102 protein-coding genes (2 of these 102 only partly in view) are annotated in these 115,343 nt (G+C 38.5%); 62 read left to right on the top strand and 40 right to left on the bottom strand.

The genetic code is table 11. The annotated features are described in order from the left end of the window. The 6 genes from topA to ACOMC3_RS04475 form a co-directional block, all read left to right on the top strand. A protein-coding gene (gene topA / locus ACOMC3_RS04500; protein ID WP_420318335.1) for a type I DNA topoisomerase crosses the window boundary here: on the top strand, window positions 1–1,277 show its 3' portion. 1,054 nt of this gene lie to the left of the window's left edge; 1,277 of the gene's 2,331 nt are visible here — the last part of the coding sequence; its start codon lies beyond the left edge, outside the window; the stop codon is at window positions 1,275–1,277. Between the two features lie 3 nt (window positions 1,278–1,280). Beyond that, window positions 1,281–1,868, top strand: coding sequence for a M23 family metallopeptidase (locus tag ACOMC3_RS04495; RefSeq protein ID WP_420318334.1), 588 nt, complete (start codon window positions 1,281–1,283; stop codon window positions 1,866–1,868). A 65-nt stretch (window positions 1,869–1,933) separates the two neighbouring features. Then, a complete protein-coding gene (locus ACOMC3_RS04490) occupies window positions 1,934–7,495 on the top strand; it encodes an alpha-2-macroglobulin family protein (RefSeq protein ID WP_420318333.1) in 5,562 nt (1,853 codons plus the stop codon). 28 nt (window positions 7,496–7,523) lie between these two features. Further along, the gene (pbpC, locus tag ACOMC3_RS04485; RefSeq protein ID WP_420318332.1) at window positions 7,524–9,842 is read left to right on the top strand and encodes a penicillin-binding protein 1C; all 2,319 of its coding nucleotides are present in this window, start codon (window positions 7,524–7,526) and stop codon (window positions 9,840–9,842) included. Between the two features lie 62 nt (window positions 9,843–9,904). Continuing rightward, window positions 9,905–10,381: an RNA polymerase sigma factor gene (locus ACOMC3_RS04480; RefSeq protein WP_420318331.1), complete on the top strand. Its 477-nt coding sequence runs from the start codon at window positions 9,905–9,907 to the stop codon at window positions 10,379–10,381. Continuing rightward, window positions 10,374–10,970 carry a hypothetical protein gene (locus ACOMC3_RS04475; protein WP_420318330.1) on the top strand — a complete coding sequence of 199 codons (597 nt, stop codon included), beginning with the start codon at window positions 10,374–10,376 and terminating at the stop codon, window positions 10,968–10,970. The genes ACOMC3_RS04480 and ACOMC3_RS04475 overlap by 8 nt, the downstream gene beginning before the upstream one ends. Before the next feature lie 52 nt (window positions 10,971–11,022). On the opposite strand, the gene dnaN is transcribed toward ACOMC3_RS04475, so the two are convergent. The 6 genes from dnaN to gldA form a co-directional block, all read right to left on the bottom strand. Continuing rightward, window positions 11,023–12,147, bottom strand: a complete 1,125-nt coding sequence (gene dnaN / locus ACOMC3_RS04470; protein WP_420318329.1) for a DNA polymerase III subunit beta — start codon at window positions 12,145–12,147, stop codon at window positions 11,023–11,025. Window positions 12,148–12,240: 93 nt separating this feature from the next. Further along, on the bottom strand, window positions 12,241–13,131 hold the full coding sequence (locus ACOMC3_RS04465) for a hypothetical protein (RefSeq protein ID WP_420318328.1): 891 nt from the start codon (window positions 13,129–13,131) through the stop codon (window positions 12,241–12,243). Beyond that, window positions 13,128–14,807 carry a gliding motility-associated ABC transporter substrate-binding protein GldG gene (gldG, locus tag ACOMC3_RS04460; RefSeq protein WP_420318327.1) on the bottom strand — a complete coding sequence of 560 codons (1,680 nt, stop codon included), beginning with the start codon at window positions 14,805–14,807 and terminating at the stop codon, window positions 13,128–13,130. The genes ACOMC3_RS04465 and gldG overlap by 4 nt, the downstream gene beginning before the upstream one ends. Next, window positions 14,804–15,532 carry a gliding motility-associated ABC transporter permease subunit GldF gene (gene gldF, locus ACOMC3_RS04455; RefSeq protein WP_420318326.1) on the bottom strand — a complete coding sequence of 243 codons (729 nt, stop codon included), beginning with the start codon at window positions 15,530–15,532 and terminating at the stop codon, window positions 14,804–14,806. Before gldF ends, gldG begins: the two co-directional genes overlap by 4 nt. 119 nt (window positions 15,533–15,651) lie before the next feature. Further along, window positions 15,652–16,011: an endonuclease domain-containing protein gene (locus ACOMC3_RS04450; protein ID WP_420318325.1), complete on the bottom strand. Its 360-nt coding sequence runs from the start codon at window positions 16,009–16,011 to the stop codon at window positions 15,652–15,654. Further along, window positions 16,008–16,907 (bottom strand): gliding motility-associated ABC transporter ATP-binding subunit GldA, encoded by a 900-nt coding sequence (gene gldA / locus ACOMC3_RS04445; RefSeq protein ID WP_420318324.1) that lies wholly within the window; start codon window positions 16,905–16,907, stop codon window positions 16,008–16,010. Before gldA ends, ACOMC3_RS04450 begins: the two co-directional genes overlap by 4 nt. A gap of 133 nt (window positions 16,908–17,040) precedes the next feature. Between gldA and ACOMC3_RS04440 the strand changes: the two genes are divergently transcribed. Continuing rightward, window positions 17,041–17,565 carry an NADPH-dependent FMN reductase gene (locus tag ACOMC3_RS04440; RefSeq protein ID WP_420318323.1) on the top strand — a complete coding sequence of 175 codons (525 nt, stop codon included), beginning with the start codon at window positions 17,041–17,043 and terminating at the stop codon, window positions 17,563–17,565. Window positions 17,566–17,653: 88 nt separating this feature from the next. Then, window positions 17,654–20,557 carry a CHAT domain-containing protein gene (locus ACOMC3_RS04435; protein ID WP_420318322.1) on the top strand — a complete coding sequence of 968 codons (2,904 nt, stop codon included), beginning with the start codon at window positions 17,654–17,656 and terminating at the stop codon, window positions 20,555–20,557. Here the strand turns inward: ACOMC3_RS04435 and ACOMC3_RS04430 are convergent, their stop codons facing one another. The 5 genes from ACOMC3_RS04430 to ACOMC3_RS04410 all read right to left on the bottom strand — a co-directional run bounded on the left by ACOMC3_RS04430 (window position 20,558) and on the right by ACOMC3_RS04410 (window position 34,701). Further along, entirely contained in the window at window positions 20,558–22,612 is a 2,055-nt protein-coding gene (locus tag ACOMC3_RS04430; RefSeq protein ID WP_420318321.1) for an OmpA family protein, read from the bottom strand. It abuts the gene before it with no gap. Between the two features lies 1 nt (window position 22,613). Next, a complete protein-coding gene (locus ACOMC3_RS04425; RefSeq protein WP_420318320.1) occupies window positions 22,614–23,660 on the bottom strand; it encodes a PorP/SprF family type IX secretion system membrane protein in 1,047 nt (348 codons plus the stop codon). Next, on the bottom strand, window positions 23,657–24,859 hold the full coding sequence (locus ACOMC3_RS04420; RefSeq protein ID WP_420318319.1) for a hypothetical protein: 1,203 nt from the start codon (window positions 24,857–24,859) through the stop codon (window positions 23,657–23,659). The genes ACOMC3_RS04425 and ACOMC3_RS04420 overlap by 4 nt, the downstream gene beginning before the upstream one ends. Before the next feature lie 10 nt (window positions 24,860–24,869). Next, complete coding sequence (locus ACOMC3_RS04415; protein ID WP_420318318.1) at window positions 24,870–32,990, bottom strand: hypothetical protein; 8,121 nt, start codon at window positions 32,988–32,990, stop codon at window positions 24,870–24,872. 148 nt (window positions 32,991–33,138) lie between these two features. Then, complete coding sequence (locus ACOMC3_RS04410) at window positions 33,139–34,701, bottom strand: NAD(P)/FAD-dependent oxidoreductase (RefSeq protein ID WP_420318317.1); 1,563 nt, start codon at window positions 34,699–34,701, stop codon at window positions 33,139–33,141. A 56-nt stretch (window positions 34,702–34,757) separates the two neighbouring features. Here ACOMC3_RS04410 and ACOMC3_RS04405 point away from each other — a divergent pair, with 56 nt between their 5' ends. The 5 genes from ACOMC3_RS04405 (at window position 34,758) to ACOMC3_RS04385 (ending at window position 38,483) form a co-directional block, all read left to right on the top strand. Then, complete coding sequence (locus ACOMC3_RS04405) at window positions 34,758–35,117, top strand: cupin domain-containing protein (protein ID WP_420318316.1); 360 nt, start codon at window positions 34,758–34,760, stop codon at window positions 35,115–35,117. Window positions 35,118–35,223: 106 nt separating this feature from the next. Further along, on the top strand, window positions 35,224–35,733 hold the full coding sequence (locus ACOMC3_RS04400) for an RNA polymerase sigma factor (protein WP_420318315.1): 510 nt from the start codon (window positions 35,224–35,226) through the stop codon (window positions 35,731–35,733). Then, on the top strand, window positions 35,723–36,298 hold the full coding sequence (locus ACOMC3_RS04395; protein ID WP_420318314.1) for a hypothetical protein: 576 nt from the start codon (window positions 35,723–35,725) through the stop codon (window positions 36,296–36,298). Before ACOMC3_RS04400 ends, ACOMC3_RS04395 begins: the two co-directional genes overlap by 11 nt. 41 nt (window positions 36,299–36,339) lie before the next feature. After that, window positions 36,340–36,840: a hypothetical protein gene (locus tag ACOMC3_RS04390; protein WP_420318313.1), complete on the top strand. Its 501-nt coding sequence runs from the start codon at window positions 36,340–36,342 to the stop codon at window positions 36,838–36,840. Then, on the top strand, window positions 36,831–38,483 hold the full coding sequence (locus tag ACOMC3_RS04385; protein ID WP_420319304.1) for a prolyl oligopeptidase family serine peptidase: 1,653 nt from the start codon (window positions 36,831–36,833) through the stop codon (window positions 38,481–38,483). Before ACOMC3_RS04390 ends, ACOMC3_RS04385 begins: the two co-directional genes overlap by 10 nt. A gap of 29 nt (window positions 38,484–38,512) precedes the next feature. Here ACOMC3_RS04385 and sppA read toward each other — a convergent pair whose 3' ends face one another. Next, window positions 38,513–40,246: a signal peptide peptidase SppA gene (gene sppA, locus ACOMC3_RS04380; protein ID WP_420318312.1), complete on the bottom strand. Its 1,734-nt coding sequence runs from the start codon at window positions 40,244–40,246 to the stop codon at window positions 38,513–38,515. 117 nt (window positions 40,247–40,363) lie between these two features. Here sppA and folK point away from each other — a divergent pair, with 117 nt between their 5' ends. The 5 genes from folK to ACOMC3_RS04355 are packed head-to-tail and all read left to right on the top strand — an operon-like array spanning window position 40,364 to window position 47,017. Further along, entirely contained in the window at window positions 40,364–40,855 is a 492-nt protein-coding gene (folK, locus tag ACOMC3_RS04375; protein WP_420318311.1) for a 2-amino-4-hydroxy-6-hydroxymethyldihydropteridine diphosphokinase, read from the top strand. Window position 40,856: 1 nt separating this feature from the next. Beyond that, the gene (locus ACOMC3_RS04370; RefSeq protein WP_420318310.1) at window positions 40,857–41,603 is read left to right on the top strand and encodes a sulfite exporter TauE/SafE family protein; all 747 of its coding nucleotides are present in this window, start codon (window positions 40,857–40,859) and stop codon (window positions 41,601–41,603) included. A 9-nt stretch (window positions 41,604–41,612) separates the two neighbouring features. Continuing rightward, window positions 41,613–43,103: a lipopolysaccharide biosynthesis protein gene (locus ACOMC3_RS04365; protein ID WP_420318309.1), complete on the top strand. Its 1,491-nt coding sequence runs from the start codon at window positions 41,613–41,615 to the stop codon at window positions 43,101–43,103. Then, complete coding sequence (locus ACOMC3_RS04360; RefSeq protein WP_420318308.1) at window positions 43,100–45,529, top strand: YfhO family protein; 2,430 nt, start codon at window positions 43,100–43,102, stop codon at window positions 45,527–45,529. Before ACOMC3_RS04365 ends, ACOMC3_RS04360 begins: the two co-directional genes overlap by 4 nt. Window positions 45,530–45,532: 3 nt before the next feature. Further along, window positions 45,533–47,017 carry a polysaccharide biosynthesis C-terminal domain-containing protein gene (locus ACOMC3_RS04355; RefSeq protein ID WP_420318307.1) on the top strand — a complete coding sequence of 495 codons (1,485 nt, stop codon included), beginning with the start codon at window positions 45,533–45,535 and terminating at the stop codon, window positions 47,015–47,017. Here the strand turns inward: ACOMC3_RS04355 and ACOMC3_RS04350 are convergent. Further along, entirely contained in the window at window positions 47,006–48,202 is a 1,197-nt protein-coding gene (locus ACOMC3_RS04350; RefSeq protein WP_420318306.1) for a glycosyltransferase, read from the bottom strand. The two genes, ACOMC3_RS04355 and ACOMC3_RS04350, sit on opposite strands and share 12 nt — an antisense overlap. Before the next feature lie 82 nt (window positions 48,203–48,284). On the opposite strand from ACOMC3_RS04350, the gene ACOMC3_RS04345 reads away from it, so the two are divergent. The 7 genes from ACOMC3_RS04345 to ACOMC3_RS04315 are packed head-to-tail and all read left to right on the top strand — an operon-like array spanning window position 48,285 to window position 54,814. Continuing rightward, window positions 48,285–49,646: a polysaccharide deacetylase family protein gene (locus ACOMC3_RS04345; RefSeq protein WP_420318305.1), complete on the top strand. Its 1,362-nt coding sequence runs from the start codon at window positions 48,285–48,287 to the stop codon at window positions 49,644–49,646. After that, the gene (locus tag ACOMC3_RS04340; RefSeq protein WP_420318304.1) at window positions 49,643–50,500 is read left to right on the top strand and encodes a sulfotransferase; all 858 of its coding nucleotides are present in this window, start codon (window positions 49,643–49,645) and stop codon (window positions 50,498–50,500) included. Before ACOMC3_RS04345 ends, ACOMC3_RS04340 begins: the two co-directional genes overlap by 4 nt. Next, on the top strand, window positions 50,497–51,687 hold the full coding sequence (locus ACOMC3_RS04335) for a glycoside hydrolase family 88 protein (protein ID WP_420318303.1): 1,191 nt from the start codon (window positions 50,497–50,499) through the stop codon (window positions 51,685–51,687). Before ACOMC3_RS04340 ends, ACOMC3_RS04335 begins: the two co-directional genes overlap by 4 nt. Continuing rightward, the gene (locus ACOMC3_RS04330; RefSeq protein WP_420318302.1) at window positions 51,680–52,525 is read left to right on the top strand and encodes an FkbM family methyltransferase; all 846 of its coding nucleotides are present in this window, start codon (window positions 51,680–51,682) and stop codon (window positions 52,523–52,525) included. Before ACOMC3_RS04335 ends, ACOMC3_RS04330 begins: the two co-directional genes overlap by 8 nt. Window positions 52,526–52,529: 4 nt before the next feature. Further along, the gene (locus ACOMC3_RS04325) at window positions 52,530–53,219 is read left to right on the top strand and encodes an SGNH/GDSL hydrolase family protein (protein ID WP_420318301.1); all 690 of its coding nucleotides are present in this window, start codon (window positions 52,530–52,532) and stop codon (window positions 53,217–53,219) included. A gap of 45 nt (window positions 53,220–53,264) precedes the next feature. Continuing rightward, window positions 53,265–53,849, top strand: a complete 585-nt coding sequence (locus ACOMC3_RS04320; RefSeq protein ID WP_420318300.1) for a DapH/DapD/GlmU-related protein — start codon at window positions 53,265–53,267, stop codon at window positions 53,847–53,849. Continuing rightward, a complete protein-coding gene (locus ACOMC3_RS04315) occupies window positions 53,846–54,814 on the top strand; it encodes a Gfo/Idh/MocA family oxidoreductase (RefSeq protein ID WP_420318299.1) in 969 nt (322 codons plus the stop codon). The genes ACOMC3_RS04320 and ACOMC3_RS04315 overlap by 4 nt, the downstream gene beginning before the upstream one ends. Here the strand turns inward: ACOMC3_RS04315 and ACOMC3_RS04310 are convergent. From ACOMC3_RS04310 to ACOMC3_RS04285, 6 genes are read right to left on the bottom strand one after another with little or no spacing between them, the layout of a single operon-like run. Then, the gene (locus tag ACOMC3_RS04310; RefSeq protein ID WP_420318298.1) at window positions 54,809–55,897 is read right to left on the bottom strand and encodes a DegT/DnrJ/EryC1/StrS family aminotransferase; all 1,089 of its coding nucleotides are present in this window, start codon (window positions 55,895–55,897) and stop codon (window positions 54,809–54,811) included. The genes ACOMC3_RS04315 and ACOMC3_RS04310 overlap by 6 nt on opposite strands. Window positions 55,898–55,900: 3 nt before the next feature. Then, the gene (locus ACOMC3_RS04305; RefSeq protein ID WP_420318297.1) at window positions 55,901–56,794 is read right to left on the bottom strand and encodes a hypothetical protein; all 894 of its coding nucleotides are present in this window, start codon (window positions 56,792–56,794) and stop codon (window positions 55,901–55,903) included. Continuing rightward, a complete protein-coding gene (locus ACOMC3_RS04300) occupies window positions 56,795–57,250 on the bottom strand; it encodes an acyltransferase (protein WP_420318296.1) in 456 nt (151 codons plus the stop codon). It lies immediately after the preceding gene. Next, the gene (locus ACOMC3_RS04295) at window positions 57,247–57,477 is read right to left on the bottom strand and encodes a cytochrome b5 domain-containing protein (RefSeq protein WP_420319303.1); all 231 of its coding nucleotides are present in this window, start codon (window positions 57,475–57,477) and stop codon (window positions 57,247–57,249) included. The genes ACOMC3_RS04300 and ACOMC3_RS04295 overlap by 4 nt, the downstream gene beginning before the upstream one ends. After that, window positions 57,474–59,837: an endonuclease MutS2 gene (locus tag ACOMC3_RS04290; RefSeq protein ID WP_420318295.1), complete on the bottom strand. Its 2,364-nt coding sequence runs from the start codon at window positions 59,835–59,837 to the stop codon at window positions 57,474–57,476. Before ACOMC3_RS04290 ends, ACOMC3_RS04295 begins: the two co-directional genes overlap by 4 nt. After that, window positions 59,838–60,170, bottom strand: coding sequence for a DUF4296 domain-containing protein (locus ACOMC3_RS04285; protein WP_420318294.1), 333 nt, complete (start codon window positions 60,168–60,170; stop codon window positions 59,838–59,840). Between the two features lie 132 nt (window positions 60,171–60,302). Between ACOMC3_RS04285 and ACOMC3_RS04280 the strand changes: the two genes are divergently transcribed. Genes ACOMC3_RS04280 through ACOMC3_RS04270 form a run of 3 tightly spaced genes read left to right on the top strand, consistent with a single transcriptional unit; the run spans window position 60,303 to window position 63,106 of the window. Beyond that, the gene (locus ACOMC3_RS04280) at window positions 60,303–61,190 is read left to right on the top strand and encodes a DUF58 domain-containing protein (protein WP_420318293.1); all 888 of its coding nucleotides are present in this window, start codon (window positions 60,303–60,305) and stop codon (window positions 61,188–61,190) included. Then, window positions 61,171–62,073 carry a hypothetical protein gene (locus ACOMC3_RS04275; RefSeq protein ID WP_420318292.1) on the top strand — a complete coding sequence of 301 codons (903 nt, stop codon included), beginning with the start codon at window positions 61,171–61,173 and terminating at the stop codon, window positions 62,071–62,073. The genes ACOMC3_RS04280 and ACOMC3_RS04275 overlap by 20 nt, the downstream gene beginning before the upstream one ends. Next, on the top strand, window positions 62,063–63,106 hold the full coding sequence (locus ACOMC3_RS04270) for a VWA domain-containing protein (RefSeq protein WP_420318291.1): 1,044 nt from the start codon (window positions 62,063–62,065) through the stop codon (window positions 63,104–63,106). The genes ACOMC3_RS04275 and ACOMC3_RS04270 overlap by 11 nt, the downstream gene beginning before the upstream one ends. A gap of 173 nt (window positions 63,107–63,279) precedes the next feature. On the opposite strand, the gene ACOMC3_RS04265 is transcribed toward ACOMC3_RS04270, so the two are convergent. From ACOMC3_RS04265 to ACOMC3_RS04255, 3 genes are all read right to left on the bottom strand, one after another. Next, on the bottom strand, window positions 63,280–64,098 hold the full coding sequence (locus ACOMC3_RS04265; RefSeq protein ID WP_420318290.1) for a hypothetical protein: 819 nt from the start codon (window positions 64,096–64,098) through the stop codon (window positions 63,280–63,282). Between the two features lie 62 nt (window positions 64,099–64,160). Then, window positions 64,161–64,745 (bottom strand): hypothetical protein, encoded by a 585-nt coding sequence (locus ACOMC3_RS04260; protein WP_420318289.1) that lies wholly within the window; start codon window positions 64,743–64,745, stop codon window positions 64,161–64,163. Further along, entirely contained in the window at window positions 64,746–64,952 is a 207-nt protein-coding gene (locus ACOMC3_RS04255) for a hypothetical protein (RefSeq protein WP_420318288.1), read from the bottom strand. Between the two features lie 85 nt (window positions 64,953–65,037). Here ACOMC3_RS04255 and ACOMC3_RS04250 point away from each other — a divergent pair, with 85 nt between their 5' ends. The 7 genes from ACOMC3_RS04250 (at window position 65,038) to ACOMC3_RS04220 (ending at window position 69,251) form a co-directional block, all read left to right on the top strand. Beyond that, the gene (locus tag ACOMC3_RS04250) at window positions 65,038–65,547 is read left to right on the top strand and encodes an RNA polymerase sigma factor (protein WP_420318287.1); all 510 of its coding nucleotides are present in this window, start codon (window positions 65,038–65,040) and stop codon (window positions 65,545–65,547) included. Beyond that, window positions 65,531–65,947 carry a hypothetical protein gene (locus tag ACOMC3_RS04245; protein WP_420318286.1) on the top strand — a complete coding sequence of 139 codons (417 nt, stop codon included), beginning with the start codon at window positions 65,531–65,533 and terminating at the stop codon, window positions 65,945–65,947. The genes ACOMC3_RS04250 and ACOMC3_RS04245 overlap by 17 nt, the downstream gene beginning before the upstream one ends. 58 nt (window positions 65,948–66,005) lie before the next feature. Beyond that, on the top strand, window positions 66,006–66,527 hold the full coding sequence (locus ACOMC3_RS04240) for a DUF4252 domain-containing protein (protein WP_420318285.1): 522 nt from the start codon (window positions 66,006–66,008) through the stop codon (window positions 66,525–66,527). A gap of 63 nt (window positions 66,528–66,590) precedes the next feature. After that, entirely contained in the window at window positions 66,591–67,076 is a 486-nt protein-coding gene (locus tag ACOMC3_RS04235) for a hypothetical protein (protein ID WP_420318284.1), read from the top strand. Continuing rightward, window positions 67,073–67,966 (top strand): ABC transporter ATP-binding protein, encoded by an 894-nt coding sequence (locus tag ACOMC3_RS04230; protein WP_420318283.1) that lies wholly within the window; start codon window positions 67,073–67,075, stop codon window positions 67,964–67,966. The genes ACOMC3_RS04235 and ACOMC3_RS04230 overlap by 4 nt, the downstream gene beginning before the upstream one ends. Next, window positions 67,959–68,798 (top strand): ABC transporter permease, encoded by an 840-nt coding sequence (locus tag ACOMC3_RS04225; protein WP_420318282.1) that lies wholly within the window; start codon window positions 67,959–67,961, stop codon window positions 68,796–68,798. Before ACOMC3_RS04230 ends, ACOMC3_RS04225 begins: the two co-directional genes overlap by 8 nt. A 111-nt stretch (window positions 68,799–68,909) precedes the next feature. Beyond that, window positions 68,910–69,251: a hypothetical protein gene (locus ACOMC3_RS04220; RefSeq protein WP_420318281.1), complete on the top strand. Its 342-nt coding sequence runs from the start codon at window positions 68,910–68,912 to the stop codon at window positions 69,249–69,251. A 58-nt stretch (window positions 69,252–69,309) separates the two neighbouring features. Here the strand turns inward: ACOMC3_RS04220 and ACOMC3_RS04215 are convergent, their stop codons facing one another. Together ACOMC3_RS04215 and ACOMC3_RS04210 are read right to left on the bottom strand one after the other, a co-directional pair. Then, window positions 69,310–69,930, bottom strand: a complete 621-nt coding sequence (locus ACOMC3_RS04215) for a LysE family translocator (protein WP_420318280.1) — start codon at window positions 69,928–69,930, stop codon at window positions 69,310–69,312. Then, window positions 69,931–71,484, bottom strand: coding sequence for a GH3 family domain-containing protein (locus tag ACOMC3_RS04210; RefSeq protein ID WP_420318279.1), 1,554 nt, complete (start codon window positions 71,482–71,484; stop codon window positions 69,931–69,933). It abuts the gene before it with no gap. A 60-nt stretch (window positions 71,485–71,544) separates the two neighbouring features. Here ACOMC3_RS04210 and ACOMC3_RS04205 point away from each other — a divergent pair, with 60 nt between their 5' ends. Next, entirely contained in the window at window positions 71,545–72,213 is a 669-nt protein-coding gene (locus ACOMC3_RS04205; RefSeq protein WP_420318278.1) for a YggS family pyridoxal phosphate-dependent enzyme, read from the top strand. Between the two features lie 6 nt (window positions 72,214–72,219). On the opposite strand, the gene ACOMC3_RS04200 is transcribed toward ACOMC3_RS04205, so the two are convergent. Then, complete coding sequence (locus tag ACOMC3_RS04200) at window positions 72,220–72,621, bottom strand: DUF1573 domain-containing protein (protein WP_420318277.1); 402 nt, start codon at window positions 72,619–72,621, stop codon at window positions 72,220–72,222. Window positions 72,622–72,734: 113 nt separating this feature from the next. Here ACOMC3_RS04200 and ACOMC3_RS04195 point away from each other — a divergent pair, with 113 nt between their 5' ends. The 4 genes from ACOMC3_RS04195 (at window position 72,735) to coaD (ending at window position 75,266) form a co-directional block, all read left to right on the top strand. Beyond that, complete coding sequence (locus ACOMC3_RS04195) at window positions 72,735–73,226, top strand: NUDIX domain-containing protein (RefSeq protein ID WP_420318276.1); 492 nt, start codon at window positions 72,735–72,737, stop codon at window positions 73,224–73,226. Between the two features lie 74 nt (window positions 73,227–73,300). Continuing rightward, window positions 73,301–73,894 (top strand): hypothetical protein, encoded by a 594-nt coding sequence (locus ACOMC3_RS04190; protein ID WP_420318275.1) that lies wholly within the window; start codon window positions 73,301–73,303, stop codon window positions 73,892–73,894. A 6-nt stretch (window positions 73,895–73,900) separates the two neighbouring features. Beyond that, window positions 73,901–74,791 carry a DUF3822 family protein gene (locus ACOMC3_RS04185; RefSeq protein ID WP_420318274.1) on the top strand — a complete coding sequence of 297 codons (891 nt, stop codon included), beginning with the start codon at window positions 73,901–73,903 and terminating at the stop codon, window positions 74,789–74,791. A 22-nt stretch (window positions 74,792–74,813) separates the two neighbouring features. After that, window positions 74,814–75,266, top strand: a complete 453-nt coding sequence (coaD, locus tag ACOMC3_RS04180) for a pantetheine-phosphate adenylyltransferase (RefSeq protein ID WP_420318273.1) — start codon at window positions 74,814–74,816, stop codon at window positions 75,264–75,266. 37 nt (window positions 75,267–75,303) lie between these two features. Here the strand turns inward: coaD and ACOMC3_RS04175 are convergent, their stop codons facing one another. Then, window positions 75,304–75,978 (bottom strand): NUDIX domain-containing protein, encoded by a 675-nt coding sequence (locus ACOMC3_RS04175; RefSeq protein ID WP_420318272.1) that lies wholly within the window; start codon window positions 75,976–75,978, stop codon window positions 75,304–75,306. Window positions 75,979–76,081: 103 nt separating this feature from the next. Between ACOMC3_RS04175 and pyrE the strand changes: the two genes are divergently transcribed. The 3 genes from pyrE (at window position 76,082) to ACOMC3_RS04160 (ending at window position 78,069) form a co-directional block, all read left to right on the top strand. Continuing rightward, window positions 76,082–76,723, top strand: coding sequence for an orotate phosphoribosyltransferase (gene pyrE / locus ACOMC3_RS04170; protein ID WP_420319302.1), 642 nt, complete (start codon window positions 76,082–76,084; stop codon window positions 76,721–76,723). A 41-nt stretch (window positions 76,724–76,764) separates the two neighbouring features. Next, window positions 76,765–77,337 carry a hypothetical protein gene (locus ACOMC3_RS04165; RefSeq protein ID WP_420318271.1) on the top strand — a complete coding sequence of 191 codons (573 nt, stop codon included), beginning with the start codon at window positions 76,765–76,767 and terminating at the stop codon, window positions 77,335–77,337. A gap of 150 nt (window positions 77,338–77,487) precedes the next feature. Further along, entirely contained in the window at window positions 77,488–78,069 is a 582-nt protein-coding gene (locus tag ACOMC3_RS04160) for a peroxiredoxin family protein (RefSeq protein WP_420318270.1), read from the top strand. Window positions 78,070–78,096: 27 nt separating this feature from the next. Here ACOMC3_RS04160 and ACOMC3_RS04155 read toward each other — a convergent pair whose 3' ends face one another. Genes ACOMC3_RS04155 through ACOMC3_RS04145 form a run of 3 tightly spaced genes read right to left on the bottom strand, consistent with a single transcriptional unit; the run spans window position 78,097 to window position 80,499 of the window. Further along, window positions 78,097–78,867: a TIGR02757 family protein gene (locus ACOMC3_RS04155; protein WP_420318269.1), complete on the bottom strand. Its 771-nt coding sequence runs from the start codon at window positions 78,865–78,867 to the stop codon at window positions 78,097–78,099. Further along, complete coding sequence (locus ACOMC3_RS04150; RefSeq protein WP_420318268.1) at window positions 78,864–79,856, bottom strand: LysM peptidoglycan-binding domain-containing protein; 993 nt, start codon at window positions 79,854–79,856, stop codon at window positions 78,864–78,866. The genes ACOMC3_RS04155 and ACOMC3_RS04150 overlap by 4 nt, the downstream gene beginning before the upstream one ends. A 7-nt stretch (window positions 79,857–79,863) precedes the next feature. Then, window positions 79,864–80,499, bottom strand: a complete 636-nt coding sequence (locus ACOMC3_RS04145; protein ID WP_420318267.1) for a DUF4905 domain-containing protein — start codon at window positions 80,497–80,499, stop codon at window positions 79,864–79,866. A 99-nt stretch (window positions 80,500–80,598) separates the two neighbouring features. On the opposite strand from ACOMC3_RS04145, the gene ACOMC3_RS04140 reads away from it, so the two are divergent. From ACOMC3_RS04140 to ACOMC3_RS04130, 3 genes are read left to right on the top strand one after another with little or no spacing between them, the layout of a single operon-like run. Beyond that, window positions 80,599–81,933, top strand: a complete 1,335-nt coding sequence (locus ACOMC3_RS04140) for an NfeD family protein (RefSeq protein WP_420318266.1) — start codon at window positions 80,599–80,601, stop codon at window positions 81,931–81,933. 34 nt (window positions 81,934–81,967) lie between these two features. Next, complete coding sequence (locus tag ACOMC3_RS04135) at window positions 81,968–82,144, top strand: hypothetical protein (RefSeq protein ID WP_420318265.1); 177 nt, start codon at window positions 81,968–81,970, stop codon at window positions 82,142–82,144. After that, window positions 82,122–83,093 carry a DUF3667 domain-containing protein gene (locus tag ACOMC3_RS04130; RefSeq protein ID WP_420318264.1) on the top strand — a complete coding sequence of 324 codons (972 nt, stop codon included), beginning with the start codon at window positions 82,122–82,124 and terminating at the stop codon, window positions 83,091–83,093. Before ACOMC3_RS04135 ends, ACOMC3_RS04130 begins: the two co-directional genes overlap by 23 nt. Here the strand turns inward: ACOMC3_RS04130 and hemL are convergent. From hemL to guaA, 3 genes are read right to left on the bottom strand one after another with little or no spacing between them, the layout of a single operon-like run. Continuing rightward, a complete protein-coding gene (hemL, locus tag ACOMC3_RS04125) occupies window positions 83,070–84,365 on the bottom strand; it encodes a glutamate-1-semialdehyde 2,1-aminomutase (protein WP_420318263.1) in 1,296 nt (431 codons plus the stop codon). The two genes, ACOMC3_RS04130 and hemL, sit on opposite strands and share 24 nt — an antisense overlap. Then, window positions 84,346–86,190 carry a hypothetical protein gene (locus ACOMC3_RS04120; RefSeq protein WP_420318262.1) on the bottom strand — a complete coding sequence of 615 codons (1,845 nt, stop codon included), beginning with the start codon at window positions 86,188–86,190 and terminating at the stop codon, window positions 84,346–84,348. Before ACOMC3_RS04120 ends, hemL begins: the two co-directional genes overlap by 20 nt. Window positions 86,191–86,218: 28 nt before the next feature. Continuing rightward, entirely contained in the window at window positions 86,219–87,742 is a 1,524-nt protein-coding gene (gene guaA / locus ACOMC3_RS04115; RefSeq protein ID WP_420318261.1) for a glutamine-hydrolyzing GMP synthase, read from the bottom strand. A gap of 128 nt (window positions 87,743–87,870) precedes the next feature. On the opposite strand from guaA, the gene pafA reads away from it, so the two are divergent. Both pafA and ACOMC3_RS04105 read left to right on the top strand, forming a co-directional pair. Continuing rightward, window positions 87,871–89,481: an alkaline phosphatase PafA gene (gene pafA / locus ACOMC3_RS04110; protein ID WP_420318260.1), complete on the top strand. Its 1,611-nt coding sequence runs from the start codon at window positions 87,871–87,873 to the stop codon at window positions 89,479–89,481. A 33-nt stretch (window positions 89,482–89,514) separates the two neighbouring features. Further along, complete coding sequence (locus ACOMC3_RS04105) at window positions 89,515–90,165, top strand: DUF4159 domain-containing protein (RefSeq protein ID WP_420318259.1); 651 nt, start codon at window positions 89,515–89,517, stop codon at window positions 90,163–90,165. A gap of 63 nt (window positions 90,166–90,228) precedes the next feature. On the opposite strand, the gene ACOMC3_RS04100 is transcribed toward ACOMC3_RS04105, so the two are convergent. After that, window positions 90,229–91,068 carry a hypothetical protein gene (locus tag ACOMC3_RS04100; protein WP_420318258.1) on the bottom strand — a complete coding sequence of 280 codons (840 nt, stop codon included), beginning with the start codon at window positions 91,066–91,068 and terminating at the stop codon, window positions 90,229–90,231. 142 nt (window positions 91,069–91,210) lie between these two features. On the opposite strand from ACOMC3_RS04100, the gene ACOMC3_RS04095 reads away from it, so the two are divergent. The 5 genes from ACOMC3_RS04095 to ACOMC3_RS04075 all read left to right on the top strand — a co-directional run bounded on the left by ACOMC3_RS04095 (window position 91,211) and on the right by ACOMC3_RS04075 (window position 96,658). After that, entirely contained in the window at window positions 91,211–92,188 is a 978-nt protein-coding gene (locus ACOMC3_RS04095) for a hypothetical protein (RefSeq protein ID WP_420318257.1), read from the top strand. Between the two features lie 3 nt (window positions 92,189–92,191). Continuing rightward, entirely contained in the window at window positions 92,192–94,876 is a 2,685-nt protein-coding gene (locus ACOMC3_RS04090; protein ID WP_420318256.1) for a CHAT domain-containing protein, read from the top strand. A 1-nt stretch (window position 94,877) separates the two neighbouring features. Beyond that, complete coding sequence (locus ACOMC3_RS04085; RefSeq protein ID WP_420318255.1) at window positions 94,878–95,726, top strand: LytR/AlgR family response regulator transcription factor; 849 nt, start codon at window positions 94,878–94,880, stop codon at window positions 95,724–95,726. Window positions 95,727–95,810: 84 nt separating this feature from the next. After that, window positions 95,811–96,380 (top strand): hypothetical protein, encoded by a 570-nt coding sequence (locus ACOMC3_RS04080; RefSeq protein ID WP_420318254.1) that lies wholly within the window; start codon window positions 95,811–95,813, stop codon window positions 96,378–96,380. Window positions 96,381–96,475: 95 nt separating this feature from the next. After that, window positions 96,476–96,658: a hypothetical protein gene (locus ACOMC3_RS04075; RefSeq protein ID WP_420318253.1), complete on the top strand. Its 183-nt coding sequence runs from the start codon at window positions 96,476–96,478 to the stop codon at window positions 96,656–96,658. Between the two features lie 11 nt (window positions 96,659–96,669). On the opposite strand, the gene ACOMC3_RS04070 is transcribed toward ACOMC3_RS04075, so the two are convergent. Further along, window positions 96,670–97,869: a TlpA disulfide reductase family protein gene (locus ACOMC3_RS04070; protein ID WP_420318252.1), complete on the bottom strand. Its 1,200-nt coding sequence runs from the start codon at window positions 97,867–97,869 to the stop codon at window positions 96,670–96,672. 73 nt (window positions 97,870–97,942) lie between these two features. Here ACOMC3_RS04070 and ACOMC3_RS04065 point away from each other — a divergent pair, with 73 nt between their 5' ends. The 4 genes from ACOMC3_RS04065 (at window position 97,943) to ACOMC3_RS04050 (ending at window position 101,077) form a co-directional block, all read left to right on the top strand. Beyond that, a complete protein-coding gene (locus ACOMC3_RS04065; protein WP_420318251.1) occupies window positions 97,943–98,377 on the top strand; it encodes a hypothetical protein in 435 nt (144 codons plus the stop codon). 74 nt (window positions 98,378–98,451) lie between these two features. Further along, complete coding sequence (locus ACOMC3_RS04060; RefSeq protein WP_420318250.1) at window positions 98,452–99,582, top strand: DEAD/DEAH box helicase; 1,131 nt, start codon at window positions 98,452–98,454, stop codon at window positions 99,580–99,582. A gap of 108 nt (window positions 99,583–99,690) precedes the next feature. Then, window positions 99,691–100,419, top strand: coding sequence for a hypothetical protein (locus ACOMC3_RS04055; protein WP_420318249.1), 729 nt, complete (start codon window positions 99,691–99,693; stop codon window positions 100,417–100,419). Window positions 100,420–100,789: 370 nt separating this feature from the next. Beyond that, window positions 100,790–101,077, top strand: coding sequence for an addiction module antidote protein (locus ACOMC3_RS04050; RefSeq protein ID WP_420318248.1), 288 nt, complete (start codon window positions 100,790–100,792; stop codon window positions 101,075–101,077). 104 nt (window positions 101,078–101,181) lie between these two features. Here the strand turns inward: ACOMC3_RS04050 and ACOMC3_RS04045 are convergent, their stop codons facing one another. Both ACOMC3_RS04045 and ACOMC3_RS04040 read right to left on the bottom strand, forming a co-directional pair. Then, window positions 101,182–103,737 carry an ABC transporter permease gene (locus ACOMC3_RS04045; RefSeq protein ID WP_420318247.1) on the bottom strand — a complete coding sequence of 852 codons (2,556 nt, stop codon included), beginning with the start codon at window positions 103,735–103,737 and terminating at the stop codon, window positions 101,182–101,184. Beyond that, window positions 103,737–104,459, bottom strand: a complete 723-nt coding sequence (locus ACOMC3_RS04040; RefSeq protein WP_420318246.1) for an ABC transporter ATP-binding protein — start codon at window positions 104,457–104,459, stop codon at window positions 103,737–103,739. Before ACOMC3_RS04040 ends, ACOMC3_RS04045 begins: the two co-directional genes overlap by 1 nt. Window positions 104,460–104,590: 131 nt before the next feature. On the opposite strand from ACOMC3_RS04040, the gene ACOMC3_RS04035 reads away from it, so the two are divergent. Then, window positions 104,591–105,268: an arylesterase gene (locus ACOMC3_RS04035; RefSeq protein ID WP_420318245.1), complete on the top strand. Its 678-nt coding sequence runs from the start codon at window positions 104,591–104,593 to the stop codon at window positions 105,266–105,268. A gap of 55 nt (window positions 105,269–105,323) precedes the next feature. Here ACOMC3_RS04035 and ACOMC3_RS04030 read toward each other — a convergent pair whose 3' ends face one another. After that, window positions 105,324–107,117, bottom strand: a complete 1,794-nt coding sequence (locus ACOMC3_RS04030) for a tetratricopeptide repeat protein (RefSeq protein WP_420318244.1) — start codon at window positions 107,115–107,117, stop codon at window positions 105,324–105,326. Window positions 107,118–107,212: 95 nt separating this feature from the next. On the opposite strand from ACOMC3_RS04030, the gene mtaB reads away from it, so the two are divergent. From mtaB to bcp, 4 genes are all read left to right on the top strand, one after another. Then, a complete protein-coding gene (gene mtaB, locus ACOMC3_RS04025; RefSeq protein WP_420318243.1) occupies window positions 107,213–108,520 on the top strand; it encodes a tRNA (N(6)-L-threonylcarbamoyladenosine(37)-C(2))-methylthiotransferase MtaB in 1,308 nt (435 codons plus the stop codon). Window positions 108,521–108,621: 101 nt separating this feature from the next. Further along, the gene (locus ACOMC3_RS04020; protein ID WP_420318242.1) at window positions 108,622–109,230 is read left to right on the top strand and encodes a fumarylacetoacetate hydrolase family protein; all 609 of its coding nucleotides are present in this window, start codon (window positions 108,622–108,624) and stop codon (window positions 109,228–109,230) included. Beyond that, entirely contained in the window at window positions 109,227–111,062 is a 1,836-nt protein-coding gene (locus ACOMC3_RS04015) for a M23 family metallopeptidase (RefSeq protein ID WP_420318241.1), read from the top strand. Before ACOMC3_RS04020 ends, ACOMC3_RS04015 begins: the two co-directional genes overlap by 4 nt. Continuing rightward, entirely contained in the window at window positions 111,059–111,511 is a 453-nt protein-coding gene (gene bcp / locus ACOMC3_RS04010; RefSeq protein ID WP_420318240.1) for a thioredoxin-dependent thiol peroxidase, read from the top strand. Before ACOMC3_RS04015 ends, bcp begins: the two co-directional genes overlap by 4 nt. Window positions 111,512–111,559: 48 nt before the next feature. Here the strand turns inward: bcp and ACOMC3_RS04005 are convergent, their stop codons facing one another. The 3 genes from ACOMC3_RS04005 to ACOMC3_RS03995 form a co-directional block, all read right to left on the bottom strand. Next, entirely contained in the window at window positions 111,560–112,891 is a 1,332-nt protein-coding gene (locus ACOMC3_RS04005; protein ID WP_420318239.1) for a M28 family metallopeptidase, read from the bottom strand. Between the two features lie 48 nt (window positions 112,892–112,939). Further along, entirely contained in the window at window positions 112,940–114,277 is a 1,338-nt protein-coding gene (locus ACOMC3_RS04000; RefSeq protein WP_420318238.1) for a SusD/RagB family nutrient-binding outer membrane lipoprotein, read from the bottom strand. A 72-nt stretch (window positions 114,278–114,349) separates the two neighbouring features. Then, on the bottom strand, window positions 114,350–115,343 hold the 3' portion of the coding sequence (locus tag ACOMC3_RS03995; RefSeq protein WP_420318237.1) for a SusD/RagB family nutrient-binding outer membrane lipoprotein. Its footprint extends 335 nt past the window's final position; 994 of the gene's 1,329 nt are visible here — the last part of the coding sequence; the start codon falls outside the window, past its right edge — the gene reads right to left on this strand; the stop codon is at window positions 114,350–114,352.

The following is a 115,343-nucleotide window of genomic DNA, read 5'->3' as shown; positions in this document are numbered from 1 at the left end:
ACGAGTTGATATGGAAACGTGCAATAGCCTCCCAAATGGCTGAGGCCCAACTAGAAAAAACGACGGCAACTATTGGTGTTTCTACTACCGATGAGAAACTGGTTGCCAAAGGTGAAGTGGTCAAGTTTGATGGATTTTTAAAGGTCTATATTGAGTCAACAGATGATGAAAATGGTGAGGAAGAAAACACAAAAATTCTACCTCCACTATCTATAGGTCAGTCATTGGACTTGAAAGAGATTTTAGCCAAACAAGGATTCACAAGGCATCCACCCAGATATACAGAAGCTAGTTTGGTTAAAAAATTAGAGGAGATGGGAATAGGCAGACCATCCACATATGCACCCACTATTTCGACAGTACAAAAAAGAAATTATGTTGAAAAAGACTCTAGAGATGGTCATGAAAGAATTTCCATTGAAACACGATTAAATAATGGAGAGCTAAAACGTACAGAAGCTAAAGAAATCACAGGTGCGGAAAAGAATAAACTTTTCCCAACCAATACTGCTATGGTAGTGAACGACTTTCTTGTGGATCATTTCCCAAATGTGATCGATTATCACTTCACAGCAGATGTAGAGCAACAATTTGATGATATCGCTCAAGGGAAGACGGTTTGGAATAAAATGATTGATAATTTCTATGGTGGTTTTCACTCCACAGTAGAAAAATCGAAAGATCTGGATCGATCAGAGGTCAATCAGGTAAGAGAGCTGGGCGAGCATCCAGAAACTGGTGAAAAAATCTATGCAAGACATGGAAAGTATGGGGCGTACGTTCAAAAAGGTGAGTTGGTAGAAGGAGAAGAGAAGCCACAATATGCGAGTCTTAAGCATGGGCAATTCATGGATACAATCACGTTAGATCAAGCGCTTGAGCTTTTCAAATTGCCTCGAGAGGTAGGTACTTTTGAGGACAAACCATTGGTAGCAGCAGTTGGTAGATATGGCCCCTATATTCGTCATGATGGTAAGTTTGTTTCTCTTAAAAAAGAACAAGATCCATTAACAATTACTGCTGATGAGGCGATTGAACTCATCCATGAAAAACGTGAAGCAGATGCCAACAAATACATCAAAACCTTTGACGAAGATGAAGAAGTATTTGTACTGAATGGACGTTACGGTCCTTACATCAAGTTTGGCAAGAAGAATGTGAAGATTCCGAAGGACAAGAAACCAGAGGAACTTACTTACGAAGAATGTAAGGAACTAGCTGAAAAAACGCCAGAGAAAAAAGGTCGAGGTGGTAGAAAGACAGCTAAGAAAAAGTAAGGATTGAAGTATATTTTTCTACTCCTATTAATTAATGTAAACCAAGCCTCTCATTTTGGACTTCCAATAAAGTCTAAAGATATCGCCTTAACAGAAATAGGAAATTTTGGAGTAGAGAGAAAAGCCAGACCTGGCATACCTGCTCATCTTCATTCTGGAATTGATATTAGACCACCTAATAACAACTACCTAACGCAAGAATACATTTATCCGATTGCAAAAGGAGTTGTGATTAGTAAACGAACAGATGGTCCTTTTGCTCAGCTAATTATTGAGCATGAATTAGAAGGAGAAATACTTTGGACGGTTTATGAACACATAGCTGCAATTGAGGTAGACCTTTTTGAACCAGTAAAAAAAGGAACTACAATTGCAAGATTCTTTCTTGCCAATGAGCTTGATAATATCGGTTGGCAATTCAATCATTTTCATTTTGAGATTCTTCGAAAAAGACCTATTGAGTTGAAACCATCCCATAAAAATCCCGAACGATTATTTAGTTCTTATTCTTTGTCCTGTCACTCTCCTGAAGATTTAATTGAGCATTTTTATGATCCTGTGGTTTTCCTCGCGGACAAAGTGCTATTTTGAAGACGGTAATAACGGAATTATCAATAAATTTCCAGTCGATTTCTTGAAAAAACCTAACCCTATTTATGAATCACCATTTATTTAAACCAGTATTTTTAATATTTATTCTTTTGCTTGCATCATGTCAAAAAAATGCTGACGAAAACAGCATTGTTAGGCAGGTAAAAGATGATTTCAGCAGCCCTAAAAGTCTTTTTGTAGATCACGTTAGTTCCTTTACGGGCGGAGTAATTTCGGTAGCTAGCGATATACGACTTAAACTGAACAAAGGAGTCCCTGATAGCCTTGTTGGGACAACTCTCAACGGAATTTTTAAATTTTCTCCTACGATTGAAGGTTCCACTTTATGGGGAGACAATAAAACAATTGTATTTAAACCAGCTCAAAAACTAATAAACAATCAGAAATATGAGGCAACTGCCAACTTAAAAAAACTGATTCCTGGGATAGATAAAAAGAAAGAAAATTTCCAGTTTGTCTTTCAAACCTTACTACAGAATTATGAGGTTAACATGGCCGGTGTTAAACTTTATAATGCGAATGATTTAAGCAAGGTAAAAGTTGAAGGTGAATTATTGACTGCCGACATAATTAGCCTGGAAGACGCTAAGAAAATGTTAGCCGCCACACAAAAAGGCTCGTCATTAAATATTAATTGGGAAGCAAAAGATAATAATACTGCTTTCAAATTTTCAGTGGAGAATGTAGCACGAACTAAAAAGGAGAATGAAGTCAATTTTAAAATAGACGGATCACCAATTGAAGTTGACAAGAAAACAGCTCTTGATGTCAAAATACCAGCTATCGATGATTACAAAGTCACTTCTGCACAGATTATAAGAGGTGATGAAAATTACATTTCTGTTCTCTTCTCTGATCCACTTGCAGAGCGTCAAAATCTATCTGGATTAGTAACTCTTTCGAATACAAGCACCAGTCCCAGACTGGTCATCAATGTAAATGAGCTAAAAATTTATCCAACTCAGGATGTCTCTTCAACTGTTACCCTTACCATAAATAAAGGGGTTAAAAACACTGCAGGATACACACTTAAAGATGATTTTAGAACGCAATTAAGATTTACTCAAAGCAAACCTGAAGTCAAGCTCACTTCATCTGATCAAAAAGCTATTCTTCCAAATTCCTCAGGATTGATCTTGCCATTTGAGGCTGTTGGTTTGAAAGCTGTAGATGTGACTATTATCAAAATATTCGAGGATAATATGCATCAATACCTACAGGTAAACAGTCTGGGAGGCAAAAGTCAGCTAAATCGAGTTGGTCGGCCGGTGGCAAGAAAGGTTGTGCCTTTAAATACCAGTGGAGTAACGGATCTCAATTCATGGAATAGATACACGCTTAATCTGGAAGATATTTTAAAGACTGAACCTGGTGCTGTTTATCAAATACAAATTGGCTTTAGAAAAAGTTATTCAACCTATTTCTGTGCAAATGATGATCAAATCGAATCAATAAAAGAAGAGTTAGAAGAATGGGGAGAAGAAGAAGAGGCAAGTTATTGGGATTCATATGAGAGTTATTACAATCCAAACTATAATTGGCAAGAACGAGATAACCCATGTAGCGAGTCATATTACGGTGGCAGAAGAAGCGTTAGTAAAATTTTACTTGCATCCGACTTTGGTCTAATAGCGAAAAAAAGGGATGATGGTAACCTTTCGGTTTTTGTGACAAACCTGGTTTCAGCTAAACCTATTAGTGGTGTTTCAATTAAAGTTTATGACTATCAACAACAACAAGTAGCTGAAGGTACTACAGATGGAGAAGGAAAAGTGAAAATAAATCCTTCACTGACCCCCCATCTGGTTGTGGCTAAAAAAGGCGATCAGGTTGGATATCTCAAAGTCAACGACGGTTCTGCTCTTTCATTAAGCAATTTTGATGTAACTGGAACCAAGGTTCAGAGTGGTCTAAAAGGCTTTTTATATGGTGAAAGAGGAGTTTGGAGACCAGCTGACACGGTTCATCTGGGATTTATCTTACAAGACATTGAAGGTACCTTACCTGATGATCATCCGGTAATTGTTGAACTTTTCAATCCCAACGATCAACTGGTCGCTCGTAAGATTAGCAGTGAGCCTGTTGGAAATATGTACCGATTCGATTTTGTGACCAATACAGACGCGCCAACTGGAAATTGGAAGGCAGTTGCGAAGGTTGGTGGCGCATCATTTGAAAAGCGAATAAGGATAGAGACCATAAAACCCAATCGTCTCAAAATCAATCTTGCATTTGATAAAGAGAAGTTTTCCGCCAATGACAGTTATGTTTCAGGAGATTTGAATGTACGATGGCTGACCGGTGCTAAGGCAGGCAACCTTAAGGCTGAATTTGAATTACTTCTAAAACCAGTCAAAACAACCTTTAAGAAGTATCCAAATTTTAGTTTTGATGACCAGTCCAAACAATTTTCCAGTTCAAGGGAGATGGTTTATGAGGGCAAGGTCAATAGTGAAGGTTATGCGAAAATTAATCTCGACCTCAGCAATACATCAAATGCGCCTGGTGCCTTAAATGCCATGCTTTTTGGAAAGGTCTATGAAGAGGGCGGTGACTTTAGCATCAACACTACAACGATTCCTTACTACCCTTACAAAAGCTTCGTAGGTGTGAAAACACCTGAAGGTGACAAGAGAGGAATATTATTAACCGATGAAGATCATGCTGTTCGTATAGCAACCGTAGATGCTGATGGTAATCCTGTCAGTAGAAATGGTGTTGAAGTGAAACTCTTCAAACTAAACTGGAAATGGTGGTGGGATAATTCCTATGAATATCTCGGTAACTATGTTGGACGCTCTTACCGATCCGCAATTGCAAGCGGCACTTTAAACACAACCAATGGCGAAGGAAGCTATAAGTTAAGGGTCAATCATCCGGAATGGGGCAGGTATTACCTGCAGGTAAAAGATCCTATTTCAGGACATACTGCTGGTCAGGTCATCTATATGGACTGGCCAGGATGGGCAGGTAAAGGTCAGCGAGGTGAACTCGATGGGGCAGCTATGCTTGATTTTGGTGTTGAAAAAGAGGAATATAAAGTTGGCGAAAACATTACTTTATCTATTCCGTCAACGAAAGGGAATAGAATCTTGGTCAGCCTGGAAACAGGCAGTGAAGTTTTACAAACATTTTGGGTAGATGCTGAAGAAAAAAGCACGGCTGTTTCATTCGAAGCAACACCAGACATGTCTCCAAATGTTTATGCTCACCTCACCATGATTCAACCTCATGGACAAACCTCAAATGACCTCCCAATTAGGCTTTATGGTGTGCAATCAATTAAAGTTGTGGATCCTGAGACAACACTTAATCCAATGGTTAAATCACCAAAAGAGTTGAGACCCGGACAACAATATTCGATTGATGTTTCAGAGCAAAATGGAAAACCAATGGCATATACCATTGCGGTTGTTGACGAAGGCCTACTAGATCTGACAAACTTTAAAACCCCAGAACCATGGTCTAACTTCTACAAACGAGAAGCTCTTGGCGTAAAAACCTGGGATATATATGATGATGTTATGGGAGCCTTCGCAGGGAAGATAGAACGTCTTTTAGCAGTCGGTGGAGATGGTGAAATTCAACCAAAAGAAGAGAAAGAAGCCAACCGTTTCAAACCAGTAGTAGAATTTCTAGGTCCATTTTATCTGGATAAAGGAAAAACAGCTAAGCATACACTTAAAATGCCTCAATACATCGGAAGTGTAAAAACAATGATCGTCGCATCATCAGATAATGCTTTTGGTCATACGGATACTACCACACCTGTAAAGCAACCATTGATGGTTCTTGCAACTTTACCGCGTGTAGCTGGACCCAATGAAACCATGAAACTTCCAGTTAATTTATTTGCATTGGATGACAACATCAATAATGTTCAGGTTACCGTTGAAGCCACTGGAGCTTTAGCACTTGAAGGCAAGAAAACTAAGCCAGTTTCTTTCAATGGTTCTGGTGATAAGGTGATTTACTTCGACCTTAAAGCCAAACCAGTACTGGGCATTGGAAAGGTTAAAGTAATTGCTAAATCTGGATCACTAGAAGCCTCTTATGATGTGGAAATGAATGTGATTCCCAGAAATCCAATGATAACCAATGTCTCCGATAAAGTATTATCATCGTCCGACTCCTGGAAATATGAATACGAACCAGTTGGTATAATTGGAAAAAATACTGGAACGATCGAGGTAAGTTCATTACCTCCTCTGAACATTGAAAAACGATTGGGTTATTTGATAAGATATCCACACGGATGTATCGAACAAACAACTTCTTCCGTTTTTGCGCAGCTATTTATTGATGAGCTTGTTTTCCTAAATGAAGATAGGTTGGCACAAATTCAACGAAATGTTGAAGCAGGGATTAAAAGACTGACATCTTTCCAACTTGGATCGGGCGGTTTTTCTTACTGGCCCGGAAATGCCTATCCCAATCATTGGGGTACCAATTATGCAGGACATTTTTTAGTTGAAGCTAAAAAGGAAGGCTATATGGTACCTGAGGGAATGCTTGCAAAATGGATAGGATATCAAACTCAGCTGTCGAATTCCTGGAGTAGGTCGAACTCAGACAATAACAATGACCTAATTCAGGCATACAGATTATATACACTGGCGCTTGCAGATGCTCCTGCAATAGGAGCTATGAACAGAATGAAAGAGGCTCCAAACATTAGCAGAAAGGCTAAATGGAGATTGGCACTTGCATACGCTGTTGCCGGATATGATGTTCAAGCCACTGAAATGATACAAGGATTATCTGCCTCTGTTGATAGTTTGACTACCAATTACCGTCAAACTTTTGGGTCGGCTACTCGAGATAAGGCGATGATAATGGAGACTCTTCTTTCGTTAAAGCAAGAAACCAAAGCATTTGAATTATTAAGGGATATTGCTGAAGAAATGGGTGATCAAAACAAGTGGATGAGTACTCAAACAACCGCCTACTGCTTTATTGCCATTTCGAGGTATGCTGAAAACTTTGGTTCAGATAAATTAACGGATGTCAGTATTAGCATTGCTGGAAATGATAAATCTATTGAAGGAACTGATTTTGTTTATCAAATTCCAATCGATAACGGCGATAAAAGCTCAGGGATAGACATCACCAATAATGGAGAAGCTCCGGTTTTTGTAAAGGTTATTCGAACAGGAATACCTCTTGAAGGAACTGATGAAAATATTTCACGAAATATCAATTTATCCGTCAAGTATTTAGACCTGGATGGTAATCAGGTGAATATCAGCAATCTTCCTCAGGGAACGAATTTCAAAGCGATCATTTCCGTAACAAACCCTGGTTTAAAAGGTGATTACAATGAAATTGCACTAACTCAAATTTTTCCGTCTGGGTGGGAAATAATCAATACCAGACTTGATGGATCAGGTGTGCAGTCTAAAGCTGAATACATTGACATTAGAGATGATCGGGTGATGCATTATTTCGATTTGAAACCTAATAAACAAGTCACATTTGAGGTATTATTGAATGCATCTTATCAGGGGATGTACTATTTACCAGCTGTATCAGTGGGGGCAATGTATGACAATACCATATTCTCTAGTAAGTCCGGTAGATGGGTAAATGTTGTTTCTGAAAATTAAAAAGGTCAAAAAGAATAAGTATTTGAAGATGGCTGCTATCCCAGCCATCTTCCTATTGCTTATTCTGCTGATTCCTTTACCTAATCCATTATTTCCACCTGTTTATTCCACTATACTCACTGCTGAAGATGAGACGTTGTTAAGTGCCCAAATAGCCGCAGATGAGCAATGGAGATTTCCTCCCTCGGATTCCATTCCTTTTAAATTCAATAAAGCTATTCTTCTTTTTGAGGATGAATACTTTCATTATCATCCTGGAGTAAATCCTATTTCTTTGTTTAGAGCCGTTTGGCAAAATGTGGAAGCAGGTGAAATCGTAAGCGGAGGAAGTACTTTGACCATGCAGACCATGCGTATGGCCTATGGCAATCAATCAAGATCCTATGCTCAAAAATTAGTTGAGATTCTAGCCTCCATAAAGCTGGATCTTATTTATTCTAAAAATGAAATTCTTAAAATATATGCTGACCATGCCCCATTCGGAGGAAACATTGTCGGGATCAATGCCGCCTCCTGGAGGTATTATGGAAGACCACCTCACCTACTTTCATGGGCAGAAACTGCAACACTAGCCATCCTACCAAATAGTCCTGCATCTATATTTCCTGGGAAAAATGATGATTTACTTATTTCAAAACGTGACTTTCTTCTTGACAAGATGAACGAACGGGGATTGATTTCTGAAGATGATCTTTTTTTGGTAAAACAGGAACCACTACCATCCTCCTTGAAACCACTACCAAATAAAGCATATCATTTACTGCATAGATCTATCCGAGAAAATGGCAGTGGAACTAAGATTCACAGCAGTTTAAGTCCTACACTACAAACTCGGGCCCTCAGCATAGTCAAGAGATATAGTTCTGAGATGGCCAAAAATCAGATCAACAATGCTGCTGCAATTATTATAGATATTAAATCTGGAGAAACAAAAGCATATATTGGCAATACCGATAATCCTGGGGATCATGGTCAGCATGTAGATATTATCACAGCACGCAGAAGTCCTGGAAGTCTTTTGAAACCCATATTGTATGCGGCATCACTTGATGATGGACTGATCACTCCTACCCAATTACTCCCAGATATTCCATTATTCTATAGAGGTTTTGCACCTAAAAATTTTGATAAAGAATATAGAGGTGCAGTACCTGCCAATCAAGCATTAACGAGTAGTTTAAATGTTCCATTTGTTCACTTGCTCATCGAATATGGATACGAAAAATTTCATCATAAACTTGTTCAAATGGGATTTAAGTCATTTGATAAGCCAGCAGGTCATTATGGCCTATCCATCATTTTAGGAGGTGCTGAAACAACCTTATGGGAAATAGCTAATGTTTATTCAGGAATGGCCAGAGCTAGAATGAACTTCATGAACAGACCATTAAATAATGGTTACAGTGAGCTTGATTATGCATCAAATACTTACTTGAAAGTTGACAAAGATTCAAAAGAAAAAATCGGATCGGATGGTTACTTAAGAGTGCCTTCCATTGACCAAACGTTGAAAGTGCTTCAAGAAGTCAAGCGACCTGAAGAAGAGTCAGGTTGGGAGTTTTTTGGATCTGCAAGACCTATCAGTTGGAAAACAGGTACCAGCTATGGATTTAGAGATGCCTGGGCTATCGGTTTGAATAATAAATACTTGATTGGAGTGTGGATAGGTAACTCAGATGGTGAAGGTAGAGCAGGGTTAACGGGAATTAAAACTGCTGCACCTTTGCTTTTTGAATTGTTTGATCTGGTGGATGGAGATGTTGTTGATAATGAAGGTTTTGGAAGTGAAGAATTAATCTGTAAAGAAAGCGGAATGCTTGCTTCTGCGATATGTGAAAACAAAATCCCTATTCAGCTTGCTGATTACATGCTAAATGGACCTAAATGCACCTATCACCAGATTGTTCATTTAGATTCTGATATGTCCCATCAAGTCAATAGCAGCTGTTATAGTGTATCTCAGATGGAAAATATATCGTGGTTTGTGTTACCACCAGTGCAATCCTGGTATTACAAAAAGTATCATCCAAGCTATCAAAAATTACCTCCATATAAAGAAGGCTGTAGCACATCTGGTGATAACGAAATTTTTGATCTGATATACCCAACTCAGTTTACTAAAGTTTATATTCCAGTGGAGCAAGATGGTTTTAGGGGTAAAGCCATTTTCGAAGCAGCGCATGAAGATAGGAATAGTATCCTCTACTGGCACCTAGACGATGAATTTTTGGGGATCACTACCAACACACATCAAATGGCGATATCTGCCGATAAAGGGTTTCATACTGTAACTATTGTGGACGAAGCTGGCAATGAAATAACACGCAAGTTTGAAGTGATCAATTAGCAATCAAACTTTTTTTTGGTTAAATGAAATAAATTAGGAATTTCAACAACTAACACCCAAACGTGTCGGAAGATTTCTTTAAAAAGTACGTAGAAGAACAGATGTCCATTATCATGCATTTATGTAGAGCATATGCACGTGATGAGGAATCGTTAAAAGATCTGGTACAAGAGGTGACACTACAATTGTGGCGATCGCACAAATCGTTTCAAGGTAATTCGCAGCTTTCTACTTGGGTCTATCGCGTGACATTAAATGTATGTCTTTCGCATTCTAAGAAGCTTAAAAGAAAAGTTGAAACGGTACCCTTGGAATGGCGTGCTGACTCTCCTGAAGAGTCAAATCCTGAAAAAGAACAAATTGAAAAGCTATATCAGGGAATTAGAAAACTAAAGGAATCAGAAAGAGCAATTATACTGCTATATCTGGAAGACAAAAGCTATAAAGAAATGAGTGAGATTCTTGGTATAACGGTTAGTAACGTGGGAGTAAAAGTGAGCAGACTTAAGGAGAAATTAAAAGATATTATCAATGTCTGAAGAGTTTGACATACAATCAGTCTGGAAGAAAAGCAAAAAGAGTACAGACGTTTCTACTTTTCTGATCGAAACACTGGAAAAGAAGGGCACCAAAACCACGATGTATTGGATCAAAGTGGTGCTGTGGATAGAGTTTTGGATGAATCTCATATTACTTCCTATTATTATTCCCTACCTAATCAGAAAGGAAGAACCTACTTGGTACATTGGTATTTATGTTGGAGTAACAATCATATATTTCATCTATTATCAATTTCTAATTAGGCAAATAAATCGATTTAATTACGACGGTAACGTAATCCATAGCCTCAAGAAAGTATACGGCTACCTCAGATTCTTTTTGCTTCATTATAAAGTTGTTATATGGTTCTCTATGATTTTTGGTCTCATTTATGGTTTTGTTGCTCCTGAAAATCAGGAAGCACTTTCAGGATTACAGACAACTAAACAATGGATCATAGCCATTGGATTCTCAACATTAATCGTAGCAGTGGTAGGCGGCCTAATGCATTTATTGGTACACTTGATCTATGGAAGAAAAATCAAGCGCTTAAAGCGAATGGTCAGAGATCTGGAAAGTGAAGAATAAAAAAAGCGACAAACTTATTTGTCGCTTTTCAATTTCATTTTAATGAATGGGCTTAAACCTGATTATTCAGCATTACTGGCATTACAAGCATCAGAATATCTTCTTCCTCATCTTTCTCATTAGGAGTAATGATACCCGCTTTATTAGGAGCACTCAGCTTTAATGTAATTTCATCTGAATCAATGTTACCTAGCATTTCAACAAGGAACTTAGCATTGAATCCAATTTCTAAATCTTCACCATCGTGCTCACAAGAAAGCCTTTCATTCGCTTCATTTGAGAAATCAAGATCTTCCGCAGAAATCATCAATTCACTTCCTGTGATCTTAAGTCTGACCTGGTGTGTGGTCTTATTTGCATAAATAGCAATTCGCTTCAATGAACTTAAAAGCTCATCTTTCTTAACCACCACATTGTTGTTGTTATCAAGTGGAATTACATTCTCGTAATCCGGGAAACGTTCATCGATCAGTCGACAAATCATTTTCACCTGATTGAAATTGAAGAATGCATTTGAAGCGTTGAATTCTACATTTACATTCGTTAGTTCAGATGGGAGCGTTGCTTTCAGCAATGTCAACGCCTTTCTAGGAATGATCATGCTGTGACTCATATCTGCAGCAACATCTACCCTTCTGTATCGAATCAGTCTATGACTATCAGTAGCAACGAATGTGGTATTCGTTTCATCCAACTTAACAAAAACACCAGTCATTGCTGGTCTTAACTCATCATTGGAGGTTGCAAAAATTGTATTGTTGATTGCTCTGCCTAAAACCTCTGACGACATATTCACTGAATACCCATCAGAAACTGTTGGTATTTTCGGGAAATCAGTTGCATTCTCACCAGCGAGCTTATACCGTCCATTATCAGAATTGATCTCAATGCTATAAGTATTGCTGTCAATCGAAAATGTAACAGGTTGCTCAGGTAAATTTCTTAATGTCTCCAAAAGGATTTTAGCTGGAATAGCAATGCTGCCATCTTCTTTAGCTTCTACCTGAAGTTCGGTAATCATACTTGTTTGCAAATCAGAGGCAGTAACTGTCAGGTTACCATCATTGATTTCAAAAAGAAAATTCTCAAGTATTGGCACTACCGGGTTGGTAGTAATTACGCCATTAATAGCCGATAGCTGCTTTAAAAGATAGGATGATGATACTATGAATTTCATGTGTATTGTAAAGCTTAGTGATTAAAGGCTCACGCCTCCATTTTCGGGACGCTAATTTAAGCACAAATTATGAGATAAACAGTTGAAATAAGATCAGTTAAGATCGTTAGGATTTTGTAAAATTTGCTGGACTCTTCTTGAGTCAATAACCATTCTTTGACCTGAAGCATCTATCGCCAAATGATACGGCTGATTTTTAATGCTTGGATAAATAGACATCACAAATGGTTCTTCATTTTTAATATCCTCAATTTGTATCTGAGCGAATGGCTGCATCGAAGAAATGCTATCCAGATCAGGAAACCTTCCCACTGAAATCATTTCGTTGGCTTGAAACTGCTGATATTGATTGAGGTAATTCACTATGGCAGAACTATCAGCTGGAGATTTCTGATTGATAAGAAAAAACTTGTCATCGAATGTAATCTCAAAATCTTCACCTTGATTTTTAGTCACACTTAGTCGTTGAATTGTTCGCCAGCTTCCATCAAAGATCATACGATCTCTCCATTGATCTGAATGTAGCGTGAGTATGTCAGCAACGTTATCTCTATAACCTGGAACTGCAACTTCCTTCGCTATTCCATCATTTATAAAGTAAGTTTTTGTTTTTGTAGGGTTTGTATCAAATTCAAATTCAAAAGAAGTATTTGAATCAAATGTTAGTTTAACCTTTCCAAATGAAGCGTCCCATTGACCGATGGTTCTGCTAGTCTCCACCCGTTCAAGAACAGAGATTAGCGTGTTTACAAATCCCGCATCTGCCGCGTATTGATCATTGAGAATCCAGCCTTGTGGTGACCTATCAATTTTTGTGGTGTCATCGGCACCAATCATTATGACAGAAGTTAAACCCGTCAAATCGATCGATTGAAAATACTTGATCTCATTGCTAGAATCTTTTGAGGAATCGGTAAAAAAAATGGCCAGATTAATCCCCAAAAGTAAAGCTGCCGCCAGTGTATATTTCGCTGATTTACTCACTTAGATACAAACGTTTTTTTCCTGAAATACCACTTTGCTCCACCTATCATTAGAATGAGAATAATTGGAGCAACTAAATTGATGATCTGCCACTTGGTTCGCTCTTGCTGAACTTTCACTCTATCCAATGGGCGGATTTTGACTTCTCTTGATCTTGTTTCTATCAAACCGGATTCATCCACCATATAGTCAAGAAGGTTTAAAACAAACTCTTCATTTGCATATGTGGTTTTGGTAAATGGCTCTACTCCTAAACCAAGCGGTTCGCCAGTCTCCGGATCTAAATCATTTCTAATGATGTCTCCATCTCCGATTACGATTACTTTGCCTGGTTCTCCATTTTCTATAAAATCATCCTTATTAAAACCAGAAGGAACAAGCCTATTTGCGTACAGTGAATTGAATTTCCCTTCCAATAAATAACCTACAGTTTTGGGTCCGTCAGTAAATCTATCGGGTTGCAATTCATCTCTTAAATCATTAAAAGCAACCCTAACAGGGGGTCCAAGAAGTTTTGTATAAGGACTTGTATCAATCAATGGTGTCTTTCTAATTCCTTTAGCTTTTACTGTATCGATTTCTGACACAAACCGGCCAAGAATGGCGTCCAGATTTCTTACAGAAGGATGCTTGCTGAAATTGGTTAAAACCGGAAAGAAAGGCCATGGAATCATTTGAATTTGTGGCTGATTCCCAATATTTCCGGATACCACTGGGAACTGTCCACTGTTGACATCCAGAACATAATTCTGATTGATCCTAACACCGTATTTGAATAGTTGATCAGTCAGATTGGTTTCATATGGAATGGCTACTGTCCCCTCCCCTGATGCACTATCCATATTAACACTCAAAGCATCAATGAAGTAAATTAAATTACCTCCTCTCATCAGGTACTGATCTACAAGGTATTTCTCTCTTTCACTAAATGGCATTGTAGGTTTTCCAATGACAACCGCATCGTATCCACTTAACTCACTCCTTCCGCTAAGAGAAACATTAAAGAGGTCAAATTTTGATAAAACCGTACTACGAAAGCCTGCAATATCCAATGAGTCTGGTGATCCGTGTCCAGTTATGTAAGCGACTCTTTTCGTCCCTCCATCTATCAGCAGAGCAATTGAAGAAGCAAGCTCATACTCCAAACCTTCAATACTTTGATTCAAAATACCTTCTGGTCCTGCTGCACTACTGCCCTTCAAAAGATTGACTGGAACTTCATTAATTCCCTTTGAGGCAAGAGCTCCTGGGAATATTAATTTTTCCATTTTGTCACCATCTGCATTTTTATAATTCAGATTGGTGGCTTGAATTCCCTTGTCAATCAATGATTGATAGAACTGATTTCGAGCCTGAAGATTTGTAGCCTGTGCAGGATCAGTGAACTTGAACTGGATTCGGTTATTACTTTCAATAACAAATTGATCCAACATCTCTCCGATCGATTTTTTAAAACGTTCAAAGTTGGATGGTAGCTCTCCCGCCAGATAAACTTCAAAGTATACGTCCTCATTTAGTGATTGAAGCAGAGATTTTGTAGCATCAGAAATGGTGTACCTCTTTTCTTCCGTCAGGTCAAATTGTAATCGAAATTTATTAGCAAGCTGATTTACTAGCCAAACAGATAGTATGACAACTATCGATTGCAGAATGATAATTTTTCTGGTCTCCCTCATCCTTTCTGAACGTTTAAAACTATTCGTGTGAGATACAAAAACAAGACGATCATTGATAAGAAATAAACGACATCACTGAGATCAATTAAGCCTTTACTCAACGTTTCGTAATGGGATAAAATGCCAATCTGACTAATGACGTAAGAAGTTTCTGTCCAGATGTTTATAGATGCTACTGAATCAAAGCCCGCATAAAAAGCAAAACATAAAAATGCCGCAAGGATAAAGGAGACTATTTGATTGCCTGTTAAAGCGGAAGAAAGTACACCTATAGATGTGAAAATACCCCCTAACAGAATTAATCCGATATAAGATCCGATAATTCCTGCGGAATCCAGATTCCCGACAGGATTCCCTAGGTAATGGAGTGAGAAATAATAAACCAGCGTAGGTAAAACAGAAAAAATAACTAATAAAAAACCTGCCAGAAACTTACCTGTTACAATCTCAATGTCCCTAAATGGAAGTGTATATAGTAATTCAATGGTTCCACTTCTTTTCTCCTCAGCAAATGATTTCATGGTGATGGCTGGTATCAGGAACATGAAGACATAGGGTGCCATTGAAAACAGTGTTTCCATACTGGCGTACCCATAATCCAATACGTTCGTGTCCGGAAAGACCCACATCAAAAGTCCAATTCCTATTAGAAAGATTCCAATCACTACATAAGCGATCAGAGAATCAAGGAATTCATTTATTTCTTTTTTTAGGATTGTAATCATTGGTCAAAACTTTTTAAAGACACCCCTGTAGTCCCCTCAAGGGGACAATTCCTTGATTTAAAGGTATCTTTCTATCGTTGAAGATTCCCCCCTTGAGGGGGGCTTGGGGGGTGTTCTTTTTATTCCTCATTAATCTTCATGCAAATTTCATTGACTACCCAATTAATGTTTTTCTTAACATCAAGATCATCAAAAACAAGAATTCTAATTCCTTTTGATTCTAGTTCAGATATCCTTTGTATATCATAGTTTACCTTCCATTCATGAGTATGTCCATCTACCTCTATTGCTAATTTCAATTCATGACAATAAAAATCAACTATATATTTAAGAATCGGTACCTGTCTGTGGAATTGGAAACCCAATTGTTTTTTTCTAATCTCTTGCCAAAGTAAAACCTCAGAAAGAGTGCTATTCTTTCTTAGCTCCTTAGCTTTTGCTTTAAGGTCGCTTCGATATGCAATGATTTCATTCCTCATTTCTCCTTTGTCAGTTCCTGAAATACACCTTCTAATGATTGTTCATTCTTGGTTATATTGATGAGTGGCATTTCGTGTTCACCTGCAACCTTCATTATCACTTTTCTAGGATCATTAGCTGAAGAAAACTGATAAACATTACTTTCAATTTTCAAAGTTTTCAAACCTTCCTTTTCAAACAACGAGGTATCAATTTCATTTTCAAATTCAACCTTATAAGAAATCATATCGGATTTGATTGATTTGAGATTCCTGACCTCATCATCAGCTACAATCTTACCTTTATTGATGATGACTACTTTATCACATAGGGCCTCCACTTCTTGCATGATATGAGTAGATAAAATGACTGTTTTATCCTTGCTAGCTTCCTTAATAACCTTTCTTATTTCTACCAGCTGATTGGGGTCTAATCCACTGGTCGGTTCGTCAAGAATCAAAACCTTTGGATCATGAATTAAAGCTTGTGCTAGACCTACACGCTGACGATAACCTTTGGATAGGGCACCAATCTTCTTATGTTGCTCTCTTTCTAACCCACACATTTCGATCACCTCTGTCACTCTTTGCTTTTTATGCTTCAATCCGTAAGAAGAAGTAATGAAACTCAGATATTCTTTAACAAACATTTCCAAATACAAAGGATTGTGTTCTGGCAAATACCCTGTGAGCTTTTTGACTTGCAAAGGTTCCAAAGAGACATCTACACCGTCAACATAAACAGCTCCAGACGTAAGGCCAATGAAGCCTGTAGCTATTTTCATGGTAGTGGATTTACCTGCACCATTTGGGCCAAGAAAACCAGTAATTTTCCCTTTTTCAGCCTCAAAAGAAATATTGTCCAACGCTTTTTGCTCGCCGTAAACTTTGGTTAGATGATCTACAATGATGGACATATTGAACTAAAACTCGTTCTTCTGGTTTACAGGTTTGTGTTTTCTTTGCGATCTTAATAGATCAGAGAACGCAATTATCGGGCAAATATTCTTATATGCGTCCATTTCTACAATTTTGATTTTAAAATCCTTTATGATAACTATCATCAGCGGCACTAATAGAAAGAATTCTATCTCAAAACAAGTTGCGCTTCAATATCAGGAGATACTGGCAGAAAGAGGTGTGGAATCAACACTCGTGGATTTAGAGAAACTACCTGTTGATTTTATTTCGTCAGCACTTTATGAAAATCAAGGGACAAATATTGATTTTAATCCGATAAGAGATCATATGAAAGAAGCCCAAAAGTTTGTTTTCATTGTTCCTGAGTATAATGGATCGTTCCCTGGAATCTTGAAGACATTTCTAGACGCTTTGGAATTTCCCGGTACTCTGAAAGGTAAAAAATGTGCTTTAGTAGGACTCTCCTCTGGGATACAAGGAGGTGTTATGGCTATGAGCCACCTGACTGATATCTTTAATTATCTAGGCATGCACGTTTTAGCATTAAAACCGAAATTGATACGTATCAATGGTAAAATGGAGAATAGTAAAATTGCTGACGATTCGTATTTAAAACGATTAAAAGATCAGGCCGATGCTATTATTGAATTTTAGGTTAAGTTCATCGTTTAAGAGTCTTAGTTGATAGGAAAAGGATCAACAACAAGCTAATATTTTAATATCCTTGCTAAATTCTATTTGAATGCAGAGAATACACATGATCAGAATAGCGGCAATAGGATTCATTCTCTTATTAAATTTTCAAGCATACAGTCAGTCCTGCTTGCAAAAGCTGGATAGTGCAGATCGGTTTAAGTACTCATACCCCTTAAAAGCTAAGTTTTATGCCAATTCATTGCTTACGGATCTAGATTCTGTTAAATGTCTTAGTGAGATAGGAATCGCCGGAATGTATAACAACGTAGGACTCATCCTGTGGGAGGTTAATGACAAACAGAAAAGTTTAACAGCATTTAAAAACGGAATCAAGCAGGAAGTAGCTGATAAAGACTCTATTCACAGAGACCTATTAGGACTTTACTATAACATATCTGCCCTATATCAAGAGCTTGGAAGATTTGGTGAAGCAGGTGAATTTCTTGATTTGGCTGGTAGAGTTACTGAGTCTGCATATAGCAATGACGTTAATTCACAGATTAGATTCTTCAATAGACAAGGTGTTTATCATCGTGAAGTCGGGAATTTTGAAGAAAGCTTACAGTCATTAAATCAAGCCTTAAAAGCTGCACGAGGTTTTAACGACTCCCTCACCATCTCATTGCAAATTGAACTTGGGACTACTTATCGGCATTTCGGAGATCTTCAACAAAGTGAAGCAGAGTTGATAAAGGCTATAGAAATGGCAAAAGGCAAAGATGAAATTCAATATTTCAGAGCGATTGACCGTCTTTCAGCTTTAAAAATCGAACAAGGCGAGTACTCTGATTCTGAAAACTACCTTCTTCATAATCTCGAAAAAAAATCCAGTAAATATGAAAATGAACCGATCATGATGCTGGAAACACTCAATGGACTTAGTGTACTCTATTACAGATTAAATGACTTAAAATCTGCCAATCAATACATTGACCAAGCATTGGATGTCGCTGGAGATATACGAACTATCCGCCCATATATGATCAATAATCTGGGCAACATCTATTTAAGGCAAGGCGACATTGAAAAGGCAGAGGAATGTTTTAGAGAAAGCTCTGACGGGTTTCTTGAATTATTTGGTTCCATGAATCCAGATTATGCAAGTAGTCTGAACAACTTAGCAAGTATCCTTAAGGAGAAAGGAGAACTCCCCAAAGCACTGGATATGTACATGAAGGTGCTGGATATGGATAAAGTAATCTATGGTACCGAACATGCGAACTACGCCACTTCATTGAATAATGTAGCCCTTTTATATCTTCAATTCGGTAATTATTCATTAGCGGGTAAGCTCTTACAGGAAGCTAAGAGAATCAGAGCCAATACTTTGGGCAACTATCATCCATTGTACATCAAAACGGTAAATGACCTTGGACTTTACTACATGATCGTCAAAGATTTTCAGAAAGCTATGGAGTCATTCGATCATGCTTTAGATGCTGAAATCAAACACATGCAGGATATTTTTCCTGTATTGACAGATAATCAACGTAAACTTTACTTTGACGAAACCAGGTACAACATCGAGCGATTTTGTTCGCTTGCTTTCAAAGATGAAAATATCAACAGCATCTATGCTGAAAACGCACTCAATCACTTTTTAAATACCAGAGGAATCTTGTTTTACGCTTCTGAAAAAATGAGGAAGCTCATTCAAAATAGTGATGATGATAAAATTAAAAGAGATTATAATGCCTGGAGGGAAAAGAAATATAGTTTAGCTCAGGCGTATCTATTAACTGAAGAAGACCGTAGGCAAAAAGGCATTTCGATAACGCATCTCGAAGAGGAATGCGCTGCTTTGGAAAAAGACCTGTCCAGAAAATTTAAAGTGTTTGCTGACCAAGAAAAGACCACCTATCACCATTGGGCGGAAATAAGTAATATGCTTGAGGATAGTGCGGCAATGGTAGATATTATTCAGTATAGAGACTATTCCGTAGAGGTGATAGATGAAAAAATAGATCAGGGTTTTGAAGATGAGTCTAATTATGTAGGTTTTATTATAAAAAAGGATAGTCTTTTGCAACCGGTCAAGCTGCCTACCTTAGATTTCACAAAAGGGTTTGCTACTTACAGAAATGCACTAAAATTTGGAGTGAAGGATAAGCTTAGCTATAGTATTTTTTGGAAGCCAATTGATCAGTATCTGAATGATGTAAACAAGCTATACATATCTCCTGATGGTATCTATCATAAAATGAATCCAGTGGTTTTCTATAATGATTCAACCAATACTTACATGGTGGATAAATATGATATTATCAATATCACAAGTGGTAAAGATTTGCTCTATCGTGACGAAAAAGTCTTCATACGAGAGGCCAAAATATTTGGAAACCCAGACTTCTCAAAGATTGAAGGTTATTCAATGAAACAACTACCTGGGGCTGAGAGAGAAGCCGGTGATATTACCAAAATATTGGATGTGAGAAGGTGGGATACTGAAACGTTTTATTTTCAGGAAGCAACAGAAGATCGAATTAAAAGCTTTGCCAATCCTGGAGTGATCCATATTGCAACACATGGGTATTTTATTGAAGACCCGAGCTTTACTGACCCATTGCACAGTTCAGGATTATTCTTAAGCAAAAACCAAACAAGTGAAAATGATGGACTTCTATCAGCCTATGAAGCAATGAATCTGGTTTTGGATCAAACAAACCTTGTTGTTTTAGCTGCATGTGAAACAGGACTTGGGAAGGTTCAAAATGGCGAAGGAGTCTTTGGTTTGCAGCGATCTTTCTTGGTGGCCGGAGCACAAAACATTATTCTTTCATTGGTAAAGATCAATGATCAGGCAGCCCGTAAATTCATGAACCTTTACTACGAGGAATTATTGGAACAACAAGACCCACAGCAAGCTTTTTTTAAGGCAAGAGCAAAGTTTAGGGAAGTTGATAAAAACCCATTTAACTGGGGAGCCTATATTCTCGTATCCAAAGGTTGATCACCCACTACCGCTTGATACAAAAAGTGGAAGATCATCTTCACCAACCAGCCAATTCAGTGGTGTATCTTTTACCTCACTTTCCATGATCCTAATTGTTTCTCCCGAATGCAAAATGTTGTTTATCTCACCATTCCAATCTCTTAACTGTTTAACAGTAACACCAATTGCGTTAGCTATATCATCGATCTTTGCCGTTTTTCTAATGATGAATGGAGCGGCTTTTTCAAATTCGGTGGACTGATCGGCTTTAACAATAATTTCTACCCTCCTTTTCAAAATTCTTTTAAACCAATGATCATTGTTTCCTTCTGAAGGTAATTCTCCTCTTGGCAGAACATTTATTGAAGTTGAATCGATTCCTAAAGAAACTAGATGCTGTTTTACTGACCTTCCGCGATTCTCGCTAAGCTTAAGATTTGCTTTTATGGGACCAATACTATCGGTGAATGCCAGTATATTGATTGATTCAATTGCCTTATTAGAAAGCTGTTTAGATAGACTATTTAGAGCAGCTTTTGATTCAGGCCTTAGAATGGAAGATCCATAGCTAAAGAATATTTTTTCAAAAGCAATCTCTGTAGAAACACCTGAAGATACTCCGTCCTCTAAAATATTTGGTCTAGGCTTTGAGGGCTTTATTGGTTCAAATAAATCATATCCCGCGTAATCTTCTACTCTGAAAGTAACTAAATCCAGAGACATGATATCCTTAAATTTAGATGCCAGCCGGGAATCAATCAGTGATTCCCCGGAAATCAAAAGTGATAAAAATAAACGTTCATTACTTACCGGGAAGCCATGAATATTTAGAATCTCATGATCCTCCCGATTTGTAGCTAAAAACCCTACGGTATCAGATATTGCAAAGTATGTATCATCCCATGTTGAATTGAATGGGTCTCCCAAATTATAAATTTCAGGTTCAAAAAAAGATTCTCCTTTTGCTGCATACAGGTCGTACCCACCATATCCTACATGTCCATCACTGGAAAACAAAAGTCCCTCAAAAGCTGACGAATAATACGGAGTAATTTCATTTTCTGGAGTATTGATTACTCCTCCCATGTTAATTGCGGGAGTCCAGGATTCTTTTTCAAGTCCTTTCAGGCTCATCCAAATATCGCTACCGCCAAAACCGCCTGTACGATTGGAACTAAAGAATAAGGTATCTCCAGTGGCAGATATTGACGGATGTTTATTTTCTGATCCAACTTCATTGATGTATGCATTCAATGGAACAGGCGTACTCCATCTCTCGCTCTCGAGATAACTCACCAGAATAAGACAAGAAGCACTATCACCCTGGCAAGAGGAGAAATAAAACGATTGGCCATCTTTTGTAAATGAACCCGCACCTTCAGCCCATTTTGAATTTAGATCTGAAAATCTTTGATCAGAGGAAGCTATCCTCCAACGATCATTCCCTCTATTTTCGAATGCAACCAGATCGGGAAGTAATCCTTCATACTGTAAATCTTCGTATTGAGTACCTGACAGATTACGTGTTGTTGCAAAAACCAAATAATCATTTGAAGGATTAATAACAGCACCAAAATCATGGAAACGTGAATTGACTTCATCCATGGGACTTACAGTAAACCCACGGTCCGCTTTCTTTTGTCTTAATGCAAGCTGACATCCTTCACGTTGTTTTCGTGATAATTCAACCAGGTATGGTTCTGCTTCTGGAATAGAAATAAGAAATGAGTATATGGAGTCTGCCTCTTCAAACCGACTTTCTTGTTTAAGCAAGCTGGCATAGCTATACATAGACCTTGCCCTATATTCCTGATTTGGCGTATTGCTTAATTGAACAAATACATCCTTGGCCTTTTCATATTGAAGCGTTCGGTTAAAACACTCACCTAATCGAAATCTCGCTAAATGATTATTCTCATCAAGACCAACTACTTTCTTATAGAACTCAATGGCAACCTCATATTGGTCATTTAGATAGCGCTCATCTGCCATTCTCATTAGCCGGGGAACGGACTGAGCAAATACTCCAGTGGCTATTGAAATTAGTAATGATGCAACGAAAGCATTCCTCATATTAAAATATTGGACTTGAAATATTTCTTAGCGGAGTAGTTAAATCAAGGTTATAAGTTAATGAAACTTCATAAGTAGGAAGGCTACCTCCTGATTCTTCATTAATATCAAAAGATTGCGTGTTGAGATCAAAGCTAAAGCCCAATCTCAAATTCTCCACCTGAAATCCAGCCAAGACAATAATTGAATCCTCTATCCTATACCAAGAACCAAATTGAAGTTCGACACCTGTTTTCGCTCTTGGTGAACTTACAATTGTAGACATGTAAAGTCCTACGTTGATTTGCTCATTACCCTGGGAATAGAGAATAAAAGTAGAAGGATGCATATACCAGCGAGGAGATACAGCTAGCTTGGCAGAGCTGAATGCCTTTAATAAATAGCTTTTTCTTGCATCTTGATTCCCACCAAAAGAAACATTAGGCCGATTTAAATTATCTATACTTAGTCCAATCATTAAACTTTTATCCCTGACATATCTATTTTCATTGTCAAAAGCAGAGTAAACAACTCCAAAATTGAATGTAGGATAAATAAGTGGGTCTGAGCCAATATTTTCTCCACCCAAGGTATCATCAAACCCGTAAAATCTATTGAATTGAGATCCCCACCGTAATCGGGAATCATCAATCCTGTGATCAACGACCCCTCCCTGCAATCCAAATACGATGGATTGATTGGTAAGACGACTTAACCTGATAGCGTATGCCCCAGTAAGTAATATTTTTTTTGAATTGTAAACACCCTCAAATCCCCTTCTTTCTTGAAAAAAGGTAAGTCCTACTCCACCAAATTGATAATCCTTACTTGTTGTGCGTTTTAGTGGATAGGTAAAGGTTACTTGCATTAGTTCAAGAAAAGAATCATGACTTTGTGAACCACCTCTTTTAAAATTAGAATTGAAGGACATATTTGGAATGGCTCCAGTAAAAGCAGGATTTAATAAAGTAGAGCTTGCAAAGTATTGAGAAAACTGTCCCTCCTGTCCAAAAGAAAAGCTAATAGTGCTAATTAAGAATAAACAGATAACAATACTTTTTGCTCTCATTTCACTAATAGAACTGATCCTGTTTGATTTATCACTTCTTCATCTGAAATTAGCTGCACTTTATAATAATATACACCCTCCGGCGCATCAAGACCGGAATTTAAAACTCCATTCCATCCATAGTTGGATAAATCCAGGTTATCCCCACTCTCGCTGGTACTAAAAACTAGCTTATTGAAGGAATCATAAAGCTGAATGTCAATACTTGTAACTATAGCACCAGCATAGAATACCCGGAAAAGCTGATTCTCTTCCATCATTGAGCCAGGTGAAAAGGCATTTGGTACAAAAATCCTTGGTCTGTCAATGCTTGGTATCAGCGCTATCGCTAACCTGCTTCCTTCACCGGTGATTAAAATATTATCATTGGAAGTTATTTCTCCTTGTGACCTGTCGGTACTGTTGTTTACCAACGTTCCATCAACGATATGAAATAATGTATCCGCTTTTGAAAAAAGAACAAGCCCTGGATTTTCAACTCTAGAACGAATATTTGTTCCATTCGTGAAATTATTAAGATCTACACCAGAAAAATTTACCTGAATCTGAGCTTCAACAGAAGCTCCTGATACTTTCACTATCCATTCAACTTCATCACTAATTCCGATCATCTCATCATCAGGGTATAAAGTATTTTGATCTGGGATAATACATTCCACATTTACCCTGGTGTTTTCAGGTAAATTTGATATTGTCATATAATTGGGAGAACCGTTTACTCCCATTGGGAAAGTAATAGGAGTACCCTTCGATATTCCAAATAACTTTCCTTCAACATATCCCAAACCACTTCCCATTGTTGTTCCGGTTACTAAAATATCATCTTCCTTTTGGGTTTCAATCACTCCATTAGTTGTTTGCAACTCGCCTGTGACCGTAATCTGTGCAGTCATGAGAATTAAACTGCCTTGCTTGTCTACCACAAAATCGCCGGTCTCAATGGTGCCTCCATCTAATATCTGATCATTATCACCAATAAATTTTATGTTTCCAATGTCTTGATTAGCACCAAGATCCATATCACTGTAACTTACTAAAGTACCTGAATTAGAGAGTGAGCCTCCTAAAACTGTATTTCCTCCAAAGAAGAAAACTGTACCATCTTCTAAAAACAAGGTAGTAGAATCACCAAAATTGACGGATTGGCCTGTAATAGTCAGGCTTAGTGAACAAATGAAAGAAAACAAAAATAATTTCATGATACTTATTTTATTCGGCTCTACCTATTTCTACCCAATTTCCTAGTTGTTGTATCCAAACAAAATGAATGGATGCTCCTGCAACCATTGGCATTGCTGTATTTTGGTGAAGTTTTACATTACCACCAGTTCCTATTGTATTAGGACCTCCAACTACGCATACTAGTACGATTTCCTGACCATCAACACCCGCTAAAATATTGGTAATGTTTCCATCTGCATTAACTCTAATAATTCTGCCAGCTGGTAATGCACCTGGTAGCGAGGACATTGCAACAGCCGTAGCTGGAGGAGTTACATAATTACCAATATGAGTTATATCCCCACCAGTAGTTATTGAAGCAGAACTTGAGCCAACATCCAAAGAATTTGCAGTGAAATCACTTGAGCCATTAATTACAGTAACACCACTAATTTGATACTGTGCTGTTGTAACACTGGATGCATTGGCGTTGATCTGTCCAGTAGCTGTAATTCCTCCTGCTGATGCTAAAACAATATTTCCTGCACCAATATCCAGGTTCCCTGTTATCTCTGCATTACCAATTACATCCAACTCAACATTTGGCGAATTGTTATTGATTCCGATGAACCCTCCATTAATTCGCATAGCTTCAACGGTTGTAGTAGTTCCGGATATGGTAGATGTGAAAACGAGATCTGTACCTAAAGTTGATAGATCATTATAGTTATCAGTAGCTACAGCCCTTATAGAGGCTGGAACTGGATAATTTCCTGCGTTTGCTTCACGTCCCGTAAACGCTATTTCTCCGATATCTTCTCCCAAAAGGACTGGGGATTCACCACCCTGACTACCGTTGGTTCTTGATAATCTTAATTCAGCTCCACCTCCATAAGTATGGGCAGATAAAAATGCTTTTCCTAAACCAGAACCAGAAACCACCCCTAATTGGTAGTCGTTACCACCAAAGATTGGATCAGGACCAAAAGTGGAACCAACAACAAACGTATTAGGATCTTCAAAAAATGGATATGGAGCACTACTGCCTGGTGTTATCCATGAAAGAATACCCCCTCCATCGGTTGACAAAACTTGACCTCCGGTTCCATCTCCATTAGGCAATTCCCAAATCACACCGGTGGTAACAGTTGATGGAGCTCTAAATCCAACAGCATCTGAAGCTGCACCATCTTCCAGAACCAAAGACCTGCCGTTGGCCACTTGTAAATCGCCATCAGCTATTATCAATCCATCATTTCCGGTACCTGTTCCCATACCAGGCTGGAGAGTTAATAGACCTCCATTTCCATTTCCTCCCCCAAATCCATCGCCTGCTTTTATAGCAACATTTGAACCGTCATTCACAATTATATTTCCTTCACCTCCAGAGATTTGCACCGATCCATCGTCGTTCAGTTCCATCCATGAAGAAAGTTCTGTACTGGTATTTGTAAGGTCAACATTCACTCCAGCTCCAGCATCGCCTTGTTTGGCTATCCTCATAAAGCTGATTGACCCATCATCCATGAAAATCATTGATGAAGAATCAGCATTCATCCTAACCAGGGCATTATCAATGATATTCGAATAGTCAGGGTAAAGGTTATTGGTAATGGCTTCACCATTAATACCTTCAGTTGCATTCTCAAAGTGTGCAAAACCGAGATTATCCCCTATTTGCAGCGGAGCTAACGGATCACCAGTACCGATACCAACTGTTCCACTGCCATCTAAGTGAAGAATACTAGAAGTTTCTACATTTCCTTGAAAATACCCAAACGACAAATCATTTTGTCTGGTAGCATCAGAAAAGGCATCACCATAACCCTGGATCATCCAGCCATTGGTTCCTATTTGATCTACTAAAGTTGAACCGTCTCCAAGCGTTTGAAGTATGAATGCTCCTAGCTGACCAGTTTGAGTCCCCTGTGCATCTACGGTAATTGTTTTTGCCTGATCTAAAGTATTATAAACATGTAGGTCATAAACAGGTGTTCCTGTACCAATACCAACTCCTCCGGATTCAGTAATTCTCATACGTTCGGTTGGTACTGAAGCGGTTGCTGGCGATGTTATGAAAATTAAATCTGCACCCGTATTACCTGCAGTCCAATTATTAGCTGCTACAGCTTCAATACCGGCTCCTTTATCAAAGTTGGTTAATGCTCCCCCATAGTGTCCGTTAAAAACGATTTCACCTATAACATCACCACCCTGAACGGCCGCAGGTCCTCCGGTATTACCTCGCGCGGAGGCTAGTGCCAATGTTGCTCTATTATTGATTAAATCATTGTTGAATGTGGCTGCAGCTACCATACCTCCACCACCAATTCCATCATCAATTACCTGAATCACTTTTCCTGCTGGGACTGGTAGAATTGTTCCTGCACCAAATACTGCAGAGTTAGCATCTTCCACAAAGCCCATTTGGAAATTAGGTGCTGCACCATCTAAAGCAAGGGTACCACTTGCATCTGGTAAATTATATGTCTGCGGAGCTGTCAACCCTGTCAACTCTAAAGTCGCTGTGTTGGCTGTATTTATATCATCAAACAAAGTGAATTGGGTATCTGGTGTGTTGATGGTGATGTTATCTGCTACCTCAGCATCCCCTACAGCTGCTCCTACTAAAGCAATTTCACCACTCGCATCCGGTAAGGTATAGGTTTGTGAGGCTGTAAGACCTGTCAATTCAAACGTTGCGAAATTGGCTGTATTTATATCATCAAATAAAGAAAATTGGTTGTCTGCTGTAGTGACTGTAATGTTGTCATCAACCTCTGAATCTGAAACCACCGATCCTCCAGCGACAAGATCCGGTGCAGGTGTTGTGGTCAATGAGAGCGTACCACTCGCATCTGGTAAATTATATGTCTGCGGAGCTGTCAACCCTGTCAACTCTAAAGTCGCTGTGTTGGCTGTATTTATATCATCAAACAAAGTGAATTGGGTATCTGGTGTGTTGATGGTGATGTTATCTGCTACCTCAGCATCCCCTACAGCTGCTCCTACTAAAGCAATTTCACCACTCGCATCCGGTAAGGTATAGGTTTGTGAGGCTGTAAGACCTGTCAATTCAAACGTTGCGAAATTGGCTGTATTTATATCATCAAATAAAGAAAATTGGTTGTCTGCTGTAGTGACTGTAATGTTGTCATCAACCTCTGAATCTGAAACCACCGATCCTCCAGCGACAAGATCCGGTGCAGGTGTTGTGGTCAATGAGAGCGTACCACTCGCATCTGGTAAATTATATGTCTGCGGAGCTGTCAACCCTGTCAACTCTAAAGTCGCTGTGTTGGCTGTATTTATATCATCAAACAAAGTGAATTGGGTATCTGGTGTGTTGATGGTGATGTTATCTGCTACCTCAGCATCCCCTACAGCTGCTCCTACTAAAGCAATTTCACCACTCGCATCCGGTAAGGTATAAGTTTGTGAGGCTGTAAGACCTGTCAATTCAAACGTTGCGAAATTGGCTGTATTTATATCATCAAATAAAGAAAATTGGTTGTCTGCTGTAGTGACTGTAATGTTGTCATCAACCTCTGAATCTGAAACCACCGATCCTCCAGCGACAAGATCCGGTGCAGGTGTTGTGGTCAATGAGAGCGTACCACTCGCATCTGGTAAATTATATGTCTGCGGAGCTGTCAACCCTGTCAACTCTAAAGTCGCTGTGTTGGCTGTATTTATATCATCAAACAAAGTGAATTGGGTATCTGGTGTGTTGATGGTGATGTTATCTGCTACCTCAGCATCCCCTACAGCTGCTCCTACTAAAGCAATTTCACCACTCGCATCCGGTAAGGTATAAGTTTGTGAGGCTGTAAGACCTGTCAATTCAAACGTTGCGAAATTGGCTGTATTTATATCATCGAATAAAGAAAATTGGTTGTCTGCTGTGTTAATTGTGATATTATCCTCTACTTGAGCATCGCCTACGGCATTCGCTCCAATCGTTGTTAAGCCTGCATTGTCAATCGTTACATCACCACTCATCGTAACCGCTGTTGGTGTTGTTCCATTTGACACAATAATCTGGGCATCTGTTGTAGGTGGTATAACAGAAAGAGCGTCAACAGTCCCATCAATCTCATCAATAGCTCCCTGTACGTCGGTAGCTGTTAAACCAGAAGCTACATTATTGAAAGTAACTTCTGCACCTGTCTGGTCATCGGTTAAATCACCTGCATCTATCGTTGCATCAATCTCATCAATAGCAGCTTGTACATCCGTAGCTGTTAAACCGGAGGCTACATTGTTGAATGTTACTTCAGCGCCTGTCTGGTCATCGGTTAAATCGCCTGCATCGATCGTTGCGTCAATCTCATCTATAGCTCCCTGCACATCCGTAGCAGTCAAACCGGAGGCTACATTATTAAAGGTTACTTCAGCGCCTGTCTGGTCATCGGTTAAATCGCCTGCATCGATCGTTGCGTCAATCTCATCAATAGCTCCCTGCACATCTGTAGCTGTTAAGCCTGATGCCACGTTGTTAAAAGTGGTTGATGCAGCAGTTCCTAAGCCATCAACTGTCCCATCTATCTCATCAATAGCAGCTTGTACATCCGTAGCTGTTAAACCGGAGGCTACATTGTTAAAGGTTACTTCTGCACCTGTCTGGTCATCAGTCAAATCGCCTGCATCGATCGTTGCGTCAATCTCATCAATAGCTCCCTGCACGTCTGTAGCAGTCAAACCTGAGGCTACATTATTAAAGGTTACTTCAGCGCCAGTTTGGTCATCGGTCAAATCGCCAGCATCGATCGTTGCGTCAATCTCATCTATCGCTCCCTGCACATCCGTAGCAGTCAAACCGGAGGCTACATTATTAAAGGTTACTTCTGCGCCTGTCTGATCATCAGTCAAATCGCCAGCATCGATCGTTGCGTCAATCTCATCAATAGCTCCCTGCACATCTGTAGCTGTTAAGCCTGATGCCACGTTGTTAAAAGTGGTTGATGCAGCAGTTCCTAAGCCATCAACTGTCCCATCTATCTCATCAATAGCAGCTTGTACATCAGTAGCTGTTAAACCGGAGGCTACATTATTGAAAGTGACTTCTGCCCCTGTCTGATCATCAGTCAAATCGCCTGCATCAATCGTCGCATCAATCTCGTCTATGGCCCCTTGAACATCAGTAGCAGTCAAACCAGAGGCTACATTGTTGAATGTTACTTCTGCGCCAGTCTGGTCATCGGTCAAATCGCCTGCATCGATCGTTGCGTCAATCTCATCAATAGCTCCCTGTACGTCTGTAGCAGTTAAGCCTGAAGCTACATTGTTGAATGTTACTTCTGCACCTGTCTGATCATCGGTCAAATCTCCTGCATCAATCGTCGCATCAATCTCGTCTATGGCCCCTTGAACATCTGTAGCTGTTAAGCCTGAAGCTACATTATTGAATGTTACTTCTGCGCCTGTCTGATCATCCGTCAAATCTCCTGCATCAATCGTCGCATCAATCTCGTCTATGGCCCCTTGAACATCAGTAGCAGTCAAACCAGAGGCTACATTGTTGAATGTTACTTCTGCGCCAGTCTGGTCATCGGTCAAATCGCCTGCATCGATCGTTGCGTCAATCTCATCAATAGCTCCCTGTACGTCTGTAGCAGTTAAGCCTGAAGCTACATTGTTGAATGTTACTTCTGCACCTGTCTGATCATCGGTCAAATCGCCTGCATCGATCGTTGCGTCAATCTCATCTATAGCTCCCTGTACGTCTGTAGCAGTCAAACCGGAGGCTACATTGTTAAAAGTAGTTGTTGCAGCAGTTGGTGCTCCTATTCCATCAACTGTCGCATCGATTTCATCAATAGCTCCCTGCACATCCGTAGCGGTCAAACCTGAGGCTACATTATTGAAAGTAACTTCTGCTCCTGTCTGATCATCCGTTAAATCGCCTGCATCGATCGTTGCGTCAATCTCATCAATAGCTCCCTGTACGTCAGTAGCAGTCAAACCAGAGGCTACATTGTTGAATGTTACTTCTGCGCCAGTCTGGTCATCGGTCAAATCGCCTGCATCGATCGTTGCGTCAATCTCATCAATAGCTCCCTGTACGTCAGTAGCAGTTAAGCCTGAAGCTACATTGTTGAATGTTACTTCTGCACCTGTCTGATCATCGGTCAAATCGCCTGCATCGATCGTTGCGTCAATCTCATCTATAGCTCCCTGTACGTCTGTAGCAGTCAAACCGGAGGCTACATTGTTAAAAGTAGTTGTTGCAGCAGTTGGTGCTCCTATTCCATCAACTGTCGCATCGATTTCATCAATAGCTCCCTGAACATCCGTAGCAGTCAAACCGGAGGCTACATTGTTGAATGTTACTTCTGCCCCTGTCTGATCATCGGTCAAATCTCCTGCATCAATCGTCGCATCAATCTCGTCTATGGCCCCTTGAACATCGGTGGCAGTCAAACCAGAAGCTACATTATTGAATGTTACTTCTGCGCCTGTCTGATCATCCGTCAAATCTCCTGCATCAATCGTCGCATCAATCTCGTCTATGGCCCCTTGAACATCGGTGGCAGTCAAACCAGAAGCTACATTATTGAATGTTACTTCTGCACCTGTCTGATCATCCGTTAAATCACCAGCATCAATCGTTGCATCGATCTCATCTATCGCACCCTGCACATCCGTAGCGGTTAAACCTGAGGCTACATTGTTAAAAGTAGTTGTTGCAGCAGTTGGTGCTCCTATTCCATCAACTGTTGCGTCAATTTCATCTATCGCTCCCTGAACATCAGTAGCTGTTAAACCAGAAGCTACATTATTGAAAGTAACTTCTGCTCCTGTCTGATCATCGGTTAAATCGCCTGCATCGATCGTCGCATCGATTTCATCAATAGCAGCTTGTGCATCGATGGCTGTTAATAATGAAGTTGTGTTATCATAAGTTATTTTACTAGCACCAACGTCACTAACATCAGCATCCACAATTGATCCATCTTGAATTTCTGTGCTTGTTACTGCATTTGCGTCTATAATTAATCCTCCACCAAAATCGCCACTGATATCACCGGCTGCATTTGGCACAGAGGTTAAGTCTAAATCATCCGTGCTGTCCAAATCCAAATTTGGATTACCAAGAACTGTTGCAGTGGCACCTGCGATATCTGATGCATTTGCACCACCAACAAAATCTACAAACAACCCCGTACCAAAATCACCAACAATATCACCAGCAGCATTTGGGGTAGTTGATAAGTCAAGATCATCCGTACTGTCTAAATCTAAATTTGGGTTACCATTTACAATAGCTGATGCTGCTGCAATATCCACAGCTGTGGCTCCACCTACTTGATCTACTTGAAGACCAGTACCAAAGCTACCTGATACGTCAAATGCCGTAGGATTTGCAGCATTGTCTATAAAACCCAAGTCATTCGTGAACTCACTCACATTAGCTCCCGTTTTGTCTATTTTACTCCAGGAGATATTGGCCCCAGCATTGATGTCTGCATTGGCAATTTCTCCATCTACAATATCAGCACTGGTAACTGCGGTAAGCCCAGCATTGCTGTCCACATAACTCTTGGTTGCAGCATCTGCCGGATTTGTTGGAGTTGGTAGGTTAGTAATAGCAATAGCACCTGCATCATTCCCGGAAGCAAGCACGCTAGATAGGTTTTGATTATCCGTGTTATCAAGAAACGGCGTTAGATCTATTGAAGTCGGATCGTTGGTTAGAGATAAAGTAGTTCCAGTCAGTTCTAAATCCTGATCATCTGAATCTCCCTGATTGTCGACATAATTTTTTGTAGCAACATCCTGTGGATTAACTGGATCCGAAACATTTTGAATTACATTATTTCCAGCATCGGCTCCTTGGCTCAAAACATTGGCCAAATCCTGATTATCTGTATTGGTGGTCAAAACCCAATTTGGGTCTACCCAGAAATAAAATGCGTTTTCCTCGCTATCAAACACCAACAATCCATTATCTACTGCAGAGAGACTCATGGAATTTCTTTCTGCAGTAGTAAGACTCGGTATTAGTAACCCTTGATTCCCATTTGGTGCCACCAAATGAAGTACAGCATTGGGGTTAGGTGTTTCAGTATTGACACCAGCTGAAAATTGCTGGGCAGAGAGTGTTCCTGAAATCAATAGAAAAACAACAGCAGAAACAGCTAGGTAAATTCTCTTCGATAAACTCATAACTACGGGGGTTGACTTAAACTGGACTAACTTCAAAAATAGCTCAATAAAGAGCTATTAAGGCCTGTATAATAAGCTATTCGATATAGAGGGGTTTTCTAAGGATGGGATGATTTAATTCTAAAACTAAACTCCAAAAATTTCACTCTTATTTACGGAAGTATAAATTTAAAATGCCTTCCATACACCTCTCACCATCCATTGCAGCAGAAACGATACCTCCTGCATATCCAGCTCCTTCGGCACATGGAAAAAGTCGTTTAATTTCAATATGTTCACAGGTTTCATTATCTCGAGGAATTCTAACCGGAGATGAAGTGCGACTTTCTACACCAATAATCTGAGCTTCATTCGTAAGATATCCTTTCATTTTCTTTCCAAAATATTGAAAGCCTTGCCGAAGGCGCTTTCCAATAAAATGAGGGAGAACTTCTAGCATATCAGTAGAATGCAGTCCTGGTTGATATGAAGTATCGAGCAATGAATCAGATAACTTTCCATTCACAAAATCAACCATTTTTTGCGCAGGAGCCACTTGTGTTTTTCCTCCCATTTTCCAAGCTTCCCTTTCCACTGACGCCTGAAATTCCATTGCAGCAAGCTCACCATACTTTTGGAATTCTGGAATGTCCTCTAGTTCAACAGCTACAACCATACCTGAATTCGCATATTTACTGTCACGTCTTGAAGGACTCATTCCATTGACAACCAATTCTCCGGGCGCAGTTGCTGCAGGAACAATGAATCCGCCGGGACACATGCAAAACGAAAAAACTCCCCTTTCTTTTCCTTTCAGGGTTGTTTGAGAAACCAATGAATAGGCAGAAGCAGGAAGGTATTCACCCCGATTATCACACTTGTATTGAATTTGATCAATGAGTTGCTGTGGGTGCTCAATTCTTACTCCAAGTGCAAATGGCTTAGCTTCAATTTTGAATTTCCGAGATTGACAAAGACGGAAGATATCTCTGGCAGAATGACCAGTTGCAAGTACCACTGCTACTCCTTTCACTTCTCCTTGCTCCGTAATCACACCATGCATTTCTCCATTTTCTATAATCAAATCAATCACCTTTGTATTGAAATGGACCTCTCCTCCTGCTTCTTCAATGGTCTCACGCAATGCGGTTACCAGCTTTGGTAATTTATTCGTTCCGATATGTGGGTGTGCTTCAAATAGAATGTCGGGCGTAGCACCGTGCGCAACCAAGATTTCAAAAACTCTCCTTATACTCCCTCTTTTTTTCGAACGGGTATACAGCTTCCCGTCAGAGTATGTCCCAGCTCCTCCTTCTCCAAAACAGTAGTTGCTTTCAGGATTTACTAAATGTTCTTTATTTATGGCTGCAAGGTCTCTTCTACGTGATCTAACATCTTTACCTCGCTCTAGAATGATTGGCTTAAGTCCATTTTCAATCGCCTTAATTGCTGCAAATAATCCGGCCGGTCCGGCTCCTACAATAATGACAGGGACTGCATTGCGAACATCATGATCCTTTTTGGAATATTCAACATACTCAACCTCGGGTGGCGTATCCCTGACTTCAACTCTCAGGTTTACTTTGATGGTTTTCTGACGCGCATCTACTGACCTTCTCAATATGTCGGAAAACTGATTAACTTTTTTTAGTCCGTTTACCTCCAAATATTGATCAAGAGCTTTTTGATTAAAGCCAACTTCAGGAGTAACTACCAGTTCATGGATAGGCATGTCGCAAAAGTAGTCGTCTACACTGCTCAGACTGACATTTACCCTATATTTATTCCATGAATATCAAAGACCATCTTTCTAAAGTAAATGAGTACTTCTCCCCAAAAGTGATTGGTGAAGTGAATGATATATATGTCAAAGTAGCCAAGATCATGGGAGAAGATATCCCATGGCATAATCATGCAAATGAAGATGAAGCTTTTTTCATATTGGAAGGAGAATTACTATTTGAGGAAGAAGGGAAAGATGCATTTATCATGAGAAAAGGTGATTTCTATGTGGTGAAGAGAGGAGTTAATCATCGTGTTTCATCAGAAAATGAATGCCACATTATGCTAATTGAAAATAAGAGTACAGCTCATACTGGTGAAGTTGAATCAGCAATCACTAAGAGTGTTGAGGATCAGCTTAAATAACCATCATAGCTATATATCATCCTAATTAAATAGGGTTTCAATAAAAAATCTTACTTTCTTGTAAGAAATCTCTTCGTTCCCGGACTAGTGGGTTAACGATTCGGAAATGAAAGAAAGTGAACAACGACAAATCTTTACTGAATGGCTGGGTGAATACCGGGCATTATTATTCAAAGTGATACGTGCCTATGCATTTACCACCGATGATCAAAACGATCTGTTTCAAGATGTATGCATTCAGGTATTTCGTTCAGTTCCCAACTTCAAAGGTTCATCTGCAGTTTCTACCTGGCTCTACCGAATTGCTCTGAATACGGCGATTAAGTGGAGTACTAAAGAAAAAAAGCATGTGAATGGACATCAAGAAGTGGATAAGGTAGGTCACATTCTTGAAGCTAATGATGAGCCTGTAGATGAACGAATTTCTTGGCTTTATGAGCAAATCAAGCAGTTTAATGAAATCGATCGATCGCTAACACTTTTACTCCTGGATGGCTACAGTTACAAAGAGATGTCCCAAATGATGGGAATCTCAGAGAGCAACATAGGAGTGAAAATTCACCGGATCAAAAAACAATTAGTAAACAACTCTAAACAATACGAATATGGAGTTTGAGGAAATGCAAAAAATCTGGAGCGAACAAAAAGGAGAAACCATGTATGCGATTAACGAAAGTGCGCTTCACAAAAGAATTGGTAAGAAGAAAGATGCTGCAAGCAAGAGAATTAATATGGTTGAAATACTGATAAGCATCATTAATGGTGTAGTAGCAATTATTCTATTTATCGATGCATTGGGAGATTCACATAATTGGGATTTTATGGGAGCTGGAATCATGGCCGCCACAGTGATTTATATTCAGTATTTCAGATGGAAGCGGATAGCTTCAGAAAATAAATTTGATCGAAGCATGATTGGTGAATTAGACCATGCCATTTCTAACACCAACCATATTGTAAGGTTTAGCTATCTAATGATCGTCGGATACCTGGCACCAATGTCTGTTTATTTATTTGCAAAAATGATTAGCCAGGGCGCTTCTCTAGAGAAATGGCTACTAATTGTTGGATTATATCTCTTATCCTTTCTTCTTATCTACTGGGAACGAAAGACTTGTCATATACCCCGTCAAAGAAATTTAATTGCCTTAAAGAGAAAGTTGATAGAGGAATGTAATTGATCAAAATACTGACTTTAATTTTGAGATAATTCTCAATACCAATGAATAAAATTTTATACAGTGTTTTCTTTTGCATTATTACACTTCTCTCATACTCACAGAAAAACTATAACTACGTTGAGGCACCTACTGAGGAAATAAAAGATATATACTATAATGATGTAATAGAAGATCCTTACCAGTGGATGGAGAATCTAGATGATCCAAGATTAGACTCATGGATAGATGATCAGAAATCATTTGCTAAAAAACTGTATAATCGATCTCATTTGCTTCAATTGCAAAAACAAATAGCCACTGTCGTCCTAGGTATAAAAAGAAATAAGACGGCCAACTACAAAACAGTTTATTATGAAAATAAGTCAAAGTACATTTTTGATACCAAATGGATTAATTATGGAAAGTCACCAAATCTTATTTATAAGTTAAGAGATGAAAGCAAGTTCAATACTTTAATTAAACCAAGACATATTCTTAATGATAGAAGAGAACGTCTTGATTATTCAAACATCATTGTCAATGAAGAACTTGCATTGCTGTAGTAGTCATATCTATAAATGGTAGTGATTGGTTGACTGGATATTTTTTTGAACTCAAAGCCGGCACCCGTCTACCATTAGTTATTGACAATTTAAGAACTGGAAGTACCATAAAATGGAATAATAATGCATTATACTATGATACTTATTCCAATCCTGATTCTCTATCTCCACTATCAAACATAAACGGGCAGAAAATCTTAAAGATGGATTTTGAAAATGACACCATTCCAAAAGTACTATACACTAATCCTGACACTGAAGGAATTAGCAGTGCCTATTTCACAATTAAGGAAAACAAACTTTTTGTTTCCCATTATCAAAAATCTCGTGAAAAATTGTATCATCTTCTTTCATTTGCCGATCTTGACCAGGAAGCTTTTTTCCTGAATCCGTTCTTAACTATCCAAGACTCAACACAATCTAGATGGGAAATAGCTTACATTTTGAAAGACTCTGTTTATCTAAAAACAGACTGGAATGCTCCAAATGGACGCATTCTTATAGCAAATATTTACAAGCCAAATTCACTATTTGAAGTTGTTCCTGAAGACGATGGTATTTTAGAAAGAATAAGCCCCTTAGGAAAAAATAAGTTTGCTTGTACATATTTTAAAGACGGTCGGCATATCGCGATGATCTATAATAAGAGAGGAGATCTACTTAAGAAACTTCGATTTGCAGTTGGTAAAAAAATAAACTACCTCTATGAATATGACACTAGTGTTAATCGGACAAATTTCTCATTGACATCATTTTATCATCCACCTCTTCACTATCAAATATCACTAGAATCTTTAGAAGTAGAGCCAATTGAGAAACTTTCTGTTCCATACAAGGCAACATCATTTCATACTAAATATGTTGAATATGAATCAAAAGATGGGACACGTGTACCAATGTATATAACATGCAAGAAAAATATCAAATTAAATGGCAATAACCCAGTTCTTATATATGGATATGGGGGCTATGGCACTACACTTACACCATTTTTTCTTGAAACGAATGCATTATTTCTTAAAAAGGGAGGAGTACTTGTTATACCTAATGTAAGAGGGGGTGGGGCCAAAGGTTCCAAGTGGGCAGATTCAGGAAGGAGAGAGAATAAGCAAAATGCAATCGATGATTTTATTTATTCAGCAGAATATCTAGTTGAAAATAAATATACTTCACCAGACAAAATTATTATTCAAGGAGCTTCTCATGGAGGATTATTGGTTGGTGCTGCAATATTGCAAAGACCAGATTTATTCAAAGCTGCTATTGCTGAAGCAGGTCCTTTTGACATGTTAAGGTATCACAAATACACTACTGGCTCAAATCAAACTAACATGTCGGAATTTGGTAGTTCAGAAATTGAATCTGATTATGACAATTTAATTAAATACTCACCTTATCATAATATAAAACAATTATCATATCCTAATTTGCTCTTAATTACCGGTGACTCTGATGATCGAGTACCTCCATTTCATTCATACAAGTTTTTGGCAAAACTTCAATCAATTGCAGACAATTCTAAATTATATACAATATATATCACTCCCGGATCTGGACATAGCGGGGCATTAACTCAAAAAGATTGGATTGAATTAGAGATATTTAGATATCAATTCATTTTTACAAATCTTGATATGAAATAAGCCTTTGATCTAGTGATTATTTATTCACTTTACCTCACTTCCAAATTCCCCGGTAGCCTAGCTTGGAGACCTTTGTGCTGGTTAAGTTCTTTAACTGCTTTCGATAATGGGTCTGTATCCATACCAAATAAGGTAAACTGTACTTTCGCACTCATCTTTTCCAGCACTTCCTCAATAAATGGTTTCTTCCTTGGATAATGTGATACCGAATAGTCATCTTCAATTCCTGCGGCTTTCACTGCTAACTCAATGGCATCCTGATAGCTTCCTAGCTGATCTACAAGTCCATTTTCTATTGCTTGTTCGCCACTCCAGACTCTACCCCCAGCAATTTCCTTCACCTCATCTTGCGACATCCCTCTGGCATCAGCAACTTTCTGCGTAAATACTTCATATCCATTATTTACACCTCTTTGAATAATTGCTCTTTCTGAATCTCTCAATGGCCGGGTGACGGTATAAATATCTGAGTACTCACCTGTTTTCACAACATCATGAGTAATACCAATCTTGTTTTCAAGAAATTCTCCAAAATTGAACCACATTCCGAATATTCCAATGGAACCTGTAATGGTATTGGGTTGTGCTAGAATTGTATCCGCAGGCATAGCAATGTAATAGCCGCCTGAAGCTGCTGCACCACCCATCGAAGCGATGATTGGTTTCTTGCCTTTTGTCAACATTAACTCTCTCCAGATCATATCCGAAGCTGTCATGCTACCTCCTCCAGAGTTTACTCGCATCACTATTGCCTTGATTTTATCGTTATTTCGAGCTTTTCTAATTTCATCAGCGTAGGTCTTGCCAACAATACCTTCATCCCCGCCCATCATAATATCACCTTCAGCTACAATAACAGCAATTCTGTTAGTTGAGTAATCACTTTCAATGGATATTGCCTGGATGTACTTATTCATCTTCATCGTTCGAAGATTCTTATCCTCAGCCTGTCCCAGTTTCTCTTTCATTACACTTTTTAGCTCATCCTCATACCCAACCTTGTGAATCAGTCCAACATCCACTGCATCTTCAGGTAGGTTTACAATCATTTCATTTGAAATGTCGGCAAGCTTTTCAACAGGAATTTGAACTGAATTTGAAACATTGTTTAAATAGATGTTATACATTGAAGTCAACAATTCAGTGTACTGAAGTCTATTTTCAGCACTTAGGTCTTTTCTAATGTAAGGTTCTACGTAACTTTTAAACTCACCAACTCTGAAAATTTCAGGTTGAATATCAAGCTTATCAAACATCCCCTTAAAAAAAGTAATATTTACATCTAGTCCATTGAATTCTATTGCTCCAGTGGGATTAATGAATAAGCTATCAGCAACGGAGGCTACATAATAATCTGACTCACTTATGTATTCGCCATAGGCATAGATAAATTTACCAGACTCTTTAAAATCTAATAGCGCATCTCTGATTTCCTGAAGACCAGCATAGCTTCCGGCCAGATACATTGGCTCCAGATAAATTCCTTTGATGCGGTCATCAGTTTTTGCTTTATTGATCGCTGTTATAATATCTAATAAGCTCAAAGGAGTGGGACCGTCAGAAAAGGCATTTATAAACGGATCATCTACAGTTTTCTCCATCAAAAATCCCGTCATTGGGAAATGAAGCACAGAATTAGTTTTTATAGTTGGCTTCTCATCTGCTGATGCCGAGGCAAAAATTCCAATAAGTATAAAGAAACCAATGATTGAGAAAATGAATAGGCCCACTACGGTTGCCAAAAGATTTCTTAAAAATGCCATGTATTAGTTATTCCTACGTTTAGTTTGTCTTTAGATTATCTACAACTATTTACTTTTAGAATATAGATAAACCACAAAAGTAAGACGACCTTAATAAACAATTGATCAGGAAAGTATATGAACGGAATTTACCTCCTGTTGGGTAGTAATATGGGCAATCGGTTGGAATACCTTCGTGAAGCCGAGCAGCTGCTAATTTCCAAGGGAATACAAATCGTTGATGAATCTTCTATTTATGAAACTGAGCCTTGGGGTAAGGAGAATCAGGATTGGTTTTTAAATGTGGTTTTACAAATCGAAACATCGTCAACACCCGAAGTATTACTAAATATGATTCTTGAGGTTGAGAAATCTATCGGAAGAATTAGGAAAGAGAAATGGGGAGAGCGGAGTATTGACATTGATATCTTGTACTATAATGAAACGGTTTTAAAAAGCGATCAATTAACAGTTCCTCACCCTGGCATACCCGAAAGAAGATTTACATTGATTCCTTTAGTTGAAATGTGCCCGTTGGAATTGCACCCTACCTCCTTAAAAAACCACATGACCTTACTGGCCGAATGTGACGATCCATTAGATTGCAAACTCACAGATTATAAACTTTGAAATGTCTTTTTTAGAAGGAATACTCTTAATATTTGCCGGTGTATTCGCTGGGTTTGTAAATAGTATTGCCGGTGGTGGTTCATTGCTGATTATGCCGCTTCTAATTTTTATGGGACTGCCTTCCGCTGAAGCAAATGGTACAAATCGAGTGGCAATCTTTATTCAAAATATCTTTTCAGTTGCCGGATATCGCAGCAAGGGGGTGTATGTTTTTCCTTTTGCACTATATGTAGCCATTCCTGCCATCATTGGTGCAATTATCGGATCCAATATCGCGGTAGAAATTGGGGATAAAGTTTTCAATAGAATACTTGCTGTAGTCATGTTGATAGTCATGGGAATTTCAATCTTTAAGCCTTCAATTAAAGTAGATCCAAACGAAATCATTGATAAGAAAAATACGTGGGTAAGTATTGTCATCTTTTTCTTTTTAGGGATATATGGTGGATTCATTCAAGCGGGAATAGGCTTCCTGATTATAGCTGCACTTACCACTGTTCATGGATTGGGTATGGCCAAAACGAATAGCATTAAAGTTTTTGTTATCCTTTGCTATACAGCAGCTGCTGTCATTGTATTTTATCTCGAAGGGAAGATTAGGTGGGAATATGGTCTTTCCCTGGCAGTTGGAAACTCAGTTGGTGCATGGATTGGCAGTCGCTGGTCGGTTGGTAAAAGCGATCGTTTGATACGAATAATTCTTTTAGTGATGGTAGTGGCACTTTCAATTAAATTGTGGTTTTTCTAATTGATCTGAGTGGGAGTAGTAATCAAACAAAGCTTTTGGGGGACTGTGATCGCATACTTAGGAGTAATAGTAGGTTATGTTAATACTCTATACTTTAGGGCTGAATTTTTTGATCTGGAACAGATTGGACTTTTTACCCTGATCACCTCTCATGCGATGATTGTTTCCCCTGTTTCATCATTTGGTATGGGAAACTCATACATCAAATTCTTTCCAGCATTTCAAACTAAGAATAAACACCGATTTTTTAGTTTTCTTTTTCTTATAACAGTAATTGGAAATGCGATCATATTAACAGCAGGATATTTTATGAAGAATATTATTGCTTCAAGGTATATCGAATCTGCACCTGATTATATTAACTACTTATCGATTACCGCAATCATAATCGTTTCAAATAGCTTTTTTGATTTGTTTTTCAATTATGGTAAAACGATTATGAAGGTCCTATTTCCTTCTTTCTTAAGAGACATTTACTTACGATTTGGATCATTATTATTGGTTATAGGATATGCAATAAATTGGTGGAATTTTGATTCAGCTATCGTTGGATTAGGTGTCGTTTACTTTTCCGCATTTTTATTTCTTTTGATACAACTTTTAATATTTGGATTTCGATTCGACTTTCGAATTGGAATAATAAATGGCGAATGGCGATATAAACTTTTAAAATTTGGATCTTATTCTATGCTAATGGCTGGCACATTTGCCTTAATCAACAATGTATCTTATGATCAAATTACTGCCATTCTGGGACCAGAAATGAATGGAATATTTACCACTTGCTTTTTCATCGCTCTTATTGTAGAAATGCCAAAAAGAAATATGGCGAAAGTGATTACCCCTATCCTATCATCAGAGCTAGAAAAAAACAATTTTAAAGAAGTATCACAGCTTTACAAAAGAAGTTCGATTACCATGTCTATTATTGGTATGCTAATCTTCATCGGCATAGTAACCAACCTACAGGATCTATTAAACTTTATACCAAAAGGAGATGAATTTCAGAAAGGTTTTTGGGTCGTGATTGGTGTTTGTTTGGCAAAGCTAGTTTTAATGGTTTCCAGTTTTAGTGGAGAGATAATTAGCTACTCCAAACTATACAAATACAACCTGCTTTTTCAAGCATTAGCAGCTATTCTTCTAATCGCACTCAATTATTTTCTTATTCCAAAATATGGTTTAAATGGAGCTGTTACTAGTTATTTACTTACAATCACTATACATGTATTTGTAAAGATGTTATTTATCAAATACCATTTTGATATGTATCCCTTTATAAAGACTCATTTACCATTGATAGCGATTGGATTAATTATTGTATTCTTGGCGTTTACAATTCAACCAAATCTTCATCCTGTAATTAATATTGTGATCAGATCAATCTTAACAGCATTAATTTTTACTCTCCTAATATATCGCTTTAAAATCTCAGAAGACATCAATAAAATCATTCATTCTACCTTTGAACGATTCTTAAAAATCAATCTTCCAAAATGAACGTAACGCTAAAAAAAGACATCTTAACCCACGGGCTTGTATTGCTCTCATTTCTAATCATAACCCTCTTGGTTTACTACCCTTCATTTTTGGGAGATAAGCAAATCAGTCAACATGATATTTTGCAGGGAAAAGGGGGTAATAATCAGTTGATTGAATTTAGGGCTGAAACAGGTGAAGAAGCGCTCTGGAATCCGTATATGTTTAGTGGTATGCCCGCGTACCTCACAGGTGTTCAATATTCAGGAGACCTGCTCCAGATTGCTTATAGTGTTATGCGATTGGGGATGGGGCATCCGGAGGGAATTTTATTTGTAGCGTTCGTTAGTTTTTATATCCTGCTTCTAAGTTTTAAAGTAAGACCAATAATAGCTGCAGCTGGAGCGATTGCATTCGGACTGAATGGATTTAATATTATTGGAATAATGGCAGGCCATAACGCCAAAATTGCAGCTGTAGCATTGATGCCACTTGTTTTGGCTGGAATTCACCTAACATTCAAAGGGAAAAAATGGATTGGTTTTGGACTAACAGCACTTGCTTTAGGTCTTCAGATTAGAACCAATCACCCACAAATTACCTACTACCTCGCACTGATCGTCCTTGCATACGGGATCAATGAGTTAATCAAGGTCTTGAAAAGCAAAGATTTCAAAGCTTTTTCTATCAAAGCTGGATTACTCATAGTCGCTGCTATTCTGGCTGTTGGAGCTAATTATGGAAGGCTGGCAACAACATTAGAATACAGCAAATACACCATCAGGGGAAAATCAGAATTAAAAAGTGATGCAGTGGCTTCTTCAGGCCTGGATAAAGAATACGCCTTTCGATATAGCAATGGAATCGTGGAGCCCTTATTTCTTTTTGTACCGAACATCTTCGGGGGATCATCTCAGCAAGAACTCTCAACCAAATCAGCTGTTGCAGATGCATTAAGAGGAGCTGGATATAACAGAAGTCAAATAGCTCAGCAAGTAAAAGCAATACCGACCTATTGGGGTGATCAGCCATTGACTGCCCCGTATTATGCTGGTACTTTGACAGTTATTCTGTTCATTCTAGGCATAGTGGTGCTTCCAAAACAGCAGAAGGTTTGGCTGATTGCACTTACAATCATCGGACTTATGATGAGTTGGGGTAAGAATTTTGAAGCTTTCAATAATTTCCTATTTGACTACCTACCGGGATACAACAAGTTTAGATCGGTGACCTTCACCATCATTATCAGCATTTTCGCAATGAATTTACTTGGTTTCATTGCTTTAGAAAAACTAGCCAGCTCAGAATGGAATTCAGATTTAAAGAAAAAAGTTTTTATCACCTTTGGAGTAGGTGGTGGATTTTTGATTGCATTACTGCTTATTTCAGGTGCACTTGGATATAGAGGAACCATAGATTCGCAATTACCAGAGTGGTTTATAGAGGCTATTCGTGAAGATCGGAAATCGTTATTGATTCGAGATACCTTAAGAGCTCTCATGTTTGTAGTAGCATTTGCGGTTATTAACTGGACATTGTTTAAGAAACGAGTGAAAACTAGTCAAGTAATGATTGGTTTGGCCTTCCTGGTTTTTGTAGATTCATTTTCACTTACTAAACGATTTTTAGGAGAGGGAAAATTTGTAAAAGATCCTACCGGAGATTTTTTCCAAATGAACGGAGCAGATCAAATGTTAGTATCGCAAACAACGCCAGGTGACCGTGTATTGAACCTACAAAACCCATTTAATGAGAATCGTACTTCTTATTTCCATGAATCCATTGGAGGCTATCATGGAGCAAAAATCCGACGTTACCAGGATTTAATTGATTATTGCATGCAATCTGAGTTGCAAACTGCTTTTCAAACTTTACAAAGTCAGTCAATGGACTTCTCTGGTCTTCCTGTTTTAAATATGTTAAATACAAAATATATGTATGCAGGAACTCAGGCTAATGCAGTATTTGCCAATCGTTATGCAAATGGAAACGCATGGACTGTTACTAAAGTCATTCCAGTTAATTCACCGGATGAAGAAATCAGTCAGGTTTGTTCTATTAACTCAAAAATTGAAGCTGTTATTGATCAATCGAAATTTGAAATACCAGCCGTTTCCGGATCGGGTATTATTACGCTATCCGAGAAAACACCAAATAAAGTCTCCTACTCTGCAAATGTTAGTGGTGGACGTGCACTGGGAGTGTTTTCTGAAATTTATTATCCGGAAGGGTGGAAAGCCTACCTCAATGGTGATGAGGTAGAAATACTCAGAGCTAATTATGTACTTCGTGCATTGGAATTACCGGAAGGCAATCATAAGGTGGTATTTGAGTTTCAGCCTCAGACCTATTTTATTGGGAATACGGTCACCATGATATCCAGCCTACTGATTCTACTTCTCTTTGCGGGTGTTTTGGGATTAGAAATCAAACATAACCTTACATAAGGAGTGGGCATAGTTATTCGGCAGAGTTTCTGGTCATCAATTGCAGCATATATTGGTGTCGGTATCGGTTACCTCAATGTCGTGGTATTGATGCCCAAATACCTCACCCCGGATGAAATAGGACTTTACAGAACGATTTTAAGCACAGCAGCGCTGTTTGCTCCTATTCCACTGTTTGGGCTCAGAAGTGCCTTTCTTCGCTTTTTCCCAAGAAATACCGAGCGTCAAAATGGTATTTTGGTTTATCTGGGAGTTGTTGTTTTCGGGGCACTTTCATTCATATTGATTGGGATTGCCCTCTTACTCAGACCCTGGCTTAAGACCTATTTTATTGAAAATGCACCTGCTATCAATGACTACCTGTGGTTGATCTTGTTATTGATATTTTTAATGGGTGTATACGGCTTACTGGAAGCGATTCTGAAGGCTAAGAAAGATATCACCACGCCTAGCTTCATCAGGGAATCCCTTTACAAAGGATTGCAGGCTGTGGCAGTAGTACTGGTTGGATTTGCTTTAATAGACGTACATCATTTCCTTGTTTATCAAGGCTACATCTATCTATTGATTATTGCCATCACTTTCGTTTTTGTAATCAGGAAATTCAGGTTTCGGTTTTCCGCTTCAAAAAGTGAAATAAAAGATGCAGGTTCCGGCGAGTTTTTTCTTTATGCCAGATACGCACTTCTAAGTGGATTAGGCACTGCCGCCGTACTCCAGGTGGACCAAATAATGATTTCAAAATACCTGGGATTAGCTCCCAATGCGATCTACACAACTGCTATTTTTATGGCTGTGGTAATAGAAATGCCTAGGAGGTTTATTGCTCAAATCACTCAGCCAATTATGGTTAAAGATTTTAAAGCAGGTCGACTTCAGAAGATTAATCAGGATTATAAAAAAGCATCAATCAATCAGCTTATTATCGGAGCTTATATTTTCCTGGGAATCGTAATAAATCTCCCGAACATCTACTCACTCATGCCGAATGGTGAAATCTATAGCTCCGGACTCACCATTGTTTATATTATTGGTTTTGCGAAGCTGATCAATATGATTTTCAGCACAAATGGTGAAATAATCGTCATGTCTGATCATTATCGAGTAAATATCATCTTGATAGCTTCACTGGGAGTTATGACGGTCTGTTCTAACTTGCTTTTGATTCCGCGCTATGGAATAGAAGGTGCTGCATATGCTTCACTCCTTACTTTTTTTCTTTTTAATCTGATAAAATTTTTCTACATCAAGACGAAGTTTGATTTTTCGCCATTTTCTAAATGGACTTTACCCACTATCGCCATCATACCGTTGTGTTTATTTATTAATAGTCAATTTGTTTATGCAGACTTTGTGCTTATCGATATTCTTGTGAGAAGCGTGATCTTATCATTAATCTTCCTTTTGTTCGTGCTCTTTGCCAAACCATCCAAAGAACTAATTGAAATGTGGAAAAGGGCCGGTTCGAAGGTTGGTTTAGGAAAGTAGATTTTCGTAAAGAGATTTAAATTGAGGTATAAACGCTTCATGATGAAACTCGTTAATCAATACTTTATAAGCCCTTTCTCCCATTGCCTTTCGATCATTTTCATGCTCAATTAAGTATTTGAGTTTAAGTGTTAATTCATTATCAGAAGTGAAAACCTCTCCGATGTTGTGCTTTTCTATAAGCTCTTGTTGGGGCTTGCAGTCAGATGCTAAAATCGGAAGCCCGCCATACATGTATTGGAAGATTTTGTTTGCGATACCTGATTCATGCTGCGGATTTTTATCGAATGGAGCCAGGGCCAGATCACATGCTTTGAGGTATGATGGGAGCACCGACAATTCAATCCATGGTATGTAAAGAAGCGAATCCTTAAAAATTGATTTATTGATCTCCTGAAAGAACCGGTCTTTATCACCACTGTCAACCGGCCCAACAATGATCATGGAGAATTTGACCCCATCAGTGAGCAGTTCTTCAAAAGCCTTTAATGATCTGAAAATCCCTCGCCTATCTGCTACTATTCCAAAGTAGAGTACCCGAGGTTTTTCAGGCAATTCGGTTTCGATGGATTTAACCTCAAATTGATCAAACTCTTCTGTATCTACAACATTTGGAAACACAAGTAAATTCTCCTCCTTTAAGTTTGGATACCTTTCTAACAATGAATCCTTAAAGTCTTGACTTAAAACCACTAATCGATCTGCATAACTCAGGTACCTGGCCTCCTTCTTAATCCATTTTTTTGGTTGCACTAGCAGCGTGCGAATAAACCCCTGGGTCCATTTATAGCTTTGAATAGCGTGCGGATAATTCTCATGTAAATCAAGAATCATGGGAATATCCCATTTTGAATCCTTAATACCTTGCCTGACACACTTGGACATGTATAGATCATGCGTGTGAACGATTTGTGGTTTATACACATTTAAAAATCTTTTTATACGCTTACGCCACCACCATTCATACAGGGGGATGGTATTCATTAGAAAATAAAGTATGTTTTTATGCTTTTTAGAAATGAAAAGTGGAGAAATGAAAACACCATCTTCCTGATAACTAAAGATTTTATTGAAGGATAAACACAGGATATAGACTTCATATCCCAAGGTTTTAAGTAATCGTACTTCCCTTTTTACTCGTACATCCGAGCTATATTCGTTATCGACGATCACACCTACTTTCATATTTTTGGCTTACCTATTTTTGTAGTGCTGCAAGTTTCACATTTTTTCTCTTTGATTTCAAACCAACAACGAATTCTGAAAAATGAATAAATCTCTCAATGAGCCTGAAATTCAATATGTGATTTCTCATCTTGACTTAATTATGGATACCAAGATATTGAGCGAACGTATTCATTATAAGTACAATGCTGATGTTTCTAATCAAATTATATTCATTCCTCACACCGGTGATTTAACCATTTCAATCATCAATGACCTTCCCGTACTTTTCGCAGCTGATGATAAGGCTATTTATTCTATAGACAATGATGGAAATCTTGTTTTTCATCAGGATTTACTAAAATCTGCTTTTTATCTATTAAGCGGATATGATGAACACTTTGTTAATGCCGAGCGAGATCATTGGGGGAGAGTCAAATATGATGGGTCAATTCAGAAAAAGCTAAATATCATTGAACGCCCCATTGTCAATGAATATTTTGATTTGATTTTAGCAGGTGTCAATGCCTTTCTTAAGCACCATGGAAAACCCCTTTTAGCCAAAAGGAAAATCTTCGAATCATTTGGTTTCCTGCTCTCACATGATATTGATGTGATAGACAAATATGGCTGGCCCCATTTGGGCTATAAGATCAAAGAACTATTGGGATTGGCTAAGTCAACGTATTCCAAAGTTAAAATTATAAAAGCCACCTTGCTTTCAGCCTTCCAGTTTATCAATCCGTGGAGGGCTAATCCTTATTGGAATTTCGATTATCTGCTGAGGCTTGAGCAAAAACATAGGATTAAGGCATCCTATTTTTTTCTTGCGAAAAACAAAACGGGGGACTCCAGGTATCAATTTGATGAAAAAAGGTTAATTACGCTGTTTGAGACCCTAAAAACTCATGGGCATGAAATTGGAATTCACGGAACAACGCCAACAGCCGGAGACGCTCAATTATTAGCAAAAGAAATCAGATGGTTAAAGGAAAATGCCGATGTAAATATATCTGGTGGCAGACAGCATCGACTGTGGTTAGATTTACCACTCACTTTTAAAAATCATGAAAAGGTGGGGTTAATGTATGATAGTAGCTATGGTTTTGCAGAACATGAAGGCTTCAGAAACTCTTTTTGTTTGCCCTTCAAACCTTATGATTTTCAAAATCAAAAAAGTATTGATGTATGGCAATTTCCTCTAATGGCAATGGACGTTACTTTATTCCATTATCGAAATTTGGATAGAAAGACTATGCTTGATTCAATTCAATCAATGCTGGATGCTGTCAAAAAGCATCACGGGATTTTCACCCTATTATGGCACAACTCATTTTTTGATGAAACACTTTACCCAGGTGTAACAGAAATATATGAAACCATCCTCGCATTGGTTTCAGATCAACAACCCGTAGCTTTGACGGGCAAAACGCTTGTTGAATTATTGGATGAGCATGAGCTATGAAGATCAGCAAATTGATAGACCAATTGTATTGGATTTCGAAATTTGGGAAGCCCATTCGGAAAGTAAGCTCCGAAGAGCTTTTTGCAAGCCCTCATATCATTGAAGATCCCATTTTCTTTCTTTCGACAGGCAGGTGTGGAACTGAGTGGTTTTCCCATGTCATAAGCAAAAAAAAGAATGCAATTGTCTTTCATAATCCGACTCCCAATTTTTCCATTCAGAATAAGTTTATCTATGAATTGATACAGCAGGGAGTAGATCAGTCTTTGGTACATCAGGTATCAACTCAGGTGTATTTTACAGGAAGGGAACAGCATTTGAGGTACGCTTATAAAACCGATAAGAGGTTTATCGAAACCAATAATCACATCACTTTTTTTGCGCACGCTTTGGCTAAACTATTCCCATCAGCAAGGTTTGTGCACCTCTATCGGCATCCGGGTGATTTTGTCACCTCGGGCATGAATCGCGGTTGGTTTGATCATAATAAAGCGGCAACTGAAAAGATAATTGTTCCCAAAGATTTGAGCGCATGGTCTGATTATTCCCGTGTCCAAAAAATCGGATGGGTCTGGAATGAGACCAATTTATTCATTGAAGATTTCAAAAATCAACATCCGGAAAGAACCTTCTCGTATGATTTCACCAGACGAGAGTTTCCAGCTTTGAAAGAATTATGTAAATCTTTACAGTTAGATTTTCATGATCAAAAACTGAAACACTGGCTTAATACGAAAAGAAACGTTCAAAAAGAAAAGCATTTTCCGTCCCACAAAAATTGGAATGTAGCTGATAAAGAAGCTCTGAAAGCTATTTGCGGTGAATTAAGTAAAAAGTATCAATACGTTTTATGAACGAGGAATTTGTATCAAAAATTCTCATTGAGCACAGTGAACACCTGAAAAGACAAGCCTACAAAAGCTATGACTTGTGTGATATAACATCTCAGCCTTATTTTTTAAAAATTGATCAATGGTGTTATGGAAAACTTTTTGGTAAATACATCAAATACCCACATAACATCCTCTTAAAACATTTCACATCAACTTTAAGAGCCTTATATGGCGTTGGTAAAAAGGATTTTGCTCAATCAAATGCTTTCATAGTGAGAGGATTACTCAGGATGTATGAGTATTCAAAAGAAAAGGTCTACCAGAAACAGGCAAATGAATTAATTAATAGAATACTAGATCAAAAGAGTACGGGTTTTAAACATTCAGCCTGGGGTCAGCCATATGATTGGTTTTCAAAGAAAATTATACCCGCCAATACGCCACGAACGACGGTGACATCACAAGTTGGGAAAATGTTTCTTGACGCATATTCTATAACCAAGGATTCCAGGCACTTAGTCAGAGCGATTGATGTTGGGAATTTTTTTCTCAATGAAATGCCGCTATCGCATGATCAAAATGAGAAAACATGCTTTGCCTACACTACAATAGATCAGCATCAGGTTCATAATCCCAATATGATGGCAGCAGGATTTCTTGCCACACTTTTTCATTTTACAAAGGAGGAAAAATATGCCAAACGAGCCTTGACATCCGCTAATTTTACATTTTCCGAAATAAATGACAATGGATCATGGTACTATGCCAAGCTTCCCAACAATCAGCCAAGCAAAATAGATAACTACCATACGGGTTATAACATAGAAGGAGCTTTTCTTATTCAAAAATATTTGAAAGAAAAATTTAGCTTTCAATACGAATTCAAAAAGAGTATTGAATATTACGAGAATCAACTTTTTTCATCTCGGGGAGTTCCTTTTCTGACCAATCTAAAAAAATACCCGATTGACATTCAATGCTGTGCTCAAAGTATTATCACTAAAATTCTTCTGTCAGAAATTAATGAGAGCTACTTAAATCAAGCGCATGAATTATTTAAATGGACGGTGGATAATATGTATGCAGATGGTTCTTATTATTATCGCATTTTAAAAAACGGAGCTAAGGACAAAACTGCCTATGTAAGATGGGGAGATGCCTGGATGCTTTTTGCCGCTTCTCTTTTGCTAACAATTAAAAATGACTAAAATTCTTCGTTATCTATATCAAAAATTTGTGGTCACCAGACGAATTAGCGAGCTGCAAATTAAAGAAGCAGGTCTGGATTCTGACGGGCATGCTTTTGTAACCCTCAAAGATGGAATGACTTTTTACGGTCCAAAGCCTGCCGGAAAAGAAAAAAAATTTTACTCAACTATCCTTTCCAAATCTGTTAAAAATCAACTTCCATTTCACTGTTATCAGGTTGCAATTGATATTGTTATCAGATTTTATGAAGGGAACTTGAAATGGGGAGGACCTGCAAAAGAAGCTTTTTATCACGTAAAAGAAGGCAATGTAATTGCAGAAATGGGTGCATTTAGAGGTTACTATACCCTCTATTTATCGAAAAAAGTAGGTCCTGATGGACATATAATAGCTATTGAACCAATTCCTGATAATATTGAGTATTTACGAAAAAATATTGCAATTAATGAAATTGAAAACGTAACCATTGTTCCTAAAGGTGTGTGGAATGAGAACGACCAAAAAACATTTCAGCGCAAGACTACTGATTATCAATCAGGAAGCATTGATATCGTCTATCAAGACCAGGAAGCTTTGGTAATTGAAGTAAATACGCTTGATAAAATCTTGTCAGATCAAAAAGTCAATGAAGTAGATTTTATGCTTATTCAGCTTAACGGAGCTGAATTTGAGGCCTTAGAAGGCTTATCGAAATCGAAACCTAAAAACCTGGCAATTGCTTCTAGATACAACAAAAACCAACGAAACATTGCGAGGGAAATTCAGGAGTTGTTAATGCAGAGAGGATACGCAATCAATATTCTTAATGAGAAGTTTATTTACGCTCAGTTAAATTGAGGTTATGAAAATTACTGTCATCGGAAATTCTGTAGCCTTAAGGGTGAGACCACCTCAAGATCATCCCGATAATGAAAACTACTCCTACAGACTTAAACATTATTTTGGTCAAAAAATGGAAGTAGAAAACAAAGCATTGGGAGCAACAACAATTGCAAATTGGTTGAAAAAAAATGACGAGGTGTTCAATAGCTTAGCTGATATATATATTATAAATATTGGAGTTGTTGATTCTACTATACGCGAAGTTCCTTTATGGTACTATCGGCTTGCAACCCGAAAAGTTGACAATCTTTTAACTAGCGTGTGTAAAGCCTTATACAGAGGTCCTCTTTCAAAGGCACGCCGCTATTTATCGATTCTGAGAGGGCGGAAATCATGGATCTCGATTAGAAAGTTTGAAAAAATGTATGATTCATTTTTAATGATGCTAATCAAAGAAACCAATGCTCGAATTATAACCCTACCCATTAACATAGCTAATGACCGCATTGAAAATCAATTGCCTGGTTCACAAAAAAATCATTATAGATATAATGAATTAATTAAAGAAATAACTGCGAAGCACAATCAAATTTTTCTTGATCTAAGTGACCTAACAAGTGAAGAACACTACCCGGATGGAGTTCATTTTAATAAAGATGGTCATAAAGTGGTTGCAGATCGACTGATTGCCCTCATTAATGAAAAGTGAGCGAGATCATCACAAATTCACCAATTCTTATCACATTTGAGTTTAATGAATTCATCCAAACCAAATTACTTTGCCCACCCAACATCTGTTCTTGATAATGGAAGTAAAATAGGTGATGGGAGTAAAATATGGCACTTTTCACACATCATGTCAGGTGCTGAAATTGGTAAGAACTGCAACCTGGGCCAAAATGTATTCGTCATGTCAGGCGTGAGATTAGGTAACAATGTTAAGGTCCAAAACAATGTTTCCATCTATGATGGGGTGATTTGTGAAGACGATGTTTTTATTGGACCATCAGCCGTTTTCACCAATGTTCACAATCCTCGAAGTGCTGTTAACCGGAAAGATCAGTTTCGGCAAACCATTGTCAGAAAAGGGGCTTCTATAGGGGCAAATGCAACAATCGTTTGTGGCAATGAGATTGGTGAATTTTCATTTATTGGTGCAGGTTCCGTGATTACTAAACGTGTAAAACCTTATGCATTGATGGCTGGTAATCCGGCTAAACATCTTGGTTGGATGAGTGAAACAGGTATCAAGCTCGATTTCAATAATGGTCCCGAATGCTACTGCGAGGAAGAACAAGCAACATATAAATTAGAGAACGATCAAGTCAGGAAATTATGAGTAAACGATTTGCGCTTATAGGAGCTTCCGGATATATAGCCCCACGGCATATGAAGGCCATTAAGGAAACAGGTAATGGGTTGGTGGCCGCTCTGGACCCAAACGATAGCGTAGGAATCATTGATAGCTATTTCCCGGACGCAGAGTTTTTTACAGAATTTGAACGGTTTGACAGACACATCGATAAACTTAGACGTAAAGAAAAAGGAGTTGACTATGTAAGCATTTGCTCACCAAATTACCTACATGATGCACACATGCGTTTTGCGTTGAGAAGTGATGCACATGCCATTTGTGAAAAGCCGCTTGTACTTAATCCCTGGAACATAGATTCGCTATTAGACATTGAAAAAAAATCTGATAAGCATATTTTCACCATACTTCAATTGAGATTACATCCAGCAGTTGTTGAGCTAAAGAAGAAAGTAGCGCAAGAACCTGATAAAATCTGGGACATTGATCTTACATACCTAACCAGCAGAGGGAAGTGGTACTATACAAGCTGGAAAGGTGATTTGAGTAAAAGCGGTGGTATCAGTACCAATATTGGCATTCATTTCTTTGATATGCTCACCTGGATATTTGGGGGCGTGAAGAAAAATACAGTTCACGTTAATACCCATGATCGTTCCGGTGGTTTCCTTGAGTTGGAAAGAGCCAATATCCGATGGTTTCTAAGCATAAACGCAGATCTGCTTCCGGCCGAAATTAAAAGTGAAGGAAAAACCACGTATCGATCTCTTAAAATTGGACCGGATGAATTTGAATTCAGTGGTGGGTTTACTGACTTACACACACAGAGTTACCAAAAAATTTTAGCAGGAAACGGCTTTCGAATTGAAGAAACCAAAGCTGCTATTAAAATTGTCCATGAAATTAGAAACCAGCAACCTGTAGGATGCCAGGGTGAATATCACCCGTTAGCTAAAGAAAAATTAAGCCCTCATCCATTCAGTATCTCATAAGCCATTGATCACGTCTGCGACTGCCTGAATATGATCATCTCTCATTTCCGGGTACATGGGTATGCTTATGATCTCACGGCACAATTTCTCAGCGACCGGGAAATCTCCAGCTGAATGATTTTTATAGGCGTATGATGGTACTAATGGTAACGGATTCGGATAGTGGACGGTATTACCAATATTGGACTCATCCAGTTTGACTTTTAATTCATCTCTTTTTTCTGTTTGGATAGCAAAAACATGAAAAACATGCCTATACCCATCCGGTATAAAAGGAGTCTGCACATTAGCCAGTAACTCCGAATACGTTCTGCTGTGCTGAATTCGCTTTTCCGTCCATGATTCTAAATGAGGAAGCTTAGCACGCAATATGGCTGCCTGCATGGTATCCAATCGGCTATTTCTACCAATAATTTGGTGATCATGCTTGACCATCTGGCCATGATTCGTCAGCATCTTGCAGGTTCTTGCTAATTCTTCATCATTCGTAATAATGCCACCAGCATCTCCATATGCACCCAGGTTTTTTCCGGGATAAAAACTAAAGGTTGCGATATGCCCGAAAGAACCAATCTTTTTGCCATTAATTTCTGCTCCATGTGCTTGTGCACTATCCTCAATCACTTTTAATCCATGGCGATCTGCAATTGCCATTATCTCATTCATTCGGGCAGGCAGGCCATAAAGATGTACCGGAATTATTGCTTTCGTTTTATTTGTGATTTTAGCTTCAAGCAATGAAGGATTAATGGTCCGCTCCTGCTCAAGCACATCTACGAAAACCGGTTCAGCACCCACATTATTAACAGCTCCTGCTGTGCTGATCCACGTTAAGGCCGGAACTAGTACTTCATCGCCCGGCCCCACTCCTAAAACCTTCAGCGCTATTTCAATGGCATCAGTTCCATTGGCGCAACCCACGCAATACATTGAATCAGCATATTTGGCAAAATCCTGTTCAAATTTCTCAATGAAATAACCCCCAATAAACGCGGTGTTATTGATGCATTCCTGGATAGCTGAATCTATTTCGTCATTAATTGATAAATATTGTGCTTTTAAATCTACGTATGGTACACTCATTACTTATTGTTTATTCAAATCTATCTCCCATTCTTCATTCAACCTGCCATTAGAAGCACTGTAGAAAGCCTCAATCCTTTCTCCAAAGTCATGCTTCTTTACAAAAGACTTTTTATTGGAAAAAAGGGAGAATAGATAGGGGTCTAGAACAACCACAAATATCTTCCAAATTGGACGATTTGATATTCTTTTAGAGATTAAATGAAAAGGTCGGATACTACTAAAAGTGAAATGGTTGATGAGTCGAAGTATTGCTATTGAGAGATTAGATAATGAGACGTTTGCTTTTGTAGTCTCTTTTGGTGAATCAAATTCTGTCTCAGTAAATTCAGTTATTTGATGAATAAAATGAGACATGTCGTTTTTCAATGATTCCTGTGTTAAAAGCAACACGTTCTGTTTTCCAAAAACTTCGGCGTACATATCAATGAGTTTATCATATTCGAGATAACCTCTTTGAAAATATTTCTGGGGAATTGGTCTTTCATCATCAAAGTCAAGCCAGTTTTTAAAACTCAGCGTTCCGCCCTGCATCACATATTGGCGATAATAGGAATCAATGGCTTTAACTTGCTTACGAACGGTAATGACTACTTTTTCGAATCCTAAATCTTTTAATGCCTGAGGTATATTAGATCTGCCGATTCCCTTAAAGTAAAAAGGAGATCCAGCTAGAGACTCGAAGGAATATAAGCACCTTGAATTTTCTTTATCAATCCGGCTTCTGATTTCATCCAGATTATAATCTAAAGGATCAGAATAAATGATCGGATGAAAAATAGTACTGCATTGATCATACGGAATAAAATTTATCCCTTTCAAGTTTGGAAAGACTTTCCACTGCAGAAAAGTAGTAGCTGTTTTTGGAAAACCGATGTGGACAATATTGATTGACATTTATAGATCTCTCAGTTTCTTAGCAGGATTTCCAACATATATTCCAGGTTCTGTGATGTCTTTAGTTACTACTGAGCCTGCTCCTATCACCGCTTTATCACAAATTGAAACAGGCATAATTGTGGCATTAGAACCAATCGATACTTTGTTTCCAATGTGAGTTGCTTTCCATTTTGTCGCATCTCCGCCAGCCGGACCTCCGGATGAGAAGACATCATTGATAAACATCACACCATGACCAATGAAGCAATCTTCCTCAATATTTACCAACTCGCAAACAAAAGCATGTGACTGAACTTTCGTACGAGCACCAATCTTTACATTTTTTTGAATCTCTACAAATGGTCCAACAAACACATTCTCTCCTAACTCACAACCATACAGATTACTAGGCATGACAATTTTTACACTTTCGTGTGCCTTCACATCTTTTATTCCTGACTCAATGATTTTCATTTGATTAGTTTTCCAACAACCTGCAATTTCTCAAAAACTTTTGTATCGTGCGGTGCATCTATCAATTCGTCTGTTAGGTCCTGCCCTGCCCAGTGTTCATAGTGTTTCCCGTTTCGCCATAGTTTAGAATCAGTCACATCATAAATCACTCCTTTGTAGGCAATCCATATTTCCTCTTTCTCAGTACCATTGCGTAAAGCAAGTTGACTTCTATTGAATTCCACTATTGTAATTTAATTACTGAAATACCAGCACCACCTCTATCAGCATGCTCATCCTCTACACTAGCAATGCTTGGATGACCTTTAGTCACATTTCTAACGATTTCCCTCAGAACTCCATGTCCCTTTCCGTGCACAATTCTTACTTCATCCGCACCCACAAGCAAAGCCTCATCAATGAAAGATTCTACCACATTTATGGCTTCCTCTGCCCGCATCCCCCTGATACTGATTTCATGATTAAAATTGGCCATCTTACTACTCAGATCAATTCCTAACTTCTTCACCTTTTTCTGATAACTAACCTGAGGAGTATTATTTGCTTTTTGCAACTTATCAGTTGAAACAATCGACTTCATGCTGCCAAACAGCACTTCAGCCTGTTTCCCTTTAATCTTTTGAATGGTTCCGGTGGTGTCTTGACCTATCATTTTAACCACATCCCCTACCTTCAAACTAGCCGAAGGTTTCTTTTGAGTTCTATCTTCAAAATGCTCCTTTTTCTTATTGAGTTTCTCTCTGGCAGCCTTCGTCCGCTCTTTCGATGCTTTACTTTCTTTAATCTCACGTATTACTCGCTCTACATCTTTATTGGCATGCTCTAGAATTTGTTTGGCTTCTTGTTTGGCTTCTTTAATGAACCTCTTTTTATCATCTTCAAGCATGGAGCGCAGATCTTCATAATCTTTTCTAGCCTTATTGATTTCCGATTGATCTTTTTCAAGCTTCTTGATTAGCTTCTCATATTTGGCTTTTTCTTTTTCCAGCTGATTTAGTAACTGATCATAAGCAACATGTGAGCTTCCGATTTTCTTTCGTGCCTTTTCTATAATGTCATTCGGTAATCCAATCTTACCAGCGATTTCAAAGGCAAAGGAACTACCGGGTTTGCCCACTTCAAGTTCAAATAGTGGCTCCAAAGCATCAAGATCATATTTCATTGCCCCATTGATAAGGCCTGGAGTTTCATCACCAATCTTTTTAAGATTTTGATAATGTGTAGTAACTACACCATGCGCTCGTTTTTTATTTAATTCATTCAATACCGATTCCGCAATGGCCCCACCAAATTGAGGTTCTGTCCCTTTGCCAAACTCATCAATCAGAAACATTGATTTTTTATCCGTATGCTGAAGGAAAAAATTCATTGAAGTCAGATGCGAGCTATAAGTGCTTAAGTCATCTTCAATTGATTGGGTATCTCCTATGTCTATGAAAATAGATGAGAAAACCCCAATCCTACTCTCCTCATTGACAGAAACTGGCAAGCCTGCTTGAATCATGTACTGAAGTAATCCTACCGTCTTTAGTGCAACCGATTTGCCTCCCGCATTTGGTCCGGAAATAATCAAAATTCTTTTATCTTGATCCAAAGAAAGATTTAGTGGAATAACCGGCTTTTTGCTTTCCTTATGAGAAAGAAAAAGTAACGGATGAATTGCATTGATTAGGATAAATGATGTTGATTTTTCAATGGTGGGAATTGAACCATCGATAAGATCAGCTAGTAATGCTTTTGCATGAATAAAATCTAGCTTTTCAAGAAGCGAAGCACCATTCTTAAGATCTTTGAGATTAGCTCTGACGTGATCTGAAAGAGAAACTAGAATTCGTATGACTTCCCTCTTTTCTGCATATTTTAATTCCCTTACCTGATTATTTAAGTCCAATACCTCACCTGGCTCTAAATAAACGGTCTGCCCTGTTGCTGACTCATCATGCACGAACCCTTGAATCCTTTTTTTATGCTCTGCTTTTACAGGAATAACCAACCTTCCATCTCTGACAGTTAGCGTGCTATCCTCATCCGTAAATTCATCCTCTTTTGCTTTTTTTAGAACTTTCTGAATGGCGGATCTAACTGCTTTTTCAGATTTGGAAATTTTAGAACGAATATCGGCAAGATCCTTAGAAGCAGAATCCTTAACCTCTCCTCTCTCATCAATAGTCTTATCAATATGGACGGCAAGGTTTGGGTCTATTTCAATGTGGTTAGAGATTTTAAGTAGTTCCGGATATTCATCACCTTTCTTTTGAAAAAAGGTGACCCAAGATGTTAATGTATTTACCCCTCGTTTCAACTCATGAAAATCTTCAGGATCGAGAAAAGTTCCAGGTACTTTTACCCTAACAAGAAATTCATCAATATCCGGAAACTCGAAAGACACTTTATCTTCAGAACTTCCTTTCAGGCGAATCATTTCTTTAGCCTGATTGAGCCATACGGTTAAAATCTCATATTTATCAGTTGGTTTGGCCTTTTTGGCTAGCTGCTCTCCACGGTTGCTCTGACAAAACCGAATCAGATGATTTCTTATGAGATCAAACCCCAACTTCTCCTCAATATCCTCTGGATAGATTCTCACTTATTTAAATTTTTGCTCTCTTGCCATCAAAGAATCAACCACAGCAGCATAAATTTTTTCAAATTCGTTCGGATGATCTACATAATAATTAAAACTCCGCTCGTATTGATCGGTAGTAATTCCTAAATCCTCAAACAACATTCGTTCATAATGCTCGTAAACCGCCTGGGCGCTATCAAAAGGATCAACAGGCACGTTATTGATCTTAGCTTCAAGAAGATGAACTTCCATCATCACTTGTACCATTTTATCTTTGTTGATAAGGTCTTCAGGAACTTCGGGACCTGAACATGAGCAAAGTATTACAAGAGCGGTTAAAAAAATGTTTCTCAAATCGTTCTAAGAATTAGTGAAAATATAATTTTGAAGGTCAAAGATTGTTATGATTTATGGCAAAGATCATACAATGCAATGCAATTATCAATGATGCCATATTAATGCCAAACTTGATAAAGCAAAAACTCAATGAATAAGGACATCCTCAAACGACTTAGAAGATACGAAATTCGTATCCGCAAAGCGATCAACTCGCAAATGCAAGGAGATTTTCATTCCATCTTCAAAGGATCAGGTCTGGAATTTGATGACGTTCGCCCGTATCAATGGGGCGATGATGTCAGAAACATCGACTGGAGGGTAACAGCCAAAGGTCATGGAACTTTCATGAAGACATTCATTGAGGAGAAAGAACAAACTGTTTTCTTCCTTCTTGATGTATCAGCATCTCAGGAAATTGGAAAGGACAAGCGTCAGAAAATAGATTTAGCTAAGGAAATGGCTGGTCTCCTGGCTTTATCAGCAATTAGAGAGGGTAGCAAAGTGGGGTTGCTGTGTTATTCGGATCAGGTAGAAGATTATATAAAACCAGGTAAAACTGTAAAGCATGCGTATGAGATCATCAACCGAATGTTCTCTTTAAAACCCAAATCACGAAAAACCAATCTTGATGAAGGGATTAAATACACCTTGAACCTATTGAATAAAAAGGCTATCGTTTTTATCATCTCAGATTTTATAGATGAAAACTTTACACACTCCATGAGAGGACTGGCAAGAAAACATGATTTGGTGGTGGTACACATCAGTGATAAACGTGAATCTGCAGTGCCTCATTTAGGTATCGTTCCACTTTTCGAAAAAGAATCCGGAAAAACTGTGTGGCTAAATACTTCTTCAAAAGAATTTAAAAATGCAGTAGAAAAAACTCACGGCAAGAACAAAGATTCTTTATCAGATTTTTGCCGAAGAAACGACGTGAATTACATTTCAATTGGAACTGAAGATGATTACGTTCCTAAACTGATTAAACTTTTCAGACATAGAAATAGAAGCAATGCGAGAAGGACGAGGTAAATACTGGATTGCTATCATTGCCCTTCTGTGCACAATAAACCTCAGGGCTCAGGAAGTCGTAGTTAAAGGAGGTTTTGTTGAAGATAGTTTATTGATTGGGCAGGATATTAATTTTTGGATATCAGCTAGCTATCCTCCGGAATTGGAGATGATTTTTCCTGATAGTTTGTATTCATTCGCTCCCTTTGAGTTCAGCGGGAAAACCTATTTACCAACACAAATCAAAGATGGGCTTGCTTTTGATACCACTGTTTACACTATTCAATCTTTCGAGATTGACAAAGTGCAGTATTTGAAATTACCTGCTGTTATACTTAGCTCAGGAGACTCATCAGTCATTGAAACTCCCCTGGACTCAATTTATCTTACTGAGCTTGCTCCGGTCGTTTCTGACTCCACGAAACTCAAAACCAATCTTGATTACCAGGCAGTCAACAGACAGTTTAACTATCCATTGATGTACTATATTATTGGAGGCCTTATCCTATTAGTTATCATCCTTCTTTTAATCTTTGGAAAGAGAATCATAAAATGGATTAAACTGAGGAAGCTACGAACTCAATATGAGCAATTCGCAGAAGTATTCAATAGCTACATAACGAAGTTGAAAGTAGACCCAGAACCTGAGTTGGCAGAAAAAGCATTGGTTTTATGGAAAAATTATCAGCAGCGTCTTGATAAGAAGCCGTTCTCCGTTATGACAACAAAAGAAATTTTAAGTTATGATTTTACGGATGAATTAGCTACTCCGTTGAAGTCTATTGATAGAGTAGTTTATGGCAAGAGGATGCAAGAAAACATCTTCCAGGATTTTCAACAAATTGAGGATTTTACACAAGAGAGGTACTCTAAAAAAGTAGCAGCAATCAAAGATGGAGAGTAAGACAGCAAATTGGTTTTCATTTGAGTGGTTTACACCGGAAAAACTTCAAAGTTTTGACTGGGCCAATCCGCTTTGGTTTTATGCAATGCTTATCATCCCATTGATTTTCATTCTTAGATGGTTAATTGTCAACCAATTCAGCCAAAAGTTACCGGTTGCACTAACAAAAAAAGACCTTAAAAGTGATCCTATCACCTACTTACGATTCATTCCTCCTGTTTTTTTTATTATCAGTCTATTACTTATCATGACCAGTTTGGCACGTCCTCAAACAACGAATGAGCAGGTAGAGCAATGGAGTGAAGGGATTGATATTGTATTGAATATTGATATTTCAGAGTCCATGCAAATCATGGATTTTCTCCCAAATAGACTTGAAGCTGCCAAAGAAGTGGCGAGAAATTTTGTTGCTGGAAGGTTTCAGGATCGGATTGGGTTAGTGATTTTCTCAGGTGATGCTTTGCCCTCCTGTCCGCTTACCACAGACTATGGACTCCTTTATGAGTTGATTGAAGACATTGATTTTGATAAGATTGAAAGTCGTGGTACCGCAATTGGTAATGCCATAACCTCTGGAATAAACTTCCTCAGAGAGTCTACATCCGAATCAAAAGTTATGATCCTCCTAAGTGACGGTGACAACACTGCAGGAAATGTGGATCCAATCACTGCAGCAAACCTTGCAAATGCTTATAACATCAAAATGTATGTTATCGCCATTGGACGTGAGGGGAAAGTACCCTTTGGAACTGACTTCTTTGGAAGGCCAAGAATGGTAGAAAATACATTTGATGAATCTACACTTCGTGAAATTGCTCAGATAGGGAATGGTAAATTCTATCGTGTATCTGATAAAGAGGCATTGGTTCAGGTTTTTGATGAAATAGATCGATTGGAGAAGGCTGAAATAAAAGAAACCAGATACAAAGACACCACAGATTTTTATTACATCTATCTAAAGTGGGCGGCTGTTTTTCTCCTATTATGGTTGATTACCAAGTCCACTTTTGTAACGAATGTGCTAACAGACTAGCCGTCGGTTCCAAGTACCTATTTTTTTACTTGGTGGAATGATTGAGACCAAACTCACAATCTTAGCATTTTATTTGATCAGGAATTCACACAGTATCATGCATTATCTAATATTAATAGCAGTTCACAATTGGTTATTGGGTAAGAAAAAGGATAGAATGATCTTTCCTTAAACTATAAATCAGAATATGCTGGAGTACTGCTAGTCTCAATTGTAAATATTTTAATATCCTTCGCATTTCCAGAGACTAGCAATGGATAATTCGTTTTAGTAGGATCACCCTCAAATGATAAGATACCGGTATAAAGTTCTTGTCCTAAATTAATTTCTCCTGCAAATGAAAGTGAAACTATTGTAGGATTTGGTGCTGGTCCAGAATATTCATCCAAGAATTCAACCTCTGCATTATCAATAATGTTACTAGGGTCGCTAATGACTATTTCACAAATCCACTGTTTTCCACTTGAGTTAGTAATTCGGATGCTTTCTAGTACAGGAAGATTCGCTTCTGGAGGTTCAACAGTAATGTTTTTTTTCTTAACCTTTCCGATTTTCTTACCTTGAGCATTAAGCATCGTATAGGAAACTTCATATGTTTTTCCTACGGCATCTTCCACAAAATCAAGTTCATCACTCGAAAAAGATGAAACTTCGGCTTTAGGTTCTGATTTCTCCCAGTAAAGTGTAAACTTCTTTATGGTTGGTGATGGTGCTCCTTTTGAAGCCTTAATCTTCACATCAATTATATGTACAGTATCGGGTTCTGAGTTACTAACTGATGCAGTCATTCGATAGCCAGCTGAAGCTTTTTTCTTAATAAAAGCCCTTCTAATAAATGCATCTGCATTCAATGTGACTATCTCTGAACCACCTCCTTTTTTAGATTCTGGAGCTACTACCAATTCATCCGGGTTCATAATTTCTGACCGACATGCGGCCAGTATTACAATTAATAGCGAAATATATAAATTTCTTAATAAGGCGATTTTCATAATTATACGGTTTGAATTTCATTTTCTATAATCTCCTCCCAGCACAGAAGGGACTATGAAAATTATTGATTATCAGTAATTTTAATAAGAGCTTCTTCTAGTTCTTTAGATTTATTTCTTTTTTCTGCAATTAAACGTTCTAGTTCAGCAATTTTTTGCTCTAACTTTTTTAATGCCACTTCCTTACTCTTAATGTCCTCCGGACTAGCACTTCCTTCCTGCTTAGCTTTCTCAATTTTTTCTTTTGCCGCCGCTACTTTCTCTTTGCGCTCAGCGATTTTTTCTTCACTTTCTGCAATTTCTGAATCCAGCGCTTCCTTCTTCTCGTTAATTTTTGCTCGTGCTTCCTCAGAACGAAGCATACCAAATTCTCGCCCATTCAAATCTCCTTTGTTCTTTCCATAGGCATTTCCATTATTTTCCTTCTCCTTTTTCACCTTTTCATCCTTGCTCTTTTCCTTCTTTATTCCTTCGTCCTCATTCTCTTCATCTTCATCATCATTCTCTTCATCTTCCTCCTGTTCTTTCTCTGCCTTCTCCTTCTTGTCTTTATTCTTTTCCTTCTCTTTTCCTTTTCCTTGAGCAATTAACTCCCCACTTCCCAAAACAAGAAATATCATTAATGCAAATGCTATCACTTTTTTCATTTATTCTATATTTTCAAGTAAAGAATCAATTTCATATAGGCTCTCATCCGTGATTGACTTTAGCTCTTTCTTTGAAGCCTCCAAATCAGAAGTGATGGCTTCAACAGCCTCAGTCTCTTGATCAGCATCTTGGTTTTGCTTTTCAATTGCTCCTCCGCAAGCACTAATTAAGCACACTAATACACCTATAAATATCAATTTGTTCATATTTTATTCGGGTAACTTTTCCTAAAGTTAATTTTTTTTCAGCACACGTGTAACTTTACTTGATACAAGTCCATCATCCTGCTGAATGTCACACAATTTATACCATACAGAAATCCTACCTGCCAGTGACGGCATGTACAGATACGCGTTATCAATAGTACGTGAGCCCGAAACGGCAAAGGATGTTGTGCAGGACTGCCTGACGAAAATCTGGAGTATTCGCAAGGACCTGGACAAAGTAGAAAAAGTCAACGCGTGGGCTTTTCGAATTGTCCGAAATCGATGCATCGAGATCCTACGAAGAAACCGATATGCAGACCTGGATGAAAAAGTGGTAAATATGAGACATTCAGATCCGGTGGAGGCACAGGCTATCACCAATGACTTTATGTCTTTGATGAAGCAGGTCTTAAAAGAGCTACCGGCTAAGCAGCAGGAGGTTTTCCACCTACGAGAAGTGGAAGACATGAGCTATCAGGATATAGCTGAAACGTGTGAGTTATCTGAGAGCGACGTAAAAGTCAACATTCACAGAGCTCGCAAAAAAGTGAAAGAAGCAATGCAAAAAATAGACGCTTATGGGATCGCAAATTGATAAACTACTAGAAAAATACTGGAACGGTGAAACCAGTCTGGAAGAGGAGAAAGTGCTTAAGGCACATTTTAAATCTAATCCGGCACTCACCAATGAAGGTCACTATTTCCGATACCTCAGCAAAGAGAAATCGGTTAAGTATGAGGGAGTCAAGAACAGCTCCAAAAAGCGAGCTTGGATTTCTGCAGCAGCTACTATCACAATTGGAATCATTACAGCAGCACTGGTTTTCAATGATGCTAATAAAGATCCGTTTGCTATCGAAGATCCTGAAAAAGCCTTTGAGGCTACTAAAAATGCCCTTATGATGATAAGTGGTGAGCTACAAGAGGGGCAAAACCATACGCTTGAGTTAACCAAATTCAACAAGGCAAAAGAAGAGCTTCAAGAAGACTCTTGATGCACTCTGCAAGATTGAAAACCAAAACCTTGATTTAAGACCATAAAAAAATATTAACATGAAAAAGATTGTATTAACACTAATGATTTTGTCCATAACTAGCTTGGCTTTCAGCCAGCAGGTAGTAACCAAATACATGGATAAATATGAAAATGACGAGACCTTCACCAAAGTATCTGTCAGCAGCAAAATGTTCTCACTTTTCTCCGAAATGGAAGGTAGTGAAGAAGACGAGCAGCTCTTTTATGACATCACAAGCAAACTAAAAGGAATGAAAGTGGTGGCCAGTGAAAAAGTATCGAGCCCAAAGGCATTATATGATGGAGCAGTTGCAGATGTAGAAAAAGCAGGATTTGAAGAACTCATGACCGTAAAAGATGCGGAGGAGAATGTGAAAATCTCTATTCGTGAAAAAGGAGGAGTCATTGAAGAACTGATCCTGGTAGCAGGTGGTAAGGAAAAGTTTGCGATCGTAAGTATCTACGGAGAAATAGACCTGAAGCAAATTTCGAAGTTGGCTAGCCTTATGCGAGTGAACCAATTGAAATACCTTGAAAATCTTGATAAAGCAATAGATTAAAGACAGTTAGTTGACAAGGCAGGTGTGGGAATTACCCTATCCTGCCTTTTATTTTACACCTACATGAAGAAATTATTACTACTCATTTTAAGTCTCTCATTTTCTTTAATAATCGTCGCTCAAGAGTCAATTATTAAAGAATTTGCAGAACCACGAAGAACTACCCGGTGGATGAATCCCCTTTGCTTCTACCCTAGCACGCTTCGTATGGTTAATATCACGCAAGATCCAAACTTCAATGAGCTGGTAAATGACATTGAAAAAGTTTTAATCTATACGCTCGATTCGGCTACTGTAGCTTCCAAAGACTATAAAAGTTGGCTCAAAGAATATGAGGCAATAGGTTATGAAGAATACATCACTATTTATGGAACTCAAGAAATTAGAATCTTAGGAAAAGATCAAGAATACGTGGGTGTCTTAGCTGCTGAAGGCAGAGCTGCGGCTTTTTATTTGCGTGGTGAAATTCCGTTTGCTAAAATTCCGGAACTCATACAGAGTTTTCAAAGTGATGATATGCTGCCACTTATAACTGAACAATTTAAATGAGTGTATTAAAAATAAATAAGCTGACTAAGAAGTTTGGGCGACTTACCGCAGTAGATCAGCTTGACCTTACTATTGAAGAAGGTCAGGTCTATGGTATACTTGGACCAAATGGAAGCGGTAAAACCACAACACTAGGGATGATACTTGAAGTAGTGGCCCCATCAAGCGGCTCATTTGAGTGGTTTGGAGGGATGAGCAACGTAGAGGCTCGAAAACGAATAGGTTCTATATTAGAAACCCCATGCTTCTATAGCTACCTGACCGCTGTTCAAAACCTACGTATCGTAGCACATATCAAAAAGTGCGGCACTTCTAATATTGACACAATACTCAAACAAGTCAGCCTATATGAACGTCGAAATGATAAGTTCAAGACGTATAGTTTGGGTATGAAGCAACGTCTATCACTTGCCGCTGCTCTATTATCCGATCCCCCAGTGTTGATGCTGGATGAGCCAACAAATGGCCTGGACCCTGAAGGAATTGCTGAGGTCCGCCAGTTAATTAGAGACATAGCTGCTCAGGGTAAAACCATCATTATGGCCAGCCATTTATTGGATGAAGTGCAAAAAGTATGTTCAGATTTCTGCATATTGAGAAAAGGCGTAAAGCTACATGAGGGTGCTGTCAATGATATTTTGGGTGAAACCAATGTGGTGGAAATTTCAGCAACAGATCTGGATAAACTATCTATCGCTGTTGAGAAATTTGATGGAATAGATAAAATCGAAAAAGAAAATGGATCTATAAAAGCTTACCTAAAGGATGGCCAATCCTCCGATCACCTTAATAAATTTTGTTTTGACCAGGGGATATCATTGAAGAAGCTAATCCCTCAATCAAAATCACTTGAACAAGAATTCCTTAAAATCTTAAAAGAAAATGATTAGAGCTTTTACACTCGAATGGCTAAAACTGAAGCACTATAGGGTTTTTTGGATTCTATTTGGACTCTACCTGCTTGCACAGCTGATAATTACCAATGGAGGTATTTTCTTTCTAGAATGGCTTGAGAGCAAAGGAGCTGATATTGAAGGGCTTAGCCCAACACTATTACCGATTTATGACTTCCCTGACATCTGGCACAACGCTACGTGGTTAGGGTCATTTGTTAAGATTCTCATATCGTTCATTATCATAGTCTCTGTAAATAATGAACTTTCATATAATACGCTAAGACAAAACATCATTGATGGGATTAGTAAGAGAGAATTTCTTTTATCAAAGCTTTCTTTGATCCTCTTTCTGGCAACCGTTTGTACGCTTGTACTCTTTGTTTCAGGTCTAATTGCAGGCATGCAATACTCACATGTGTTGGATGCGAAGTACATATTTGCGGATCTTGAACATTTAGTTGCGTACTTCCTGCAATTAGTTGTATTTGGACTTTTTGCCTTCAGTGTAGCAATGGTGATTAAAAAAGCTGGATTCGCGATCGTTTTAATCTTTCTCTACAGCATCGTTTTCGAGCCAATTATAACCGGCATACTGGAGTTCGCTCCTTTCACAAAAGACTATACAGAAGGAATTGTAAAGTTCTTCCCAATATATTCAATTGAGAAGCTATGCGGGAAGTTTTACGAAAGCCCTTTTGCAAAATATATTTTTCAGGAAATCAAAGAAGGACCACTCTGGTTTGAATGGATTATTCCAATTATCTGGGGCTTTATTTATATGACTTTTATCACCTGGGTACTCAATAAAAGGGATTTAAAGGCCTAACGATTTTTTTCTGCAATTCAACTAAGTTTTAAGATAACTTAACTAAAACCCTCATACCAAGTGAGGGTTTTTCACGTTGTTTGTGTTAGTTATGTATAAAGGAAGCAGGTTATGATCAAGTTAGTATTCATTCTCATTTCAGTAGTATCCTTCAACTTTGTTGTCTCTTTTGGTACTACTAAGGCTGAAAATCAACCACAGGAGGTGGAAATAAAATTCAGCGACAAGGCAGTTGCAATTGAAAGCGGACAACCAGTATTTGCAAAAGGAACGAAGATCTGGTTATCCAATCCACAAAAAGAAGAAATTAAGCTTTTCTTAAATGAAGAAGAACGAAAAGTTAATTCAAAGAAAGTAGAATTGTCTGAAATTGCAAAGCTAGATGAAGGCACATATACATTAGTGGTCAATACTTCTAATGATGAAAAAGTATTTGGTTTTACTATTCAGTAAATAGTTAAGTTAGGTTGTTAAAAAGGTTGAGCGTATCTCTTGAAGAGGTACGCTTTTTTTATACAAAATTTGTAACCAGGAAATAAACTATCTGCAAAGAGAATAGAATAAGGATTACCGCAACCGTTCGATTCATATTCCTCACAAACTTGACGGTAACTAAGTGCTTTAAACGATGAGCCAGAAAGGCTTTTCCCAAATCCATACTGAAAATTGTAATTAGCATACCTCCAAAAAACTGGAGCTGTTCATTGAAATTATAGTCAAAATTGATAACGCTAACACTTACCCAGGTTGCCCAGGTAACAATAATAAAGGGGTTCAGACCATTTAAAAACAGCCCCTTAGCAAATTGTTTGATATCACTTGACTCATTCATCATGGTATCTTCGGTATGGATTTTAGGAGTTTTAAACCACGAATAAATGCCATAGATCCCAAGCATCACCACGCCAAAAAGTCCTATCCAAAATTTCACTCTATCAGTCTCTAATGCTTTGGTCATGCCGAATAGAACTATCAGCACATAAAAAACATCACTTACTGAAATTCCAGCGGCTAAGAAAACAGCCTTTTTAAGTCCTTGCTGAATACTTGTTTGTATCAACGCAAAAAAAGCAGGGCCTAGTGCAAAAATGAAGATCAGACCGTAAATCAGTCCGTTGATAATTGGGGGCATCTAACTAAGAGAAATGTTTTGATCGGTTAGAAAATTTTTCCAAAGTTGGGCTTTTTCTTTCTTAAGTACACGAGGAAATTTATTTTGACTACCAACTTTTCCTTGTGATTCCATCCATTGATAAAATATTTGAGTTGGCAATATAGAAACTCTTATCTCTTTTAGTGCAGAACTTCGCTCTACCTTATAATCATCATTCAATTTCATCAAATGATTATCTATATGAGTCTTAAGTGCCTCACTGCTTATCTCATCATCGGTACCGATGTACCAGTGATGAGCAAATAAACTGTCAGCTCGTTCACCCAACAAGGTAAACTCACGAATATCTACTTTCAATTCCTCCTCAGCCAATTCTATCGCTTTATTCATGTTATCAAGACTAAGGTGCTCTCCGCATAAACTCATGAAAAGCTTTGTCCGGCCTGTAATAACGATTTCTGATTCTTCGATTGAGACGAATTTTATCACATCACCAATCAAATACCTCCAGCTACCGGCATTAGTTGTTATTAATAGCGCATACTCTTTTTCCTCTTCTACCTCATCAATTTTAAGAGTCTTGGCACCAGATTTCAATTTCCCATCCTCATCAAAATTTTCGTCCGTGAATGGCACAAATTCATAAAAGATTCCATTGTTCAAAACAAGACGCATGGATTTCCTATTGGGATAAGCCTGAAATGCAATGAATCCCTCTGAGGCAAGATAAGTTTCCATGTAGAATAATGGTTTCTTAAGCAGTTTTTCAAACCCACGTTTGTAAGGCTCAAATGAAACTCCTCCATGAACGAATATTTGTAGGTTAGGCCAGATGTCATGTATGCTTGATAATTGGTGCATCTCAATGATCCTTTCCATCATGATCTGAAGCCATGCAGGGACTCCCACAATTATGCCAATGTCCCAATTGGGAGCTTTCTTAACTATTTCCTCTAGCTTATCATTCCAATTCTTAGTCTTTGCGATTTTTTTCCCAGGCTTATAGAAATGTTGAAACCAGAAAGGGATCTGCGCTGCAGTGATACCAGATAAATCACCTTCAAAGTAATGACCACTTCTTTTTAAATCTGTACTCCCTCCTAGCATCAAAATACCTTTAGAAAACAAAGAGGCCGGCAAGTCATATTTACTCATAGTGAGAATCTGTCGCATCGAGGTTTTACGAATAGACTTAACCATTTCTCTTGTAATGGGGATATATTTTGATGAAGCACCAGAAGTGCCAGAGCTTAATGCGAAGTATTTGATTTTTCCAGGCCAACATACATCCTTTTGTCCCTCCTGTGCAAGATGCCACCATTGCTCATACATTTTATCATAATCGAAAATGGGAACATTGGAAGTGAAGGCTTTATAAAACTGGCCTTGATCCCCTTTAAATGCAGCGAGTATCTCATCAAATTTGTGAGCTTGACCAAACTTTGTGTTTTGGCAATGAATAAGTAAGTTTCTCAGTTCTTGTTTTTGAAGGTCCAAAGGAGAGGTATATAGTTGCTCTAAACTTTCGCGCAACATGATTCCTTTTTTAAGTAGTGTCCCTAAAATTGCCATTCAATTCAATTGAAACTTATTCTTTAGATTTCAAATTTAAGGGATGTAAAAGAGACAATAATGAGTGAAATATCAAACCAACTTGAAGATTTAAAAGAAAGCCTACCTAAAAACTGTACGCTTGTTGCGGTAAGTAAAACCAAACCAGCTTCGGATGTTCTTGAAGCATATAATGCAGGCCATCTTGATTTTGGTGAAAATAAGGTTCAGGAACTCACTCAAAAAGCAGAGGAGCTGCCTAAAGATATTCGTTGGCATATGATAGGTCACCTTCAGCGAAACAAGGTTAAATACATTGTCGACTTTGTACACCTCATTCATGGAGTGGATTCCTTTAAACTTCTAAAGGAAATCAATAAACGAGCAAAACAAGTGGATCGGGTAATTGACTGCTTACTTCAGATGCACATTGCAGAAGAAGACACAAAATTCGGTCTTGATAAAGCTGAATTAGACGAAATTCTCAACAGTCAGGAACTCAAAGAAATGACCAATATCCGAATCGTGGGATTGATGGGGATGGCCACATTTACCGAAGATAGTGAGCAGGTAAAACGTGAATTTCAAAGCCTGAAGAAGCTTTTTGATGAAATAAAAAATTCTGACCACATTAACGTCCAAATGGACACCCTATCGATGGGAATGAGTGGTGATTACCAGTTAGCCATCGAAGAGGGAAGTAATATGGTCAGAATCGGGAGCGCGATCTTCGGATCGCGCAATCAATAAAGGCAATTACTTATTATCAGGAGGCATTACATTCGTGACGATCTTCACACGCTCCGGATTGTTTACAGCATTGGACATTACGGTAATGACTTTGTTTTGCATACCCATTTTGCCCGCACTATTAAATACCACCTTGATTTTAGCAGTTTTACCAGGAGCAACTGGCTCTCTCGGCCATTCTGGTGCAGTGCAACCACATGTTGTTTTCACATCGGCAATGATTAGTGGTTCGTTACCCACATTCTCGAAAACAAAAACATGTTCAACTTTCTCTCCTTGTGTGATTTCACCAAAATCAAATGATTTTTCGGTAAAGGAAATTTTTGGGCCAGTCATTGGCTCTTCTTCTTCCTGTGCTGTCGCAAAAAATGCAAATCCTACCAACAGCAATGACGCTAAATATTTCATGTTTTAAAGTGTTTAAGTTTTCAATGAGTAATATGGAGTACATTTATTCAACCTATTAAATGATTTAAATACCCCAAATTCGTAACCTCAAAGTTAACGAACCTCATTATTAAATGTTAAACAAAAAAAATACCATTACTCAATTTGAAGAAAAAGTACGAGTAAGGGTCTGTGGCATTTTGGAAGAGGATAATCAGATATTACTTCTTAAGCATGATAAAATCGGACCTGCTGGATATTTATGGTCACCACCTGGTGGGGGTGTAGAATTCGGAGAAAGCCATGAAGAGGCTCTAAAAAAAGAATTTAAAGAAGAAACTAATCTTGTCGTTGAAATTGTAAAGTTTTTGTTCACAAATGAATTTATTAGCGAAAAACACCATGCAATCGAATTATTTTTTCTCGTTAAGCGAATTTCAGGAGATTTAATGCTCGGAAATGATCCAGAATTAGGTCCTGAACAACAAATTTTATCCGATGCTCGCTTTTTTTCTTACGATGAATTGAAGACCTTACCTAAAAATGCCATTCATAATGCGTTTAACACCGTTTATGAAAGAGATAAAATAACCGAACTTAGGGGTTTGATTACTTTTAAGCATTAATAGTATTCTGGTGCTTCAAGAATCACCATTAAATATTTATAATTGCAAAAACCTAGCGAAAAAGAAATTTAGCAATGAGTAAAACGAAGATTGTTTCTGTGGTCATGCTCGTGGTATGGGTATCACTGGCCGTGTTTTTAGTATACAGTATCAAATCATCCATCGATGAAGCTGAGCGAATCGAAAGAGCAGAAGCTCTAATAATAGAGCAATTAAAGATGATACGTGAAGCCGAAATTGCATACATGTCAGTAAATGGACAGTATACAAGTGATTGGGATAAGCTTATAGCCTTTGTTGATACAGGCAGTTTTTATCTGACTGAGAAAACAGAGACTATTATACCTCAGCCATATGGAAAGGATAGTATCGTAGTAGAAATTGATACACTCGGAACAGTTCCTGTGATGGACTCACTTTTCAACCAAAACAAATGGCCAAGATTTAATCTGGCTACTTTAGTTTACGTTCCAGGTGTTGAACCAGCAACTAAATTTGATGTTTGGGCAGATAAGATCCTTAAGGCTGGACTGTATGTAAATGCTATCGAAGTGAAAAATCCTCGACCTGTTGATCCTAGCAGAGATGAGGAAAGCGAATACAATACCAGAAAGCCATTGAGGTTTGGATCACGAACAAGTGTGACCACCGCTGGTAACTGGGAATAAAATATTTTGATTGCACAAGACACATCGACTTATAAGCTTGTTAAGCGAGTAAAGGATACAAAGTTCACCATTGACGAACTGGATCATTACTCGCTTATCATGCAAGTCGGGATATACGACTTGCAATTTGCAGTTGTAGACTCCCAAGACAATGTGGTCATGGGTCTTGAAGATTATCGTCTCGAAGGAATTAAAACCGTAAATGGACGCCTTAGGCTAATCAAGGATATCTTAGATAATCATGAATACCTCACTGCCGGGTTTTGGAAAAACGTAAAGCTTTGTCTGAAAACGCACAAATTCTCATTGGTACCCGCTAATATGTTTGTGCAAGAATCTGCGGCTGATTACCTGGCACTAAACAGTGAGATCAAAACGTCATTCGAGGAAGTCAATTATTACAAGCAGGTAGCCGTAGATACAGTCAATGTATTTGCAGCAGAGACTAAGCTATGTAGATGGATAGAGTCCATTTACAAAAAAAAGAAGGTGCATGTCATTCATCAGGGTAGTGCGCTTATTGAAGGGTTTTTAAAGCATGCAGATCACATTGATGATAAAAGCATGTATGCTTACGTAGATCGTGGCATCCTACATTTGGTAGTAACTGAAGGTAAAAAGCTCCTGTACTACAATCAGTTTGCGGCTCGTAAGAAAGAAGACTATCTCAAATACATCATGCTAGTTTTCAATGAATTGAAAATGAGCGGTAAAGAAAGTCACGTATTCATTTGGGGGTTTATCAAACCTGCATCTGAAGAAATGCAGCTTCTTAAACGATACATCAAAAACATTTCTTTTGGCTCAAAGCCTTCATTCCTTCGCTTTAGCTACTTATACGATGAAGTAGAAGACCATCAGTACTTTGACGTGCTGAGTGGGTATCTTTGTGTATAAGCCTGCGTCTGACTTTAAAAGTATGAAAACAGCCATCTTTCCAGGATCTTTTGATCCATTTACCAAAGGACATTTTGATATAGTCATGAGAAGTCTTGATCTGTTTGATCGGGTGATCATTGCTATTGGTCACAATACCTCAAAAAACAATCGGTACTTTGAGCTAGAGTGGATGGTGGATAAAATCAATGAAGCTTTTGCTAATGAGGGCAGAGTAGAAGTGGAAGTTTACGATGAGCTGACTGCTTCACTTGCTGAGAAATATGAAGCTAGCTTTTTAGTGAGAGGTCTTAGAAACACCACCGACTTTGAATATGAAAATAGTATTTCTCAGATCAATCGGTATTTGAACGAAGATTTAGAAACGATTTTCTTAATTACTTCTCCGGAACTTGCTCCTATCAGTTCAAGCATCATCCGTGAAGTACATAGATATGGTGGCGATGTAAATCCGTTTCTACCTTACGAAGTATAATATTTTCCAAGGAGTAGCTATAAAGAAGCTACGCTTTCTAAGCTTCTTTCATCATCTTAGTATACTCTTGCATGACATACCTGATGGATCGGTAGGAACCATGCAATGCCTTCCTTACCTGCTCCATGTCCATCCACTCTACTTTTTTGATGCCTTCATCCAATTGTGGTGCCATATCAGTATCGTCCACACAGTGCATGGCATACCAATACGTCTTTTTTAATATGTATTTTTTCTTAGTGACGTATGTGTGCCACACCGCATCAATTTCCTTATCAATTATCACCTTCACTCCTGTCTCCTCTTCCACTTCTCTTACGGCACACTCTTCGACAGACTCTCCCTTATCTACCTTTCCCTTCGGTATATCCCAAACTTTTCTACGGAAGATCATCAACAGTTTTCCCTCCTTTTCTACAATGCCACCTGCAGCTTCTATTACTTTAAACTTACTCTTGAGGTAATTAATGAGGTCTCTTTTCTTTCGTGAGGAGATAAAAATTGAGTGGACTTTCTTCAGTTTCTTATCCGTCATTAGCCGCAGCAAGCCATCGATCTGATCAAAGGATGCATTCATGATCAGCACATCATCTACCAGCACTTCAGGTACAATTTCCTCAAATTCTCTAATCACTAAGCCATACGCACGCTTCATGTTTATTTTTTTCTCTGAGAGAATGTAAACCGGAATGTCGTTGATAAAGATTTTCATGAATCAGAATGAAGAGGCAATTAAATGATAAAATAAAAATCAAACAAGCTCTTCATATTATTGATCGGTAATATGTGAGTTTTATTTTTGCACACTCATGAGCATCAAAATCTACAACCCGCAATTAGCCGCTGAAGTAGCCGCCGATTTACTGAAAATAGAAGCAATCAAATTAAGTCCTGAAAATCCATTTACCTGGGCTTCAGGATGGAAGTCTCCCATCTACTGTGATAATCGTTTGAGTCTTTCTTATCCGGACGTTCGATCAAAGATCAAAACTGCTTTGTCTTTGGCCATTTCTAATTCTTTTGATGGAATAGATGTGATAGCAGGAGTGGCTACAGCCGGTATACCTCAGGGAGCATTGGTGGCAGAAGAACTTGGACTACCATTTATCTATGTTCGCTCAAAGTCTAAGGGGCATGGGCTTCAAAACATGATTGAAGGTAAGATTGAAGAAGGACAGAAAGTCCTTTTGGTTGAAGATCTGGTATCTACTGGTGGAAGTTCCTTGGCTGCTGCTGAAGCTTTGCGAGAGGCTGGAGCTGAGGTAGTAGGCATGATTGCCATTTTCACCTATGGATTTAAAGTGTCAGAGGACAATTTTGAAAAAGCAGGTGTAGACCTGGTTGTGCTCAGTGATTATCATCACCTGCTGGATCATGCACAGGATGAACGCATGTTTGAAAACGATGTGCTTAAGACCCTGAAAGAGTGGCGTGAAGACCCGGGGAATTGGGGGTAATCACTTGAAATCAAGTTTGTTTTCATCAATTAAAAATCAAAATGAAAGAAGGACTAATAAAGGATACTTACGAAGTTATTATTAAGGAAATACAAACAGTTATCACAGCTTCTTACATCATTGCTGTGGGAATAGGTATGCTTTTTAACTTCCAGAAATATTCAGAATTTGGAATAAACGTATTTGATTATTCAGATGTCTTTGACTTCCTGATAGCGCCTTTTTCAGACTTTAATATCCTTTTATTTGCGACCGTTTCAATTTTATCTGTTTCTATTTTAATAAAACTGGACTCTTCATGGAAAAAAAAATGGCCAAAATCGTACTCGAAAGCGAACTTTGGTCGTGATAAAAAAACATGGTACAAGGCATATAGAAACTTTCTTTTTGTAATAAGTTTTCTACTCTACTTGTATCTGTCAGCTGATTATTACGGAAAATACACAAAAGATAAAATCGTTAACCAAAATGACATTTCAATAAAATTGGCTGACAATGAAATCAGGACAGGGAAATTAATCGGAAAGACAAAAGATGTGATTTTCTTGCTAAATGAGCAAGATGTTTATGCAATACCTATTTCATCCTTAGTGAAGGAAATAAGAATAAAGTAAGATTCAACATCAGCTCGTAGAGAGTTAAAAACTTCAAGGCGCAGTGCCAGTCTGATACCTTGGAAGCCCCGGTAGACTTCACTATTTTAGTACTGTCCATAAAGTGAGAGGGCACACCTCATACATGAACGATATACCTCTATAAACCCCATGAAAAGACTTTTAACTTTAATTCTCACCATTTTCATTTTCGTATCAGCTGATGCACAGGAAGAATTAATGGATATTCAACTTGAAACAATGAAAGGTGATAGTATCACTATTAAAGATCTAATAATTGATGGCAATTATACCATCTTAGATTTTTGGCAAACAGGGTGCAAACCTTGTATCGTTCAGCTCAATTCGTTTAACAAACAGCTCCAAGAACTTGATAATAGAAATATTTCAATGTATGCCATTAACACATTCGAAAAAGAGGCATCAATTAATAAAATGAAAGAAAAATTTGATTGGAACTTTGAAATTTATTGCGATAAGAAGGGAGCGTTTTACGATTACTTCAAAAGCGATCAGATGGTCTTACCAATGACTGTTATTCTGGATGAGAACCTTGAGGTGGTTTATCAAGCCAATGGCGTGAAAGTTTGGAAGTTCAATGATGATGGTGAACTCTTCTTTAACATGGATGTAGCAGAAGAAATCTCTAACTACATGGATAAAGGTGATTGGTCTAAGCTAGGAACCCCAGTTTCAGACTACTTTGAAATCATTGATAAAAATCGGCAGTGATTCATAAAATATGTAGTTAAGCCCATCTTAAAACTTCTCCTCTACCCCAAGCCCAAACAAAGCGAAATCGTATTTAACCGGATCCAGTGGATCAAGCTTTTTAAGATTTTGGGTGAGCTCCATTGCGGTTAGCCAATCCGTTGGCTTCCGAGTGATCAGTCCTAGTTTTCTAGCTACACGATCCACGTGTAAATCACAAGGACAAATTAGCTCACTTGATTGAATATGACGCCAGATGCCAAAGTCCACTCCATTGTCATCCCGACGAACCATCCACCTGAGAAACATATTGATTCTTTTGCAGGCAGACTTTCTCGCTGGGTTAGGAATATGTTTATACGTTCTAATCGGATGGTCCGGCAATGAGAAGAACACTTCAAAAAAATGTGTTAATCGAGCTTCCATACTAGTCCTCTCACCTAATTTACCAGTAAATGCATGCTCTAACGAATCGTACTTTTCGTAAAACCATCGGAAGAAATGCAAAAAGTATAGCGCGTCAGTGCTGTTAAATGTTCGATGCTTGAATTTCAGAAATGGTTTCAGATCTTCTTCAGAATAGTTGAGCACAAAGTCATGAGGTGCATTATCCATCAATCCGAGGAATTCATGACTCTTATTGATGATTGTTTTTCGCTGACCCCAAGCAAATACAGCAGCCATAAATCCAGCAATTTCAATGTCCTGCTTTTTTGAAAATTCATGTGGAATACTAATCGGGTCATTAGCTATAAACCCTAGCTGATTGTACTCCTCAACTTTACTGTCAAGAAAGGCTTTTAATTCTTGCTGATTCACATCTTATTGTAAGAAACCTCCACCCTGGATTTGGAATCCAAAATACCCAACTGATCATATGCTGGTTGCGATAGACGCAATAGGAGGTTTTTATTCAAACCTGTATTAGGAAGCTTCCCAACTACCTTTACATGTACTACCTGATTATTCATCAGGTTTCTGACCTTTAGGTTAGTGCCAATAGGGAGCGTTCGGTGAAGTGCTAAATACCTGGAGGTATTCATTGATTCTATGACAGAAGCGACCCCTTCCTCATAGATTCTTTCAAATCCTTTTTCGTCAATTTGTGTCCTTACCGTTTCTTTAGGCTCAACCAATTTTGCCGAATCAGAAACTTCAGATTCCTTGTAGAATAGATCTTGACCAATTTTCAAATAATCACCTTCCAAATCATTCCACTCTTTCAAACTGTCCATGCTTACTCCGATTTTTTTAGCAATAGTGGAGAGTGTTTCTCCTGTCTGAACCAAATACTTTTCAAATTCAGCAAACGGATCAATCGCTTCTTCAATTACAGTATCTGCGGGTACCTCTACCAATGGCTCAGCTACATCTTTTACTTCTTCTTGCAGTTTACTTGATTCAACTTCATCGGCGAGCTTCAATCTCATTCCTGGCGAGATATTGTTATCAGGAAGATTATTCCACCTTCTCAAATCCTTAAGTTTCACATCATATCGCTTTGAAATACTGTATAGCGTCTCCCCTAATTCAACCATGTGAACGTTCTCATCTGTACTAAACTGATCTACTAGATTAACCTGAACAGGTTTCTCTTCCTCCACAAGCACATAAATAATCTGACCGATCTCAATTCTATTGTCGATAATTTGATTGTGCTTAATGATTCCAATCACAGAACCTCCATATCTTCTGGCTATGGAATATATGGTTTCTTGATCTTCAACCTCATGGACTATAAATAACCCTTCTTCCCTTTGCTCTGCACGAATACTATCTGCAGGGTAAGCAAAAGACGTGAAAATCATAAACACACTAATCAGTGTAAACACAAACCTCATTTCGATCCTTTATAAATATTAGTTGATCTTGAAAAACAAAAAACGCACCAGAAGAGAATCCTTTCATATCCTTGTCTTGCTGAATCTTCCAGATTTTCTCGTCGTTTTTGATTAGAAGCAAAAATCGCTCAAATCCGTTATCAGAACGAAGATAGTAGCTGATTATGATTTTATCCTTCCATTCCATGTACTCACAAGAAAGTGGTAACTCCAACGATAAAAATTCAGCCACTGTTTTAAAATAATCAGAACCATGCTCATAAATTTCAGGATAAGCTGACTGAACCATCGGTTCAGGTAAATGATCCAATGGTTTCTTTTGCCCACTTGTATAGTCTATACTAAAAAAACTATGCTGGGTAGGATCATTTCGATCCTGATATTCAATGAAATGAAGCTCATCCCCTACCGTACCTATCAGCTTTGACCACCAGTCCACTTTTAGGGTGCTTCCACTTATCATCATGGTTTTTAATTCCAACTTTGAAACCATCACTTCTTTATCTTCTTCATTTCTCGTTTCCAAAAACAAGCAATTGTCTTCCTCATGGACGACTGTACTCCATATCTGATGATCAATTTCAATGTGTTTAACAGATTTTGGGATCATACGAGAAGAAAAATGAATTTGTCGATCAAATTGGAATAACTTTATTCTCGAAAGTTCAGTTTCAAAGGTGAACCTTTGCGCTGATTTTAGCACCAGATTATGAGAAAACTATTATTTGTACTTGCTCTTTTAACAACGATACTTTCCATTGCTCAGGAAAATGCAAAACCGCTTGTTCTTCATTTAAAGATCAATGATGTCATTGACCCTCGAACAAACAGGTATTCTGAACTAGGCTTGGAGAAAGCAAGAGAACTAAATGCAGATTATGTGATCCTGGAGTTAGACACTTATGGTGGTGCGCTCAATGATGCGGATGATATCAGAACAAGAATTCTAAACTTTGATAAACCGATATATACCTACATTAATAAAGATGCAGCTTCTGCTGGAGCCTTGATATCTATAGCTTGTGATAGCATTTACATGGCTAAGGGCTCAAGTATAGGTGCTGCTACAGTTGTCACACAAGATGGAGCTGCTGCACCGGATAAGTATCAATCCTATATGCGATCGATCATGCGATCCACTGCGGAAGCCAAAGGAAGAAACCCTCGAATGGCAGAGGCTATGGTCGATGAAGATATAGACCTGGATAGCATTGCCACCGAAGGAAAAATATTGACATTATCTACTTCTGAAGCAATCAAATATGGGTTCTGTGAGGCTGAAGTAAGCAGCATCGATGATATCATGCGTAGATCAGGAGTAGAGGATTATGAAATTCAAGAATTTAAACTTGGAACTACAGAAAAAATCATTTCACTTTTTTTAAACCCCTTCGTAAGTGGGATTCTCATCTTAGTAATAGTAGGAGGTATCTATTTTGAGCTTCAAACACCTGGCGTGGGTTTTCCACTATTGGCAGCTGTCATAGCGATCATCCTATACTTTGTTCCGAATTACCTGAATGGTTTAGCTGCCAACTGGGAGATTATCATGTTTATCGTCGGCATTATTCTCATAGCATTGGAAGTTTTCGTGATCCCCGGTTTCGGTGTTGCAGGGGTTCTTGGTCTGATTTGTACCATAGGATCATTGGTACTGGTGATGCTTAACAATGATATGTTTGATTTCTCATTTGTTGGTTCAGAAGAAATATTCATTTCTGTTGCAACCGTCATTCTAGGTATGCTCGGATCCAATATAATTATGTTTTTCGGGGGTGCTCGTCTGGTGAATAGCAATGTATTCAAGCGTATTGCACTTCAGGAAGTGCAGGATAAAGAACAAGGATTCACTTCTACTTTCTATAAGAAAAAATCCATGGTGGGTAAGAAAGGGAAAGCTTACACGCGGCTAAGGCCAAGTGGTAGAATTGAAATAGATGATGAAATTTATGATGCCTTTACCAGGGGAAATTTCATCGAAGAGGGAGCAGAAGTGATCGTCATTTCTGATGAAGGCACAAGCCTGAAAGTCAAAGAAGCATAGTTTAAAAGCCAATCAATAAATTTTAATTTCAAGAATGAAATTATACCCTACCCTTATCTGGATATTCACGATTGGAGCCTTTGTTTTTCTTTTCTTCTCATTAAGAACGGAATCCAATCAATTAATTTATAGTTTAGTCGCCTTGGGATTGTGGGGAGTGGCATTTTTACTCAACAAGTTCAAACCTGGTGAAAAAGAGAAGGAAACATAAAGCCTGCCTCAATTGTGGCGAGCTTCTCCAACAAAAAAATAATTATTGCCCTAACTGTGGTCAGGAAAACACTGACAATCAGGTTAGTATAAGTCTTCTCCTACGTGAATTTCTTTCTAATTTCTTTTCACTTGACTCAAGGTTTGGACGGACTTTTAAACCGTTCCTTTTTAGCCCGGGTAAGCTTACGATCGCTTTCAATGAAGGAAGAAGAGTGCTCTATGCCAATCCAATCCGTTGGTATCTGGTAATTAGCATCTTTCATTTCTTTTTTCTCGCCAAAATACTAGAGCCTACCGCAAAAGATAAAAAACTCCGAGGTTTTATGGATGAAATGGAGTCACTATCAGACACGCAGTATGATAGTATTTTTAATTATCCGGATTCAAGCAGCAATGCGGATTGGCCATTATCCAATAATAAAATGAAATTGATCAGACACTTGAATCAGGAGGTTGCCCTAACACCAGATCAGATAATGGACACTTTGCGGCTCGATTCACTACCATTCTTCAGGCGTTTTGCGTCAAAGCAAATCATCAAAATAAATCAGGAAACAAATGCAACGCTTAGCTCTTACATTTTACGACAGATTCCGATTATAGTCTTTTGCATCCTGCCGCTATACGCACTACTTCTAAAGCTTTTCTTTTGGAAAAAAGGATTGTATATCAAACACCTCATTCACTCCATTCACATTCACTCCTTGTTATTCTTTTTACTTGGCTTTGTCTGGGTGATTTCTCTATTTATAGATGGCTTTAAAGATTATGGAGATGATATTGCTGTTTTGATCACATCCGTATACATCGTTATTAGCTTTAAGCGTGTGTATGCTCAGAAGCTTATTTGGTGTATCACTAAATTCTTCATGATAGGATTCATTTACTCTATTCTACTGGGAATAAGTCTTTTGCTTGGTGTATTAGTTTCCCTTGCTATGCTCTAAAAACTGTTCGAAAGTTTGAATGATCTTTTGCACTTCTACATCTTCGATACTGTTTGAGATGAACCATGACTCAAATTGTGCTGGTGGAAGATAAACACCATTTTCCAGGTTGAATCTGAAGTATTTACCAAAGAGATCAGTATCACATGTCTTAGCTGTCTCAAAATCAATCACCTTTTTATCGGTGAAGAATAAGCTAATCATGCTGCCAATGTGATTCATTGTGTATTTCAACTTATGTTTTTTTATGGCTTTTTGATACCCTGAAAGAATCTTTTTTGTGGTTTTCTCAATATTTTGATAGACTTCAGGATTGTCATTAAGGTAGCTGAGTTGAGCAAATCCTGCTGCCATTGCCACTGGATTACCAGAAAGTGTGCCTGCCTGATATACTGGACCCTGTGGTGATACAAAATCCATGATATCACTTCTGCCTCCATAAGCACCTACAGGCATCCCAGCGCCTATTATCTTACCCAGAGTGGTTAGATCTGGTTTTACACCAAATACTTCCTGTGCTCCTCCTCTTGCAAGACGAAATCCAGTCATTACCTCATCAAAAATCAATAGGATTCCTTCCTTATCACAAATCAATCTAAGACCCTCAAGAAAACCTGTCTCAGGTAAAACACATCCCATATTCCCAGCTACAGGCTCGACAATGATGGCAGAAATTTGATCTTTATTAGCCGCTACAACTTCCTTTACTCTCTCAATGTTATTAAAAGGAGCCAGAAGTGTATCTTGTGCTGTGCCCTTGGTAACGCCCGGACTATCTGGTGTTCCCATGGTTGCAGCTCCGCTACCTGCAGCAATAAGGAATGAATCCCCATGTCCGTGATAGCAACCCTCAAACTTCAATACTTTCTCACGCTTGGTAAATCCACGAGCTAAACGTATAGCTGACATAGTGGCTTCTGTGCCAGAATTTACCATTCTTACCTTTTCAATGGATGGCACCATTTCAGTAATTAACTCCGCTAGCTCTACTTCCATCCGATTAGGAGCGCCAAAAGAGGGAGAGCCAATAACTGCTTTAAAAATCGCCTCTTCTATGTTTTTGTTAGCATGGCCCAGAATCATGGGACCCCAGCTATTAATCAAATCGATGTACGAATTTCCATCTTCATCGTACATGTATGCACCTTCCGCATTTGCAAAAAAAATGGGGTCACCCCCCACCGCTTTAAAAGCTCTAACTGGTGAGTTTACACCACCTGGTATATAGTCTTTTGCTCGCTCAAAAAGGTCTTTACTGGTCGTTATATTCATTTGACTCTTCAACTGCCTGATTAGTGTTTTGGTTTTCTAGTTTCAGTCCTTTTAGTGTAGTGATTGGTACTATCTGGTTGTCTTTATAAGCTCCAAATTTTATTCCTTCCATGACATAACCAGGATAATGGTTATCACTGGAAAGTCCTCGTTGGAAATATTTACCATGCTTATTCATTAGATTTCCAATGTGCATGATGAGTTCATATCCATAAATGTTGTACTCTGAAGGTTCCTTACCAATTTTTTTAATAAACTCTGATCTTAAATCTTCAAATGCTAAATCCTCTTCATCATAGTAATTGGGACTTAAAAAGTCTACCTGAAGTCGCTCCAGCTGAGAATAGGAAACGAGGGAAAAATTCAGCCAATCTTCATACCCGATTATGCCAATACTATCACTCCGAACCTCAACCATGCTAATCAGATTATTGGCGAGTACGTTACTGGAAGTTGCTGCAAAAATATGCCCAATACTATCCGGTTGAATAGTAAATTTCACCTCGTAAGATTCAATTATATCTTCACCATTTGCACCCCTAATGATCCGACCAGTTCTTTCATTTCGTAAACTTCTCGTCCTCACTATTCGGCCAGGCAAGAGTGCGATTGAATCTATTTCTTGTGGCGAATACATGGTATCTAGCCTTACTTCAAATTGCTCCGTGAAATCTTTTTGGATTTGCTGTGCATCCTGATTGGTCAATCTTGCAAACTGCACGACAAAGAAACTATCTCTTTCAATCGCGTCAAGGTATGCATTTGCTACAATACTGTCTCGATCTGTTTCATAGAAAATGAATAGTTTTTTATTATCAACAAATTTCTTTGCGGCATATTTAGCAGCTTCTCTTCCCTGAGTGCTGTATGCTGGCTTAAACAAGTATGAATATGGATTATCACCAATGATAGACTCATTGGATGAAAGAGGATTGACAACCGTGATTTGGTTTTCTTTTGAAAACTGACTGATATATCTAGATGGTCCAGGGTAAAGTGGTCCTATAATTACATCAGCATTATCAAGTTTTTGATCTTCTATTAGATCGGAGGTGACTGCACTTTTTTTCTGAGTGTCAAAAGGAAATAGGTTTATTTTGATGCCCTGCCCTTGTAATTGACTCTGAGCTAGCTCCATCCCTTGATAGAGATCAAAAATGATAGAATTTCGAATGACAGTCTGTGGAGTTTCTAGTGATTCAAACATGAATGGTAGTACCACAGCTACTGCGTACTCCTCTTTTTTCACAAGTGGTAGGTTTTCATCAGGACCAATGGCAAAATCGAATTTTTCTGCTAATTCCTGAAGAAGGTATTGATCACGTTCTTCATAAGGCTGTGATTTAATGGCCTTCAAATAGTAAGAAGCAATGTGACGATTATTTGGATTAAGTGCATATGCAGAATCCAGGCCACTTAGAGACATTTTACCCAAAGATCTGTCTATTAGGAAGTCCTGCCATTTCTTAGGTAGCGTCTCTACTCGATCAAATGCCTGATATAATTTGCCTTGATCAAAGTAAACAGCCGTCAACCAATAATTCACTTCATTTTGCTTATCCCAATCTGGATATTTCACCTCTATCTGCTTGAGCATATCCTCTGCGACTTTCATTTCGCCAAGCTTCAAAGCAGATAAGGCATAGTAGAATGAGGCATATTCTCCAAAAACACCATCACTGGTAAGTGACTGAAATGCCTGCTTAGCTACTTGATAGTTTCCTAAAGAAAATTGTCGTTTCGCTTCAAGGTACTCACCTTGATTGGATTGGGTAAACCCAAATAAAAAGGATGAAATGAATAAACAAAATAAGAAAATCCTCACTGGTCTGTTTTTAATTCAAAACTAATGATTATTCCCACTCTATGGTTGCAGGTGGCTTAGAGCTTATGTCATAAACTACTCTATTTACTCCTTTTACCTGATTGATGATTTTATTGGAAATTCTACCAAGAAATTCGTAAGGTAAATGCACCCAGTCAGCGGTCATTCCATCTAAACTTGCTACTGCTCTTAAAGCAACTACATTTTCATAGGTTCTCTCATCTCCCATTACACCAACAGACTGTACGGGAAGCAACATCACTCCGGCTTGCCATACCTCATCATAAAGGCCATCATCTTTCAATCCATTGATGAAAATGGCATCTACGTCTTGAAGTATTCTTACTTTTTCGGCAGTGATGTCCCCTAAAATACGGATTCCCAGTCCTGGTCCTGGAAATGGATGCCTTCCAAGTATGAATTCTGGTATTTCCAGAGATCGGCCAACATTTCTTACTTCGTCTTTGAATAAAGTATTTAGCGGTTCCACGACTTTCAAATTCATCTTAGCCGGAAGCCCGCCCACGTTATGATGTGATTTGATAGTCACTGAAGGCCCATTGACGGAAACCGACTCGATCACGTCAGGATAAATAGTGCCTTGCCCCAGCCACTTTACATCCTTGATACGCTTCGCCTCTGCATCAAAAACCTCTATGAATACCCGACCAATGATTTTTCTTTTTCCCTCAGGATCTGACTCATTCTTTAGTTCTTCATAAAATCGAGATTTAGCATCTACTCCTTTTACATTCAATCCTAATCCCTCATAAGATTTAAGAACATCTTCGAATTCATTCTTACGAAGGAGCCCATTGTCCACGAAAATGCAGTACAGATTTTTACCGATGGCCTGATGTATCAGCATAGCTGCTACAGATGAATCTACTCCTCCTGATAGTCCAAGCACTACTTTATCATTGCCCAGTTGATCCTTAAGCTTAGCTACTGTGTCTTCAACAAAAATATCTGGTGTCCAATCCTGAGAAGCTCCGCAAATGTGTACCACAAAGTTTCTAAGAACTATTTTTCCTTGCGTACTATGGGTTACCTCTGGGTGGAATTGAATACCGTAGATATCCTTATCCTTAATCTTATAAGCAGCAACCGGAATAGATTCTGTGGCAGATATTTTCTGAAAATTGTCAGGTAATTCTGTGATTGTATCAGCATGTGACATCCACACCTGGCTACCAATTTCAATCTCTTTCATTAAATCAAAGTGAGTGTCTACTGACTTAAGATTGGCCCTACCATACTCACGATGATCTGATTTTGCGACTTTGCCACCATTTTTTTGCACCAGTAGTTGTGCTCCATAGCAAATACCCAAAACAGGTAGATCTCCCAACTGATCCATGCTCATATCCGGAGAACCGGGATCAAGAACTGAGCAAGGTCCTCCAGAAAGGATCACACCTTTTACATCTGGTGTAATTTCAAACTTGCTAAAAGGATGGATTTCACAATAAACGTTGAGTTCTCTTACCCTGCGTGCAATGAGTTGTGTGTACTGTGAACCAAAATCGAGGATCAGGATTTTATCTTGCATGGCCGCAAAATTACAGGCTTAATCCGATAATAATGGAGTCTTCTTTATCGAAAATTCACATAATGAATCTAACAATTTGAAGATGGAATAATTTTGGTTTAATACCTTCACGTTTTTAACCACATGGCATGAAACAGCTCAGTTTATTTATCACCATTTTTATTTCATTTTTAGCGTTCTCACAAGACAAGCCAAAATTGGTTGTTGGCATTGTGGTGGATCAAATGAGATATGATTACATCTTGCGATATTATAATGACTTTGAAGATGGTGGGTTTAAACGCTTGATTGGAGATGGCTTTCTTTACAGAAATGCTCATTACAATTACATGCCAACAAAAACTGGTCCCGGCCATGCATCTATATATACCGGAACTACTCCAGCAAGACATGGAATCATAGGGAATGATTGGCATGAGACTTCAATCGGTTGGGATATTAATTGTGTTTTTGATAGTACTGCCCGTGTTGTAGGGGGTGTTTCAAACGGTGAAGTATCAGCAAGAAATGTAAAAGGAACGACTATAACAGACGAGCTAAGACTCTTCTACAACTTCAACGCTAAGGTTATTGGCATTTCATTGAAAGACAGAGGTGCGGCTATTCCAGCAGGACATAATCCAACTGGTGCTTATTGGTATGATTTGAAAAGCGGCAACATGATCACCAGCACCTACTATAGCGATGACCTGCCAAATTGGGTGAAAGAATATAATGAGCTGAATAGACCAACTGATTTTCTCTCAAATAGATGGACTTTATTTAAAGACAAAACTGCTTATAACGAGAGTATTGAGGATAATAATCCTTATGAAGAAGAGCTGAGAAAAGGTATGGGTGTTTCCTTTCCTCACAACCTACAACAATACAAGGATGATCCATCATTGCTAAAGTATACGCCTTTCACCAACACGATGATTAAGGAAGTCTCCATGAGAGCGGTTGAAGCAGAGTCTTTAGGAATGGACTCTATTCCTGATTTTTTGTCAATGAGTTTTTCCGCTACAGATGACATAGGGCACAAATTTGGTCCTCGGTCAGTGGAAGTACAAGACACTTATTTAAGGCTTGATCGTGAGATAAGTGAATTTTTAAGTTTTCTGGATGAAGAAGTCGGAAACGATAATTACACAGTTTTCTTATCTGCTGATCATGGAGCCACAGATGTACCTTCATATTTGTATAAGAACAAGATGCCCAGCGGGTATCACAACAATCCTCACTTAAGGAATTATATAGGTGACCTTTTGGTAGAAAAATTCGGTGAAGGAAAATGGGTATCCAGCCTGATAAATGAGCAGATTTATCTAAATCGAGACCTGATTCAGGCTAAAGATCTTGATTTAAAGGAGGTAAAGCAAGTCGTAATTGATGCTTTAATGAAAGAAGATTATATCGTTGAGGCGTTTGATGCAGATGTTGTAGCCATGCGAATGTTTACAGATCCTGTCCTAATTAAGCTACAGAATGGATATGACAATAAAAGATCCGGTGACATTCTATATATTCTTAAAACGAGTACGCTCAGTGATTCTTGGGGTAGACAGGGTACTGACCATCGCACACCCTATACGTATGACACCCACATTCCAATCATATTTTATGGAAAGGGTATTAAAAAAGGTAGCTCTGTTCGCAAAGTTTCCATAACCGATATTGCTCCTACACTGTCCATGCTTTTGAATATCTCTCTTCCAAGTATGGCAGATGGTGATCCTTTGATGGAATTGTTTGATTAGAACAATTTTCAGAGAGAAGAGTATAATTGCACTATGAGATTACTTTGGATAACGCTTTTCGTTGTTTCATCTTCCACATTTGCTCAACCAGTAAAAATTGCCAAACTGAAATATGACGGTGGCGGTGATTGGTATGCTAACAAAACCGCTCTTCCTAACCTGATTGAATTCTGTAATGCCAATATCAACACCAACTTGGCGATCTCTGAGGATGTTGTCGAGGTAGGAAGTCCTGATATTTTTCTTTACCCATATGTTTACATGACTGGCCATGGAAATGTGGTATTCAGTAATGCACAAGCTGAGAATTTAAGAACCTATCTTACATCAGGTGGCTTTTTACATATTGATGACAATTACGGATTGGATCAATTTGTATTAGTGGAAATGAAAAAAGTTTTTCCAGAATTAGAGTTCGTAGAATTGCCTTTCGATCATCCCATTTATCATCAGAAATTTGATTTTGATAAGGGCCTTCCAAAAATTCATCAACATGATGGAAAGCCGCCAAAAGGATATGGTATTATCTATGAAGGCAGGCTTGTTTGTTTTTATTCGTATGAATCTGATCTAGGGAATGGGTGGGAAGATCAATCAGTATACAATGATCCACAAGAAATCAGAATTGAAGCATTGAAAATGGGAGCCAATATTATCTCCTACGCTTTCATATCAACGCTATAAAAGGAAGAACCCCCACTCATCCGAAGATTTGTGAGGGTCATTACCTACCTGAAAGTTTAATTTTTAGTTTCTTTTTCTTCCTCTTGGAGTGATGACCACTTCAAAAGGTTCACCTCCGTTTATGGTTACAGTTACCACATTATCACACTCCCCATCACCGTAATCAACGATCGCTACATTATCACCTGAAGTAAACTGCTTCACACCTGCTACAGGAATAAAAATTCCTCTTGCCCAACATTCTCTTTTATAAACCAGTCGTTCTAAGATCTCCATGCTATACCCTACTCCATCTCTTCTACTTCCTGAAGCATTGCCATCCACATGTGCTTCATCTCCCAACGGATTGTTTGCTCTAATCCAAGTTCTGGTTCTAGAAGACTCTCGTGTTGCTTCAGTTCCATCATCGAAGATCAATTTACCACCAGTCAAAGTGATACTAAAGGTTGGATGATCATCCATGCTTTCAGAAACATTCTCCACTCTCCTTGTACCTTCCACTTTCACTTCATCAATGCTGAAATTCTGGAATGTTGCCTCTCTAAATGCACCAGGAATCAATCTGTGATCACTGTATGTGATTACAATCTGCCCTGCTCTAACTCTACCGCCAGGTCCTTCACATCCATCTCCATAATCGATAATTACGGTTTTGTTTTCCTCATCATGCGTAATGTTTGCACAATCCAAAATATCATCTCTGTTTATCCTTCCATTTGAGGAGATCGATTCCATTCCTGCCTCTACTATGATATCTACATCTTCATAGTTTGATTCTAAAGTGGCCTCCGAATCAATGTCCAACTCTTCGACAATACTGTCTGATCCGATTGTTTCATCATCACTACATGATGAAAGAAATGCCATAAAGGCTACTGCTGTAATAAATAATAACTTCTTCATAATCGTTGTATTTCGTTTTTGCTTTAATCGATTTTGGTCCTTTGACAAGACTTTTTCGAAATGGTTTAATCGAAAAGAAAATATTTATGGAATAAGTGCTTCTTGATTATGTATTATTGTATCAGCACATAATCCAATCATTATGCGTTTATTCCATCACTTATTTACACTGATATTATTCGTTGCGGTTATTTATCGTGCTGACGCTCAAGGGTGTAGCGATGCAGGATTCTGTACAATGGGAGCTATGAAACCCGATCAGAACTACAGCAAACGAATCGCAATAAAGCTTAGATCTATTGAATTTAATTATTACAAAGGTACAAGCTTGTTAACCGCAGTTATTCAAGCCGCAACAATTGATTTCAATCTTGGGATCAATGATTACAGTGCCTTCCAAATCAAACTTCCATACATGTGGATATCCGGAAACCTTGGTGAAGAAGCAGGACCTGGAGATATTTCATTGAGCTATACTCGTCATCTAAAAACATACAATGGATGGGTGGTGAATGGAACTTTAGGAACTAAAATTCCTACAGGGGATTCTAATGAAACAGTGAATAATGAAAATACTATAGATCCAGAAACAGGCATTCAGGTGAACTCTCCGATTCACATGTATTATCAACCTAGCCTTGGTTCATATGATGCAATCGCTGGTATTTCTGCATTGAGTGGAAAATGGCTTTTTGCAACAGGGATTCAAATTGCGCTAACAAAAAATAATAACCAATTTACATGGAATGGTTTCCCGAGTTACCCAGATCAGGAATACGTAAGAAGTCATGACAGAGGAATAGAGTTGAAACGTGGGATAGATGTTATGTTTCGGGTGGAAAGAAACTGGCGATTTACTAATTTCAATTTCTCACTTGGCGCTTTACCTATTTATCGTATCACTAAAGATGAAGCAATACTCCCGGGAACTGACGAAAGAGGCAAATTGCCAAATACCACAGGGCTGGCACTATCAGTTCTTGGTAGCTTCGGTTATCACTTTGACGTAAATAATAGCATAAAAATCATCCAGGGGATAAAACTTGTAGATAGGGATTTTAATCCTGATGGACTAACAAGAGACGATGTATTAAGTATTAGCTATGTCTATAAGTTCTGATAAATGAGATACCTAAACATTTTAATACTTGTTCTTTCTTCAACGCTGCTGTTTGCACAAACAACGGAAATAAATGAAGCAGACAATCTGTTTAGCAGTGGGCAGTTTAATGAGGCTTATGAGCTGTATAAAGAATCCGCAGATCAGTTCTTTGAGAAGGGTGAAAATGTATCTTATATAGCTGCTCATGTAAAAATGGTAGAATGTCAGATCGAAGCGGGAAATCCATTTTTAGCTAAAAGTCTCTCCGAGAATACTCTTGATTTTATTCAAAAAGAAGCTCCAGATCAATTACAACTTAAAGCAAAGTGCTTGACTTTATTGGGGCTTAGTTATTTGAATCTAGGTAGAAATGATGAGGCATTAGAAAGCCTTCTCGAAGCTGCAAGTGCATTTACTGAAGAAGAAACGGAAGCAAAAGCTGACTGTTTTGATGCGCTGGGGTTGGTATATAAGAATATCGAAAACAATGAGCTGGCCATCCAATATCACGAGCAAGCATTTGTGATGAGAAGAAAGCTATTCGGTGCAAGTTCGATCGAAGTAGCAAATACCTACAATAATCTGGGACGTGTCTATCTAAATACCGACCCCCTTCAATCGCTCATCTATTTTAATCGTGCCAGCGGTATTTATGAAGACAAATTAGGTAATAGTAGTCGGAGGGCTTTAAGGGCCAAGCTCAATATCGCTTTTGCCAATATGGAGCAAGAAGAATACGATGAAGCACTCAGTCAATTAAATGAAGTTAAATCTATTTATGACGCTACTTATGAAGGAGAAAATTCTAACAAGGCCTACATACAATCAATAATTGGCAGGGTAAATCTGAGAAAAGAGGAATTTGAAAAGGCTTTACTGAATCTGAATGAGGCCCTACAAACCTACATTAGCTTATATGGTGAAAAACATCCTGAAGTAGCTAACACTTATTTCCTTATAGGAGAAGTCTATCAAAAAAAGACAGAGTTTAAGACCGCAGTTGGCTTTTTCCAGCGAGCAGTCTATGCCAATTTACCGGATCAGGCATATTCAGATATTTATTCACTGCCCGAACTGAGTAATTACTTCAACGCGGATATTCTTCTTACGAGTCTGCAAGCAAAAGCCATTGCTCTTGAAGCTTTGCACTTTGAAAAATCGCTGAACGTACGCGACATAGTATCAGCCATTGATACTTATAAAAAGTGCGACGACCTGATTACCATCATTCGAAGGAATCGCTTAAACGAGCAGGACAAGTTAAGACTTGGGCAGCTAGCAAAAGAAGTCTATGAAAACGGGATTCAACTTTCAATCCTCCTCAGTGAGCAAAGCTTTAATCGTAAAAAGCATCTTCAGACCGCATTTGATTTCTGTGAAAGAAGTAAGTCATCGGTTCTTTTAGAAGCAATCACCGAATCGAAAGCAAAAAAATTCGCAGGGATACCCGATGAACAGATCCAGCTGGAAGACAGCCTTAAAGATGAGATTTCATTTCTTGAGCAACAGCTGGCTTTGCAAGAAAATGTTGGGAATCAAGATATGAAAGACCTGCTTTTCTCCTATCAGAATGCCTATAGAAACTTCATTAGCAATCTGGAAGCTAATTATCCAGAATACTATAAGCTAAAGTATGATCAATCCATTGCCACGGTTGCCTCTGTTCAAGAACACCTGTCGGGTCAGGCAGCTATGCTCTCCTACTTTTTAGGAGAAGAAGATATTTATCTCTTCACCATCACGAAAAAGAGTATAAAAGCAGAATCTATTCCGAAAGGTGAAGACTTTCAAAAGACTACTTCAGGCATGAGAAATGCAATTAAATACAATAGCAAAGCTGCATTTACAAAAACGGCCAAAGCACTTCACTCTCAATTAATCCCCGATTTACCTGCAACAATTAGTGAACTTGTCATCCTACCAGATGGCTCGCTAGGTACCATTCCTTTTGAAGCTTTCGTGCATCCTGAGAGTAAGGAGGAGAATTATGGTGATATGAACTTTTTACTAAAAAATTATCACATTTCGTATGACTATTCTGCAACTCTCTTCAATGAGCGAATAGCAGATGAAGCACAAATAAACCCTGAAATTCTATTGATAGCACCTGTTTCATTTGAAGATAACGAGGTGAGAATGTCGGCTCTTCCAGGCTCTGAAAAAGAAATTGATGAAATAAGATACCTTTTTATGGGTAGCAACTGTGAAACTAAGGTTTGCCTTGGTGCAGAAGCAAGCGAATCTGCCTTTAAAGAGGAGAATCTTGGTAAGTACAGGTACTTGCATTTCGCAACTCATGGACTGGTGAATGAATCTGAACCTGCTCTTTCTAGAATTTTCTTAAAACCAGGTAACGATGAAGATGGGAGTCTTTATACGGGTGAAATTTATAACCTAAGCATTGATGCAGATTTGGTTACCCTCTCAGCATGTGAAACAGGACTAGGGAAAGTCGCCAAAGGAGAAGGTATTGTTGGGTTAAGTAGAGCATTACAATACGCAGGAGCAAACAACATTATCGTTTCTCTATGGCAAGTAGCTGACGAGAGTACAGCTCAGATGATGATTGAATTCTACAAGTACAATCTCAACAATGAACATCATGGATATAATACCGCGCTCCGTCAGGCCAAGCTGTCCTTGTTAAATTCAGACAATTATTCTCGCCCATATTTTTGGGCTCCTTTTATCCTGGTAGGCATGTAAGATGAGTAAGAGAACTCCGATAGTGTTAGCTGGATTTATAATCGGACTGATATTTTTTGATGCCGCTCAACAGAAGTATTATTTAGACACTTTTGGGCTTTCACCGAATGGACCAGTCGCTTTTGGAGAACTACTTAGTAATCATTTAATCAGATGGCTGTGCTGGCTGATTATCAATATTCCACTAACAATCATCATTTGGAAACAAATTCTAAAAAATGGAGAAGTCTCAAACAAAAGTTGGCTTGTGATAGGTGCTTTGATCGCTTTATCTTCACTTGGCTCACTTCTTCTGATTACCATAGAATCAATCATTTCCCAAGGTGAGTCTCTCAGCAGCTTTGTTGAATTTTTTCAATTTTTCATCTTTCAAAAGGGGCTTACCTTCTTTTTAGCTTCTGTCTTGTTTATAGGCTTGCTTTATAATTACTCCAAGGTGAAAACCATTGATCAACAAACAGTAGAAATCAAGTCACTTAAAAAAGTCACTAATGAATTACAAGAAGTAATCAGTTCCGAAGAAAAACCTCACTTAAGCATTAAAACAGGTTATAAATTAAAGTCAGTGGCTCTTGAGGATATTGTATGGATACAATCCGATGATTACTGCGTAAAGGTTCATACAGAAGACAGAACCTTTACATTACGTCAAAGTCTGAAAGATCTTGAAAATAAACTAGCTCCCTTTAGATTCATTCGAATTCATCGTACCGCATTGTTAAATCTCAATTATCTGGATCAGATTAATCTGGAAACCTCCCGTGTGCTCTTGACCAACAATGATGAAATACCATATTCCAAAAGTGGAATTAAATCCCTGAAAGAGCAGATAAAGCAAATATCCGTTTGATTAACTGCAAAATCCGAACTACTTACTGCAATTTCTGAGGCAATCTAAAAACGACGGTGTTTAGTTTACAAAAACCGAACAACTATGAAAAAGCTAAACTTCATCATTCTTTTATTGGTCTCTTTTGCTATTCATGCACAATACAAGTATGAGCCAACGCCAGCAAATCCATATGGTTCTCTTAATCCTGAAGCGCCTCCACAAACTGCCGACTTTGCACCGTTGATTGGATTGTGTAAGTGTAAGTCAGTCACACGGGTAGATCAAAGCACCTGGGCAGACACAGTCATGATGGACTGGACGTTTAAATACATTATGAATGGCATGGGTGTTCAGGATGAAACCCTCAAAGAAGATGGCGGATATTCCGGAAGCATCCGTCAGTACAATGCAGATAGTGCCAGATGGTATGTGCATTACTATTCTACAGGCTTTGTTTCTCCAACACTTTCGAGTTGGGAAGGGAATAAAACTGAAAATGGTGATATCGTTTTATATCGACCTCAGCAAGCACCTAATGGCATGGAGGGATTTTACCGGTTAACATTTTCTGATATTTCAGAAAAGGGATTTAACTGGGCCGGAGAGTGGGTAAATCCGGATGAAACGATTGTATATCCCACATGGCGGATATATTGTGTTAAAAAAGAATAATATCATAATTCTTAACACATACACCTAAAAGCTGTTACGTTCTTCAAGAATAATTCACGATTTTACAGGTCCTAATACCTGTAATCGATGTAAGTATGAAGAGAGTAAAAATCGGTGACATGGTGGAGAGTGACTATGGCAAAGGACGTGTGTTGGCGGAAACAAATCAATGGATAATCCATGATAATTCTGCTAACAACAGCGACTCGGAGTTTGCTATTTTAAAATCTGACGATCATTTCAAAATTGTAAATGAGTTAGAATTAAAAGCCTCCTAAATGTCAACCTATCATTCAGCGAGCAGTGAATCGATTATTTCATTGAATCGCCTGTCAAAGTCCTGATAATAGTTACCAGTAGCAGGGCCATTGAAATAACTGTGCACATACCGCACATACCCTTGCTTGTCTAAAATGACCAGCGTGGGAAAAGCTTCAATGCGCTCCATAAATGGAAATGGCATGGCTGCACCTGTTTTGCTCAATCGGCCTCCAAGTACCATGTCATATGGAATGTTATTCGCTTTCTGATACTTTTCAAGCCTTTCAAGCCCATATTCCTGCGAATAATTCGCCTCAAACGATGAAGCCAGGATTGCAATATTTTCATCATTCTTTTGCTGATACCAATTCACCAGGTATTTAGTTTGATCATGACTATTCGGGCACCAGGTTCCAAATAATTGAATGATCAAAACTTTCCCTTCATATTCGGTGGGATCAACAGCATCCTTACCCTCTCCCGCACCTAGCAAGTCATAATAAGGTTTTTGATCTTCACCAATTTCTACCATCTCAAATGGATTGGCAAGCTCAGCTTCTTTATCATAGACTGCCACCCATGGTTCCGAATAGCCTTTATCATAAATCATGTCCCCACTCCAACCTTCAGCCGTTTTTTTACCGATAAATGCGAAAGCATGTGCTCCATCAAAACATGATAGTTTAATTGAGTCTCCATCGAGAATTCCCTCGAAATAGCGATAATCACTGACTTGGGTCATAATGGTGCCTGTGACTACATTATTTTTCTGCTCAAAAAGTCCCACGCCTTTAGACATTCCTGAGGTTTCAGGTGAAAAGGTGATGGCCCACTTCTTTTCAATCGGAGGTGAAGGCCTCAACGATTTTTTTGCTACTCTTTGTTTTCCAAACTGTGCGGAAAATGGAATGGTCAAGTCTCTGTAATATTTCCGATATACTCCAGTCAATTCCATAGCTGCCATTTTAGCTCGAATCTCTACATCGAATGGGTCCAATGGAATGAAAATGCTATCTCCTTCAATTGTTGCGTTTTTTACTACTCTACGTTCCTTTCCATTCACAAAGGTGACTTCAGGAGTTTCTCCCGTTGGATATCCAATCTCAAAGGTCAGCGGTACTTTTCTTTGATCATAGTGAATATCTCCACGCCACTGCCCAGGCTTCATAATTTGGGCCACAAGAGTAAAAGAGAATAAAAACATTAAGGCAACTAAGGACTGCTTCATAAATTCAAGTTAAATGTTCTTAGCTATGATACAAAAACAATATCTTTAGTTATTAACCAACCTAAATTAAATTATGACAAATGGATCTGGAAAACCACCTACCTGGTTTTGGGTAGTTTCGGTACTTGCTTTAATATGGAATCTCATGGGTGTTGGCGCTTATTTAAGCCAGGCATATACTTCTGATGATGTATTTGCTCAAATGGAGCAAGCCATGCAAGATTTAATCAATGCTACTCCGGGGTGGGTGACTGCTGCTTTTGCAATAGCTGTATGGGGCGGAGCATTGGGATGTATCTTATTATTGATGCGAAAAAAACTATCTCAAATGGTATTGATCATTTCACTAGCTGGAATTGTCGTACAAATGTTTTACAATGTATTTATCAGTAACGCCATGGACGTATATGGCCCTGGTGGAGCCATCATGCCTATCATGACACTTGGGATTGGCATTGCGCTTGTATTCTTTGCTAAGAAAGGCATAGCAGCAGGCTGGTTGAAATGAGATAGTATTTATTTATCCCTCATCATTCAGGTGAGGGATTTTTTATTTGTAGGATTGATGCATCTTTGCCACGCATGACATTTAATGAATTTAACCTTGATGATCAGATAACGGAAGCGATCGATCACATGGGCTTTTCAGAAGCCACACCTATTCAGGAGGAAGCCATTCCAGCCATTTTAGAAGGAAAAGATCTGATAGCTTGTGCCCAAACGGGGACCGGAAAAACAGCTGCGTTTGTTATACCTACGCTTAATTACCTGGCTCTAAATCCAAGTGATGATGTTAAGGTGCTCGTGGTTGTACCTACCAGAGAACTTGCCATCCAGATCGACCAGCAATTCGAAGGATTTTCTTATTTCTTGCCTGTTCACTCCATTGCCATTTATGGTGGGGGTGATGGCTCAGATTTTGCCCAGCAAAAGAAAGCGCTTACTCAGGGGAGTAACATCGTGGTGGCAACACCCGGAAAATTAATTTCACACCTCAACCTGGGGTATGTCAAATTTGACCAGGTCACACACCTGATCCTTGATGAGGCAGACAGGATGTTGGATATGAACTTTTATGATGACATCAAAAAGATCATCACCTATCTCCCCAATCTCAAGCAGACCTCCATGTTTAGTGCCACCATGGCTCCTAAAATTGAGAAGCTGGCAAGGGAAATTCTTAAAGAACCTAAGAAGATTGAATTAGAACTTGCCAAGCCTGCAGAAAATATCAGCCAGGAGGTCTATCGCGTAGAGGAAGGATATAAAGCTGAACTCATAAGCAAACTCATTGGGCGATACGATGCATTTGAGAGTATTTTGATCTTTTCTTCCACGAAGAAGAAGGTCTCAGAGATCGTTCAAAGCTTGAAAAAATCCGGGCTGGAGGCTAAGGGAATTTCCTCCATGCTGGAGCAAGATGAACGAGAGCGCATCCTACTTAAATTCAGAGCCAAAAAGCTGCGCATTCTTGTGGCTACAGATGTGCTCTCCCGAGGCATAGACATTAAGGACATCAACCTGGTGGTCAATTATGATGTACCCAATGATGCCGCCGACTATGTACACCGAATTGGTCGTACCGCACGTGCCAAAACCAGCGGAGTAGCGATTACTCTGGTAAACAAAGCAGACAACTTCAAAATGAAACGGATAGAAAAGCTGATCGAGCGAGAGCTGGAAAAGGTAGATTATCCGATGCGTAGAAGGTAAGCACTCTGTTTTCTTGGAAATACCCTTGTGCTTAACGTAATTTGAAAGGAAATAACGTTAAGCACAGGTTTGTATGGGTTATATTAATGTTAGGGATCATTACTTACCATGAAATTCATTCTCTACAGACTTCTTCTTAACCTCAAATGGTTTTGTGCGAACATATTTAGATGCTTAACAGCAGCTATTTTGATTGTTTTACCATACACAATTCCAACTATTTATCCAGTTGTAAAGATCAGTGGGTTGGACAACTATCCAACATACATGCTTCCATTCCTTGGAGGAATGACTCTTGTACTAACTGTCTTACTAAGATTGATGGGTTTTTTATTTAAGAAGATTCACCCTCAACTAACTTGGAAAGATTCATATGGAAAAGTACCGTTACTAACTTTGAACATATTATTATGCCTTCCATTTATTGGATTAATCAGAACCTTAATTTCGAACAATTCTCTTCCTGTTGACCTTTTTGTCTGGACAGAAGTATCTGCAATTTCGATAATGGTATTATTCCTGCTGAACAGAAAAGAAAGCAACGAAGACCGAGAACATGCTAACTCACAACCTCCAAAATTAACAGCCGAAAATATGACACCTAAACAACTAAGAGGTATGAGAATTGCGGCTTTGCTTCAAACCGGATTAACAATTACCTTCATGGTTCTTTACTTCAGAACTACCTTCAAACTTGATAACGCTGAACGTGAACTTCAAATTCAACAATATGAATCAGCGGACATCAAAGAGCACCTCCAGTTACAAATCGACTCTTTAACTTCGGAACTTAGTAGGCTAAAACAAGATACGATCCCTAACAGGCCTTTAGATTAACCCCGTTGAATTATTTCAAGATTAGGATATAGCTTTCAACTCTCTTCTTCTCCCTCGCTTCGCCGAAGCTTCGCGAAGGCAAAGTGGGAGTTTTTATTCTTCATATGCAGTGCATTACCTGACGCTGTGGTAAGGACAGGTCTGATACTTTGATGCACCGGCAGATAAGCTACTTTTAGTAAAATTGATTAAGCTCGGAGGCCACAGCGCTATATCTTATCATTATATGCCATAAGGATAAAATCTCAACTCCTAATTGCATTACTGTATCCATGTGGATACATTTGTCGTGGCGGAACCAAATCGTCGCAACAGAAAGACATTGATAAAGCCAAAGATTTATGGTTGAACTATAAAAACGAAATTGAAGATGGCAACTAAAGAGATAACAAAATTCGACATTGCTGAATATCTAGAAGATGATGTAATGGTTGCAGAGTATTTGAACACTGTGCTTGCTGATGGTGATGCTGAGGATATCAAAATAGCTCTCGGTCATATTGCTAAAGCTCGAGGTATGTCAAAAATTGCAGAAGAAACTGGATTAAGTAGGCCAAGTCTTTATAAGGCATTATCCCAAGGATCAAAACCGCAATTTGATACGATTCTTAAAGTGCTCCGAGCTGTAGGAGGTAACCTGAACGTTCCAACAGCCTAACTCAAACAACACCTCACAGCAAACACTAAAAATTAATAGACTCACTGAGCAACTTGAAGAGCATTTTTATCAGAAAATTCAAATTGCCCAATCGTCAAATCAACTCATCCTTCCCTCCTGAGCACTTCCATAGGCGACTGACGAACAACACTTCTGTTATTCATCAAACCGATCAAAATGCTCATCCCGGTCACTAGCACAAAGACAATCCCAATTTGAAGTAGATTAGGAATGAAAGTAAATTCAAAAACAAACTGGCCGAGTAAGGTGCAAAACAGTGTGGCAAGGAAAATACCGCTGATGGCTCCTAGTCCCCCTAAAAAGAAATATTCCGCAATGGTTATGATCCAAAGCTGCTTTTTAGAAGCTCCTATCGTGCGTAAAAGTACATTCTCCTGCACGCGCTGAAACTTACTGAGAATGATCGAACTGATCATCACAATAATCCCAGTCCCAATGCTAAAAAAGGCCATAAATTGGATGACAAAGGCCACTTTGCCAAGTACATCCTCCAGCGTTTTGAGGATCAACTCCAGATCGATTATAGAAACATTGGGAAACTTTTTGACGACCTCTTGCTGATACTTAGCTGAGGTTAGCATATCATCAATGCGAGTAACAAGCACATGAAATTGAGGAGCACTCTCCAACACTCCCTCCGGAAAGAGTACAATAAAATTCGTTTGCACTCTCCGCCAGTCTATGTCTCGGAAACTGCCTACATACACCTTCAAAATGGCTCCCTGAACATTGAAAACCAACTCATCACCCAGTTCAATGTCCAGGTTGTCTTTAAATCCTTCGGCAATGCTTATAAAAATGCTGTCGTTTCGGACTTCTCCCATCCATTCACCTTCAACAATTTCCTCAGAATCAATCAATGAATCTCTATAGGTCACCCTGTACTCACGACTATATGCCCAGTTAGATATGGAGACCGTGGTATCATTGTATGCTTCATCCTTGGTATATCCATTGACTTCTAGCAACCTCATGGTCACTACCGGCACATCCTGCACGATTGGAAGATCATACTCTTGCGTTACATTTTTGATTTCTTCGTGTTGCTGGGATTGGATATCAAATAACACCGTATTCGGTCGTTCATTGGCTGCAGATAGTGATACTCGCTGAACCAAAAGATCCTGCATAAAATAAAGAGTAGCTAAAAAGGAAGTGCCCAGCCCTAACGCTGTTATTAAAATAACTGTCTGATTATTAGGTCGATACAGATTTGAAAAACCTTGCCTCCACACGTATTTGAGACTGGCAGGAATTAACTTTCGAGTCAGCCAGCTAATTCCTTTGCCGATCCCACCTAGTATTATTATTGCGCCAACAAGGATGCCTGAAAAAGCCAATGCCTGGCTCAATGATTGAATTTGCCAGTATACTGACAGGAAGATAAATAGGATAATACCCCCGATTATGGGTATCAGAAGTTTATCAAATTTGAATTTATTCTCACCAAAGCCTAATCGGATCGCCGATAGCGGGCTAATGTTTCTTAATCCTATCAGAGAAAGCAACCCAAATAGTAATGAGATAACTATACCGATCAGCACCCCAACAATCAGGGCCGGCCAATACGGTTCCGGCACCAAATCTATCGGAAGAAAATCCTGCACGACAGCAGGTAAATACATATGAATCACAAACCCTAAAATGGATCCAATGGTGGCACCAATAAATCCAAATAGTGTAACCTGAATAAGATAAACACCAACTGCCTGTTTAGCCTTCATGCCCAGACATCTTAGCACCGCCACAGATTGTACTTTGCTTTTAGCATATACATAGATTGAACTAGCCACCCCCAAGCATCCTAGCAGTAATGCGGTAAAAGCAACAAGTTCTAGGAAGTTTGATAAATTTTGAAAATCCTCACCCGTTTCGCGCTTCTCCTCCTCAACAGTCTCCACATCGTATCCCTTGCTTTCTACATTATTTGCTAGTTTACTCCATGTCTTTGCCGTATCTATTTCTTCTGAAAACTGGAAGTAATGAACGTAATTGATTCTACTTCCCTTTTTTATCAATCCTGTTTCTTCCAGGTACTGGAAGGGAATGTATACTACCGGAGAAATAGAAGCAGAAACATCTGTTTGACCAGGAATTTGAGTGATTGCACCAATGATTTCAAAAGTCACATTTCCCACATCTAAGCTGTCACCCACCTGGGCATCATATTGGATCATCATTTTTTCATCAACCAGTACATATCTCCCGGATTGAAACTTTTGTGATGCACTTTGCGGCTTAGTCACGATCTCTCCATAATAAGGATAATCTCCCTCCAGTGCCCGAACCTGAACGAGCCGTGTTCCTGAAGTCTTTGAAAACATGACCATTGAGGCAAAATAATTTTCCCTGGAATAATCACTCGTAAGCGATTTGAATGAGGTCAATATGCTATCAGGTAGCTCTCTGCTTCCTTTGATCCTTACGTCAGATCCGACCAACTCCTGAGCCTGCCTGTCGATTTCATCCAATAGATTTTCTCTGAAAGAGGTTATTCCAACCATTGCGGCTATTCCAAGTGAGATAGCAGCTATAAATAGTAATAGCTTGCCCCTACTCTTCCGGCTATCTCTCCATGCCATTTTCCATGGCCAGGATTTGCTGTATTTGGCTGGTTCTATGGTTATTCTCTTATCCACTACGATGCTGCCGTTTTCAGTTGAGCAACATTTGAACCGGGCCTTTGATCGATTATTCTACCTCCTTTTAATTGTATGATCTGATTGGTCTTTTCGGCTAATTCTAAGTCATGAGTAACCAAAATGAGCGTTGTTCCTTTCTCTTGATTTATCTCAAATAGTAAATCCTCCACTGATTGGCCTGTTTCCTCATCCAGGTTACCAGTTGGTTCATCTGCGAACAGTATTTTAGGTTCATTCGAGAATGCACGAGCAATTGCCACACGCTGCTGCTCCCCTCCTGAAAGTTGAGATGGATAGTGATTCATACGTTCCCCAAGTCCTACACGTTCTAATAAGTTTGCTGCTTGATTACGGGCACTCTTTACCCCTCTAAGCTCAAGGGGGATCATCACATTTTCAAGGGCTGTGAGCGTTTGGATCAGTTGAAAATTTTGGAATACAAACCCCACATATTGGTTTCGCACCTGAGCCATCTCATCCTCAGATAATCTATCCAACAGAATATGATTCAGCGTGATGTTTCCTTCAGTTGGGCGATCTAATCCTGCACAAAGACCCAACAATGTGGTCTTACCACTACCTGATGGTCCTACGATAGCAACCGATGATCCCTCATCAATAGAAAAACTAATATCTTCCAACACATGAACTTCCCTAGCACCTGATTTGAATGTTTTTGAAAGTGACGTAACCTCTAAAATTGCTGTATCGTTGGCCATAAGTAAAAATTTAGATAGTAAACGAAATGCAAAGCTTCATGTTTGTAACTTCGATGACTTCTCTAATCTAATGCGTCTAAACGAACAATAGTTACATGATTAAATTAATAGCCATATCAATTCAAGATTTAATGTCATATAAAAAATTGATAATTCTATTACTGGTTATTAGTACATCATGCAGTACACCCAATCAATCTACCGAACAAAGTCCTGAACAGGAATCGATAAGTGAATCAAAAGAAGCACCTGAACAGTCTGAAAAGGTTATCTTATTCTTTGGAAACAGTATTACTGCAGGTTACCAATTGGATATGGATCAGGCCTTTCCGGCTTTGATTCAGAACAGAATAGATTCTTTGGATTTAAACTATAAAACCATCAATGCAGGATTGAGTGGAGAAACATCCGCTGGAGGAAAGAGTCGAATCGAATGGGTACTTAGAACAACTCCGGATATTTTCTTTTTGGAGCTTGGTGCAAACGATGGACTAAGGGGGCTGCCCCTGGATGAAACGTATAAAAATCTTCAGGATATCATCGATGCTGTAAAAAAAGAAAATCCGGAAGTGAAAATCATTATCGCAGGAATGATGGTGCCTCCTAATTTAGGGGATGATTATACCAGTGAATTTCAACAGCTATTCCCGAAACTCGCTGAAGCTTATGACGCTACTTATATCCCTTTTCTATTAGAAGGTGTAGCAGGAGATCCAGAATTGAATTTGCCAGATGGAATTCATCCAACTCCTGAAGGTCATGAGATTGTGGCCGAGACCGTTTGGAATTATTTAGAAGGTCTTCTTTAAATTTTGTTTACAAAAATGGATGGAGGATCTAAGATCACTATGAAGAGGTAATGAGCTAAGTATTCATTTCTTCGTCACTCAAAACCTGGCTGACTCTTCTGATAACTTGATCAAGTTCAATAGCAGAATCTAGAAGGCTACTTATAAGTTCACCTCTTTGCGTTTCTGATATATTTCCATTTGATGTCAATTGGTCAGCAATTCCCAAAATTCTTGCAAGTGGAGCCCGGACATGATGAGCATTTGAATATGCGTATTCCTTTAGCTTTTCGTTCTGTGCCTGAATCTCAACTGTACGCTTTTTCACTTTTCCCTCCAACGACTCATTCATTCGCTGAATTTCCTCATTTACTTTTATCAATTCATCCGCTTGTTCCGTCAATACTTTTGCTTGAAGAGTTATTTCATGATTTTTCCTTTCCAATAGTTCAAGTGAGCGTTTTCGAGATTGGTAATATCTGTAGCCAATATAGATTGCAGAGAGCGATAGCAGAAACATGAATGATCCACCAAATATTATTAGATTCTGACGCTGTATTTGAAGTTTATTGCGTTCAATAGTAGCTTGATTTAACCTGTTTTGATTAGTGAGCATTTCATTTTCTGTTGACATTTTCTCCAACTGGAATCTACTTTCAAAAATTGCCAGTTCCCTACTCTGGATTTCGGCATTTAAGCTATCATAGTATACCTTATGCAAAAGGGAAAACTCATAAGCAGATTTGTAATCATTGATTTTAGAGTGAGCCTCATAAAGCAATTTACTGGCATCACTCATTCCTTTTCTAAACTCGAGTATTTGGCTAACTTCAAGAGCTTCTTTTGCATGATCTACTGCCTCTTTAAATTGTCCAAATTGCAAGTAATAGTTGGCTACAGATATCAGATTTTCAATGATTCCTACATTGTATCCAATCTCATCAAAAAGATGGTACGCTTCGCTGAAATGTGCCAAGGCCTCATCGTAAAGACCCTCACTGAAATAGACTTTTCCAATATCATTTTTCAAGTTGGCTTTCAGTATCCTGTTACCAAGTGTATTTGATATACTCAGGCCTTTATCAAAATAAGCCAGCGCTTCATCTTTTTCTTCCAATAGGAAGTATACAGTGCCGATCTTACGAGATGCAGCACCCACTCCCAGTGTTTCATTATACTTCACGTGTATATCAAGAGCGCGTTTATAATAATCCATCGCCAAATCATATTTTCCACTTTCCTTGTACATATCTCCAATATTTGAATAGGTACTTGCAAAGGCATCTTCATCACCAATCTGTTCTTTGATTTCTATCGATTTGAAATAGCACTCAAGAGCTTTGGTATAGCTTCCCAAATCCTGGTAAACCATTCCCATATTATTATAAGTACCCCCCTTTCCTTCGATATCTCCTAGCTTGTCTTTTACGTTAAGAGATTGTTCATAAGAACTCAAAGCTCCAGCAAAGTCTCCTCTTATGCGCTTTACGATTCCAATATTGTTTAAGGCTCTATTTACTCCGTTCAGGTCTCCGATTTTCTCAGAAATCTCAAGAAATTCTGTGTAGTATCCCAAAGCCTTATCAAAATTGGATTGAGAGTATTCGAGCGTACCTAGATTATTTAGCGCATTTGCATTTCCTCTTTCAAATCCAATCTGAGTCGATAGCTCATCACCAAGGGTTGTATATTTTACCAATGAATCTGGTGAAATTTGATAATACAAAAATCCAATTCTAAGAAAAGCGAGGGCCTTCGTTGAATCAGGCTCACCCTCTTTGATTTTTAGTTTCAGACTATCAAGCTCTTGTGTTTGTCCAAGAGTGAACAGGCAAATGCAAAAGGCGGCAATATTTAAACATTGCTTCATCGGAAAATTAGGCAGATGGCTATTTAATATAACAAATCCAGTTTTATCACGGAAGGAATTCGCTCTAATGTTTTTCATTTAATTTTGCGGTCTCAATGAAAAAAGTTGCCTTTTATACGCTCGGCTGCAAGCTCAATTACTCAGAGACTTCATCCATATCAAGGATGTTTGAAGATCGAGGGTACAAAAAGGTAAGCTTTACAGAAAATCCTGACATTTTTATTATCAACACGTGTTCAGTAACAGAGAATGCAGATAAGAAATGTAAAAAGATTGTTAAGGAGGCTAAAAAGATTTCTCCCGAAAGCTTTGTGACGATCATTGGATGCTATGCACAACTTAAACCAAAAGAAATATCCGAAATAACTGGTGTAAATGCGGTTTTGGGTGCCGCTGAGAAATTTAGATTATTTGATTATCTGGATGATTTTACCAAAGATGGAATCTATGCCTCTGAGATAAAGGAAGCAAAAACATATAACGCTTCATACTCAATTGCTGATCGTACCAGAACCTTTCTCAAAGTACAGGACGGCTGTAATTACGGGTGCGCATTTTGCACGATTCCATTGGCACGTGGGAAGAGTCGTAGTGATAGTATCGAAAACATTGTGGATCAAGCCAAAGAAATTGCTCAAACCGAAGTGAAAGAGGTCGTTCTTACTGGAGTAAATATTGGTGATTTTGGCATACACGATGGGCGTAGAAAGGAAAAATTCATAGATCTGATCAAAGAGTTAGATCAAATCGAGGGAATTGACAGATTCCGTATCTCTTCAATCGAGCCAAACCTCCTCTCGAATGAAGTCATTGAGTTTGTCGCTCAATCTAAAAGATTCGTTCCTCACTTTCACATTCCACTCCAGTCAGGGAGCGATGCAATCTTGAAAAAGATGAATCGAAGATATCTTAGCGATTTGTATCAAAGCAGAGTGGAAAAAATCAAGTCACTCATGCCCAATTGCTGCATTGGGGTTGATGTGATCGTTGGTTTTCCCGGAGAGACTGAAGAGGAATTTTTAACCACCTATAATTTCCTGAATGAATTAGATGTCTCTTATCTACATGTTTTCACCTATTCTGAAAGACCAAACACCAAGGCTGTAGAAATGGATGATGTGGTCGACATGAACGAAAGGAACAAAAGATCTAAAATGCTTAGAGGGCTCTCTGAAAAGAAACGAAGGTATTTCTACGAGCAGCAGCTGGATAAAACTTTTAATGTGCTTTTTGAGGAGGATGTTCATAATGATCTCATGCATGGTTTTACTGAAAATTATGTGCGTGTGGCTGCTAAATATGATCCAATTTTAATCAATGAGGTGAAACAAGTAACCTTAAAGTCTATCAATGACAATGGCCATGTTGAGGTGGAAGAACCCGGTGAAGTTTTTGCTCATTAATTTTCTTCGATCACATCTACATTTTCCCTTCCATAAAAGATTCTGAAACAAGTTCAGAATGACGATAAATCATTTATATTTTTGAGTCAATACAATTGACTATGAAGATCATTTGCATCGGTAGAAATTACGCCGAACACATTGAAGAGTTAGGAAATGAACGTCCTGATCATCCAATCATTTTCATGAAGCCTGATACTTCACTTCTCAGGAAAAATGCTCCGTTTTATTATCCTGATTTTTCTAAAGACATTCACCATGAGGTTGAAGTTTTGGTGAAGATCAAAAAAGAAGGCAAGTCCATTAAAAAAGAATTTGCTCATCAATATTATGATGAGATTGGGTTAGGTATTGATTTTACTGCGAGAGACTGGCAAACGAAGGTGAAGGAAAAAGGGCATCCATGGGAGATTGCAAAAGCATTTAATGGTTCTGCTCCGATTTCTGATTTCATCGCCAAGGGAGATAGAGACATGAAGGATATTAACTTCAAACTCGAGATTAACAATAAAGAAGTTCAGAACGGAAACACCAAACTAATGCTTTGGCCGATCGACGAAATCATCTCATATGTTTCTCAGTTTATACTACTGAAAACCGGAGATATCATATTCACTGGAACACCAAAAGGTGTTGGTCCGGTAAAGATCGGTGATCGATTGGTAGGGTTTTTGGAAGATCAACAGATGTTTGATTTCGAGGTTAAATGATGAAAAATATTTCAACGATCATACTTCTCTTATTCTACCTTCAGTCTTTTGCTCAGGACTTTAAAGCCATCAACTATCAGTTTCCAATCAACCCCGGACAGCAAAATTTCTTGGCGGGAACAGTTGGAGAAATAAGAAGCTCTCATTTTCACACTGGTATAGATGTAAAAACTGGCGGTAGAACCGGACTTCCAATTTATGCTGTGGCTGATGGTTATCTTTCACGAATTAAGATATCTGCATCAGGGTACGGCTATGCCTTATATATTAAGCACCCTAATGGTACTTTTTCTGTCTACGCCCATCTTGAAGCTTTCGATTCTAAAGTTGCAGCTTGGGCTCTTAAAGAACAATACAAAAAAGAATCCTTTGAGGTAGACCTCTTTCCGGAAGCTGGCCAGTTTCCATTTAAGCGTGGCGATATTATCGGATACTCAGGTAACACAGGTTCATCAAGTGGCCCGCATCTTCACTTTGAAATACGTGATGCCAATCATAGACCTATTGACGTACTCTCATTAGGATTTGATGAAATCAGAGATAAGATTCCACCAGTCGTTCAAAAAGTTGCCTTTGTCACCCTTGAAGAAGAAGCTCGAATCAACGGATACTTTGGAAGATATGAATTTAATCTCTCAAAAAATGATGGACTGTATCAAACAAAAGATCCAATCAATTTAAAAGGTAAAATAGGAGTTGAAATATACTCCTACGATCCAATGGATGGTATTCCAAATAGAAACGGTATAGTGAAAACCACTTTTCAACTAGATGGAGATACATTATTTTCTGAATTCAAGGAAGCATTTAGCTTCAATAAACAGCGAAATGTTCTGGTGCATTATAATTATCCTGCCCACAAAAAAGGAAGTAAACGCTTTAATAAACTTTATTTAGCTGATGGGAATGAGCACAACATTTACAATGTGGTCAACCGGGGAGTTGATTTTGTGGATCAGGAAGAAATAATCATCAAAACTGAAGACAGTTACAAGAATGGCTCGACAACCAGAATTTTATTGAGTAATGAAGACATTCAAATCCCTCCGAAAATTTATAGACCGGAGCAAATTGGCAACTACCTACACTTTAAATCCAAACAGCAAGGATCAGTTTTATTGGATGAATGGATTCCATTAAAACCTTATGCTGAATCAGGAGAAGAGCAATTCTATATCTGGGATTTAAGAAAAGGTACCCCTAAGAGTTTATTCATTGATGGAGAGACGATTAAAACAGACCTGGTGGGATTGCTTCCATCGAATCAGGAGATCAGTTATGTTCAAAAAGAATTTACATTGAATTTGAAACGAAGATCTCTCTTCGATACCCTCTTTCTGGCTTTCGAAAAAGAATTTGATTCTTTAACGAATCGAGAGCTTTTTCATTTCAAAAACCAAACCCAGCCGTTTCGATCAAACATGGAAATATTGCTTAATCCAGAAAAAACTTACAATCAGGAAAAAGCTATGGTGTATTCTGTTTTTGGTAAGCGATACAATTTCATGGGAGGAGAATGGGAAAATGATCAGATCAAATTCACCACGAGAGATTTGGTGACATACACCATTCTGGAAGATACTATTCCTCCCTCCATTGAGTTGAAAATGGCTAATGCAGACTATTTAAAGTTTCGAATTGATGATGAGCTATCAGGGATTCAGAGTTTTAAAGCAACTATCAACGGAGAGTTTGTGTTGATGCATTACGAGCCGAAGAGGAAGTTAATTTGGTCTCAAAAATTGAATGAAAACATTCCTTTCAAGGGAAGGTTTGTATTGGAAGTAATAGACAATTCTAACAACGGAACCATTTATACAAAAGAACTATGATCACACTAAAACCAGGCGATGAAGCACCCGCTTTTGAGAGCAAGGATCAGGATGGAAATCCTATCAAATTAACCAATTACAAAGGAAAGAAGGTAGTGCTCTATTTCTATCCAAAAGATAATACACCAGGCTGTACTGCTGAATCTTGTAACCTGAGAGATAATTATGAAGAACTTCAAAAGCAAGGATATGAGGTACTTGGTGTCAGCAGCGATGGAGAAAAATCACATCAAAAGTTCATTGCTAAGCACGAGCTGCCATTCAAACTGATCGCTGATGAAGATAAGTCTGTACACGAAGCATTTGGGACATGGGACATGAAAAAATTTATGGGTAAAGAGTATATGGGCACTTTACGAACAACATTCGTAATTGACGAAGAAGGTAAAATTGAAGAGGTGATTGAAAAAGTGAAGACAAAAGACCACACATCTCAGATATTGAAATAAAAATGAAGATCCGTCTCTCATCTTATACGGGACGGATCTTATCATATTCTATCTCTTAACCTCACCTGGGAAAACAACCAGGCTTTCATTGCCATTTTTACCAACCGCTGAAACACCAAAAAAGTAATTATCTATTACGATTCCCTTTAAAGTAAATTCTGTTACATCAGCATCAACCTGGTAAAAATTATCCCAAGTTGGCGAGGTTGTTTCTCTGAAATATACCTTATAGCCAGCCAAATTATCATCATCTATAGCATCCCAATAAAGCGTTGTAGATGGCTGAACTGCCCCACTAATCGCCACGTTTTGTGGTTCAGGAGGTGCTGATGCAAGTGCAGCAAGAGAAATAGCGTTTACTGCCGTCAACTTCTCTGCATAATCAAAATTTACATGCTCAATGACGTCTCCATATTTGATCCCATCTTCTTCTCGAATATCCTGATGTTGTTGTGTGTAATTCTCATGAGCTTCCATAATTCGGATACCTGCAAAGCCCGCATCACAAAAAGGACGGTGGTGACCTCCCCGGCCAAACCGATCCAACCGATAAATCATCATGGGGTTCATTTCAGGCATATACGTTTTCGTCATTGTATAGACATATCTGGCAAGCTGCCGTGAGATTCCATCTACCTCCCCACCGTAATACCGTCTCATTCGTTGCTGAAAATCTGTATCAGTAGGATTTGTTGGTTCTGAAAATATTCTAAATGTTCTGTTGTCAATGACTCCATCTACCCCCTTAATGTTTCCGATCATATCATTATTCAACACCCCAACGATATCCCATCCTTCTTCCACTGCTTTGGCAGCCAAATGCTTACCTCCATAAAGTCCTTGCTCCTCGCCGGATAGCCCGACCAATAATATCGAACTTTCAAAATCATATTTAGCTAGAACTCTAGCGGCCTCAATAACACCTGCCATGCCAGAGGCATTATCATTTGCGCCTGGTGAATCATCGGTATAGTTTAAGGCATCAGACACTCTGCTATCAATATCACCTGCCATTATGATGTAACGATTGGGATACTTTTTGCCCCTCTTAATAGCTAATACATTTACAATTTCTGTGTCTTTAGTAATTCGGGTTTTAGCATTTCCTTTTTCAAGCGTTCGCTGCATAGATACTTCGTAACATCCTCCGCACGATTCTGATATTTTCTCAAATTCTGATTTGATCCATCGTCTAGCAGCACCAATTCCTCTTGAGTCTGATTCAGTTTCTGACATGGTATGCCGTGTACCAAAGGAAACAAGCTTTTGAATGTCTTTTTCAATGCGCTCTGAACTTACATTCTCAATGATCTCATAAGGATCTTGGGCGAAGCAAATGTTCGCTAAAAACAGAATTGGTATGTAGTATAAAGTTTTCATGAATATGAATCTAAACGAAAGAATATTAACACCCAAATGAGACTAATGTTAGTCCTTATCCCAAAAAACTCTCTCAGTATATATGTCTGGATTTGGTGGTGCATTTTTGTTAAACTCGAGAGATGCTTTGCTATATGGCCATCGGACTGGAATCGCTGGACCAGTAGGAGGTAAAAGGGTTGGAATATTTCTTCTCCTCCAATCTGAATATGATTCTGGTTGTAGAAATAGGGAGATATGTTTCTGGAGTAAAACGTGACTTAAAGTAATTTGCCCAATTCCAGGATCTACACCATTATCAGAAATATAATCTTGATAGGCTGCAGAATTTGATCCTAAATTTAGTTCCTGAAAAGAAGCATCTATACCATTCAGGTAAGCTGTATGAACCTCTAAATCCGACAAAGGTGTTTCCAATCCAGCTTCAGCTATTATAAACTGAATCTCTCTGAATGAAATTAAATCAACTCCAAAATTGGAGATTAAATAAGGATGATTTGTGTTGAATGGAACATCTATTTGAGAAAGACGAACGGTATCATTGAGGGATTGCATCAAATTCCTTAGTGTGGGACTAAATTCAAAATCTCCTGTACGTGTCTCATTATGCTTGTACCATGGTGCGGGATGAACTGTTCCAGGATAAACCAACCTCATATTTTCACTTCTATCAGAGAATGAAAGTTGAGCATTTAATAACGCATTTTCATAATCATCGAAATGCAAATAAGCTCGTGATTTTATAGCATATGCTGCTTTAATCCATTTGGACTCATCCCCAGCATAAATTAAATCATTGTTTAAAGGGGGAAGACCGCCTGATGATTCATTCAAGAGAATAACTGCTTCATCTAGTAGGTTATGAATCTCCAAGTAAATGCTTACCTGAGAATCAAATTTTGGATAGATGTTTTTAATGCCAAGACCTGCCTCCTTATAAGGAATATCACCCCATACATCAGTTGCCATCATAGTAGAAAATGCTTTGAGAATATTGGCAATTGCGAGATAATGGTTAAATCCATTATAACTAGCTTCCGATTGGATGGTATTTAATTCAATAAATATACTCGCATAGAAATTATTCCAAGGATCATTAAATCTTTCTGGTTCAGCAAAGAGGCCAGAATATGAAATAGACCGTAGCACTGGTTCCACATGCTGAACGTGGGAACAATTGACTCGAGAATGAAAGCCTCCATAAGTATCGGCAATTTTCACCTGCACGGAAGGGAGCAACAAGGATAAATTTGGCTCATGTATAGAGTTCGGATCTTTAGTAATCTCTCCTCCAATAAAATCCTCGCACGAAATAAGTGATGTGAGTAGAAGTGTAAATAGAAATCTACAAACTACTGTTCTTGACTTTATAGCAATAATTGACATAATTCCAGTGCCAATAAAAAAGCCATCCCCCAGTAGGCGGATGGCTTTATATATTAAATACTTAATTATTTATTACCAGTTACTTAACCAATCCACACCTCTAAGAAGTGATGCTGGAGCAGTCATTTCACTTGGAGAATTCGAGTTAAAGAAATATGAATTCTGCGCATAATCCCAATTAGTAGGTACTGCTGAACCTGAAGTTGGTGTAAGAGCAGGAATTCCTGTTCTTCTCCAATCACTCCAAGTTTCAGGCTGAGCAAACATTGCAATGTACTTCTGAGTCATGATCTTATTCATGTCCAAAGGAGCTGCAACACTTGGCTGAGCCACATAAGCCGTATATTCAGCGCCACCATCAGCAAATCCAAGTTCCTGGAATGAAGCATTTATTCCATTCAGATATGCTGTTTGAGCAGTTGCTGTATTTCCATTCAACTGGAATTCACATTCAGCAATAATGAACTGTATCTCTCGATAACTGATCAAATCTTGCTTTAATGCAGCCACAAAATACGGATGAGGAGTACCATTAATCGTAAATGTTTGATCAATTACACCCAATCTATCTGTATCATTCAAACCAGTCATGATTCCTCTCATTGTAGGATGGAATTCGATATCACCCTCACGACCATTGTTGAATCGATACCATGGGTGTGATGCTGGATCACTTCCATACTGATAGCCCATGTTTTGAGATCTGTCAGTATATGCATTTTGAGCACTTGATAATGCGTTTGCATAATCACCCAAATGCAGATAGTAACGAGCTAAAAGAGCGTTTGCTGTTCTTGTCCATGCTGTAACATCACCGCCGTGGTACAAGTCTTCGCTACCTGGTGCAATAGGTCCAGCCGGTCCAGCGAATAAACCTAATGCATCTGTAAGAAGCGTTCTGATGGCAGGATAAATAACAGTAGCCTGATCATCATAAACCGGGCTGAAATTATCAGCACCTAAACCTGCTTCAGTATATGGAATATCACCCCACATATCTGTCATATTCATGATAGCAGTTGCTTCCAACACTTTAGCCACACCCAGATAATGGTTCAACCCATCT

It is taken from the genome of Ekhidna sp., assembly GCF_965212185.1.
Classification (GTDB): Bacteria; Bacteroidota; Bacteroidia; order Cytophagales; family Cyclobacteriaceae; genus Ekhidna.
Note: the sequence above shows the minus strand (reverse complement) of the source record. Positions and strands in the feature narration are given on the sequence as shown.

What these genes read in the sequence shown, in the direction of transcription:
- ACOMC3_RS04280 (WP_420318293.1), top strand. Translation starts at nt 60,303, where the DNA reads ATGAATAAGGACATCCTCAAACGACTTAGAAGATACGAAATTCGTATC.
- gldA (WP_420318324.1), bottom strand. Translation starts at nt 16,907, where the DNA reads ATGTCCATCATTGTAGATCATCTAACCAAAGTTTACGGCGAGCAAAAA.
- ACOMC3_RS04080 (WP_420318254.1), top strand. Translation starts at nt 95,811, where the DNA reads ATGAAAAAGCTAAACTTCATCATTCTTTTATTGGTCTCTTTTGCTATT.
- ACOMC3_RS04305 (WP_420318297.1), bottom strand. Translation starts at nt 56,794, where the DNA reads ATGTCAATCAATATTGTCCACATCGGTTTTCCAAAAACAGCTACTACT.
- ACOMC3_RS04255 (WP_420318288.1), bottom strand. Translation starts at nt 64,952, where the DNA reads ATGAACAAATTGATATTTATAGGTGTATTAGTGTGCTTAATTAGTGCT.
- bcp (WP_420318240.1), top strand. Translation starts at nt 111,059, where the DNA reads ATGATCACACTAAAACCAGGCGATGAAGCACCCGCTTTTGAGAGCAAG.
- ACOMC3_RS04410 (WP_420318317.1), bottom strand. Translation starts at nt 34,701, where the DNA reads ATGCCTATCCATGAACTGGTAGTTACTCCTGAAGTTGGCTTTAATCAA.
- ACOMC3_RS04225 (WP_420318282.1), top strand. Translation starts at nt 67,959, where the DNA reads ATGATTAGAGCTTTTACACTCGAATGGCTAAAACTGAAGCACTATAGG.
- gldG (WP_420318327.1), bottom strand. Translation starts at nt 14,807, where the DNA reads ATGAGGGAGACCAGAAAAATTATCATTCTGCAATCGATAGTTGTCATA.
- ACOMC3_RS04370 (WP_420318310.1), top strand. Translation starts at nt 40,857, where the DNA reads ATGTCTTTTTTAGAAGGAATACTCTTAATATTTGCCGGTGTATTCGCT.
- ACOMC3_RS04230 (WP_420318283.1), top strand. Translation starts at nt 67,073, where the DNA reads ATGAGTGTATTAAAAATAAATAAGCTGACTAAGAAGTTTGGGCGACTT.
- ACOMC3_RS04095 (WP_420318257.1), top strand. Translation starts at nt 91,211, where the DNA reads ATGCGTTTATTCCATCACTTATTTACACTGATATTATTCGTTGCGGTT.
- ACOMC3_RS04160 (WP_420318270.1), top strand. Translation starts at nt 77,488, where the DNA reads ATGAAAAGACTTTTAACTTTAATTCTCACCATTTTCATTTTCGTATCA.
- ACOMC3_RS04020 (WP_420318242.1), top strand. Translation starts at nt 108,622, where the DNA reads ATGAAGATCATTTGCATCGGTAGAAATTACGCCGAACACATTGAAGAG.
- ACOMC3_RS04330 (WP_420318302.1), top strand. Translation starts at nt 51,680, where the DNA reads ATGACTAAAATTCTTCGTTATCTATATCAAAAATTTGTGGTCACCAGA.
- ACOMC3_RS04220 (WP_420318281.1), top strand. Translation starts at nt 68,910, where the DNA reads ATGATCAAGTTAGTATTCATTCTCATTTCAGTAGTATCCTTCAACTTT.
- ACOMC3_RS04100 (WP_420318258.1), bottom strand. Translation starts at nt 91,068, where the DNA reads ATGAAGAAGTTATTATTTATTACAGCAGTAGCCTTTATGGCATTTCTT.
- ACOMC3_RS04325 (WP_420318301.1), top strand. Translation starts at nt 52,530, where the DNA reads ATGAAAATTACTGTCATCGGAAATTCTGTAGCCTTAAGGGTGAGACCA.
- ACOMC3_RS04075 (WP_420318253.1), top strand. Translation starts at nt 96,476, where the DNA reads ATGAAGAGAGTAAAAATCGGTGACATGGTGGAGAGTGACTATGGCAAA.
- hemL (WP_420318263.1), bottom strand. Translation starts at nt 84,365, where the DNA reads ATGAATATAACGACCAGTAAAGACCTTTTTGAGCGAGCAAAAGACTAT.
- ACOMC3_RS04310 (WP_420318298.1), bottom strand. Translation starts at nt 55,897, where the DNA reads ATGAGTGTACCATACGTAGATTTAAAAGCACAATATTTATCAATTAAT.
- ACOMC3_RS04300 (WP_420318296.1), bottom strand. Translation starts at nt 57,250, where the DNA reads ATGAAAATCATTGAGTCAGGAATAAAAGATGTGAAGGCACACGAAAGT.
- dnaN (WP_420318329.1), bottom strand. Translation starts at nt 12,147, where the DNA reads ATGAAATTCATAGTATCATCATCCTATCTTTTAAAGCAGCTATCGGCT.
- ACOMC3_RS04000 (WP_420318238.1), bottom strand. Translation starts at nt 114,277, where the DNA reads ATGTCAATTATTGCTATAAAGTCAAGAACAGTAGTTTGTAGATTTCTA.
- folK (WP_420318311.1), top strand. Translation starts at nt 40,364, where the DNA reads ATGAACGGAATTTACCTCCTGTTGGGTAGTAATATGGGCAATCGGTTG.
- pbpC (WP_420318332.1), top strand. Translation starts at nt 7,524, where the DNA reads ATGGCTGCTATCCCAGCCATCTTCCTATTGCTTATTCTGCTGATTCCT.
- ACOMC3_RS04050 (WP_420318248.1), top strand. Translation starts at nt 100,790, where the DNA reads ATGGCAACTAAAGAGATAACAAAATTCGACATTGCTGAATATCTAGAA.
- ACOMC3_RS04350 (WP_420318306.1), bottom strand. Translation starts at nt 48,202, where the DNA reads ATGAAAGTAGGTGTGATCGTCGATAACGAATATAGCTCGGATGTACGA.
- ACOMC3_RS04275 (WP_420318292.1), top strand. Translation starts at nt 61,171, where the DNA reads ATGCGAGAAGGACGAGGTAAATACTGGATTGCTATCATTGCCCTTCTG.
- ACOMC3_RS04195 (WP_420318276.1), top strand. Translation starts at nt 72,735, where the DNA reads ATGTTAAACAAAAAAAATACCATTACTCAATTTGAAGAAAAAGTACGA.
- ACOMC3_RS04150 (WP_420318268.1), bottom strand. Translation starts at nt 79,856, where the DNA reads ATGATTTTCACGTCTTTTGCTTACCCTGCAGATAGTATTCGTGCAGAG.
- ACOMC3_RS04055 (WP_420318249.1), top strand. Translation starts at nt 99,691, where the DNA reads ATGAAATTCATTCTCTACAGACTTCTTCTTAACCTCAAATGGTTTTGT.
- ACOMC3_RS04145 (WP_420318267.1), bottom strand. Translation starts at nt 80,499, where the DNA reads ATGATCCCAAAATCTGTTAAACACATTGAAATTGATCATCAGATATGG.
- ACOMC3_RS04320 (WP_420318300.1), top strand. Translation starts at nt 53,265, where the DNA reads ATGAATTCATCCAAACCAAATTACTTTGCCCACCCAACATCTGTTCTT.
- ACOMC3_RS04200 (WP_420318277.1), bottom strand. Translation starts at nt 72,621, where the DNA reads ATGAAATATTTAGCGTCATTGCTGTTGGTAGGATTTGCATTTTTTGCG.
- ACOMC3_RS04005 (WP_420318239.1), bottom strand. Translation starts at nt 112,891, where the DNA reads ATGAAAACTTTATACTACATACCAATTCTGTTTTTAGCGAACATTTGC.
- ACOMC3_RS04400 (WP_420318315.1), top strand. Translation starts at nt 35,224, where the DNA reads ATGAAAGAAAGTGAACAACGACAAATCTTTACTGAATGGCTGGGTGAA.
- ACOMC3_RS04235 (WP_420318284.1), top strand. Translation starts at nt 66,591, where the DNA reads ATGAAGAAATTATTACTACTCATTTTAAGTCTCTCATTTTCTTTAATA.
- ACOMC3_RS04435 (WP_420318322.1), top strand. Translation starts at nt 17,654, where the DNA reads ATGCAGAGAATACACATGATCAGAATAGCGGCAATAGGATTCATTCTC.
- ACOMC3_RS04105 (WP_420318259.1), top strand. Translation starts at nt 89,515, where the DNA reads ATGAGATTACTTTGGATAACGCTTTTCGTTGTTTCATCTTCCACATTT.
- ACOMC3_RS04070 (WP_420318252.1), bottom strand. Translation starts at nt 97,869, where the DNA reads ATGAAGCAGTCCTTAGTTGCCTTAATGTTTTTATTCTCTTTTACTCTT.
- ACOMC3_RS04420 (WP_420318319.1), bottom strand. Translation starts at nt 24,859, where the DNA reads ATGAAATTATTTTTGTTTTCTTTCATTTGTTCACTAAGCCTGACTATT.
- mtaB (WP_420318243.1), top strand. Translation starts at nt 107,213, where the DNA reads ATGAAAAAAGTTGCCTTTTATACGCTCGGCTGCAAGCTCAATTACTCA.
- ACOMC3_RS04335 (WP_420318303.1), top strand. Translation starts at nt 50,497, where the DNA reads ATGAACGAGGAATTTGTATCAAAAATTCTCATTGAGCACAGTGAACAC.
- ACOMC3_RS04260 (WP_420318289.1), bottom strand. Translation starts at nt 64,745, where the DNA reads ATGAAAAAAGTGATAGCATTTGCATTAATGATATTTCTTGTTTTGGGA.
- ACOMC3_RS04205 (WP_420318278.1), top strand. Translation starts at nt 71,545, where the DNA reads ATGAGTGAAATATCAAACCAACTTGAAGATTTAAAAGAAAGCCTACCT.
- ACOMC3_RS04490 (WP_420318333.1), top strand. Translation starts at nt 1,934, where the DNA reads ATGAATCACCATTTATTTAAACCAGTATTTTTAATATTTATTCTTTTG.
- ACOMC3_RS04035 (WP_420318245.1), top strand. Translation starts at nt 104,591, where the DNA reads ATGTCATATAAAAAATTGATAATTCTATTACTGGTTATTAGTACATCA.
- ACOMC3_RS04430 (WP_420318321.1), bottom strand. Translation starts at nt 22,612, where the DNA reads ATGAGGAATGCTTTCGTTGCATCATTACTAATTTCAATAGCCACTGGA.
- ACOMC3_RS04405 (WP_420318316.1), top strand. Translation starts at nt 34,758, where the DNA reads ATGAATATCAAAGACCATCTTTCTAAAGTAAATGAGTACTTCTCCCCA.
- ACOMC3_RS04250 (WP_420318287.1), top strand. Translation starts at nt 65,038, where the DNA reads ATGTCACACAATTTATACCATACAGAAATCCTACCTGCCAGTGACGGC.
- ACOMC3_RS04015 (WP_420318241.1), top strand. Translation starts at nt 109,227, where the DNA reads ATGATGAAAAATATTTCAACGATCATACTTCTCTTATTCTACCTTCAG.
- ACOMC3_RS04065 (WP_420318251.1), top strand. Translation starts at nt 97,943, where the DNA reads ATGACAAATGGATCTGGAAAACCACCTACCTGGTTTTGGGTAGTTTCG.
- ACOMC3_RS04340 (WP_420318304.1), top strand. Translation starts at nt 49,643, where the DNA reads ATGAAGATCAGCAAATTGATAGACCAATTGTATTGGATTTCGAAATTT.
- ACOMC3_RS04210 (WP_420318279.1), bottom strand. Translation starts at nt 71,484, where the DNA reads ATGGCAATTTTAGGGACACTACTTAAAAAAGGAATCATGTTGCGCGAA.
- ACOMC3_RS04060 (WP_420318250.1), top strand. Translation starts at nt 98,452, where the DNA reads ATGACATTTAATGAATTTAACCTTGATGATCAGATAACGGAAGCGATC.
- ACOMC3_RS04265 (WP_420318290.1), bottom strand. Translation starts at nt 64,098, where the DNA reads ATGAAAATCGCCTTATTAAGAAATTTATATATTTCGCTATTAATTGTA.
- ACOMC3_RS04360 (WP_420318308.1), top strand. Translation starts at nt 43,100, where the DNA reads ATGAACGTAACGCTAAAAAAAGACATCTTAACCCACGGGCTTGTATTG.
- ACOMC3_RS04040 (WP_420318246.1), bottom strand. Translation starts at nt 104,459, where the DNA reads ATGGCCAACGATACAGCAATTTTAGAGGTTACGTCACTTTCAAAAACA.
- ACOMC3_RS04140 (WP_420318266.1), top strand. Translation starts at nt 80,599, where the DNA reads ATGAGAAAACTATTATTTGTACTTGCTCTTTTAACAACGATACTTTCC.
- coaD (WP_420318273.1), top strand. Translation starts at nt 74,814, where the DNA reads ATGAAAACAGCCATCTTTCCAGGATCTTTTGATCCATTTACCAAAGGA.
- guaA (WP_420318261.1), bottom strand. Translation starts at nt 87,742, where the DNA reads ATGCAAGATAAAATCCTGATCCTCGATTTTGGTTCACAGTACACACAA.
- ACOMC3_RS04390 (WP_420318313.1), top strand. Translation starts at nt 36,340, where the DNA reads ATGAATAAAATTTTATACAGTGTTTTCTTTTGCATTATTACACTTCTC.
- gldF (WP_420318326.1), bottom strand. Translation starts at nt 15,532, where the DNA reads ATGATTACAATCCTAAAAAAAGAAATAAATGAATTCCTTGATTCTCTG.
- ACOMC3_RS04245 (WP_420318286.1), top strand. Translation starts at nt 65,531, where the DNA reads ATGGGATCGCAAATTGATAAACTACTAGAAAAATACTGGAACGGTGAA.
- ACOMC3_RS04450 (WP_420318325.1), bottom strand. Translation starts at nt 16,011, where the DNA reads ATGAGGAATGAAATCATTGCATATCGAAGCGACCTTAAAGCAAAAGCT.
- ACOMC3_RS04240 (WP_420318285.1), top strand. Translation starts at nt 66,006, where the DNA reads ATGAAAAAGATTGTATTAACACTAATGATTTTGTCCATAACTAGCTTG.
- ACOMC3_RS04270 (WP_420318291.1), top strand. Translation starts at nt 62,063, where the DNA reads ATGGAGAGTAAGACAGCAAATTGGTTTTCATTTGAGTGGTTTACACCG.
- pafA (WP_420318260.1), top strand. Translation starts at nt 87,871, where the DNA reads ATGAAACAGCTCAGTTTATTTATCACCATTTTTATTTCATTTTTAGCG.
- ACOMC3_RS04085 (WP_420318255.1), top strand. Translation starts at nt 94,878, where the DNA reads ATGAGTAAGAGAACTCCGATAGTGTTAGCTGGATTTATAATCGGACTG.
- ACOMC3_RS04165 (WP_420318271.1), top strand. Translation starts at nt 76,765, where the DNA reads ATGAAAGAAGGACTAATAAAGGATACTTACGAAGTTATTATTAAGGAA.
- sppA (WP_420318312.1), bottom strand. Translation starts at nt 40,246, where the DNA reads ATGGCATTTTTAAGAAATCTTTTGGCAACCGTAGTGGGCCTATTCATT.
- ACOMC3_RS04135 (WP_420318265.1), top strand. Translation starts at nt 81,968, where the DNA reads ATGAAATTATACCCTACCCTTATCTGGATATTCACGATTGGAGCCTTT.
- ACOMC3_RS04345 (WP_420318305.1), top strand. Translation starts at nt 48,285, where the DNA reads ATGAATAAATCTCTCAATGAGCCTGAAATTCAATATGTGATTTCTCAT.
- ACOMC3_RS04440 (WP_420318323.1), top strand. Translation starts at nt 17,041, where the DNA reads ATGATAACTATCATCAGCGGCACTAATAGAAAGAATTCTATCTCAAAA.
- ACOMC3_RS04190 (WP_420318275.1), top strand. Translation starts at nt 73,301, where the DNA reads ATGAGTAAAACGAAGATTGTTTCTGTGGTCATGCTCGTGGTATGGGTA.
- ACOMC3_RS04215 (WP_420318280.1), bottom strand. Translation starts at nt 69,930, where the DNA reads ATGCCCCCAATTATCAACGGACTGATTTACGGTCTGATCTTCATTTTT.
- ACOMC3_RS04030 (WP_420318244.1), bottom strand. Translation starts at nt 107,117, where the DNA reads ATGAAGCAATGTTTAAATATTGCCGCCTTTTGCATTTGCCTGTTCACT.
- ACOMC3_RS04415 (WP_420318318.1), bottom strand. Translation starts at nt 32,990, where the DNA reads ATGAGTTTATCGAAGAGAATTTACCTAGCTGTTTCTGCTGTTGTTTTT.
- ACOMC3_RS04395 (WP_420318314.1), top strand. Translation starts at nt 35,723, where the DNA reads ATGGAGTTTGAGGAAATGCAAAAAATCTGGAGCGAACAAAAAGGAGAA.
- ACOMC3_RS04425 (WP_420318320.1), bottom strand. Translation starts at nt 23,660, where the DNA reads ATGAGAGCAAAAAGTATTGTTATCTGTTTATTCTTAATTAGCACTATT.
- ACOMC3_RS04090 (WP_420318256.1), top strand. Translation starts at nt 92,192, where the DNA reads ATGAGATACCTAAACATTTTAATACTTGTTCTTTCTTCAACGCTGCTG.
- ACOMC3_RS04315 (WP_420318299.1), top strand. Translation starts at nt 53,846, where the DNA reads ATGAGTAAACGATTTGCGCTTATAGGAGCTTCCGGATATATAGCCCCA.
- ACOMC3_RS04475 (WP_420318330.1), top strand. Translation starts at nt 10,374, where the DNA reads ATGTCTGAAGAGTTTGACATACAATCAGTCTGGAAGAAAAGCAAAAAG.
- ACOMC3_RS04175 (WP_420318272.1), bottom strand. Translation starts at nt 75,978, where the DNA reads ATGAAAATCTTTATCAACGACATTCCGGTTTACATTCTCTCAGAGAAA.